Here is a 115,343-nt window from a genome sequence, read left to right as displayed (position 1 = left end):
CCAGTCAGCAACTGAGAAAATTTGCTCGTACACAATATACTATACCATCTTAGCTGTATTTATGGGTAATAGAAACATTTATTTATGGTAAAGCTAACATTAATCTAAGCGGTATTCTTTTGCAAGAAATGAGAGAACTGGATTAATTATAAGCTTTGCGAAGAAAAAGAGATCACCACAAATGATGCAAGCGTTTTTCCAGCCAAATGCGACACTTACAGACCGTATTCTCATTTTGACAAGTATGAAGCTTAGAATGCACAATCATATGGTTGTGATTATTAGAAAGAGAGAACCGATCACAATCGCTTCACAAAACGAAGTAAGATGTGTTAAGGGGGCTATGCAACATGTTCTTTACAGTGGCATTTCTCGTTGTTCAAGTTTTCTTGGCAATTATCGCGCTGTATCAATTTGTGCTTTCGCTATTTGGTTTCAAAAAACATAAAAGCAGACCAAAGCAAAAGCCACAGAAATCGTTTGCTGTTATCGTTGCAGCTCACAACGAAGAAAAAGTAGTCGGTGCGCTTATTGAAAATTTAAAGGCGATGGACTATCCGAAGGAACTGTACGATATCTTTGTTATTTGTGATAACTGTACAGATGCTACAGCTGACATCGTTCGCGAGCATGGCGTGTATGCCTGTGAACGCACGAACGACAAGCAGCGAGGCAAAGGCTATGCGATCGAATGGATGCTTAAAGAGCTTTGGTCCATGCCGCGTCAGTATGATGCTATCGTTATGTTTGATGCTGACAACTTAGTGAATGAAGACTTCTTAAGCTTAATGAACGATGATTTGTGTGCGGGACACCGAGTTATCCAAGGTTATTTAGATACAAAAAATCCTGATGATTCTTGGGTTACAGCCGCTTATGCGATTACGTATTGGTATTGTAACCGTCTATGGCAGCTATCCCGTATGAACCTGAATATGAGTAATTTTCTTGGCGGTACGGGGATGTGCTTCGATTCCAAGCTGTTAAAGGAAATGGGCTGGGGAGCAACCAGTCTGGTAGAGGATCTTGAATTCTCTATGCGATGTGTGAAACGCAATGTATATCCGGTGCTGAATTATGAGGCTAAGGTATACGATGAGAAGCCAGTAACGTTTAAGGCATCTGCACGTCAACGACTGCGGTGGATGCAGGGACATTTCAACGTTGCACGTAATTATTTTTTCCCGTTGCTGTGGGCCGGAATTAAAGAGCGGAATCTCACGAAAATTGACTCTGCCGTTTACTCGATCTCTGTATATAATACGTTGATTGGATTTTTATTAACTGTATTTTTATGGATTGATCTTATTGTACCAGCTGACAACGTTATTATTTCGATTTACAGCCAGTTTCCATACTGGTTCGTTGCGATTATTATTGCCTGCTCCGTATTGCCTTTCCCAGCAGCGATGATTATTGAAAGAGTGAAATCATGGAAAATGTATGCACATCTGTTGACACTGCCGTTCTTCCTAGTGTCATGGTGGCCGATTACATTTTACGCATTCTTCACTCAAAACAACAAAGTATGGAGTCATACCGAGCATACGCGAGTCGTTCGAATTGAAGAGGTGCGCGGTAAATAAATGTTAATCTAGCATTGACAATCAGTTTTATGCATGCTATATTAACTAAGGTGTCTTAATGACAATACATTGCACAAGAAGAAGCACCCGCTTCTCACCTGTTCGACTTGGGTTGACTGGTTATGCGATGAACGAATGCATAATGAACATATGATTGTAATATGTTTTATGAATACATTACGTTTATTGATGCGGGTTCTGCTGAGCCCGCATTTTTTATTTTGTGCAAACTATGCTATGCTTACGCTATAATCTATTTTTATGTAAAATAGAAGAATAAGCCAAGCATTTTGATAAAATTCAGGAGGTGTAGCACAATTAGTAAAGATCATCAAATCAATGACGATATCCGCGCAAGAGAGGTTCGTCTAGTCGGTCCGGATAGTGAACAACTTGGTATTAAACCGCTACGTGAAGCATTGCAAATGGCGGTTGATATGAATCTCGATCTTGTTAATGTTGCTCCAACAGCAAAACCACCAGTATGTCGCATTATGGACTACGGTAAATTCCGTTATGAGCAGCAGAAGAAAGAGAAAGAAGCTCGCAAAAACCAAAAAGTTGTGGATGTTAAGGAAGTTTGGTTCCGTGCTAATATCGAGGAACATGACTACCAAACAAAATATCGTAATGTTGTAAAGTTCTTGAAGGATGGAGACAAGGTGAAGGCTTCCGTACGTTTCCGTGGTCGCGAAATTACACATGCGGATATTGGTCAACGCATCCTAAATCGTTTAGCATCTGAGGTTGCCGAAATATGCAATGTTGAGCGCGCTCCTAAGCTTGAAGGTCGGAGCATGATTATGATTTTGGCACCAAAAAGTGGCAGCTAAGCTGTTCAATTACTTTTAAGGAGGAAACACAAATGCCTAAAATGAAAACACATAGCAGTCTTAAGGACCGCTTCAAAATTACTGGAACAGGTAAAGTGAAACGCTATAAAGCATATAGAAACCACTTGCTTTCCCACAAGTCTGGACGTCAAAAGCGCGTTCTTGCTGGTCAACCACTAATGGCAGCTGGCGACGTTCGTCGTATTCAGCAAGGTCTGTCTAATCTAAAATAATTCTAATCTGATTATATCTACAGGAGGTTTCTATTCATGGCAAGAGTTAAGGGCGGATTTGTCCGCACACGTCGTCGTAAAAGAATTCTTAAATTAGCTAAAGGTTATTTCGGTTCCAAACACCGTTTATTTAAAACGGCTAAGGAGCAAGTTGGTAAGTCTCTTATGTACGCTTACCGCGACCGTCGTAACAAAAAACGTGACTTCCGCAGACTTTGGATCGTTCGTATTAATGCGGCAGCTCGTATTAACGGTCTTTCCTACAGCAAATTTATGCATGGCTTGAAGCTTGCAGGCGTTGAAGTTAACCGCAAAATGCTAGCTGATCTAGCAGTTAACGATATTGCTTCTTTCAACCAACTTGCTTCTGTTGCAAAAGCAAAGCTTAGCGCATAAGTTAATAAAGCTGCATATGAATAAGCACGATGCATGCCTATAGGGCAGATCGTGTAAAATATTGGCACTGTGTATGTTCTAAGGGACAAACACAGTGCCTTTTTGTTTTAATAGGGACATACATACATTCCTGTCCACTCACCTCCACATACAATAGTGTATAACGTGAAGGAGGTGTGTAAAAGTGAGTAGGATTCAAGCCATTCGTAAGACTAATTTAAAGAACTATATTGGGCAATATATTCATGTTAGACAGAAGGACGGATCCATCGTAAAGGGAAAGCTTGTCGCGATTGATAACGAGAGAGCGTATATTAAGCCAATAAGAAAAAATAAAGGAAAACGGGTGGAAAGTAACTGGATTATCGGATTGTTTTTAGCTGGCATAGTGTTCGTTGGCTTAGCCGCTTTCTGGGGCGGTGCTTGGGGTGCAGGCTTTGGTGGAGGCTGCTTTAAGCGATGCTGTGGTATACCTTGTAACAGAGGGTGTAACTGTCGACATAGACGCCATGGACGCCATGGACGCCACGGATACCGACATGGTCGATATGGCCGAGGAAGAGGACGAGCGGTTTATGTATAAAAACAGAAGTTTAATCCTAAACTAACAAAAGTGACGGTTGACGTTTCCCATGAATCGTCTTATAATGATGAAAAGTAAATCCGCTGCATATTTATAATATATCCAGTGAATAATAATCGGCATCGATGAGGAAGAAGTATGAGGGCTCTACTGCTCAGAGAGTGTTGGATTAGCTGAGACCAACACCGGAATCCCTTTGTACGAGTCACCTCGGAGCTATTCTCCTGAACAGTTAAGCCCATTAGGGAGAGTCGCAGGGCAAGCGTTAAAGTGCTAAAGGTAGGATTTGTTATGTGTTTTTATGCATGCTTTCCGACCTGCAAAGGTTATTTATCGCAAGATAGATAGCGAATATGGGTGGTACCACGGAAGATCAACCTTTCGTCCCTGAACACTTTCAATGTGAACAGTGTCAGCGGATGAAAGGTTTTTTTGTTTTTGAGAGGAGGATTACTGATGGCAACAACAAATGTCATTACGAAGTCAAGAGCAGAGCTAATTGAGAAATTTTCAAAGCCGGAAGTGATTTCGGGCTCTGAAATTTTATTGCGCAGTCTATTGCTTGAAGGTGTAGATTGTGTGTTCGGGTATCCAGGTGGCGCAGTGCTATATATTTATGATGCGATGCATGGGAATACCGATTTCAACCATTTACTTACAAGACATGAACAAGGTGCAATACATGCTGCAGACGGCTATGCACGTGCAAGCGGAAAAGTAGGCGTATGTATCGCGACATCAGGACCTGGTGCAACGAACCTTGTTACAGGTATTGCTACCGCATATATGGATTCAGTACCTCTTGTAGTAATAACAGGTAATGTTATGAGTACATTGATTGGTACAGATGCTTTCCAAGAGGCTGATATTACAGGAATTACAATGCCAATTACTAAGCACAGCTATCTCGTTCGTAACGTAGAGGATCTGCCGCGTATTATTCATGAGGCGTTTCACATTGCGAATACTGGACGTAAAGGCCCAGTGCTAATCGATATACCGAAGGATGTTTCAGCTGCTAAAACTTTGTTTGAGCCAGTAACGGATGTGAACATTCGCGGCTACAATCCAACTGTATCACCGAATAAGCTTCAAGTAGACAAAATGATTAAAGCAATCAAAGAAGCAAAGCGTCCAATTATATTGGCAGGTGGCGGTGTTGTATATTCCGGTGCACATGAGGAGCTTCTGGAGTTTGTTACAAAAACCGAAATACCGATTACGACAACACTACTTGGCCTTGGTGGCTTCCCGAGTGGTCATGATCTTTGGCTTGGTATGCCAGGTATGCACGGTACGTACACGGCAAACACATCCCTGCAAAAAGCAGACTTGCTTATTAACATTGGTGCGCGCTTCGATGATCGCGTAACAGGTAAGCTGTCAGGCTTTGCTCCACTTGCAAAGATCGTGCATATTGATATCGATCCAGCTGAAATTGGTAAAAACGTACATGCGGATATTCCAATTGTTGGCGATGTGAAAACAGTGTTAGAGGTAGCTAATCAGGTTGCTGAACGAGCTGAGCTTGCTGATGAGTGGAGAAGCGAAGTGATGGCATCAAAAACGGCACATCCGTTCAAGTATATTGATTCTGATGATGAGCTTAAGCCGCAATGGGTTGTTGAGATGATTCATGAGACAACTAACGGTGATGCAATCGTAACGACTGACGTTGGTCAGCATCAGATGTGGGCTGCTCAATACTATAAATTCAACAAGCCGCGTTCTTGGGTAACCTCCGGTGGTCTAGGTACGATGGGCTTCGGCTTCCCATCTGCAATTGGTGCGCAAATGGCTAATCCAGATCGTCTCGTTGTTTCAATCAACGGTGATGGTGGTATGCAAATGTGTGCTCAGGAGCTAGCGATTTGTGCAATTAACAACATTCCAGTTAAGGTTGTTATCTTAAACAACCAAGTGCTTGGTATGGTGCGTCAATGGCAGGAGCTCATTCATGAGAATCGCTTCAGTCATATCGACCTTGCTGGCAGCCCAGACTTTGTAAAGCTTGCTGAAGCGTATGGTGTTAAAGGCTTCCGCGCATCCAACAAGGATGAGGCACGTCAAGTATGGGAAGATGCGATGAATCACCCTGGCCCGGCCGTAGTCGAATTTGTAGTGCGTCGTGACGAGAACGTATATCCAATGGTTGCTCAAGGCAGCACGATTGATCAAATGATTATGGGGGATGCAGAATGATGAAGCATACGATCGCAGTAATTGTTAACGATCAGCCAGGCGTTCTGCAACGTGTAGCTGGTCTGTTTGGAAGACGTGGATTCAATATTGAAAGTATTACGGTTGGTGCCTCGGAAGAGGTTGGACTATCTCGTATGGTTATCGTCACTTCTGGCGATGACCATACGCTTGAACAAATTACGAAGCAGCTATATAAGCTGATTGATGTCATTAAAGTTATTGATCTGAGTGCCAATCCTATGGTATCTCGTGAGCTTGCTTTAATTAAAGTACAAGCTGAACATACCGCTCGTCCTGAAATTCTAGGTGTTGTCGATACATTCCGTGCGTCTGTCATTGATATATCCACTCATACTTTAACGGTTCAAGTGGTTGGTGACACTGAGAAAATCGATGCGATGATCGAGCTGCTAAAACCGTACGGGATTCGTGAGATTTCACGTACAGGGGTTACAGCCCTAAATCGCGGCAATCAAAAGTAATATTGAAGAGGAAGTTCAAATATCCGACTTTGATGACGACGTTTATTCGTTGTAGCTTAGTCGGCGTCGAATATGGAGCACTACCGAAAGCTTCGGTGCTCACGTAGTAAGTACCTACGCTGCGCTCCTCGCTTTCTAGTAGCTCTCCATCTTCTTGGTCCTGAAAGCCGAATATTTGAACCTTTATTGAAGAGGCAGTTCAAATATCCGACTTTGATGACGACGTTTATTCGTTGTAGCTTAGTCGGCGTCGAATATGGAGCACTACCGAAAGCTTCGGTGCTCACGTAGTAAGTACCTACGCTGCGCTCCTCGCTTTCTAGTAGCTCTCCATCTTCTTGGTCCTGAAAGCCGAATATTTGAACCTTTATTGAAGAGGTAGTTCAAAAATACGATGTTGATTACGAAGTAATGCGTTGTAGCGGAGTCAATTTCTATAAAAGCGACCTCCTGACGAAGGAAGGTTCGAGCGTTAGAGAAATTGACGAAGCGCTGAAGTACTATATTAAACTCTAGTGAAAACTGGTAGAATGAAACTAATGCCTTTTGAACGGGGATGTAAGAGGGAGACGGCTCTCTTTCTTACATACCCGTTCAAAAGGGTCAACTTAAAGGAGGCAATTATAGAATGGCAGTTACATTGTATTATGAAAAAGACGCTAATTTCAGCGTACTAGATGGAAAAACAATTGCGGTTATCGGTTATGGTAGCCAAGGTCATGCTCAAGCTCAAAACCTTCGCGACAGCGGTGCGAAAGTTATTATCGGACTTCGTCCTGGTAAATCTGCTGATGTGGCTAAAAAAGACGGCTTTGAAGTTCTAACTGTAGCTGAAGCTACTAAAATTGCTGACATCGTTCAGATCCTTCTTCCAGACGAAACACAAGCACGTGTTTATAAAGAAGAAATCGAACCAAACCTTAAAGACGGCGCAGCTCTTATGTTCTCTCATGGCTTCAACGTTCACTTTGGACAAATTAAGCCATCTGCAGACAAAGACGTATTCCTAGTTGCTCCTAAATCTCCAGGTCATATGGTTCGTCGCACATACGAAGAAGGCTTTGGTGTTCCAGGTCTAATCGCAATCTACCAAGATGCTACTGGTAAAGCTAAAGAGCTTGGTCTTGCTTATGCAAAAGGTATCGGCTGTACTCGTGCGGGCGTTATCGAAACAACATTCAAAGAAGAAACAGAAACTGACCTATTCGGTGAGCAAGCTGTTCTTTGCGGTGGTGCAACTGCACTAGTTAAAGCTGGTTTTGAAACACTAGTAGAAGCTGGATATGCTCCAGAAATGGCATACTTCGAATGTCTACATGAGCTTAAGCTTATCGTTGACTTGATGTATGAAGGTGGACTAGCTACTATGCGTGATTCCATCTCCAACACAGCTGAGTACGGTGACTATGTAACTGGTCCTCGTATCGTTACTGACGAAACGAAAAAAGAAATGAAACGCGTTCTTGAAGACATTCAAGCTGGTCGTTTCGCTCGTGACTTCATCCTTGAAAACCAATCTGGTTTTGCAATGATGAACGCGACTCGTCGTAATGAAGCTGCTCATCCAATCGAAGAGACAGGTAAACAATTACGCGAATTGATGCACTGGATCAAAAAATAATCAATTTCATTGATTATGCTATAGCATGAACTTAGACGCCCAGCAGATTGTGCAGATGCACAGACTGCTGGGCGTTTATTGTTGTGGTCTGCTATTAACGAAGGGCTGTAGACGCTTTATAGTTGAAACCTATAATGTCAATAGCTTTTATATCTTAGTCAAGCCTAGCAGTTTCGAGTTATAATAGGGTTAAATAATATCGTAAGTTGCATTGCCGATGAGCATGAAGGTGATGAACTAATAAAGATGAGGAGTGTCATACATGTCTGAAGTAAAAAAAATTGCTGTTCTTGGCGGAGACGGCATTGGTCCTGAGGTTGTAGGAGAAGCACTTAAAGTTTTGAAAAAAACAGAAGAGCTATTTGGATATAAATTTGAAACGGAACAAGCTCTATTTGGTGGAATCGCGATTGATGAAAAAGGAACTCCACTTCCACAGGAAACATTGGATCTTTGTCTTGCATCAGATGCTGTACTACTAGGTGCAGTTGGCGGTCCGAAATGGGACAGCAATCCAGCAGCACTTCGTCCAGAAACAGGACTGCTAGGTATTCGTAAAGCGCTAGGCTTGTTCTCTAACATTCGTCCTGCTAACGTATTTGATTGCTTGAAGGATGCTTCTACGCTTAAGCCAGAAGTGCTAGAAGGTACGGACCTTATCGTTGTTCGTGAATTGACAGGTGGGATCTACTTCGGAGAAAAATCCCGTCGTGATACAGAGAACGGTCAAGAAGCGATCGATACTTGCGTTTACAACGAAAAAGAAGTTGAACGTATCGTTCGTCAAGCATTTGATATTGCGATGACTCGCAGCAAACGTCTTGCTTCTGTAGATAAAGCAAACGTTCTTGAAACATCTCGCTTATGGAGAGAAGTTGTTATTCGTGTAGCTGCTGAGTATCCTGAGGTTGAGCTAGAGCACGTGCTTGTTGATAACTGTGCGATGCAATTGCTTCGTCGTCCTTCAAGCTTTGATGTTATCGTTACTGAGAACATGTTTGGTGACATTCTATCTGATGAAGCTGCGATGCTTACAGGCTCTATCGGTATGCTATCCTCTGCTTCTCTAGGTGAAGGAAGCTTTGGTCTATACGAGCCAGTTCACGGCTCTGCACCTGACATTGCAGGTCAAGGCATCTCTAATCCAATTGCAACGATTCTTTCCGTAGCATTGATGTTCCGTTTAACTTTCGGTTACCACGATGCAGCGCAATCCATCGAAGATGCAGTGAAAGAAGTTCTTGATGCAGGTCATCGTACTGGAGATATCGCAGTCGATAAGAGCAAAGCTGTCGGCACAACAGCTATGGGTGATCTAATCATTGCGGCAATGAAAAAATAATAAATGATGATGAAGAGCATCACGGTCATATAACCGTGGTGCTTTTTTATATAAATAGGCTAACGATCAGCTTCGGTGAAGCATTTCAATCTACAAATATAGCGTACTGGCATGAAGCATTTGATCTGAAGTCAGTCAGCTCAAAGTACAAATGCTCCAGCATATATTGCTATGATTCCATTTATAAATGTTAATATAAGTTTGTGTTAATCTACATATATTAATGATGATGTTTTCATCCGTTATTCGTGTCAAATTGCCTTATTGAACGAGAAAGCTTACAATAAACAGTGTCGCAGATTGCGAGTAATTGGTAATAAACTGCAGGAGGGATAATGTTGACTACATATAAATATGAAGAAATAGCTCCAGAAGCTGAAGGACTAATTGTACCGGTAACAGCTTCAGAATTGGAAGCACTTAAGGAAGGCCAACCATTCATACAGCCTGCAATCGATAAACAGCTGCAGCAAATGCTTAGCAGTGGAATTTTGAAAGCAAAGACTGGTAATACAGCAGCTGTAGCAACACTAGGCTTGCTTCCGCAGCAGATGGTCGTGATCACAGTGATCGATGAAGCAGGTGCTGAGCTGCGCGAAGCATTTGCTCAGGCTGCTGGGAAAGTAAAAAGCAACAAGCTGAATACGCTCGCCATCGATATTAGCTCATCTGCTGTTTCTGGGGTTTTACAGCAAGCCGGTATTGAACGCGCAGTAAAATGTATGCTAGAAGGGCTTAAGCTGACGCTTATTGGTCGACAAGTATTGAAAAAGCAAGAGCAATCTTTGTTTGAAGTTCAACAAATAAGCTTTGTACTAAATGATGAACAGCTTGGACACAAATCGATCATTGAAGCTGCTGTTCAGGAAGCAGAATGTATGACGGAAAGTGTAAAGCTTGCACGAGATTTAACAAACATGTCTGGCAATGAACTTACGCCTGAACGACTCGCTTTTTATGCAGAGGAAGTTGCGCAAAAGCTTGAACTCGATATTGAGGTGCTTGATGAATGGAGCTGCGCGGAAGAACAAATGGGTGGACTTCTTGGAGTTGGGCAGGGAAGCGTCAATCCACCTCGCATGATTGTCATTCATTATGAAGGAAATCCGGAATCCGAAGAAAAGTGGGGAATTGTTGGCAAAGGAATTACATTTGATACGGGCGGTATTTCCCTGAAGCCCGCAGCAGGCATGGAAGACATGATCTCGGATATGGGGGGAGCCGCAGCAGTGCTGGGTGCCATTCATGCGATTGCCTCGATGAAGGTGAAAGCAAACGTGCTGGCTGTCATTCCGACTGCAGAAAACATGCCTTCAGACAGAGCGCTTAAGCCAGGCGATGTCATTCGAACGATGAGCGGTCATACGGTAGAGGTTGTGAATACCGATGCAGAAGGCAGACTTGTGCTAGCAGATGGAATCACGACTGCCATTAAGCGAGGGGCAACAAAGCTTGTTGACGTGGCTACCCTGACAGGGGCAGTCCTCGTCGCGCTTGGCACTGAAGCGACAGGTGCGGTAACGAACGACAAGTCACTGATGGAAAAAGTGATAGCTGCATCCGAAAAGAGCGGAGAACGGATATGGCAGCTTCCTGCATATGCTGAATATAAGAAGCTGATCGAAAGTGACGTTGCTGATTTGAAAAACAGTGGGGGACGCCATGCCGGCTCCATTACAGCAGGATTATTCATTGGTCATTTTGTCGAAGAAAAGCCATGGGTACATTTGGACATTGCGGGAACAGCTTATGTGAATAAGGCAAGACGCTGGGAGCCAAAAGGTGCAACTGGCGTGATGGTTAGAACATTATATGAACTAATTGCTGAAAAAGATAGATAGAACCTAAATAGGCTCGATTTTATGAGGATCTATACGCTATTTCGATGAAACCGATGCCAAAAGGGCTATTGAAGCCTTTTCATAATTGTACTAGAATATAGAGAAGTTACGAAGCTGTGACATGGTTTCTAACTTCTCTTTTCCATAATTGTGCGTGGAGCACGGAATTACAATATCAAGATCTAAAAGTATAGAGAGGGTGGAATAAACTGCAATGAGCATCCATGATGAGCGCATTTCTTCTCCTTGGAAGAGCTACTATGGTCCTAACTATGGTTATGTGCAAGAGCAATACGAGCTTTATTTGCAAGACCCGAATCTGGTAGACCCTTCCGTTCGTGAGCTTTTTGTTCGATGGGGCGAGCCTCCTAGCGACATATTAATTGATGAATCCACTGATTCGTCAAACAGTAAGGCGGTAGCGCGTGCTTCCTTAATTAGCAACAACATTCAGATCGACAATAACTTATTACAAAAGGTAGTAGCTGCACACCAATTGATGCTGAATATACGTCGTTACGGGCATCTTGGCGCAGATATTAATCCACTTGACTTGAGTCCAAAAGCTGATACAAAGCTATTGGAGCCTAAAACTTTTGGCTTAACAAAGCAAGATCTTGAAGCAATTCCAGCGTCACTCATTTGGAATAATGCACCATCCAACATTACGAATGGATGGGAAGCGATTTTACGTTTACGTGAAATATACGCTCGTTCCGCAGCCTATGAGTTTACGCATATTCATGATGAGCAAGAGCGTGAATGGTTATTCAAGCAAGCAGAGTCTGGTTCTTTCCCTGCTCCGCTATCCGCTCGTGAAAAAGAAGCTTTGTTAGAACGTTTGCTGCAAGTAGAAATGTTCGAGAACTTTATTCATAAAACGTTTGTAGGTCAGAAAAGATTTTCAATTGAAGGGCTAGACATGCTTGTGCCTGTACTAGATGAAATCGTACGTACAGTCGCGCATGACGGAGCTCAAAATATATTGGTTGGAATGGCACACCGCGGTCGTCTAAACGTTCTTACTCACGTGTTAGGCAAACCGTATGAAAAGATTTTTGCTGAATTCCATCATTCTCCTAATAAAGCACTTGAAAGCGCTAAAAACCTAAATTATGGATGGACTGGGGACGTGAAGTACCATCTGGGAGCGGATCGTGCTGTTCATGAAGGTGAAACGGTACGAGCTAATATTACGCTTGCCAACAACCCGTCACACTTGGAGTTTGTTAACTCTGTCGTTGAAGGCTATACGCGTGCAGCGCAGGAAGATCGTACAATGCCAGGCTATCCGAAGCAGGATCAGCATGCTGCAGTAACGATCTGTGTTCATGGTGATGCTGCCTTTATCGGAGAAGGTATCGTTGCTGAAACATTAAACTTCAACGGACTTGACGGATATCGTAATGGCGGTACGCTTCATATTATTGCGAACAACCGTCTTGGATTTACAACGAACAGCCAAGATTCTCGCTCTACACATTATGCGAGTGACCTTGCTAAAGGCTTCGATCTTCCAATTGTGCACGTGAATGCGGATGATCCAGAGGCTTGTCTTGCTGCGGTCAGATTGGCATGTGAGTATCGTCTGCGATTCAACAAAGGCTTTGTAATCGATCTTATCGGCTATCGTCGCTACGGTCATAACGAGATGGACGATCCAGAAGGAACACAGCCAGTAATGTATAAGCTTATCCGCAATCATCCAACGGTTAGTACCATTTATGCTAATGAGCTCGTAGAGAACAACACGATGACGAAGGAGCAGGTTGAAGGCTTGCGCAACAAAACTGCTGAAGTATTGCAACAGGCTTATGCTTCCATGAAGGCAAAGGAAGGCAAAAAAGAAAAACGGGAAAAAATAGAGGGCGTTATCGTTCCAGAGGATGTTAAAACATCTGTACCGCTTGAGCAGCTTCGCGAGATTAACTTGGAGATGCTTAACCGTCCAGAAGGGTTCACAGAGTATACTAAGCTTCAGCGCATCCTACAGCGCAGAGCGGTGAGCCTGAACGATGGTGAGAAAGTGGACTGGGCGCATGCAGAGGCGTTAGCATTTGCTACGATCTTGGCTGATGGTACACCAATTCGAATGACTGGACAGGATTCTGAGCGTGGAACGTTCTCACATCGTCATATCGTTCTCAATGATAATAGAACCGGGCAGAAGTTCTCGCCGTTGCATTATATACCACAGGCAAAGGCATCATTTGCTATCCATAACTCGCCATTGTCTGAAACTGCAGTGCTAGGCTTTGAATATGGCTACAATGTATTTGCTCCAGAAACATTTGTAATCTGGGAAGCACAATATGGTGATTTTGCTAACGTTGCTCAAGTGATCTTTGATCAATTTATTAGTGCAGGTCGCGCGAAATGGTCACAAAAATCAGGGATTACCATATTGCTGCCACATGGCTACGAAGGTCAAGGACCAGAGCATTCAAGTGCTCGTCTAGAACGCTTCCTACAACTGTCGGCAGACAATAACTGGACGGTAGCCAATTTAACGAGTGCAGCACAATACTTCCACTTGCTGCGTAAACAAGCGAAAATGCTTGGCAGCGACAATGTTCGTCCATTAGTGCTTATGGCACCAAAAAGCTTGATTCGTAACCCTAGAGTTGCTTCTCACGGCACAGAGTTTAGCGAAGGCTCATTTAAGCCGGTACTGCCTCAGTTCAGCTTAACGGAGACTAAGGCTCAGCGTGAAAGAGTGAAGCGTATAGTGTTCGGAACGGGTAAGGTAATGGTAGATCTGGAGGAAGCAATGTCATCCGCTGCTCCGTCTGAATATGACTGGCTGCGTCTAGCACGTATCGAGCAGTTGTATCCATTCCCACAAGCTGAGGTAGAACGGATTGTGAAGCTGTTCCCTGGCGTTGAAGAAATCATTTGGGTTCAAGAGGAACCGAAAAATATGGGCTCCTGGTGGTACATGCAGTCGAAGCTTCTCGCAGTAGCTCCGAAAAACGTCAGCGTAGGCTACATCGGACGTCAAGAGCGTGCAAGTACGGCAAGCGGTCATCAAGAGGTTCATGTCAGAGAGCAGCAAGAAATTATTACAACGACGTTGAATGGTCAGCCATTTGAATCGAATATTGTTAGGGGGTAGCAGCACATGGCAGATATTATTGTACCAGAATTGGGAGAATCGATTTCTGAAGGAACGATTACAAAATGGTTTGTTAAAGTTGGAGATACGGTAAATCAAGGTGATGTACTACTGGAGCTGGAAACGGATAAGGTAAACATTGAAATTAGTGCTGAATCAAGCGGTGTCATCGGTTCTGTTAATAAAGGCGATGGCGAGGTTGTATTGGTAGGCGAAGTGATTGGTTCTATCGGTGAAGGTGCTGGATCAACGGCTCCTGCAGCTGCTGAGCCACAAGCAGCTCCACAACAAGCTGCACCAGCGCCTGCTGCTGAACCAGTAGCGGTAGCAGCTGCAGCACCAGCACCGCAAGTTCAAGCGGCAGAGAGCAGTTCTTCTTCTGCTGTAACTGCTTCACCAGCAGCTCGTAAGCTGGCTCGTGAGCAAGGCATTGATCTTAATCAAGTACAAAGCAAGGATGCAATTGGTCGCATTTATCCAGATAATGTACGTACACATAATCAGCCTCAATCCACTGCGCCTGCGCCTAAGCCAGCGACTGCAGCTCCTGCTGCTGCTGTTTCTGCAGAGGGCAAGCCAGTAGATCGTAAGCGTATGTCTCGTCGCAGAGCAACAATCGCGAAGCGTCTTGTGGAAGCACAACGTACAGCAGCTATGCTAACTACGTTCAATGAAGTGGATATGACTGCAATTCTTGATTTGCGCAAGCGCCGTAAAGAAAATTTCTTTGCGAAGAATGAAGTGAATCTAGGCTTTATGTCTTTCTTTACAAAAGCGGTGGTAGGAGCATTAAAGCAATTCCCACTACTTAATGCAGAGATCGACGGAGAAGATATCGTAATTAAAAAATTCTATGATATCGGTATTGCCGTTGCAGCGAAGGAAGGATTAGTCGTTCCAGTTGTTCGCGATGCAGATCGCCTAGGCTTTGCTGAGATCGAGCGTAATATAGCTGAGCTAGCTAAAAAAGCTCGTGCCAATACGCTAACACTTGATGAGCTACAAGGTGGTAGCTTCACGATTACTAACGGTGGGGTATTCGGTTCATTGCTTTCAACTCCAATCTTGAACACACCGCAGGTTGGTATATTGGGAATGCATAAAATTCAACTTCGTCCTGTGGCGATAGATGAAGAACGTATGGAAAACCGTCCGATGATGTACATTGCACTATCCTATGATCATCGTATTGTTGATGGAAGCGAGGCTGTTCGTTTCCTAGCGACGGTGAAGGAACTGTTAGAAGATCCTGAGCAATTATTGCTGCAAGGATAGTTGCTACCAAAAAAAACCTCTCGAATTTCTACAATTTGAGAGGTTTTTTCTAATTTGTGGCAAATATATATAGTGTGATAGGTTTGAAGGAGGCTGAAATGATGGAAATCTCGAATCATGCAGTAGATATGAATAGAAATGCTTCTATGAATCGAGCAGCAGGTCGTCAGTATCCATACTCCTACAATCAATCGAGCAGCTATATGAAATTTGAAGCATTAATAAAGGAACAATCAAATTTTTATTCTGTTCTGATGGATCATGTAGTTGCAGGTGTGTTTGTCGTATATGACAACACGTTTATTTATGTGAATTCTTATTTTGCACAGCTGCTAGGGTATGCTGTAGAGGAAATCGTTGGGCAGAAGGTTGATCGCTTTATTGAAGAGGAAGATTGGCTGCTGCCTCAGTCGTTCGAAGGCATACTGGATAGTGAGATTACGAAACGCCAAATCTTTCGATGGAATGGTAAGCATAAAAATTCGTCTATCGTTTACTTTGAAGGTAAAAGCACAACGATTAAACATGACGGCATTATATATTACTTATCAACCGTCCAAGATGTTACGATAAAGTATGAAAAAGAACGTGAGCTTATTCGCAATGCCAAAATGTATCAACGAATGCTGATGACCATTCCTGAACCGATCTTTATTACTGTTGATCATTCCATTGTGTTCGCAAATCGTCATGGTCTAGATCTATTAGGGAAGCGTCATGTCAGTGGCTTAACCGAGCAATCCTTTCTTGACTATTTTGATGTAAAGGATCGTGAAGATGTTGCTCTCGATTTTCAAAGTGCACTGCTTCTAGAGGAAGCGACACCCTTCAGGCAGCAGCAGATGAAAATAAGTGATCGCGTTATTGAGGTTGAGCACTCGAGCGTTAAAATCGAAAATTATATAGGTCGCACAGCAATACTTACTGTATTACGAGATTTGACGGAGCGAAGACAGGATGAGGAGCGTCTTGTTCGATCAGAAAAGCTGTCTGTGATCGGTCAGCTTGCTGCTGGAGTTGCTCATGAGATTCGTAATCCGCTTACTGCTCTAAAAGGCTTCACACAGCTGCTGCGCAACAAATACACCGAACATAGCTATTATTTCGATATTATGGGCACAGAAATTGATCGAATTAATTTGATTGTTAATGAGTTTATGACACTAGCTAAGCCACATTACAGCTCTTTCCAATTTAATGATATCGTCCACATTGTGCAAAGTGTATTATCGATTCTTGAGACACAAGCAGCGCTGTATGGAGTAGAGCTAGACTTCCAAGCGCAGCAAGATTTACCTAACGTGCATTGTAATGAAAACCAACTGAAGCAGGTATTCATCAATGTCATTAAAAATGCGATTGAAGCGATGCAGGACGGCGGACGTGTCATCATTACGATTCGCTTTGAGCCATTGGAACAAATGCTTCATGTGAAAATTAAAGATCATGGCATAGGTATGCCTGATGACGTGCAAAAACGGATCGGTGAGCCATTTCTGACGACAAAGGAAAAGGGCACTGGGCTTGGATTGATGGTTAGCTCACGTATTATTGAGGAGCACAAAGGTACGATGCTTATAACGAGCAAGGCAGGGGAAGGTACATTAATTGATATACAACTGCCGATTCACATGGAGAATATAGCAAATGGATAAAAAGGGTGTCCTTTGTCGGCGTTGCCAGACAAAGGACACCCTTTATATTCCCTCATGGTGCCTTGAAGCATATCTAGCTGCATAAGCTGCTGATTGCTGTAGTCAACCATTCAACTGCTGAGCATTTGGTTCTGGCGGCGATATTGCTCAGCCGTTACACCGGTAATTTGCTTAAAGGCTCGTGAAAAGTGTGCTAAATGCTTAAAGCCAACCTCCAAGCTTATATCCGTTATCTTGGCTTGGCTATCCACGAGCAGCAGCTTAGCAGCGTAGATTCTTCGCTCAAGTAAATATTGAAAGATCGTTGTTCTTGTCACTTCCTTGAATGACTTGCTTAAATAGTATTTGTTAAGATGCAAGGCATGCTGCAGATGATCGAGCGTCAACTCTTTTGCGTAATGCTGCTCGATATAGGTGATGATATTTTGCACATGATGTTGCTTTGTCGATGTATTGCTCATCTGTTCGTTATCCATCGGCTGCTGGCATTGCTCATTGAGAAATAACATAAACTCAAGCAACACGGCATGACTTTTTTGATAGGCATATACGTCGGTTCGCTGTCCTAACTGAGCTAATTTAGTTAGAAGTGCTTCGCACTCTTCTCTTGCTTCACCTGATAAGGAGAGGTGTATGTTCTTAAGCTGAGTAAAGGGTGCAAGTAGATTGCTTGTATAGGATGGCTGGATATGCTTTTCGAAGTATAATGGATCAAAATGAATAATGCTGCGCTTGTACACGTCCTGTTTTTCAAGCAAAGCCTTGTGAAGTGTCATACCATGCATAAGGATCAGATCACCAGGCGCTAGCTTGTATATTCGATCATTAATCAGATAGCTTACTTGCCCTTCGTGAAAGTAATAAATCTCATATTGATAGTGAGTGTGATAGACCAGCTTGCTCGGAATGGATGTAAGATAGCTTACTGTAAATGGTTTTGCTTGTACCACAGTCAATACCCCTCACTCCTTCTTACATTATCATTGCAATAAGTATACACCAATCACGGTTAAATGGCGTGATGATTTCGATAAATTGCAGAGAAGTGATGTAGGAATGAAAGTGCTACCATTAGAATCAGAACATGACAAACTGGAGGTCTGTGATGATAAAGGTACGCATCGGTATTATCGGCTTAGGTAATATGGGCAAAGGCCATCTGTCCTATCTGTTAGAAGGTAAGGTAAGTGGGATTGAGCTAACTGCAGTAGCGGATACGAACGAATCTGCAAGACAGTGGGCTGAGCAGCATTTACCTCAGCATGTCATCATCTATGATCAGCCACAGAAGCTTATAGAAACATCGGTTGTTGATGGAGTCATTGTCTGTACCCCGCATTTTTCACACGCTGAGCTTGCCATTGCCTGCTTTAAGCATAACAAGCATGTTCTCATTGAAAAGCCTGCAGGTGTATATACGAAGCAAGTACGTGAGATGAATGAGGCTGCTGCTTGTAGTAATGTCGTATTTAGCATTATGTACAACCAACGCACCAATCCCTTATATCAAAAGCTAAAGGACCTGGTTGATAGTGGGGAATTAGGTGAGATTCGTCGCACGAATTGGATAATAACAGATTGGTACCGATCACAGTACTATTATGACAGTGGCTCATGGCGTGCAACTTGGAAAGGTGAAGGCGGAGGGGTGTTGCTTAATCAGGCGCCACACCAGCTTGATTTGTGGCAGTGGACGGTAAGCTTAATGCCAAAACGAGTCCGTGCATTCTGTTACTTTGGCAAATCGCGTAATATCGAAGTTGAGAATGACGTTACTGCATTCGTCGAGTATGACAATGGCGGTACGGGAGTGTTCATTACAACAACAATTGAAGCGCCAGGAACCAATCGTTATGAGGTAGTTGGAACGAAAGGTAAAGTAGTGATCGAGAATGGCAGGCTAACATTCAGCAGATTACGGGAATCTGAGCCAGAATATAATGCACGTTGTACAGAGAGCTTTGGTAAACCCGAAAGCTGGGTTATTGATGTACCGGTACAAGGAAATCATACAGATCATCTCGGAATTGTTCAAAACTGGGTAAATGCGATATTGCATGATGAGCCATTGCTCGCGCCAGGAGAAGAAGGAATAAAGGGTCTCATGCTATCGAATGCGATGCTGTTGTCTACTTGGAACGATGATTGGGTTGACCTACCATTGGATGAGGAACAATTTTTAGTGCAGCTTCAGCAGAGAATGAATGAACCGCTAGTGAAGATAGGAGAAGTGTAATGCTCCTGCTCATCATGAAGGACGGCATTACAAGGTCAGCATGACATGGGAGAGAGCAGCGATATTATCCGTATAATATGCGTTGGTAAGCACTATGCATCTGTTCAAGCAATCAGTCTATATATTTCTCGGGAAATATTGAAAAGTAGAGCAGCATATTCACGCTTCTCGTTTAACCCATTATTTTATTTCAAATAGCCTATACGAAGGTCATATACGATATTAAGCTCGTTTTCCTAAGAGCATATATTCAAGGTGTCGTGTGTGGATGCTAACGCTTTTTGACTAAAGATGCTATAATCATCTAAATGATTCCGTATCATGAGCTTGATCAGTCAAGAGCAAGCTACGTTAATGCTTTACTCTCATACAGGTGGCATTAATAGGAAAGCAATGGGGAACGATTACTATTATGAGTTTTCCGATGGTTTAGACTAAGATTAGCATGAGATTGTGCAACGTAATGACTGTATAGGCCGTAAGTAAGAGAACAACAAGACATACAGAATGAATGAAGGAGTGTAAACACATTGAAGCCATTTTTGGATGAAAATTTTCTATTGCAAAACGATGCAGCACAAGCGTTGTATCATAACTATGCGAAGACAATGCCCATTATTGACTATCATTGCCATTTAGACCCAAAGGAAATTTATGAGAACGCAAGCTTTACCAACTTAACAGAGGCTTGGCTAGCTGGTGATCATTATAAATGGAGAGCCATTCGCGCGAACGGAGCGGTCGAAGAGCTTGTAACTGGTGGAGAAGGCGTAGATGATTACGATCGCTTCTTAGCATATACAGCAGCGTTACCACAAGCGATTGGCAATCCGCTATATCATTGGTCTCATCTGGAGCTTCAGCGTTTCTTTGGTGTTAATGAAATCATTAACGAATCAAACGCACCGATAATTTGGGAGAAAGTGAATGCAAAGCTTGCAACAGGTGACTATCGAGTACGTGATTTAATAAAAATGTCCAACGTTAGTGTCATTTGTACAACTGACGATCCAACGGATACATTGGAATACCATAAGAAAATAAAAGAGCTTGAGAACTTTGACGTTCAAGTATTGCCTACCTTCCGTCCAGATAAAGCGCTTGAAATTAATAAAACAGGCTTTTTGGAGTGGATTGAGAAGCTTGCGCAAGTGTGTGGTGTAGAGCTGAACAGCTATGATGCGCTGCTTAAAGCATTGGATGATCGTATTGATTATTTCCAAGAGGTGGGCTGCAAGGTGTCCGATCATGGAATGGACTACGTTCCGTATCATGAAGCGACGAAAGAGCAGGCTGCTGATATTTATGCACGCAAGCTGCGTGGTGAAACAATCAGTCTCGTTGAAGAAAAGCAATATAAAACGTATACGTTTTTACATATGGCGAAGCGTTATGCGAAGTACGACTGGGCAATGCAGCTTCATATGAATCCTACACGCAATAACAATACAAGAATGTTCAAGAAGCTCGGTCCAGACCATGGCTTTGATGCAATTAATGATGCACCTGTAGCGGGTCCACTTCAAGGCCTGCTTGATGCATTGGAGCAGGAGGAGCTGCTGCCTAAAACAATCGTGTATTCACTCAATGCGAACGATAATGAAGTACTTGCTGCGCTTATTGGAGCGTTCCAAGGTGGTGGCGTTGCTGGTAAAATGCAGCTTGGATCAGCTTGGTGGTTTAACGATACGAAAAAAGGCATGATTGCTCAAATTGAAAGCTTGGCCAACTTTGGCTTGCTCGGTCAATTCGTCGGAATGCTAACAGATTCTCGCAGCTTCCTAAGCTTTACCCGTCACGAATATTTCCGTCGCATCCTATGTAACGTCATTGGTACATGGGTAGAGCAAGGAGAGCTCCCATATGACGAGAAGCATCTCGGCCAGCTCGTACAAAACATTTGCTACTATAACGCGAAACGCTATTTCAATTTCTAACGTTGAATAGTGGCTGTTAGATAAATGAAAAGAAGCAAGCATTCAGAGCATGATAAGCTTCCCTAGACAAACAGATTCTGTCTGACGATAGGGAAACATCACATCAGCCCGATGCTTGCTTCTTTTTCTTGATTATAGAACTCCCTAGCGAAGTAACTAGTGGGGTTAACGACGAAGCAACGCACACAACCGCTCCAGCGGAGTAAAAGGTGAGGTTTAGCAACGAAGCGACGCCCAAGAAGTGCCCCAGCGGAGTAAATAGTGAGAGTGTAAAAGCGAAGCGGTTGCCTTTGTCCTCTGATTTCTACAATAAATACCCTTCTTAGAAATCAGAGGACAACAGCAATTGAAACCTCACTAATTACGTAGCGCTGAAACCTCACTAATTACGTAGCGCTGACAACAGCAATTGAAACCTCACTAATTACGCAGCGCCAACAATATAATGAAGCATTTGCGAGGCAATGATATTGCAGGCAATGCATAGCAGATCACTATTGAGCAAGATCCTCCCCATTAGGAAAAAAGCAAGGCCTCCGACGAGATCAAGCATAATATAACGCTTAATGGAGTGAATCGAAACGACATACACTTGAAATTCAGTCTGTAGTAACTTCGGAGCTGCACTAATCACACATTACTCCTCCCATCTCATCATTTATCAACTCATTTTATGTGCAGGAGGAGTAGATCATTCGCATCATGTAACGAAAAACGGTGGATTGATTAATTTTATTCAATGCCATAAACCTCTTTCACCGTATCAAGAAAATACTGCGACCGCTTTGGTACATAATGATCTTTTAGCCAAACTATTCCGACATCCGACTGAAGCGTATCGAGTGATAACGGAATGATCTTGACACGTGGATCTATAAATGAGCTCATGACGGAGCGGGGCAGCATAGCTATACCAAGTCCATCTGCTATCAATGCAATCGAGATAGCAACAGAGGAGCATTCGCATATAATGTTTGGCTCAATGCCATAACGATGGCAAGCAGCGATAACCTGCTCATGCATATGTGTCGTTTGGTCTGTTTTGAGCGTTAATAAAGGGTAGTGAGCGAGCTCCTCAAGCTGAAAGCTCGTCTTATGTTCAAATTGCTTCCAGCTTGTCGGTACAATCACGACAAATGGGTCAGAAGGGAGAGGCATAATCGCAAGCTGTTTAGGATCAGTCAGCGCTTCAAAGGGAAGTCTGGCAAACACAAGATCTATCGCATGCTTTTCAAGCTGCTCACCGAGATAGTAATGATCTCCCTCTAATATTTTGTAGCTGACTTGAGGATACTTTTTACGATATTGCTCAATCGGTCGAGGTAATAGCGAGCTGCAGGAAAATACTGCTCCAATGGACAAAACACCGCGGACACCTTGCTCAAGCTCTTTCATTTCTTCAATGGTTTCATTAAACTGAGAGTAAAGGGACTCTGCACGCTTTTTTAGGTGTAAACCGGCATCGGTCAGCTGCAAGCCTTTACCGTGTCGATCGAAAAGCTTCACCCCTAATTCGTCCTCCATCTGCTTAAGCTGACGGCTTAATGGGGGCTGCTCCATATTTAGCAGCTTAGCTGCTCGTGTGATTTGACCCTCGCGAGCAATCGTCAAAAAGTATCTAAGCTGTCGCATATCCATGTGAACGCTTCCCTTCTAAAATGCCATACCTAAAAGGTATGGCAAAGTAATCTTATAGATATTATAAATATACGTCAATCCATGGTATCATTCAATTAACAATATTAATTGTAAGGAGAGTTACCAACTATGCCACAAGAAATTATAATTGAACAAGCGACTCAGCTAAAGCAAAAACCGGACGAAAATAATCTTGGTTTCGGCCACTACTATACAGATCATATGTTTATCCTTGAATATACTGAGGGTCAAGGATGGCATTCAGGTCGAGTAATTCCTTATCAGAACATTTCTTTAGACCCAGCAGCGAAAGTTTTCCATTACGGTCAGACGGTATTTGAAGGAATGAAAGCTTACCGCACAGAAGACGGCATAAAGCTGTTTCGTCCTAGAAAAAACTTTGAGCGTTTGAATAAATCTAATGCTCGTCTAAGTATTCCGCATCTTGATGAGGATCTTGCTTATAACGGTCTTATGGAGCTTCTAAATGTAGATCGCGACTGGGTTCCAGCAGCTGAAGGCACAAGCTTGTATATTCGTCCGTTTATTATTGCGACGGAGCCAGCATTAGGCGTTAATCCTTCGTTAAGCTATCTGTTTATGATCATTATGTCACCAGTTGGTGCATATTACGCAGAAGGGGTTAATCCCGTTAAAATCCATGTTGAATCTCACTTTGTACGCGCCGTTGCAGGTGGTGTAGGTGAAGCGAAAACTGCTGGTAACTATGCGGCAGGTTTGAATGCACAGGAAGAAGCGAAGGACCGCGGCTATTCCCAAGTATTATGGCTAGATGGTGTTCATCGTAAATACATCGAGGAAGTTGGAAGCATGAACGTCTTTTTCAAAATAGACGGTAAAGTCGTTACTCCGATGCTTAACGGAAGCATCCTTGATGGTATTACTCGTAACTCAGTGATTACGCTGCTTAAACATTGGGATGTGCCTGTAGAGGAGCGCCGCATTTCTATTGATGAGCTCATTGAAGCGCATCATAACGGCAAACTAGAGGAAGCTTTCGGCACAGGGACAGCTGCCGTTATCTCACCAATTGGTGAACTAAGCTATCATAATGAGAAGTATGTAATTAACGAAGGTAAAACTGGAGAGCTTTCAGCGAAAATTTACGACACCATTACAGGTATCCAAAAGGGCAAAGTAGAAGATCCATTCGGCTGGCTCGTTGCTTTAAATAAATAATTTACATTTGCATAATAGATAATAACAAACAATAAGTAAAATCCCCTTCCATAAGCTTCGTTGTAATCAACGATTAGCTTATTGGTAAGGGGATTTTGTTTAGTACAACGAAAGATAGGAAACTGCACGGCTCCGAAGGATTAATTCTTCATCGACTTGAGCCTGATGGGAACCATCAGGTAAAAAGTTTAATTGATGTAAAGCGTTGGTGAACAAATAAATAGCCCGCTGATCATACGTTTCATATTGCTTCAATGTATTGGAAATTAGCTCAGTAAGGTTAGAAATGGTGGAAGGACCGACAAATGGGGTAAGTTGATGTTCCCAATCCTGGAGATGAAAGCTGATATCTGAATCATCGATAAAAATTTCACTCCAGCCATATCCTCGATTGCTTGAAATTCTCAAGCACACACGATAGCCATTGGCATCGACTGCAAGAGCAGGGATAACAAAAACTTCGATCCGTTGAATGTGAAGCACAGCGGCTTCAGGTTGAACATTTTGAAAATCATTCGATGGACAAATAGACATTGCACATCTCTCCTTTCACGCTGACGAGGTTAGCTGTCGGGTTCGGGCAAGAGAGTAGGCCCTACCGTTCACCTATTAATCTGCTGAAAAAAGTCTTTTCTACAGACTTTTTCGTACAGGTAATTATAGGTAGTCCGGATTCACCCCTTAAGGCGTTTGGTTCCCCCGCTTTTTCTAGTGAAAAATTAAGCGAATATATGTTTATTTTAAGGGTTTTTATCCGGTTTGTAAATGAAACCGTTCTTCTAATAAGATTTACGAATCAATATTATACTTGTGCACAATTTTTTTTATTTTGCGTTATGTTACAATATCAAGTATGATGGTAAGAAAAACAGAACTGACGTTCAGAGTAGAAGGAGTATCAGATATGCAGTCAAAAACGACACATTGTAAGATTGTTGATTGTACGATCCGTGATGGTGGCCTTGTAAATAATTGGGATTTCAGTGTTGAATTCGTTCAGCATTTGTATAATAGCTTGAATGAAGCTGGTGTGGACTATATGGAAATCGGCTATAAAAACTCTCCTAAGCTTCTGAAGGGAGCAGATTCTGCAGGTCCTTGGCGCTTTTTAGATGATGATTTTCTACGTAAGGTCATCCCTAACAAAGGACATACGAAGCTGTCTGCACTTGTCGATATTGGTAGAGTGGATGAGAATGATATCTTGCCTCGCAGTGAAAGCATGCTGGATCTCATTCGTGTTGCCTGTTACATACAGGATGTGGACAAGGCTCTTGAACTTGTTCAAATCTTCCACGACCGCGGCTATGAAACGACAATTAACATTATGGCACTATCTAACGTACTGGAGAACCAGTTAGTTGAAGCGTTCAAGCTAATTAATGAAAGTGTTGTAGATGTTGTATATGTTGTTGATTCCTACGGAAGCCTAAAGCCTTCGGATATGAGTTATCTCGTTGATAAATTCCAAGAGCATCTGCCTAATAAACGTCTTGGTGTCCATGCGCATAACAACCTTCAGTTAGCTTTTGCTAATACGCTGATTGCAGCAGGCAAAGGAGTAGAGCTGCTGGATGCTTCCGTATATGGTATGGGGCGTGCTGCGGGCAACTGTAATACAGAGTTGCTTGTTACAGAATTGCAGAATACAAAGTACAATGTTCGTCCAGTACTTGATATGATTGAGAAATATATGATTCCAATGCGTGAGGAAGTGGAATGGGGCTACATCATTCCGTACATGGTTACTGGTGTGCTGGATGAGCATCCACGATCTGCAATGGCATTGCGCAATTCGGATAAAAAGGATAAATATGTTGATTTTTACGATCAGCTGACGACACCTGAAATGGCCAGCAAGTAAGTAAATTGTTTGGAAGGAGAAGGATAGTTCGGTAACGAACTATCCTTCTTTTTATTGTTAGTATAGTTTTCCTTGGCGGTACAATATGTTTGATAATCTCATAACTGCATGGTTATAGCAGCATTGGCGCAGCTGTTGGGGCTGTTGGAAGTAAAGCGGGAGCACCTGATTAAGCGTCGTACTCATTTTATCGAATAGCATCTCATAAACCTGCTCTTCACTGAAAAACTTTGTATCTCTTCCCTGTAGCCACTCAAAGTATGAAACAATAACTCCGCCAGCGTTTGCCAGTATGTCAGGTATTACGATGGCATGCCGCTTGGCAAGTGCCTCGTCTGCCTCTCCCGTGATAGGGGCGTTTGCTCCTTCGACAATAATACTTGCTTTCACTTTAGCAACATTATGTTGATGAATCTGCTCTTCAAGCGCCGCTAAAAACAACACATCAACGTCATGATATAAAACTGCCTCACGATCAAGTATAGTTGCCTGCACATCAGCCTCTTGCAGCTGCTGCTCGTTCATAGGCAGTTCGCCTTGATGCAATCTGCTGAAGCTTAGCAGCTTATCAATAGGCAGTCCTTGCTCACTATATAGCGTGACATTGCGATCGCTTACTGCAACGACTTTATGCATTCCATCATTATCCTTGAAAGCCTCAGAGGCTACGACGGAGCCAACATTACCAAAGCCTTGAATCGCTATCGAAAGTGGACGATTAATAAAACGTTTTACTGTAGTAACATATGGATTATTGTATGCATCAAGTACAGATAGGTGACTGTTTACATACTGCTGCAGCATATACTTAAATACGAAATAAACGCCCTTGCCGGTAGCCTCTTTTCTTCCAAGCGAGCCACCGAATGCAATGCTCTTGCCGGTGAAGCTGCCGAGATATGGCTGGCCAGGATGAATGCTCTTGTATTCGGCAGCCATCCAATCCATCTCGCGCTCGCTAGTACCCATATCGGGTGCTGGAATATCCTTATCTGGTCCAAGTATGTCAGTAAAGTACTGTACATATTTTTTGCAGATCATATACAGCTCACGTTCAGAGTATTGTCTTGGGTTTATACATACTCCGCCTTTCCCGCCACCAAAAGGAACATCATGCAATGCGTTTTTTAGTGTCATTAACGCAGCTAAATTCGTAACTTCATCCTCATTTACCGATTCGTGAAACCGAATGCCGCCTTTGTATGGTCCTAACGCATCGTTATGCTGGATGCGATAAGCTGGTATTCGAACAACTACCCCGCTGTCTAGCGTGATACGAAGGAAAGCCTTATGTGTTTTATTTGGAGTCGATAATATCGCTCCCAGTGATTGAAAGGCCTGCTCTCTTTTTTTATCTGCTAGTTGTGGTAAGATAGAACTGTTTTCCATTAACATTCGTAAAGATTGCTCAACAATAGCGCTCGTTTGTCTGCCCAACGTTTTCAGCTCCTTTAATCATTTGTCGCATCTTTCATTTAGGATGTACGACTATGAGAGAAAGATACGCTTCTGCACCACGAGGCGGAAATGAAGTGCAGCTCTAGCATTATCATACAATATTTCATGGATATGTCTATGTAGCGATCATTATTAAGGGTTTTACATAAAGTCAACTTGGAGTCATGAACAAAATATTAAAGGGAGTGTCAAATTGGAAATCTTCGTGTACATAACCAAACTAATCGTCTATGGGTTGTTAATTTCACTAAGTGGTTTGATTATGGTGGATAGCTTTGTCCGTAATGCTATAGCAGAAACGCGAATTCAATGGCGAGAGAGTATCATCCAAACGGTTAACAGAAGCTTGCTGCTTGCAGTCATATTAGCTATATTCGCTCAGGTTGTTCAATGGGCACAATCCTTTGGGGGTGTGGAGCAGATTGCACCGCTCCTTATTGAAGGTTCGACTGGACGTACCTGGCTTGCTTTACTGCTACTAAGTGCGATCGGCTTATTCGTTCAAAAGCTACAGGCTGCAAGGCTGATCATTATTGTGCTGCTATTGCTTGCGGAAAGTATGAACGGTCATGCTTCGTCCGATAGCTTAATTATATTGTTTGATTTTATTCATCTCGCTACGATCTCGATTTGGGTCGGTGGCGTGATCTATTTTCTAGTCAATTGGAAGGATGGAACGGAGCAAGTAAGGACATTTCTAGAGCGCTTTACAAAGCTGCTTTGGCTGACGATAGCAATCGCTAGTGTGAGCGGTATTGCGTTAACAGCTCTTATTCTTCCGAGTATAAGCTATCTATTGTATACAAGCTGGGGGCAGCTATTGCTAGTAAAAATCATTGCTATATTGATTGCGATATGGCTTGGCTACACTGCTAATACCTACATACGAAAGCATCAGGCCGATAGAAAGTCACGACTATTGAAGATCGAATATATGACACTTCTCGTCGTTATTGCACTTGCTGCACTAATGAGCACGATTAGTCCGCTGCCTAGTGCAGAGAATGCATTGAATAGACATCAAATGGGAGATGAGCTCCATTATACGGTGAAGCTTTCACCAAATGCGCCAGGACCCAATACGTTTAGTTTAAGTCTATGGACCTTGAAGGAAGAAGGCAAAGTAGCGAACGTACAGCTATCATTATATGCAGATGATAAGCCAAAAACATCTGCTCGCGCATATATATTGCAGTCTATTCCGATTGAAGACAATATTGAGTTTCCTGGGTTTATCGAGCAGCAGTTCTCTCTTAAAGAGTTGAAGCTGCCATACCCAACGTTATGGCATGCGACTGTAGACATCGTATTTGCAAGTGGACAGGAGCGGCAATTTAGTTTTTCCTTTGAGAATTAGGGCATGGCGTAGTTGCGCTAACCTGTACTTTTGCTTATAATGTATAGGAGTTGTTCAAAAGCCCCCTTTGATCACGAAGGTAGCACTGTAAGGTTAATCGACATCGAATATTGAATTCAGCCAGGTCTTCCGGTGCTCACGTACCAACAACGTACGCTGCGCTCCTCATCCCTTAGCTTTATCCAATCTTCTCGGTGCTGAAAGTAGGCTATTTGAACATATTATTTAAAGAGTTGTTCAAAAAGCCCCCACTGATCACGGGGTTATAATAAAAAGCGTTGATGGAGATAAGTACGCAAACAAACTATACAGGGACGAACAGCCATAGATTGAAAGCTGATCGATAGTCACTGCCTGCGGAAATTCACTCTGGAGCATGCACTTGAACCTTCTGTTTGACAGAGGCTGTAGAGCTGCACGTAACTCTACGATACAGAGATCTAAGTGATAGCATTAGCTATCTAAATTAGGGTGGTACCACGGTTCTTCCGTCCCTTCGGGGAGGAAGAGCCTTTTTTTATATATTGGTATAGCAAATTGGAGGGATTCGCATGAAAGAAAAATTAGAAGCACTACGAAACGAGGCGCTTGCCGCGCTGGAAAACATTGATCTAGCAAGCTCGCTTCAAGAATTGCGCGTAAGATACTTAGGTAAAAAAGGTGCACTCACTGAGGTGCTGCGTGGTATGGGTAGCCTAAGTGCAGAAGAGCGTCCAATTATCGGTCAAGTCGCTAATGATGTGCGCGCAGCGATCGAAGAAGTGATTGAGAAAAAGCAACAGGCCATCCAACAAGCTGAAACAGACCGTCGTCTTCGTGAAGAAACGATCGATGTGACATTGCAAGGACGTCAGTTGCCTACAGGAGCTGTACATCCACTCAACAAGGTAGCACAAGAAATTGAGGATATCTTCATTGGATTAGGCTACTCCGTTGCTGAAGGTCCAGAGGTCGAAACGGACTATTACAATTTTGAAGCGTTGAATTTACCGAAGAATCACCCCGCACGTGATATGCAGGATACGTTCTATATTACAGAGGAAATTTTGATGAGAACACAAACATCCCCTGTACAGGTCCGAGCAATGCAAGCACATCGCGGTGAAACTCCGATCCGTATCATTTGCCCGGGTAAGGTTTATCGCCGAGACGATGATGATGCAACGCATTCCTTCCAGTTCAACCAAGTTGAAGGCTTAGTTGTCGGCAAAAACGTACGAATGAGTGATTTGAAGGGAACGCTGCTGCAATTTGCACAGCAAATGTTCGGTGAGCATACACAGATTCGTCTTCGCCCGAGCTTCTTCCCATTTACAGAGCCAAGCGCTGAGGTTGATGTGACCTGTGCGCAATGTGGCGGAAATGGCTGTCGTATGTGTAAGCACACAGGCTGGCTAGAGATTTTGGGCTGCGGTATGGTGCATCCACGAGTGCTTGAAATGGGTGGCTATGATCCTGAAGAGGTATCAGGCTTTGCTTTCGGTATGGGAATCGAGCGTATCGCGCTGTTGAAATACGGCATTGACGATATTCGTCATTTCTATACAAATGATACGCGATTCCTCTCTCAATTCGCCCGGATGTGATGAGAGCTTAACATACCAAAGTGAAAAGAAGGGAAGATGTAACTAATGAAGGTTTCATATAAATGGCTTGAGCAATATGTTGATCTTAGCGGAATTACAGCAAGTGAGCTTGCAGAAAAAATGACAAGAGGCGGTATCGAGATCGATATCGTAGAAAGCAGAAATAAAGGCGTTTCCGGTGTTGTTGTCGGTTATGTGAAGGAAAAGCAGAAGCATCCAGACGCAGATAAGCTGAATGTATGTAAGGTTGATGTTGGTACTGGTGAAGACTTGCAAATCGTATGTGGCGCCCCTAATGTTGACGCTGGTCAGCATGTGCCTGTAGCTGTTATTGGCGCAAAGCTGCCTGGAGACTTCAAAATTAAGCGTGCGAAGCTTCGCGGAGTAGAATCACAAGGAATGATTTGCTCTGCTAAGGAGCTTGGGATGAACGACAAGCTATTGTCTAAAGAGCAGCAGGAAGGAATACTTGTATTACCTTCCACACTTGAATTAGGTACGCCGATTGAACAAGTGCTCGGACTTGATGATGAAGTGTTGGAGCTTGATCTTACACCTAACCGTTCTGATGCGCTAAGCATGCTTGGTGTAGCCTACGAAACGTCAGCATTAACTGGTCGTGAAGTAAAGCTTCCACAGGTTCAAATTGCTGATACGACGGAGCAAGCCAGCGAATATGTGAACGTAACGATCGATAATAAAGAGCTGTGCAGCCATTATTCAGCACGCTACATTAAAGGTGTCAACGTTGCGCCTTCACCGCTTTGGCTGCAAAACAGCTTGATTGCAGCTGGTATACGTCCAATTAATAACATTGTCGATGTGACGAATTATGTCATGCTTGAATATGGTCAGCCGCTTCATGCGTTTGATGCCGATAAAATTCCTGGTGGCCGAATTGTCGTGCGTTCTGCTGCACGTGGTGAGGTTCTAGTTACTCTTGACGATCAAGAGCGCAAGCTTGAAGAGCATATGCTTGTTATCGCAGATGAGAAAGCTCCAATAGCACTTGCAGGAGTTATGGGCGGTGCTAGTACAGAGGTTACGTCTTCAACCGTCAATATTATTTTGGAATCTGCTTGCTTTGCGGGCGGAACGGTAAGAAAAACATCTCGTGAGCTTGGTCTACGCTCAGAATCTAGTCTTCGTTTTGAAAAAGAAGTGGATCCAGGTCGTGTTATTCCTGCACTAAATCGAGCTGCAGCGCTTATTTCAGAGCTTGGTGAAGGATTAGTGCTAGAGGGCATTGTTGAACAAGTAGTGAAGGAAATCAAGCCGCGCCACATTAGCGTATCGTTGGAAAAAATTAATCGAGTGTTAGGTACTTCACTTTCTGGACTCGAAGTAAAAGCGATTATGAATCGACTAGGGTTTGATTTTGAAACCAATGAAAATGAACAGTATGTAGTAGAGGTTCCAACTCGCCGCGGTGACATTACGTTAGATGTTGATGTAATTGAAGAAATTGCTCGTATCTATGGCTACGATAATATTCCGACTACGCCGATCTATGGAGAAGTTATTCCTGGTGCATTAACGAAGCCTCAAAGTATTCGTCGTGAGCTGCGTAAGCGTCTGTCAGATTCAGGTATGCTGGAAGTTATCAGCTATTCCTTCACTAGTCCGAAGCATACGACATTATTTCCAGATCTAGTGCCGAATCCACATGCTGTCAAGCTGCTTATGCCGATGAGCGAGGAGCGCAGTGTGCTGCGTACAAACTTAATCGCTCAGTTGATCGATATTGCAACGTATAATCGCAACCGTAAAAATGAATCGCTAGCATTATTTGAAATTGGCTCCGTATTCCATACGAATGAGTCTGAGCTGACGAAGCTGCCTGAGGAGAAGCATCGCTTTGCTGCATTATTAACAGGTCAGCGTATCGAAGCTGGCTGGTTAAGCAAAGCTGTAGCTTATGACTTCTACGATGCAAAGGGGATCGTTGAGACGATCACTGCGGCATTGGGATTAGGTGAGCATATCAGCTATGAAGCTGCACAGCCGTCTCAATTTCACCCAGGTAGGACAGCTGCAATTGTGTTAAACGATAACGATGAAAAACAAATCATTGGCTATGTTGGTCAGCTGCATCCAGAGCTTCAGCGTCAATCAGATCTAGAAGATACGTTTGTTGTTGAACTAGAGCTTGCACCGCTTTATGAGCTGGCGAGCAGTGAAATCGTATATAAAGCACTACCTCGTTACCCAGCGATTACGCGCGATATCGCTGTAGTTGTAGAAGCAGACGTTCAAGTAGGCAATATGGTAGCGGCAATTAAGGAAGCTGCTGGAGAGCTGCTTGAGTCCGTTCAGGTGTTCGACGTGTTTACTGGCGAACGTCTAGGCGCAGGCAAGAAGAGCGTTGCTATCTCATTAGTATATCGTCATAAAGAGCGTACGCTAACGGATGAAGAGGTTACTGAGCTTCATGACACCGTTGTTAAATCATTAGAACAATCTTTTGCAGCAGAATTGCGCAAATAGGCAGGAAACAATAGAAGTCGCATCGAATAAGTTCCTAGTGGGCTAAAGATGCGGCTTTTTTGCCGTTAACATAGCATTGGACTAGATGGAATGGGGGTACACGCATGGACACAGAACAAATCATCGTAAATGTTGATATATATGGCAGCCAGTATAAACTTAAAGGACATTCTAGCGTTGAATATATGAAATCAATCGCATCTTCGATTGATGAGATAATGCATAAATTAGCAAAAAACTTTCCCGTTCTGGATACACATAAATTAGCGGTGCTTACCGCCGTTCAAATATCAGAGGAAGTTTTTCGTCTTAGACGTGAAAATAACCGCTTACAGGCGGAAGAAGCAAGACTACATATCACCGAGAAGCAGCTTGAGGATGAAAAGGTGAAATGGCAGCAATTGAATGAACAGTATGAGCTCTATATGAAAAAGTCAGAACAAGAGCTTGAGCAATTGAAGGAGCTGCATCAGCAGCAGCTTGAAGAGGAACGCAGTTCATTAGAAGCAAGGTTGGATCAGGAACGCTTTCAGCTTACTGAAGAGAAAGAGAAGCTAAAGGCATCCTTTAACCTAGAGCGCAAGCAGCTAGAGGAGACACATGCAGAACAGCTTAAAATTGTTATCGAAAAGTCAGAGCAATTACAGGCATCTTTGGAGGAAGTAATAAAACAGCTTAAACAAGAGCATGAAGAGGCACTCGTTGTACTTCATAAGCAATATGATGAAGAGAAACGTATTGCGTTAGTAAATCAAAAAAGTAGATTTGAAGCTGAAATTGCAAAACAAAAATCAGAATTTGATACGCTAACTGCTGAAAAAAATCATATACAGCAGCAATATGATGAAACGATTCAATCGTTGAAGGAGCAGCTGAAAAACAGCGAGGATCAGTTGGTTGAATCACAGTTACGGCATGAGGAGCAGCTGTCTTCCTTACAGCAAGAGCGTGAGGCTGAGAAAGAAGCATCGGCATTGCAGCAGGAGCAATTAAATGAGCAATCAGAGAAGCTCAAGGAGCTGCTTGAATCCGAAAAGCTGCGCTGGATTAATGAACGCGAGCAATTGTTGAATCAAGTGAATGCTACGAAGCGGGAGCTACAACAGCAAAAGGAAAGCTTTGAATTGCGTTTGTCTCAAGCGGATGAACAAATATTACAGGCGATTGAGCAGGAAGAAGCGCTCCGCTCAGATCTTAACGAAGCAGCGCGTGCTTACTCAGAGCTTGAGGAGCTTCGTGAGCAGCTACAGGAAAGTCATGCATCGGAGCTTGAGAGGCTTCGTGAGCAACTACAGGAAAGTCATGCATCGGAGCTTGAGGAGCTTCGTCGTCAGCTACAGGAAAGTCATGCATCGGAGCTCGAGCAGCTACGTGAGCAGCTGAAGCAGAGTCATATAGCAGAGCAAGAGCAGCTACGTGAGCAGCTGAAGCAGAGTCATATAGCAGAGCAAGAGCAGCTACGTGAGCAGCTGAAGCAGAGCCATATAGCAGAACAAGAGCAGCTACGAGAGCAGCTGAAGCAGAGCCATATAACGGAGCTGGAACTGCTACGCGATGAGCTTAAACAGAATCATATGGCTGAGCTGGAGCAGACACGCATTCAACTGAAGCAAAGTCATGCATCAGAGCTAGAGAAGCTAAGTGAGCAACTAGTAGCAGCAACTGAGCTTGCTGAGCTGCATGAGCTTGAGCTGCAGGAGGCAGAGCAATCACTACGCGATATTCAAACAGAATTGAAAGCCCAGCTTAAAGAACAGCAGTCGATGGTGGAACAGCTTCAAACCCAGCTAAAGGCAGCAGAAGAGAATGGACATCATACGAAGCAGCATATAGCAAGCTTGGAGCAGCAACTCATGGAAGAAGGATTAAAGTTGCTATATGCACAAGAGCAGCAGGAGAAAGAGCGTCATGCTTCTGAGCAACAGCTGCATCAGCTTGAACAGCTATTAGAGCAAGCCGAGCAGCAACATCAGGTAATGAAGGAACAAGCTGTGAACTATGAACAGAAGCTGACCGCATTACAAGCAGAGGCAGAGCAAAAGCAAGCTGAGCAGCTTGCCATGCATCAGAACGAGCAAGAGCTCACAATGCTCTTAATCCAAGAATTAGAAGAGAAAGCCGTGCAGCTTGAAGCTAATTTAGATGAAAAGGAAAAGTTTAATAACGAATTAATTAAGTCGAAGCAGCAGTTGGAGCAGCAATTGCAACAGAAAGAGCAACAGCTGCAACAGCAAGTACAACAATTGCAACAGCAAGAGCAGGCACGACTCGCACAGCTTGAAGCATTGCAATTACAGAAGCGTAAGCTGGAAGAGGAACTAGAGCTAAGCTTAGACATGCAAGCAGAGCTCGAGCTGAAAATCAGTGAGCAGCAGTCGATCAAAAAGCAGCTTGATGAGCAAAGAGTCGTTTTACAAGAGAAGGATAATCAGCTCGCACAGCTTGAGCAAGAGCTTGACCAAATGCGACAGCAATATCAAGTTGATCAACAGCAGCTGTCAGAGAAAACTGTATTATTGCAGCAAGCCGAGCAGCAGAAGCAGCTTGTTACTGAGCTTCAGGAAGAGCTTGACGCTGTAAGAAACGAGTTAAATCAAGCAGTTGATCACAATAAACAACTGCAGGCACGGCAGCTGAAGGATGCAGAAAAGACAGAAGAGCTCCTGCAATATCTTGAGATTAATGCTGCGAAAGAAAGATTGTCAGCCAATCAAATTGCAATGGCACAAGAGCAAATCGAAGAACTTACAGAAAAGCTAGCAGCTAGCTTGGAAAAGCAGCAGCAGCTCGAACGTGAGCAGCAAGAGGAATTGAAGCGGCTTGAGGATGAGTTTGTTCAGCTAGAGCAGCATAAGAAGCAGCTTGAGCAGCAGGCATCCTTGTACGAGGAGCAGCTTGCACTTCAAAAAGAGGCAGCTGCAGCTATTGAACAGCATATTGCTGTAATTGATGAGCAACAGCTCGAAGAAGTGAATAATCAGCTTCTTGTGCTTAAAGAAGAGCATGAGGAGCTTAAGCGAGAATATGCTAAGCTTAAAACTGAGTACAATGAGTGGATTGAACTTATTGAACAAAGCTAATAAAAAAACGCTCCTGTCTACGGACAGGAGCGTTCTATTATGCTACTACGACTAGCTTTGATACCATCGTGCGATGGCCTTGACCACAAGGAATTGAACAACGGATATTGTAAGTACCAGGCTCAGTAATCGTAATCTGAGTTGGTTTATTGTTTACAATATTATTGTATTCTGTGTCGAAAATCTCGATGCCGTGTACACCGTCAATGGAATTAACAGTTAGCTCTACCGTTTCACCAGCGCGAATGGCATAATATTCTTTGTCAAATTCCCAGTTCGAAGCAACAATTTCTAATGTTCCAGATGCGATTTCATCTTCAGACACTTCAATTGGAGGCTCGACCTTTGAATTTCCATTATTGGAGCCGCACGCAATTAGAATACTCATCATCGCGACAGCAAGAGCAAGCAATAGCCATTTTCTCATAACTAAAATCCCCTTTTTCATTATAATCTTTACTATTGTACCCTATAATAATGGAATATGTAATCATTCCCAGAGGACAGCTCATGACAAAGTATTGACAAATTCTTTTATGTCGATTTAAACATAGCATGGTCCCCATCATCGATGAAGGACCATGACCATGAACTTTTACTTTTTACGGTCCGCTGCTTCATACGGATTACCGATTGGAATGAATAGATCGACAATACCGATAACGAGTGCAGCTAAAATTGCACCAAGTATGGAAACTGATACACCGCCAATAATAAATTGAGCAATCCAAATCACAAGTGCACTTGCGAGGAAACCAACGATACCTCGGCCAAAAGGGGTAACTTTTTTTCCAAATACGCCTTCAATGATCCAGCCTAATGCAGCGATCACAAGAGAAAGCAGTAGTGCACTCCAGAAACCACCTACTGAAAACTGAGGCACAATCCAGCCAACCAGCATAAGCACAATCGCAGAAACTACAAATCGAACGACATGTCCAAGAAAACTCATTGTTACTACCTCCATGATTTCTTTGTAGTTGTTGTACGAAAAATCTATAATTAGTGTAGCCAATAGCTAAAATTATATGTATCGCGTAGTACAAGAAATCAAACTTTAAGCTATAATAATAAAGCGAGAGAATGCTTCTGGTGTACTTTTCATGTGCGAGAAGCGATATCTAGTCAAATGAAAAGTGTAAGGAGTGTTATCGTTGGATTCAAAAATATTGACAACACTTGAGTATTCCAAAATCATCGCGAAGCTAAAGGAGCATGCGGCAACATCACTTGGTAAAAGCAGAGTAGAGGCACTCGCACCTGCAACTGATCTTGAGCAAGTAAAAGCATTGCTGCAGCTTACAGATGAAGCGTATGCGGCGGATCGCTTAAAGGGTGCTGCACCATTCGGTGGCATTTTTAATATATCATCTGCACTTCATCGTGCACGAATTCATGCATCACTAAACCCTACTGAGCTTATTGAGGTAGCATCAACCTCAAGAGCATCAAGACGTGTAAAACGCTTTATTGCACAGGTGCATGAGGAACACCCGATTCCATCTTTATTAGCTTATGCTGATCAGCTAAGCGAGCATCGAGAGCTTGAAGAGGAAATTACAGCCTGTATTGACGATCAAGGGGAAGTCATGGATAGTGCGAGCACAGAGCTTGCGAATATTCGCAGAGAAATTCGTAATGGTGAAGCACGTATTCGAGAGAAGTTAGAGTCGATGATTCGTTCCTCTTCGGTTCAGAAGATGCTGCAGGAGTCGATTATTACATTGCGTAATGATCGCTTCGTTATACCAGTTAAGGCTGAATATCGTTCGAGCTTTGGTGGTATTGTTCACGATCAATCAAGCTCGGGAGCAACCATGTTCATTGAGCCTGAAGTTATCGTTTCAATGAATAATCGTTTACGTGAGCTTAGACTTCAAGAAATAAAAGAAATTGAAAAAATCCTTCAGCGTTTAACGGCACTTGTAAGTGATTGTGTTGAGGACTTTCTATATGATCAAGAGCTCATCGGGCACATTGATTTTACGTTTGCCAAAGCACGACTTGCACATGCGCAAAAGGCAATTATGCCTAGAATGAATGATCGTGGCTACATAAAGCTGAAGCGTGGCAGACATCCACTTCTCGACCCGAAGAAGGTCGTACCGCTAGATTTGGAGCTGGGCAATCAATATGATTCGATTATTGTTACGGGGCCTAATACTGGTGGTAAAACCGTATCACTAAAAACTGTAGGCTTGTTAAGCTTGATGGCAATGTCAGGTTTATTTGTTCCTACAGATGAGGGTAGTCAGCTATGCGTATTTGATGCGATATATGCTGATATTGGAGATGAACAGAGTATAGAGCAAAGCTTAAGTACCTTCTCTAGCCATATGACCAACATTATACGTATTCTAGAAAGGATGACCTCGAAAAGCTTAGTGCTGCTTGATGAGCTTGGTGCTGGTACCGACCCATCAGAGGGTTCTGCTCTCGCTATTGCTATTCTAGAGCATATCCTTGCTAAAGAATGCCGAGTGATTGCAACGACTCACTATTCTGAGCTAAAGGCTTATGCCTTTAACCGAAAGGGAGTCATTAATGCAAGTATGGAATTTGATATCGCAACGCTGAGCCCGACATACCGTTTACTGGTAGGCGTGCCTGGCCGAAGCAACGCATTTGCTATAGCAGAGCGTTTAGGCCTATCGACCGCTATTATTGATCGTGCAAAGGGTGAAGTAAGCGACGAGGATATGAAGGTCGAAAGCATGATCGCTTCACTTGAGAAGCAGCGTCTATCTGCAGAGTCTGATAGGGAAACTGCACAAAAATTGCGACAAGAAATGGAGCAGCAACGTATTAAGCATGAACAGGAGCTTAAACGATTCGAGGAGCAGAAGGAAAAGCTGCTTGCAAAGGCACAAGCTGATGCAGACATTGCTGTGAACAAAGCGCGTAAGGAAGCAGAGCAAATTATCGCTGATTTGCGCAAGCTTGCTATGGATGAAGCAGCCTCCATTAAAGAGCACAAGCTGATTGAAGCAAGACGTAGGCTGGATGAGGCGCAGCCAGAGTTAAAAGCTAAGCCAAAGCCGCCACGCGATGGAAAGAAACAAAAAATAAGTGAAGGCGACGAGGTTAAGGTTTATAGCTTGAATTCCAAAGGTCATGTTGTTGAGCTGCATGGGGATGAGGCAACGGTGCAGCTAGGCATTATGAAGATGAAGGTGAAGCTTGATGATATGGAGCTTATCCATGCCAAATCCCAACAACCTGTACAGCAGCAAAAGCAAGCGGCTAGCTTAAAGCGGACGAAGGAAGACGCTGTAAAAATGGAGCTCGATCTAAGAGGAGAATCGTTGGAAGAAGCGATTATTGAAGTTGATCGTTTCCTTGATGAATCGTATCTTGCAGGGATGGGACAGGTATACATTATTCATGGGAAAGGCACAGGCATCCTACGTGCCGGGATACAAGAATATTTACGACGTCACAGCTTAGTAAAAGCGTATCGCAATGGCAATTATGGTGAAGGCGGTAACGGGGTAACAGTTGCTGAGCTAAAATAGTTGACAAGAAGCGAGGGGAAGAAAATGGATCCGGAAATCGACTGGTTACTGGAAAATGAGTACTTAACGTCAATCGTCTATGTATCGGTTGCCGTGCTATCGTTGATTGTCTTTCTATCACTTTTTGAGCTTGTTACAAAATATCGATGCTGGAATGAAATAAAGAAAGGAAATGTTGCAGTAGCAATGGCCACAGGCGGTAAAATATTTGGCATATGCAATATTTTTCGGTTTTCGATTTCAATTAACAGCTCGATATATGAACAGCTGCTATGGGGAGCTTATGGTTTTGTCATATTAATTATTGCGTATTTTCTTTTTGAGTTCATGACGCCAGTGCTAAAAATTGATACAGAGCTGATGAATGATAACCGGGCTGTTGGTTTTATTGCTATGGTGATCTCAATTTCTCTTTCGTATGTTATTGGCGCAACGATATTAATATAGGGTAAGGAAGGTGCTATTGTGAAGTACTTGCCAAAAGTGCTAACGGTCATTTCTATCCTGTTTTTCTTACTGGGATTAATTTATATAGCTAACATGTAGCTATCCTGTAAGGTTGTTATTTGAAACTAGAAAAAGTAGCTGAAGGAGTAAAGTTAATGGAAATGCAAACAGTTTGTCCATGGTGTGAGTCTAATATTATTTGGGATGAGGAAATTGGACCTGAAAAATATTGTCCGCACTGTGATAATGAGATAAGTGGCTATCGTACGCTTGAAATTGATGCGATGGTAGACGAGGATGAAGACCAAGGTCGTTCTCTTGCTGATGATGATTGGGACGATGAAGAGGAGCAAGGAAGCATTCTACGTTCGAAGCGAGAAATCGCTGCAAATAGCTCAATTCAAGCTATGCTTGATGAGCAGTTTGAAATGCCTGAATGCACGAATTGCCGTGAATATATGCTCGAAGTTGGTGAGCAGACATTAGGTGAAAAGGAAGGCTTTCATGCAAAAAAAGCAATGACAAGCGACTTGCCAATCGTACGTAATGATATGAAGATAATCTGGTATGTATGTCCATCCTGCTACAGAACAGATAGCTATATCAGTATAGAGGATCGTAAACAAATGCTGGATTCTCTTTCCTCTGATGAGTGATGAGAAAATAATGGAATCGTGAACGAAAGGGTATGAGCGCTCGGCGAGAGGGGTAACTTATTGTGAGCAAATACAATAAGTTAGGAGCGATTGAGATGGCAAAGATACTTGATCGACAGGCTCTACTCTTGCTCGCAATTTATGTTACATTCGGGTTTGCTAATGCCCTTTCTGGTACATTTATACCTGTATACTTATGGAGAGCAAGTGGCTCATACTTAACCGTAGCATTGTTTGCACTCGCTCAATACGGTGTGGGAGGCTTAACCTTCTACTTGTGCGGCAAATGGATTAAAGAAGGAAATAAGCTGAATTGCCTGCGAGCTGGCTGTCTGCTCTCAGGCGTTTTTTATTGCTTAGTCTTATGGCTTAAGGAATCAGCAAGTGAGCTGCCATTTGTACTCGGCTTAATCAGTGGTGCGGGCTTAGGCTGTTATTGGGTCGCATACAATCTTATTTATTTTGAAATTACTGAGCCAGATACTAGAGACCGCTTTAATGGTTCTCAGGGGCTGCTTGGCGCAGGTTCAGGTATCATTGCACCTTGGCTCTCAGGTTTGCTGATAAGCTTGCTTGTAGGGCAACGAGGCTACACTTTAATTTTTACGGCATCGTTGCTTATATTTGCTTGCTGTGGTTTACTGAGCTTCTTTATAAAAAAGCGACCGCAGGTGGGTACCTATGATTGGAAATATCCGCTTAAGCTGTGGAAAGAACGAACGGAAGAAAGCAGGCAATGGCGTTATGTTTTTGCTAGCATAACGGCTCAAGGGGTACGTGAAGGCGTGTTCTTCTTCTTAATAAACTTAGTCGTCTTTATTGCCACGAATGATGAAGCGAAGGTTGGGACATATACGTTGATCTCATCTGTCACCTCTCTCGTTAGCTTTTGGGCGGCAGGGAGATTTCTGAAGCCAAGCTATCGCAAGCATGCTATGCTGATTGGTGTTATCTGTTTAACGCTTGTTATTATCCCTTTCTTTTGGCGAATCGACTATCGTGCGCTTATTATGTACGGGATTGGCACTGCTCTGCTATACCCGCTATATATTCTTCCGATTACGTCAAAAGTGTTTGATATGATAGGTGCTTCAAAGGAATCGGTAGAGCGTCGTGAAGAGTTGATTATTTTTAGAGAAATTGCACTTACCTCGGGAAGAGTTCTCGGACTTATCCCTTTCTTTATTTATATATTTTGGATTAATACAGAAGCGGGATTGGTTTGGGTATTGCTGCTCGTTGGCTGCTCGCCGATATTTTGTTGGGTATTTATGAGACCGTTGTTCCACATCAAGCATAACCGTTATAACGGAGAGGATGCGGCGAGTAAAACAAAAGCAGTTCTAAAGCCAAAGCCGCAATCGGAGGTGTAAAGTGGTTAAAGTTGCAAATAGTATCGTTGAGCTTGTTGGAAATACACCGGGGGTTATTTTGCAAAAAATCGTACCAAAGAACTGTGCTGAAGTTATCGTGAAGCTTGAATATATGAATCCGAGCGGAAGTGTTAAGGATCGCGCTGCTTATAATTTAATTGCTGAAGCTGAACGTCAAGGCAAGCTGAAGCCAGGAGCTACAATTATTGAGCCAACTAGCGGCAATACTGGTATTGGCTTAGCGATGAATGCAGCAGCCAAAGGCTATCGGATTATACTCGTGATGCCGGATAATATGACGAAGGAAAGAATTGCATTGCTAAAGGCATATGGCGCTGAGGTTGTACTAACTGATTCCTCTAAACGGATGCCAGGTGCGATTGCGAAGGCAGAAGAGCTTCATGCAGCGATTGAACATTCATTTATTCCTAATCAGTTTGAAAACGAGGCAAACCCTGATATCCACCGTAAAACAACTTCACTGGAAATTTTGGAGCAGTGTGAGGGCCGACTTGACGGATTTGTAGCTTCCTCAGGTACTGGGGGAACGATAACGGGAACTAGCGAGGTGCTTAAGCAGCATCTACCTAACCTGCACGTAGCCGTTGTTGAGCCTAAAGGCTCCCCTGTGCTTTCAGGAGGTCAGCCTGGCTCACACAAGCTTGTTGGTACAAGTCCGGGCTTTATTCCAGCAATTTTAAATACAGAGATTTACGATGAAATTATGCAGGTGTCAGATGAGGACGCATTACATACGATGCGCGAGCTAGCAATGAAGGAAGGCTTGCTGCTTGGTCCTTCATCTGGCGCAACCGTGTGGGCAGCGATTCAGCTAGGTAAACGTCTTGGTGAAGGGAAGCGTGTGCTTTGTGTGGCGCCTGATACTGGAGAGCGATACCTTAGCATGAACATTTTTTAGTAGTAGTGGAAGTTCAAAAAGTCCAGGCTTGATGACGATGTGTTTCGTAGAAGTGTAATCGACGTCGAATATGAACCGCTACCGAAAACTTTGGTGCTCACGTACAAAAACCTTACGCTGCGCTCCGCGTTTTCTAGTAACGGCTCGTCTTCTTGGTCCTGAAGCCCGAACTTTTTGAACACATATTGAAGGGGTGTTCAAAAAGTCCACCTTTGATCACGAAGCGTTACTGGATGTTGATTCGACATCGAATCTTGAATTCAGCCGAGCTTTCCGATGCTCACGTACCAAAAGCGTACGCTGCGCTTCTCAAGCTCTAGCTTCTTTCAATCTTCTCGGTGCTGAAAGGCGAACTTTTTGAACCTTTATTTAAGTGGTTGTTCAAAAAGTCCAGGCTTGATGACGATGTGTTTCGTAGGAGTGTAATCGACATCGAATATGAACCGCTACCGAAAACTTTGATGCTCACGTACCACAACCGTACGCTGCGCTCCGCTTTTTCTAATTTCAGTTAATCATCTTGGTTATGCCTAAGTTTTGTTTGCATAGTCAGACTGCCCTCCGTGCATTCTAAAGAGGTAGTATCATGTACAACATGTAAGGAGGGGCTTTCGATGCAGGCAATGACTAACAAAGAGCTTGAATACGCGATTGATTCAATGTCGAATGAGGATATGCTGATGAAATCCTGTGCAGCAGCTGCAGCGGTTTCCACTAATCCAGAGGTTAAACGTTGTTTTGAGCAAATGACAATGATGCATCAGACGAATTACAACACGCTATTACAAGCACTGCAGCAGCATCAATCTGTTGCTCCAATGAATTAATACGATTCGGAGGTACTCATCATGGCCAATAACCAATTGCAACTTACTGAAGATGATTTAGCTGGAGTAGTGTTATCCGACTTGAAGCGTGTCGTTCGAGAATACGCGACTGCTGCAACGGAATCGACATGTGAACAAACGCGTCAAATGTTTACGAACTTACTAAACAGCACATTATCTATGCAAGGGCAGCTGTTTACAGTAATGAAAAACAACAATATGTACGAAGCTGCCAGTGTGGCGCCAAAGAAAGAGCTTGATAAGCAAATTCAATCCTACCAGCAAATGGCGCAAAAAACTCAGACTTGGCTGCAGCAAGGTGGTTTTCAAGCAGGTATGGGCGGACAAGCTCCGCAAACAAACGCTCAATCCTTTCATTAATGAGCTATAATCTGTTAGATTCTGCTCATTAAGTCACCTGAAAGCTAAAAAAGACCCATTCGGGTCTTTTTTAGCTTTGCAGGATTAACGTATTCGGTGTAAAATAACGTACATAGCGTTTGCTATACCACAATTGGTGGGAAGGGGTTTGAATATGACAGGTATTTCTGATTTTCAATTAAAAGTGCTAGCGCTTCTACAGGAAGACGCCAGAATGAAACCAGAATTAATTGCGACGATGCTTGATGTCGCCGTTGAAGAGGTAAAGGAAGCAATCGCCGCCTTAGAGCAAAATAACGTTATCGTAAAATATGCCACGATCGTCAATTGGAGTAAGATGCATGATGAAAAGGTTACGGCCTTAATAGAGGTGCAGATCACACCTGAACGAGGTCGTGGCTTTGATAGAATTGCCGAACAAATCTATTTATACCCTGAAGTACAATCACTGTATTTAATGTCAGGGGCTTATGATCTTCAAGTTGAGATTGAAGGCAAGAGCTTAAAGGAAGTCGCTTCTTTTGTTTCCAACAAGCTCTCAACGATTGAAGCTGTTCTTTCAACGAAAACCTACTTTATTCTAAAAAAATACAAACAGGATGGCATTATCTTCGAGGAGCATGAAAGTGATCATCGGATGATGGTATCCCCATAAGAAGGGTGAAGCGTGATGGTAAACGAAGCATCGCAACAATCATCCGTACCTGTGCAAAAACGACAAATGGCTGACTATCTTAATCCAGAGGTTCGTAACATAAAACCTTCAGGGATCAGACGGTTTTTCGATCTTGTTAGCACACGCAAGGATGTTATTACGCTAGGTGTCGGTGAGCCTGACTTTGTAACACCTTGGCATGTTCGTGAAGCGGCTGTAATGTCCTTAGAACGAGGCAAAACACAGTATACATCCAATGCAGGTATGCCAGAGCTTAGAGATGCGATTTGCAATTATTTAGATAATAGCTTTCAAGTACAATATGATGCTGATAAAGAAGTTATCGTAACGATCGGCGGCAGCGAGGCTATAGATCTTGCGCTGAGATCGTTAATTACACCGGGCGATGAGATATTAATTCCAGAGCCTTGTTATATATCCTATTCACCAATTACTACATTAAGCGGTGGTGTGTCCGTAGGAATTGAAACCTATGCGAAGGATCAATTCAAGCTTACGGCTGAATCGCTGAAAAAAGCGATTACTCCGCGTTCAAAAATTTTAATATTATGCTACCCAAGCAACCCGACAGGTGGCATTATGACATATGAGGATTGGCTGCCAATAGCTAAGCTGGTAGAAGAGAATGATCTAATCGTCATTAGTGATGAGATCTATGCAGAGCTCACCTATGGTACAAAGCATGTAAGCTTTGCTTCATTGCCAGGAATGAAGGATCGTACAGTGTTAGTTAGTGGCTTCGCTAAGGCATTTGCAATGACAGGCTGGAGACTCGGTTATGCTTGTGGTCATCCAGATATTATTGCTGCTATGCTCAAAATTCATCAGTATACGGTTATGTGTGCGCCAACAATGGCACAGTATGCTGCACTAGAAGCATTGACGAATGGTCTTGAGGAAAAGGATCGCATGATCGAGTCCTATAATCAGCGACGCCGTATCGTTGTTCAAGGCTTCCGCGAGATTGGACTAGAATGCCACGAGCCTCAAGGAGCATTTTATGCGTTTCCATCTATCCAATCAACTGGCCTAACGAGCGAGGAGTTCGCTCAGCGTCTTCTTGAAGAAGCGAATGTTGCTGCAGTGCCTGGCGATGTATTCGGGCTTGGAGGCGAAGGCCACCTAAGATGCTCCTATGCAACAAGCGTAGCGAATTTATCTGAGGCGATCGAACGAATGGGGCAATTTGTATACAAGCTAAAGAATTCATAGCTTTAATTAGCTGCAACAGGCTCGACATCAGTGTCGAGCCTGTTGCTATAACGACATCTATTAAGGAGGTTTAATATGAAGCTATATACACGTGGCGGCGATAAAGGATTAACTAGCTTAATCGGAGGTAGAGTGCTCAAAACGAATGCAAAGGTTGAGGCTTATGGTACGATTGATGAGCTGAACAGCTTTGTAGGCTTAGCGGCTGCTAAAGCGGATTCTATGAATGAGACAGCACGAATTGCAGAGCAGCTTGCACATATTATGCATGAGCTGTTTGACGCCGGATCTGATTTAGCATATGCACAGGCTGGTCATCCTTTTAAGCTGACAGAGGAATCCATCGCACGACTTGAGGAATGGATCGATGAACATACAACAGCTAGTCCAGAGCTAACAAAATTTATATTGCCAGGGGGCTCTGAGCTGTCTGCCGTGCTGCATATTTGTCGTACCGTATGTCGCCGTGCTGAGAGAGAAACGGTGGCGCTTGCACAGCAGCAGGAAGATATGAACGAAGCGGTGCTTGCCTATTTGAATCGATTATCTGACTACTTTTTTGCAGCTGCTAGACGAGCGAACGCTTTGCTGCAAATAGAAGATGTACAATATATTAGAAGTGCTGACGTATTCAAAGGAAAGAAGCATGACAATTAAATGGACTGGTCGAGTTGAAAAGCATACAGATACAACTGGTGAAAAACAGGATTATGGCATAGAAGAAAACATCGAGTTATTAGAAGATTATTATGAGCCGTTAACGGTCATTGCTACAAGTGATGACGATGGGAAGACCGTTCGTGAGGTGCTGGAAAAAGCCTTCGGTGTGTCCAGCAAGCTGCTTGCTGCTGCAAGAACGACAGATTATGGCTTGACCATCAATGAAGAGAGAGTCTATATCTCTGCACCTGTACGAACTGGAGAAGCGGTTAGACTTAGGCAGCTAAGAGAGCAGTCGGAGGATATATTGCCACAGTCGATGCCGATCTCTATTGTGTATGAGGATAATGAGCTGCTTGTCGTTAATAAGCCTGCTGGCATGATTGTCCATCCAACGCATGGCCACTATACGAATACGCTAGCCAACGGAGTCGTTGCTTATTGGAATGAGAAAAATGAAAGATTTCGATTTCGCCCCATTCATCGCTTGGATGAGGAGACATCAGGACTCGTCGTTATAGCGAAAAATGCTTATATTCATCACCAGCTGTCAGAGCAGATGCAGCAAGGGAAAGTGGATAAATATTACATGGCACTCGTTTATGGTGTACCAAAACCACTACAAACCATGATTGATGCTCCAATCGATCGTGATCCGCTGAACCCTCATTTGCGCGTCGTTACACCAGATGGATACCCATCTCAGACTCTCTATACGGTCCAGCAATCGTTTATGTGGAAGGACGATGAAGAGGTGAGCTTAGTTAAGCTCAAGCTTATAACAGGGCGTACGCATCAAATCCGCGTCCACATGCAGAGCATAGGTCATCCACTAATTGGTGATAAGCTATATGGAAATCGCAGAATAGCGGAGCTGGAATCGAGCATTTCAAGACATGCCTTGCATGCTCAGAGTATTAGATTCATTCACCCGACAACTAAACAAATCATGGAGTGCCATGCACCGATTCCAGAGGATTTTCAAAATATATTGAACAAGATGCAGGAAGGAACTCAAAAATGAAACAGCTAACGATCTATGAATATCCTAAATGCGGAACATGCCGCAGTGCAGTAAAAACATTAAAGGGACTTGGACGAGAGCTTGATCAAAGACATATTGTCGAAGCTCCACCTACGGTAGAACAATTGAAGGAGCTGCTAGCAATAAGCGGCGTTGAACTGAAAAAGTTCTTTAATACATCTGGTGATGTATATCGTTCAATGGGACTAAAGGACAAGCTAGCTTCCTTGTCAGAAGAGGAGCAGCTGGAGCTGCTTGCATCGAACGGAATGCTAATTAAGCGTCCGATTGTAACCGATGGAGAGAAGGTTACAATTGGTTATAAGGAAGAGCTGTACAAGGAAGTATGGGGGGAATAATGTGGTTCAGCTATTATCGCAATTAGGCTCTTCAATATTTTCAGAGGTAGCTGCATGGAAGCGTCAAGCCGTAGCTGACGGCATAGATGTTATTGATCTAGGTATTGGCAGCCCTGATCAAGCGCCTTCGGTAAAGGTGAGACAAACGTTGTCACAGCTCGTGCTGCAAGAGGACATGTATGCTTATCCTGCATTGAAAAGTGGGCTGCCATTTCGTAGCAAAGCAGCAGAATGGATGAGCCACCGATTCGGTGTAACGGTCGATCCAGCTACGGAAATATGCACACTAGCAGGTTCACAGGATGGACTAGCTCATCTCGCAATGGCTATAGCCGAGCGAGGTACAATTGCTATTGTGCCAGATCCAGGTTACCCGATCTATAATGCAGCACTCGCTCTTGCAGGAGTTGAGCCGTATTTTATACCGCTAGTAGAGGAGCATCGTTATTTGCCGCAGTTGGAATCTATTCCTGAGAATATATGGCAGCGTGCGTCGTTTATGCTGCTAAATTACCCCAACAATCCGATAACAGCTGTTGCAGACCTTGCCTTCTATGAACAGCTCATCGCCTTCGCCAAGCAGAAAAACATACTCATCGTTCATGATCTTGCTTATTCGGAGATGGGGTATGATGGCGTTATGCCGCCAAGTATTTTGCAGGTTGAAGGTGCCAAGGATATTGCCGTCGAGTTCCATTCATTGTCGAAGAGCTTCAATATGGCTGGCTGCCGTATCGGATTTTTAGTTGGTCAACAAGCAGCGGTAGCGGCGTTAACAGAGCTTAAGGCAAACATCGACTATGGCGTTTTTGATCCGATACAGGATGCGGGGATTGTTGCGCTAGATGAGGCGATGCACGATGAGCAGTTTGTACGAGCTGGCGATATCTATCAGCGTAGACGTGACACTTTCATAGAGCGGCTGCATCATGCTGGCTGGCTAGTTACGCCGCCACAGGCGACGATGTTCGTATGGGGAAGATTACCTGCATTAAGCAACGGGGATCGCCCAGGCGGTCGCTGGAGCTCTCGTATGTTCGCAAAGCGCTGTCTTGAGGAGACTGGAGTTGTCGTAATTCCAGGAGATGCCTTTGGCAGTCAAGGGGAAGGATATGTTAGAATTGCTTTAGTAGAAAGTGAGACTCGTCTCATAGAGGCGGCAGATCGCTTAGGGCAATTTATTCAAAAGTACGCTTGAAGGAGAGATGGATAGTGAGCAGCAAGCGTCGTTATTTATTAATAGACGGAATGGCTATATTATTTAGAGCTTATTTTGCTACATCGTTTACCGGGAAAATTAGAAGGACAAGCAGTGGCATCCCTGTAAATGGCGTGCACGGTTTTGTTCGTTATTTTGCGGATGCGATTCAAACGTATCAGCCCACGCATGTCATATGCTGCTGGGATATGGGATCGACAACGTTTCGTACAGAGCAATTCGGTGATTACAAAGGAAACAGACCAGCTGCACCAGAGGATCTAATTCCGCAGTTTGATCTCGTAAAGGAAGTCGTTAGCAGCTTTGATGTGCCGAATATCGGACTTGTAGGCTACGAGGCAGACGACTGTATGGGAACATTGGCTTCTCGCCTTGGCAAAGAGCACGAGGTTGTCATCGTAACGGGAGATCATGATATGCTTCAGCTCATTGAAGAGCAGGTGCATGTTGCCATTATGAAAAAAGGTATCGGAAACTATCAGCTTTATACACTGCAAACATTATTCGAAGAAAAAGGACTTACGCCAGCACAGGTGATAGATGTTAAGGGGTTAATGGGAGATACAGCTGATAATTATCCAGGTGTAAAAGGCATCGGTGAAAAAACAGCCTACAAGCTTATACAGCAATTTGCTTCAATTGAAGGTCTGCTTGATAACCTTGATCAAATCTCACCGACCGTGCGCAAGAAGATCGAAACTGATCTGGATATGCTGCATCTGTCTCGTAAACTAGCAACGATCCATTGTGAGGCACCGCTAGATGAGCTTAACGATGAACATTGTCGCTGGTGCTTTGACAGAGACCAAGTGCATCAAAAGTTTGAAGAGCTGGAATTTGGTAGTTTGGTTAAAGTAATAGAGAAGCTTGAGCTTGTAAATATATAAAGCTATCATACATTTAATACTATTTTCGGACTAATTCTTTTGTCATGACAACGACAGAAAAATTAGTCTTTTTTTATAGAAAAAACGGGGAAATTAGGTATTTAGTTCTTCATAAAGTCATGTCTGTACTGAAATAAAAAATCAATTCTCTTAAAATTTAGTATACTTGGCCTACATGATCGGTTATAATGATAGGTAAGGGCTTGGTCGTAGATCTAATAGAGGGGAGTAACGAAATTGAAGGCAGAATATATTAACCCGTTTTTGGAATCAGCTCAGTCCGTAATAGAGCAAGTCGTTCAAGTTCGTCCTTCAACAGGGGCGGTTTCGGTTAAAAATATTAAGTTCGTTGAGCGGTATATCTGGATACATATTGGTGTGAACGGACAGATGAACGGAGACATTATCTTTGGCCTGCAAGAGGATGTTGCACTGAAGATGATATCAGCAATGATGGGCGGTTACGCAATTTCAGAGCTTGACGAGATGGGGAAAAGCGCGATATCTGAGCTAAGCAATATGATTAGCGGTAATGCTAGTACAATATTGTACAATCAAGGAATGGCGGTTGATATTACTCCTCCTAGAATTGTTGAGATGGCACAGGCAGCCGGCTTTGAATCCTCAAAAGCATTAGCTGTTCCATTGATTATTGATGGAATTGGCGAATTAGATATTCAAGTGTTAGTTTCATAGTTAATAGCTCCTTTTAGGAGCTTTTTTTGTTTTTTTTTGCGTAAAATTAACGTATGAAGTACACTGTTGAAGGGTGATGCTGATGTTAAATAACAAAGTAATCGTTATTACTGGTGCTACGAGTGGTATTGGGGCATTGCTTGCAAGAGAGACAGCAAAGCTAGGGGCGAAGACGATCATTACGGGCAGAAACGAAGAACGATTGAAGCAAGTAGCGTCTGAGCTTGGTGAACATGGTGCCTATTTTGTAATGGATGTGAATGATGCTGATCAAATCATACAGACCTTTCATCATATTGTACATAGCTATGGAAAAGTTGATATTATTGTAAATAATGCAGGATATGGCTTGTTTGCTTCCATTGAGGAGCTTAGCTTAGAGATGTATGAGAAGATGATGGATACGAATTATATGGGAATCGTTCGATGTACGAAGCTAGTATTACCGTATATGGTGGAGGCTGGCAGTGGGCATATTGTTAATATTGCTTCACTTGCCGGACGTATTGGATCTGCCAAATCAACCTCTTACACTGCAACGAAGCATGCTGTACTTGGCTTTACCAATTCTCTGCGAATGGAGCTGCGAGCGCGTAAGCTGCCGATTGCCGTTTCTGCGGTAAATCCCGGGCCGATCCGGACACCTTTCTTTCAAAAGGCGGATCCTGAAGGGACGTATGCTAACAATATCAACTGGTTGATGATGGAGCCAGAATACGTCGTAAAAAAAATAATTAAGCTGCTACATACGAGGAGATCTGAGCTTAATTTGCCTTACATGGCAGGCTTTGGTCTTAAGCTGTACGGATTATTCCCGAGGCTAATTGATAAATTAGCTGGTGGCTGGTTAAATAAAAAATAAAATAGAGTGTCGCTCTACTTTGAAGGTTAGAGCTAAGGAAGGAAGAAGGAAGTTATTATGTCTAGTCATACATGGGCTGAGCTCGGAATAAACGAGAAGCTAATACATATTTTGAATGAGCAAGGGATAGAAAATCCAACGGAGGTGCAGCAATCAGCCATTCATTTGCTGCTTGCCGGTAAGGATATCGGTGTCAAATCACAGACGGGCAGTGGTAAGACGCTAGCATTTTTATTGCCTGTATTGCAGCGCATTGACGCATCGTCTAAGGCAATACAAGCAGTTATTCTAGCGCCTACTCAGGAGCTTGCTATGCAAATTGTAAGAGTAGCAGAAGTATATGCAGAGCCGCTTGGAATAAAAATTCAGCAGCTGATTGGTGGAGCTGCTGTTAAACGTCAGATCGAAAAGCTGAAGCAAAACCCGCAGCTTGTTGTTGGCACACCAGGTCGGATGAATGAGCTTGTGAAAAGTAAAAGGCTAAAGCTGCATGCTGTAAAATTTTTAGTCATTGATGAAGCTGACCAAACCTTTGATTTAGGTTCTCCTGCTGATATGGAGCATTTGCTGTTTAGCATGAACAAGCAGCGTCAAACGGCATTTTTCTCGGCTACCTATCCTGAAGTTATGGAACGTTACGAAGGAAGATGGATGAATAATCCTGAGCATATCGTAATCTCTCCAGCTGAAAAGGTGGCGAGCACAATTGAGCACTATTATATCGTATGTGATCAGCGCTCTAAGCTCGATTATGCTAGAAGGTTGCTGCGTACAATTGAGGCGAGCCCAGCACTGTTATTCGTCAATGATACGAATCAAATCTCAAACTGGGAGACGAAGCTGAGGTTCGAAGGCTTTAAGGTGGAAGCGTTGTATGGAGAAGCTGATAAACAACGTCGTGCATCTACACTGTCTGCTTTCCGTGAAGGCAAGCTAGAAGCGATACTGTCTACAGATGTGACAGCAAGAGGAATTGATATCGTAGATCTACCGCTCGTTATTCAGATCGAGCCTGCGATTGATGCTGATCATTATGTTCATCGTGCAGGTCGTACAGGGCGTATGGGGAAAAAGGGATTAGTTATCTCCATTATTACGCCTAAAGAAAAGTTTATTATAGATAAATTTATGAAGCAGCTTAATATTACAATCGAAGAACGGATGCTGTTTAAAGGTAAGCTGCTGAGTGAAGCACAAATTGCGGAGGCTACGCGTTATACACCATCCAGGTCTAGCGGCAGTGGAGCAGCAGCTTCTGGCACTGAAAAACCAACAAGGGCAAAAGCTGCGGCGTCAAGCTCAGCTAAACCAGCAACAAAATCCAAGGTTGCTTCCAGACAACAAGAGGTAAGCAATGCCGAGCTTCAGCATAAACCAAGTCGTGTGAAATCCGACAAAAACAATCAAGCTCCGACTCCTACAAAAAGCAAGAAGAAGAAAAATGAAGGCAAGAATAAAGGCGCACCAAAATGGCTGAAGCAAAAAAGACAGTCTGAAGAACAATAAATGATATCATTCCTAGAGGCTTCGTCCCCAAGATCGGTTTGGACAAGCCTCTTTTTGATAATGACTCAAAAATTCGTTAAACTGAAGATTAGAGGTGAGTGTATGAAAACGGTATTGCATGTAGAGCAATTAAGCGGAGGCTATAGTCCAAAGCGGGCGATCATTCATGATTTAAACATGGATATTAAAGAAGGCGAAATGATTGGTTTAATCGGTGTAAACGGCGCTGGAAAGAGCACAACCATAAAGCATATTTTAGGTTTAATGACGCCTCATCAGGGTGTGGTAACGATTAATGGCACAACCTTGGAGGAGGATGTTGAGCTATATCGCAGCAGCTACACCTATGTACCCGAAACACCAATATTGTTCGATGAGCTGACGGTCGAAGAACATTTAAGACTGACAGCCATGGCTTATGGTGTACCGCAGGAGCAATTTAGCCAGCGTGCAGAGCAATTACTGGAACGCTTCCATATGACGAAGAAACGCAAGGCTATCTCGGCGCATTTATCCAAAGGGATGAAGCAAAAGGTTATGATTATGAGCGCGCTTCTAGCCAAGCCATCCTTATTTATTATTGATGAGCCATTCCTTGGGCTTGATCCACTTGGTATAAGATCGTTACTTGAGGATCTTGTTGAGGTGAAGCAAGCGGGCTCCGCCATATTAATGAGCTCTCATATCTTATCGACGGTTGAGCATTATTGTGATCGTTTCATGATGCTCGATCAGGGTCGAATCGTTGCTCAAGGCACGCTACAGGACATGCTACAGCAAGCATCACAGCATTCGCAGCAGAACGTTACGACACTGGAGGATGCGTTCTATGCGATGTTAAATGGAGGAGAAGCCTAATGAAGGAACCGTCCGGCGTGATTCAACTATGGTTTGAGCGGAAGCAAAGCTTTACGAAGGAGATTATTCCTTACATCCGATATATGATGATGAGTGGCTTGCCCGTTTTTTTATCATTGTTTGGCATTTTATTTGTCTATCGGTATGTGAATCTGCTTAAGGATGTTCCGCCACAGTTTCCAATCGCTTGGATAGGTGCAATCGTATTGACACCACTGCTATGCTATAGCCCTCTGCGCACGTTTTTACGAGAGGCGGATGTAATTTATTTAATGCCAATGGAGCATAAGCTGTCAGGTTATTTAAAACAGTCGATGATTCGCTCCTTACGCAACAGCACGCTGCTGCTGCTCGCCGTATCGCTTGTTTTTTGGCCGCTATATCGGCAAGGTGAAGGCTATATCGGCATATGGTTTGCTGTTATTCTAGTAGTGCTGAAGGCCTTTAATGCTTATAGCGGATGGCAAGAGCGAAGGCTAATCTGGAACAATCAGCGCTTAATACTGCGTATCATTCGTTGGTTGCTCATGTTTGGCATTGTGCTGGCATGGCTAAAACAGGACTCATTCTCGTTTGTTTTAACTATCGTATACTCGGTATGTGCAGTTGCTTTACTTTATGCGTGCTATCGAATGATGCGAAAGACTTCATTTCCATGGAGACGTTTGATCGATGAGGAAAAGTTTACGATACGTAGACTGTATTCATTTTTTAACTGGTTCTCTGATGTACAGGCAGTGCCTCCCATCGTTAAAAAGCGTTACTATTTGGCTTGGCTTATTCGACTCGTTCCGTACCGCAAAGCTTCAACCTTTGTGTACCTGCATCTGATTACCTTTGTTCGTACAGAAATTGGGGGCATCTGTATTCGGCTCGTTATACTAGGGGGATTTGTGAATTATATGGTAGCAGATAGCTTGGGGTTGCAGGGCTGGGGTGCCGTACTAAGCTTGCTCTTTTTTAGTATGCTGGTTACCATTCAAAGCGGAACATTAAGAAGCGCTCATCGCCACGCAATATGGAAGGATATTTTTCCGCTATCTGTGACACTGCAGCAAAAACAGCTCGTGCACGTAGAGTGCCTGATTAACTATATTCTAATCTTTATATTGTGGCTGCCAACGTTCCCAATGTGGGGAGGGCATGCTTACCAGCTAATCGTCATGCTGGCCATTGTATTAATATTTCCGCTCATTCGTGCAATGCAGCTTCAGTCCGCACTGCGAAAGGCAGAGGAGCTCGACTAATTGTACATAGCTGGCAACAAGCGATTAAAGCTGAATCATTCATGCAAAAAGGGGATAGATGAGACAGTTGATTCTGTCACATCTATCCCCTTATTATCAATTAGGCTTGCTGGCTTACTTCTTGCACTGCTTTGTAGATCGAATCGAATAGCTCCTCAAGCTGATCAGTCTCGATACAAGAGAATGCAACGCGAAGATCTGTTTCACCAAGGGCGATCGTACCAATTCCATACTCGTCAAGCAAGTGCTTGCGAACAGCATCTGCTGAGACAGTGCTAAGCTTTAAGCACATAAAGTAGCCCGAGTTGAATGGGTAGTACTGAAGCGTATCGCCATAGCGTCCGCTATCCAGCAAATCTTTAACTGTGTTTGCACGCTTTTTCATAATTTCGAATTTCTCTGCTTTTTGCTGCTCGAATTGTGGCGATTTTAATGCATGCAGCACAAAGGTTTGAGAAGGATGCGGTCCACTGGAAATCGTAGAACGGATAACACCCATTGTTTTTTGCTCAAGTGCAGCGAGTGCTGCTTTTGAAGAAGAAGCATAAGTAATAAAGCCTACTCGAAAGCCCCAAACATACTCTTCCTTCGTAGCTCCATCAACCTTCACAGCAAGTACATTGTCATGCAGGTCTGCTAGCTTGCCGAATAATGATTCCTGCATGGAATCCTCAAAGAATAGACCGAAATAAGCATCATCCGTTACGGCAACGACTTTAATGCCTTCTTCTGCAGCTGCTTTAATGGCAGCTATGATCGCGTTTCCGTCCTGTACATCCGGTGTGTAGCCAGTAGGGTTGTTAGGGAAATTCAAGATGACAATCGCTTTACCATTATCCTTTTGTGCAAGTAACGCTTTCTTCAAGCCTTCGCTATTGAAGCGCAGCTCGTCGTTATACAAAGGGTATTCAACTATGTTGGCATTACGGCGAATGCCGAATGTCAATTCATAGTTTTCCCAGTTTTTGTCGGGTATAATAACCGCATCGCCATTGTCAGCAAACAAATCAGCTACGATGCTAAGACCATGCGTCAATGCATTCGTAACAATCGGATTACTGAACTCAGCTTTTATCGATGCCAATGAAGGGTTATCCTTCACCATTTTTTCTCGCCATGCACTACGCAGCTCAGGCTTCCCTGCAGGCGGGGCATATTCATATAGATCTTTTGGATGATAAGCGCTCAATGTATCCTGAATCACCTTTAGATGCATCGGCACGCCGTCCTCAGTAGCAATACCAATAGTCGCATTGTACTTATTTGCCTTTGCCTTCGCTTCCGCAGATTGGCTAAGAATACCTTCTTTAGGGAAATAGATTGCTTTCCCAAGACTAGACAACATGTTATAGACAGCAGGACTTTCTTGCTGCAGAGTCTCATTAAGTTGTTGAGCTAATGGGTTCATGGATTTCATTCCATCCTTCCGAAATCAATCATATTTATAGGTTAGTGCAGTCGCCCATAATTATATCATTAAACCGTCTGCCAGACCATTGTATGAAAAAAATATTTTAAGATTGTTAATTTGCAGTTTTTTTCTGTTGAACCTTTACTCAGATTAATTATAATAAAGTATATACAGATTTTCTTTTGCACAAATTGTATACTGTTTGTTAAGCTCAGTATGCATTATGACGCGGCAATGTAGATACTAATAGATATAGGAGGGGTCAGCGATGCTTGATATTTCGCCGGAGAAGTTAACGCTTAAGCCTGCTTTTGCTAAAATCGTGTGCGAACCAGGCTGGAGGTGGGCACGACGTGAAAAGCCGATGCCGAACTTTGATTTGTTCTATGTGTGGAGCGGGGAAGGCGAAGTCGAGGTGAATGGTGTACATCATGAAGTAGGCCCAGGAAGCTGTTTCCTATTCCGTCCAGGAGATTACACAAGTGCGACGCATAATCCTCAGAAGCCACTTGTTTTAACGTATATCCACTTTTCGACCGATGAGCCAGTAGAAGTTATTCCGAAACGTTATCGTTTATTGAAGGATACGGTGGATTTTGAATTTTTATTATCTCGTTATGTGCGATTGTTTCTTATCCAAACCTTTGCTGCGGAAGAAGAGGCGAAGCTTGTTTTAAAGCAAATCATGATTCATTTGCTTCGCGCGGACTTCCAGACACCAGTAGAGAAAAAAGCGAGCAATCAACTAACGGAAGCCATTCATGAGGTAGCAAACTTTATCCGCCAGAATCCAAGTGTAGCGCATCGTGTGGAGGATTTGGCGATGCGAGCCCAGCTGTCTCCACGCTATTTCTCCATGAAATTCCGTGAGGTGCTAGGCATGTCAGTACAAACCTACATGATCCGCACGCGCATTGATCGAGCACAATATTTGCTAACTCACGCAGGGATGAATGTTACTGAGGTTGCTGATGCACTTGGCTATCGTGATATATTTTTCTTTAGTCGTCAATTTAAGCAATATACTGGAAAAAACCCTTCAGAGATTAAATAACAAAAGCTGCATGCAGAATTGTACATTACAATCTGTTCATGCAGCTTTTGTCTTATGCTTATTTTGTTAGTTGTTGAAAAGTTTAGCAAGATTCAATAGGTGGTAAGTTTTACTGTAAATCAGCTCGCTTCAGCAAGCCTAGTCTTTGTCCCATACGAACCTTCGTATTAGGCTTAATAGCCTGGTCAACTTCAAATGTTCCAGTTTCCATCAAAAGTACAACGGTTGAACCGAAGGCAAAGTATGCAAGCTCTTCTCCGCGCTCAACGGTCTCTTTATGAGGATCGATATAAAATATACTGCTTACATTCATCGCTCCAACCTTAACTGCGGCTACAGTGCATTGCTCGGTCTTAATATATGTGATTAGTCGCTCATTGCGGCTCAGCACTGCCTTCATATGAGTTAGCCCAAAGTGGTTAACAGGATATACTTTGCCGGGAAGGTGTACTTTGCTTACGATGCTCCCAGCAGCAGGAGCATGAATTCTGTGATAATCTGTTGGACTTAAGTACAAAACAATATAATAGCCGTGCTCATAGCTTTTACATTGCTTTTCATCGGCAAGCAGCTCTGAGATTGAATAGTCTTGTCCTTTTACATTAAGCAGTAATCCTTTTTCAATTGGTCCGCAGCTCGTAATGAGCGCATCTACAGGAGATATGAGTGCTGATTGCTCTTGATCAATACTTCGCATACCATTCTTTAGTCGTCGTGTGAAAAATTCATTGAGCGTACGGTACTGATCAATTGGTTTTTCTGCTTCGTCGATATTGATTCCGTATGTACGGGCGAACATTGGGATTAGGTATCTGCTTAATCGTGATTCCGCAAAGGCGCCTGTCAGTTTTGAGATCCATTTACGAGAAGTGAGCTCGGTCATGGAGCGCAGCAGCCAAATTTTCATAGAAACATCCCTTCTAACGCTTTCATTCTTGAACTAAGTCTGCCATAATTACTCGTTAATTTCAATGTAAATTAGCCAGCATAGTTGCTGCACTTAAGTTAGTAAAAGCTAATTAAGAGCAAGCATCAACTGTGCTGGCAGCAAACGTATTACTGATTGAGTCGGTATAGATACTCATACTTTGCATATTCTAGTGGGCGTCTTATGGAATCGTAGTAACGCTCTAGCTCACCGATTTCGCGGAAAACTTCGCGTGAAGGCTTCGGATTAAGCTCGATGATCCAGATATTGCCATCACGATCGATAGCTAAATCAATTGCGAGCTCACACAACTGATATCCCTCGCCTTCCAAAAAGGAAGCAAGCTCTATCGCAAGTGTGTTGATTTCTTCCTGTACTCGGCTTAGATCTACCTCTACATTAACGAAGCTCTGCATAAGCCTAGTCATTGCCACAGCAGATCCACCGCCGTGCAGGTTAGCTGTAATGCTGCGAGCTGCTCCAATTCGACCTGCACCACCTGTAACCATCCAGCTGCCATTCCCATCCTTCTGTACGAGAATTCGATAGTCATGCACTCTACCGTTACTTAGCGTCAGTGGAATTCCTTCTTGCACAAGATAGGACGTAGCGGTTACATTCCATTTATTTATAAAGTCCTTCAACGTAATAATCGAAATTGTTCGTGGCGAGATAATACGCCGGTTATGATCACGACCTTGAACTTTTACGTTATTTCTAGTATGTCGTTCGATTCTTAGAATTCCCCGACCACCAGTTCCATTCACAGGCTTTACATAAACGACATTGTACTTCTTAAGCATTTGAGTAAGATCACTATTATTTTCATATTTAATGGTGTGAGGTAAGTATTTCTTAATAAAGGGTGAAGTTAATAGCTTTTGATGCATCGTCCATTTATTACCGAGAGGGCGGTTCAAATAGTGAAGGTTAGAGAAATTGCTTTTGAAAACACGTAGTTCTTTCATTCGATGACTTTTTTGGATACGACAGCGATCAAATATTAGATTGGGAATAGCTACCCACTGTCGAATCCATTTCATATTCTTTAGATCATAGATATGAGCTTTTACTTTTTTTCGTTTGGTAAGCACGTCTGAGGGCGTGAATACAATCACTTGAATATCGAGCTTGTCGCCTTCTATTGTCATTTGCTCATAAATTCTACGCTCCTCCAGTAAACCAGCATCATTAAGATACAGGGTTAGAATTCCTAATATTAGGCGAGGCATTCATGAATCTCCTTTCAAACCGAAGGGTAGATTTACCAGTAGGCCCCTTGAACATTGCAACAGCATGCAGCTCATTGTTGAAGCATAGCGCAAGGCTAGCTACATTATCAATTGCAACCTGGCACGAAAATGAAGGAAGAGATTGAATTAATGCCTCCATCAACTTGCTGCCAATTCCTCGCCGTCTTGCATCGGGATGAACGACGACGATACAGTGCCCGCTTCCATCTGCTATTGCATATGCAACGCCAAGTAGAGCTCCTTGTTCGGTGTAGGTAACAATGGAAGCAGGTGGAAGATGCTCCACCTGCACATTTAATTGCTCATTGGATAATGCTCGCAAGCTATGAAGCGAGGCAAGAGTAATTTTTTTCTCTCCGTAGCGCGTAATAAAATTAAGAATCCTAGCTCTATGCTTTTTCCAGGATTGAGACGTATGGTGACGAAGCATTATACATTGACCTCCTACAAACTTTTTGTAAGATCATTGGTCAGCTTCTCAGTGACAAAGATAATCTCGGAAGCATCCCTCTAACAACGCAAGATTAGTTCTCAAGCAAGTATTGACTGTATTGAAAAATACGCTGCAGTGATTTTTGGCGAATATGTGGCTCATCAAATTTCATTGGCTTAGAATTTGCTTCAAAAAACCATACATCTCCGCTCGTATCAACACCGATATCCATGGACATTTCACCTAGACGATGCTTCGAATGCTTTTCGATTTGTGAAGCGATGGTTACTGCAGCCATAGATACCTTCTCTACAATATTATGTGATTCATTCGTATTGAATGCGTATGCGAGTAATTTAGATGGTTCATCAATTCTTCCACCGCGAGGAACATGAGTCGTAATGCTAGTGCTTCCTGCGACACGAGCTCCGAGTCCAGTCATCTCCCACTGCCCATGTATATTTTTTTGGATGAGCACGCGTAGATCAAATTTCCGGTTGCGGTAGGTAGCTAGATCGATTCCTTGCTGTACGATGTAAGGCGTCTTCTCCATTTGAAGAAGTAACCTAGACCATAGCTTATTGAAGTTGACACAGTTATAGGAAGTCGAGCTCGTTTTTTCTTGGATATTCAAACGATATGGTAGTGTGCTATCAGGCTTATGGGATATCATCATAATCCCTTTTCCAGCTTTGCCGCTTTCTGGCTTCAGATACAGAAATGAATGCTTACTCAGCATTTTCTCTAGCGTGCCCGGTCCAGAAAATCTCCTAGTATGAGGAAGATATTTTTTCGCTGGAGCAGAAGCCTTAAGCCACTTAAACAGCTCCCATTTGTTAAAAAAATAAGGGTTGAAAATCGTAATCCGCGGGTCTTTTTTACAAGCTCTTAGCTTATGCTTTACATAGCTTCTGCGCTCAATTTCACGATTAGGGATGCGATTGTAAATGATATTGGGAAACGGCATGAGCCGCTGTACCCATCTATTGTTGGCGTGCTGGTATACAAATCCCCGCTGTCTTGATCCTTGCAGCGATAAACGTTCAACTGGCAAAACATAAACGATAAATCCCATCTGAGTCCCCGTATTGATAAGGTCAATAAAGTTCCTACGATTTCCTCTTATTTGACCATTATGATCAGAGGATGTGAGTATCGCAAATACTTTGTCTTGTTGCTGCGGACTGTATACGAATGCTGCTGGAGTATCAAGGGCGGTTTCCATTATGCACCACCTCCCTGAAAGCGGCTAAGGTAGAGGCAGTGGTCCAAAATATAGTTTAAAGATTGCTTGCCTTCTCTCTTTAAATCGGGATGCTTGAAGATGGAGCGGCCAGGCTTTGCATTTGCTTCGAACATCCACACTTTCCCTTTCTTATCAATGCCAATATCTAATCCAAGCTCACCGATTCTATGCGGATAGTTTCGCTCAATGGCTTCAGACAGCTTTATTGCCACAGTCTTCGCTCGTTCTAATATTCTGTCAGAGCGTTGACCAAACGTCTGCTTTAACGCTTGTTCAGGCGTAAGAAGTGTACCTCCGTTTTTCATATGTGTCGTAACACTGCCGCGTCCTGCTTTTTTTGCACCAATTCCAACAGGCTTCCACTGATTATTGCCATCCTTATGCATATGGAAGCGGAAATCAACAGGGCATTTGTCGATTTCAATTAATCGAATCCCTTGCTGTGCAACATAATTTTTTAGCTCTGCACCGTGCTTGAGCAATAAACTACCGTACATTTTATCGAAGGTAGCGAACTTCAGCAGGGTGTTCGAATCATTTTTTCTATAGCGAACAAAGTAGCCTTTTTCCGGACGGTACGTAATACGATAAATTCCATAGCCGAGACTGCCAGTGCCAGGTTTAAAGTAGATGAATGAATGCTTATGAAGCAGCTCCCGCATCGTTACCGGAGATGGATTATTTACGGATTCAGGCAAATGAGCTAATGCTTCCAAATCATTGCCAAGCAGCTCATACACATCCGCTTTGTTAAGAAAGCTCCAGTTGAAGATCGGAATTCCTTCATTCACGAGTCTTTCACGAAGCTGTGTCATTTCTTCTCCGATTTCTAGTCTGCGATTAGGTAAACGGTTATAAATGACATCAGGAAAGGCTACCTTTTTTCTAAACCAACTGCCGTGTGCATTAAGAAAATACCCATTAATTGACTTATCTTGCCAATCGATATCATAAGGGGTGAAGCCAAAGGTGTAAGCTTTGTTATGTCCCGCCTTAATGACCTGCTTCACGAAGTTAGAGCGCGAGGTAAAGGGAGGTGATTCCCCCGGCTTTAAGCTGTCCGTTAATATACCTACTAATGGACCGAGCTGAATATCATTGCCGCCATGCTGGAGAACATGTATGACACCGCTGGATGGTACTTTTATCTTCTTGCGAACATCGGTGGATAAAAAAAGATGACGACCAGAGCGGGTTAAAGGTTTTACTATCGCTTTTATTTGTTCTTGCCCAAGGCGTATAAGAAGCGGCTTAGACGAATTCAGATTTAGCTCCTGGATGAGTGGTCTTGATACATAAACAACCTGATCAGGTTGCTGTGAAAAGTGTATGTTGCACGTAATAAGACTCATCGAAGTACCTCCTGATAATTTGGGAGCAGCAGCTTATGAGCAGCTGCTCTGTTACTTTTATGCTATATTACTATTTGATTAGCTGTTACTCGCTGCTGTAAGTGCTTAGCATATTGCAGTGGACGTTCATTCTCGAGGTTATTGTTCACGCCAGAAAATGCTTGACGTCCCGGCTTGCTATTACACTCTAATAACCATATGCTTCCTTGTGGAGTTATACCGAAGTCAAGTGCTAGTTCCCCAAATCTTCCAAAATGACTTTCAATGGCAGAAACAGTTTGCCCACTTATCATATGGATTTTATTAAGCAAACGTTCTGCTTTGTAGTCGCCCATTTTTGCTGCGAGCAGCGGAAAAGGCTCACTTGCTTCTCCTCCACCATGGATGTTAGATGTTAGTCCATTAGAAAAGCCGACTCTTGCCATACTTCCTGTTAGCTGCCATACTCCAGCAGCGTCCTTTTGCATCAGCACTCGAATATCAAAGGGCTTTTGATCCTCCGTCCGTAGCACCAAATATGGTTGAATCAAATACGTCAGCTCTTTTTTGAATCGGTATAGCCATTTTAATGCGTTCAGTTCATTGCTAAAGCAGGCATCTACCCGTTCATTGCGGAGGTTTCGACCACGAATGACATATTGCATCGTTGTACGATCATGCGTAATGTGCAGTACGCCCTTGCCATGCATCCCAGCTGCTGGCTTGACGACAACACCATCAGTATAGATCGAGAGCCATCTTGGAACGATAGACAACTTAGAAAGCTGCTCCGTATGTGGTAAATATGGAATTAACTCTTCAACCGTGCGCAATGCTTCGTATACCATTAGCTTGCTCGGCAGATTATTGTTGAAAAGCTTGTAATTTTTTTTTCGTTTTATTGCGTCGAGCGTATCTTCACAGGCTTGGCGCTGCCTAGCATTCGTAAAAAAACAACGATCATATACAATATCCGGAAGCTGCACGATTTCTCTACGCCATACATTGCCGTAGAGGCGAAAGCCATATAAGCCTTGCTCTGTCCATTCTGAAGGTGAAAAAATGTATAAATCTATTTTATGCTTAGCTGCCGAGCGAGCCAGTTCCTTATAAAAAATAGGCTCTGGCATCACGATATGGACACCCTCAACCTGATTCTGCACATCAATCTTTGCGACGATTACGCCTAGATTTAACTTTTCCATGAGAATGTCTCCTTTCCCGGAAGCCTGATAAATGATTCGCATAGGCAACCAGCATACGCACAGATGGTCGTATTTTTTTGCTTAATGAGGATCGATTCACTTTTGATGGCTTTGAATTGACCTCAATTAGCCATATATCCCCTTGTACATCGACAGCCAAATCTACACCAAACTCAGCAAAATGCCCATCTACTCTCTCATCAAGTGCGTTAGCAATCGTCAAGGCTATCGCTTTTAATGAATGCTTTATCGTATCGTAACTAATATGCTTATCTAGATTTGTATGGGGTAACGTATTCAAGACTGAATCGATGGATCCGCCTCTCGCAAGATTGGCTACAAAATTATCATTGCCTGCTGTTCTTGCAACGACGGAGGTTATGCTCCACTGACCTTGACCATTTTTTTGAACAAGTGCACGAAAATCAACAGGTCTTCGTCCCTGTTGAATAAGAGACAAGCCCTGCTGAATTTGATATTTTCGTTTTGCAAGCTGTGGCTTTAAGGCCAGATATAGTCGCTTGAGTGAAGTGAAGTTGCTAGCTTTTTGTGTAGTTGTGACTGCTCGTTCCAAGCTGTAAGTGCTGTTGGGTTGGGCAGTAATTCGAATAATTCCCCGTCCTAAGCTGCCTTGAATCGGCTTAACGTAAGCAACACGGTGCTCATTAATAAATTTCTCCAGTTGCTCATAGCTCGTTAGCAGCTCTGATTCAGGCAAATATTGTTTTACTGCTTCGTGATCAGCAAGGATATCAAACACTTCATGCTTATCAAGAAAACGTTCGTTAAAAATTGAAATATCATAATAACGAGAAGTTTCATTTATCAACTTTTGAACTTGAAGCTGACCTTCAGCCTTTCTGTTCGGTAAACGATTGTAAATGACTTCAGGTAGCGGGAGTATTAGCTTTCTCCATTCCTCATCGAATGTCCAGCCAGACATCACTGTCCCGTACGTTGTTATTGCTTGAGGAGTGAAAAAATAAACGAATGCCCCGTTTTTTACACAAGCTTCGACGAGTTCAAGACAGAAAGCGCTAATGTTACCGAATGGCTGCTCAAGATTATCTGTAGTTTCCTTATTGATCATAACTGCGATCAATGGACCAAGTTTTAGTGTCGTCTGCTGTTCTTGATAGCTTAGTGCGAGCTTTAGTTCCTTGTTTATCTGAGGGATCGATAGCAGCTGGGCCAATCTTGAGTGCATAGATAAGCCTTGCTTTTTATGATCAGGAAGTACATGAACGGATTGCTTGGCAACGCCAAACTGAAGGCTGATATGCTGTGCCCTAGGTATCCCTTGCTGCTTCATCAGCTCTTCACTAATGACGATCGTGTCAGGTGAGAGTGAGTCAACTACATGAATAGGTACAATCGTTTTGGATTTCAGCATACATGAGCTCCTTTCGGACTAGCTCCGTGTTCAAGAGCTTGAATGCTGTATCATATGAAGACTTCGCATCGTTGGTGATACGCAGTAGACATATCTCATACGCCCCATGCATATGTATAACTAAAATTAAACTTGTACGAATGGGGGATGAATGGGATGAAACGTAAAATACTGCCGTTCATTAATTTGGGACTAGCTGTCGTGATGTTATTTTTCGCCTTACCGAAACTAGGTGCAGCCGCTGAACCATTAGGAAATGCATTCTGGATAGCATGGACTGCTCTGGCTGGATTAGCGATTGCAGCAAATGGCAATACCATTTTAATGAGTGAAGAAAAGCGTGAGCGCTTGCTTGCGATTAAACGTCACCGTGCATTGCGATTCGAACGAAAGCTCGCAGCTCTAGGATCAAAAGCAACAGCACGCAAAAAAAAGGAAAGAGTTAACGAATCAGCGTAGTATCGGAAAGCATGTTAATACACTTATATGCAGTCTTGGGGATGTCCAAAAAGTCGAAGCTATCACTTTTCGGATTTCCCTTTTTGTGTTGTGATCACGTAAACTATAATTATCCTTGCTATAATGATCATAAAGCTTGTTTCGCGCGCTACGTTCTTATAAGGAGCTCGCGAGGAGAAAGGGGATATGGAATGCCAACAGATCATGAATTTACATCATCTGCTTCTGAGGAAACCATGACGAAGCATGAAATGATCATTCAATATATACAACAATTAGCGATTGGGACGCGTATCTCTGTACGAGCGGTTGCGAAAGAGCTGAATGTAAGCGAAGGGACCGTATATAAAGCCTTTAAGGATGCAGAGACCGCAGGGCTTGTGTCAACCAAAGAAAGGATCGGCACAGTTCGTATCGATCGCAAGCGAAGAGAAGCGCTAGGTCAGCTTACGTTTCGTGAAGTAGCAGAAATCGTTGATGGTCGATTGCATGGGGGTTTATTAGGCATCGAGAAGACGCTGCAGAAGTTTGTCATCGGTGCAATGGAGCTGGAGGCTATGCTGCGCTATATCGGTCAATCCTCTTTGTTAATCGTCGGTAACCGTACAAATGTACATCGCAAAGCACTCGAGCAAGGAGCAGGCATACTGATTACCGGAGGATTTGAACCTGAGCGTGAAGTCATAGAGCTGGCGAATGAACTGCAGCTACCCGTGCTCTCAACACGCCACGATACGTTTACTGTCGCTTCTATGATTAACCGAGCGATGTATGATCGTTTAATACGTCGAAAAATTATACTGCTCGAGGATATCGTAACCTTTACTAAACCGGCCGATGTCATGAATGTCGGACAAACAGTTGCTGAATATCATGCGTTGTTCAGAGAGACTGGCTCAGCCCGATTCCCGGTGCTAGACGAGCGGGGGAGAGTGGTGGGCATGATGACAGCAAAGGATGCGGCTGCAGCAGCAAATGATCATATCGGCGTAGATAAAGTGATGAGTAAGCACCCGATTACAGCCGCACCTAATATCACCGTAACATCGGCCGTTCATACGATGGCACTGGAAGGGATAGATCTGCTGCCAATCGTCGATCGTCATCGTAAGCTATTGGCTGTAGTCACCCGTCAAGAGGTGCTAGATGCGATGCGCTTTGCTGGAAAGCAGCCTGAAAGTGGAGAAACATTTGAGCAGCTCATATGGACAGGCTTTGTCCTTCAATCAGAGGTTGTGCCAGAAGACGCGAGTGTGATCTATACCGGGAAGATTACGCCTCAAATGTCCGGTGCGCTTGGTATGGCGTCGGAAAGCATGCTCAGCACGCTCATGGCGCAAGCTGCACGCAATATGATTCGTGAAACGAGTAAGCGAGATTTTCTGCTAGACAATATCAACACTTATTTTCTACATCCGATACCTATTGAAAGTGAAGTTTCTATTGTCACCAAGCCGCTCGAGCTTAGTCGCATGGTCACTAAAATCGAAATTGCCATCTATGATAATGGGAGGTTGGCGGGGAAGGCTATCCTAGCAGCACAAATGATCGACCCTTATTAAGAGGAAGTCCAAAACTTCCGACTTTGATGACGATGCTGTTTCTTTGTAGAGGATTCGGCGTCGAATATGGAGCGCTAGCGAATACTCTGTTGCTCACGTACCTAAACCGTACGCTACGCTACTCGTATTCTACTAGCGCTCCATCTTCTTGGTCCTGAAAGCCGAAAGTTTTGAACCCTTATTAGAAGGGAAGCTCAATAAGCTCGAATTTGATTACGAAGTTAAGCGTTGTAGTGGATTCGGCGTCGAATATGGCGCACTACCGAAAACTACGGTGCTCACGTACCAATTACTGTACGCTGCGCTCCTCGTTTTCTAGTATCGTCCAAGCTTCTTGGTCCTGAAAGCCGAGCTTTTTAACCCTTATTGAAAGAGGAAGGTTAAAAAGCACGACTTTGATGACGATGCAGATGCGTTGTAGTGGATTCGGCGTCGAATATGGAGCGCTAGCGAAAACTCTGTTGCTCACGTACCAAAAACGTACGCTGCGCAACTCGTTTTCTACTAGCGATCCATCTTCTCGGTCCTGAAAGCCGAGCCTTTTAACCCTTATTGGAAGAGGAAGGTTAAAAAGCACGCCTTTGATGACGATGCAGATGCGTTGTAGTGGATTCGGCGTCGAATATGGCGCACTACCGAAAACTACGGTGCTCACGTACTAATTACCGTACGCTGCGCTCCTCGTTTTCTAGTAGCTCACCATCTTCTTGGTACTGAAATCCAAGCTTATTGAGCCTTTATTGAAAGAGGAAGGTTAAAAAGCACGACTTTGATGACGATGCTGTTTCGTGGCAGGTTACTCGACGTCGAATCTTGAACGCTAGCGAAAACTCTGATGCTCACGTACCAAAACCGTACGCTGCGCTACTCGTATTATACTAGCGCTCCATCTTCTTGGTCCTGAAAGCCGAAAGTTTTGAACCCCTATTGGAAGAGGTAGCTCAAAATTTCCGCCTTTGATGATGATGTTTTGCGTTGTAGCGGGTTCTACGTTGAATAAGCTGCAAGATGACCCCAGCGGAGCTCGATGTCTCGTGAGCGACCCTCATTCCGCAGGAATGTTCGAGCGAGGGAGACATTCGAGTGGAGCGCTGTCCAGCAATAGACTCACAAGGCACGCTCAAGCAGGAACTTCCAGGATTAAGCTTAAGCTCTGAAAAAGGCCCCAGTGAAGCATAATAGCCTCCAGCGCGACCCTCATTCCGTAGGAATGTTCGAGCGATGGAGGCTATTGTGCGTAACGCTGAATGTTCGAGCGCTGGAGGCTATTATGCGTAACGCTACATCTGATGCAGACGATCCCTTGAACAACTTACGACTGTGTATGCTGTTCCTTATTGCGGTAGAAGCTGTAGTTGCGTAAGCCTGCGAATAGATTGAATAGTCCAAGAAGCAAGAAGATTGCTCCAAGGATGATGCGGAGTGTTGATTCGTTAGAGTTCAGTAGCTGAACAGCAGAGATAAAGACTAGCATCGCACCCATGCTAATGTTAAGCTTGCCACCGATTATTCCTTTTTTTACAGGCTCTTTCATTTGTCTTGAGCGCACACTGTAAAAAATAGAAAACAGCAAACTAATAAAAATAAATACAGCCAGCACTGTAAAGATAAAACTTTCCATTGATATGTACCCTCACTTTTTCCATATGCTGCATCATATTGTAGCATAGATAAAAGACCAATTCCTATAGTGATCTTTGCATTAAGAAGGCGGTGGGGCATATTTTCGAACACTCATCCATACCTGCAACGTATTGTCGACCAGCAAGACGGTCTTAAGCTCAATCGTATAATCGTGATTTAAGATGTCGCGATATACTTTTTTCTCAAGTATTTTTCGAGCAAATTGTGCGTTAGAATCAATATCATATATACTTTGTCCAATTAATATAGACAGATCCTCTCTTACTAGCTTTATAAGCTCACTTTGTGCCATAGCATCTAGCTTTGGTCTTGCGGAATCATTACTCTCTTCTTCAATTCTGAGCTTCAAGCTTTTTATTACGGTGTGCTGTGATTTGTATTGAGATAGATTGTGAATATCCTGCTCATATTGAATCAGCTTAGCCTGTAATTCCATTCGGTCATCGTAATAAGCTTCGAATTGCACGATATGTAGTGAGTTCAGCACAACGGCACCAACAATAGCTCCAGTAATAAATGCTCCTGACATTCCTAGCAAATGAATGAAGCGTTCAAAGGGAGGCAGTCGCATTATGCCACCGCTCCCTTACACAGGAGCTTGATTAGCTCCGTTGCGGTATGTGCCCCAAGGAAAGCAAAAATAATAAAGCATACCTGCTGAATTGCAGGAGAGATAAGACCTGCACTAATATTGCTTTCTATTACGCGCACAGGATCAATGGACCCGCCAATTGCTGCGACGATTGCCCATATTTTTAATCGTACAGCTGTGTCCAATATGACAGTTGCAGGAGGCATTAGCATAAACACTGCGCCTACCCCTGCAATAAGTGAACCTCCGAGTACCACACCAAATGCTATAAAAAAATCAAGCCCCGCCTTGGATAAAAACTCGTTCATGTACATCCCTCCCAAAGTAGACAAACCTTATGTTTCATTGTATGGGCGTGTCCATACGGAATATGATAAAATAATAGGAATAATATCTGCTTGTAGACAGGAGAGTGACGATTGATGAGCAATACACTGGCTGCGGACTTTGTCCACTTGCATGTCCATAGTGAATATAGTCTATTAGATGGAGCCGCACGCATACAGGAGCTCGTTAAAGCGGCTGCAAGCAAAGGGATGAAATCACTTGCACTGACGGATCACGGTGTGATGTACGGTACAGTTGCCTTTTATAAAGCATGTGAGCAGCATGATATTAAGCCTATCATTGGCTGCGAGATTTATTATACGGCGGGTTCTCGCTTTGAAAAGGGGAACCGCAAGGACAACCCAATCTATCATTTAATATTACTTGCGATGAATGAGCAGGGATATCGCAATCTTATGAATATCGTTTCCATAGCTCAGCTTGAAGGCAATCATTATCGACCTCGTGCGGATGAAGAAACCCTTCGTGCACACGCAGAGGGGATTATCTGCTTAAGCGCATGTCTAGGTGGAGAAGTCAATCAGAAGCTGCTGCACGGGAGCTGGGAAGATGCTGTTGCTGCTGCAAAGCGTTACAAGGACATATTCGGTGATCGATTTTACTTAGAATTACAGGATCACGGCATCCTTGAGCAGAAGCGAGCGAGCCAAATGATGATCGAGCTGGCTGAGCAGCTAGATATCCCACTTGTTGCAACGAATGACGTACATTACGTAAATGAGCAAGACGCTGAAGTACAAGATGTGCTCATTTGCATCGGAACAGGTAAAACATTAAAAGATGAAGATCGTATGAAGATGGATACGAATCAGCTCTATCTGAAAAGCGGGGAGGAGATGGTCGAGCGATTCCAGCATGTGCCGCAAGCGATTGCTAACACGAAGGTAATTGCAGATCGCTGTGAGCTTAAGCTCTCCTTTGGACGAGCGAAGCTGCCTCAATTTTGGCCAATTCCGGAAGCATTTACGTCTACAAGCTTTCTAAAGTCGTTATGTCATGATGGCATGCTGCTTCGCTATGGAAACCAGTCGCAGTGGCTGGAGGATGTCTCTTACCGCGAGCATATCGAGCAGAGACTAGAATATGAGCTAGGCGTCATTGAACGTATGGGCTACAGCGATTATTTTCTGATTGTTTGGGATTTTATACGCTTTGCTAAGGAAAGAAAAATAGCGGTTGGACCCGGTAGAGGCTCGAGCGCAGGAAGCTTAGTTGCCTATACCTTGAATATTACGGACGTTGATCCGATTAAATACAACCTATTATTTGAGCGTTTCTTGAATCCAGAGCGTGTCAGCATGCCTGATATTGATATTGATTTTGATGACGAGCGTCGTGATGAGGTCATAAACTATGTTGCAGCCAAGTACGGCGAGGAGCATGTAGCGCAAATCATTACGTTTGGAACGATGGCAGCAAAGGCAGCTATTCGAGATGTTGGACGTGTTATGAACGTGTCGTTTCAAGAGGTTGACCGTGCAGCTAAGCAAATACCGAATGCCGTTGGAATGTCGATAGCAGGTGCGCTTCAGCATAGTGATCAGCTGCGTAATGCTTATGAGCAGCGTGAGTCTACTAGGCAGCTGATTGATATGGCTATGAAGGTAGAGGGAATGCCGCGGCATTCATCAACACACGCAGCAGGTGTTGTTATTGCCTCTCAGCCACTTACTGACTTCACACCGCTTCAATACGGAAGTGAGCAGCTTCCACTGACTCAGTACGCGATGGAGCACTTGGAAGCAATTGGTTTGCTCAAAATGGACTTTCTCGGATTAAGAACGTTATCCATTCTTGAAAGATCGTATCGCTGGGTAGAAAAGCTACACGGCAAATCGGTAGATTTTCATTCGATCTCCGATGATGATCCTGCTACTTATGAGCTACTGGGCAAAGGAGAAACAACAGGCGTGTTTCAGCTGGAATCTGCAGGCATGCGAAGAGTGCTGAAGGAGATGAAGCCTTCTAACTTTGAGGATATCGTCTCCGTGCTAGCTCTGTATAGACCAGGCCCAATGGAGTTTATTCCAAAATACATCGAAGGGAAACACGGGAAAATTAATGTCGAATATCCGCACGACGAACTTCGGCATATTTTGCAGGATACTTACGGTATTATAGTATATCAGGAACAAATTATGCAGATTGCTTCACATATGGCTGGTTTTTCATTAGGTGAAGCCGATCTGCTGCGAAGAGCAGTATCAAAGAAAAAGCGTGAAGTGCTGGACGAGGAAAGAACTCACTTTGTTAAAGGCAGTCTTCACATGGGCTATGACGAGCAAACTGCTAATGAAGTGTATGACATGATTGTTCGCTTCGCTGATTACGGTTTTCCACGTGCACATGCTGTCGCTTATGCTGTGCTCGCTTTCCGAACTGCATGGTTTAAGACACATTATCCTTCTATATTTATGGCATCCATGCTAGCCTCGGTAGCAGGCAATTTGCAGAAGACGGCTCAATATGTGGACGAGTGCCGCCGTATGGGGATTCTGGTGCTTCCACCGAATGTTAATGAAAGTCATTTGAACTTTGCTCCTGTGGAGGAAGGGGTTCGATTTGGCTTGTCTGCCATAAAAAATGTTGGCACGCAGGCGATTGAATCGATAGTAAAGGGACGGCAAGATGGGCCTTATGAAAGCTTGCTAGATTTTTGTAAGCGTGTCGATCTTCGTGTCGTCAACAAGCGCGTATTAGAATCGCTAATTCTTGCGGGTGCATTTGACGGACTTGAGGGACATCGTGCACAGCTCTATGCCGTTCTTGATGATTGCCTTGAAGCCGTTACGAAGTGGAAGAAACAGCGTGATGAGCTTCAGCTTGAGCTATTTGGATTTGAGGAAATCCAAAACTGGAATGTTGAGCTGCCTGATATAAGCCCCTTTACGATGCATGAGCAATTAGAGCATGAGTACGAGTTGTTAGGCATGTATTTAACAGGTCACCCACTTGATGAGCTTCTAGCAGGCATCGCCGGTACTTCTATAGATCAGCTAGTTGAGCTATATGAGAAGGAAGACGGAAGCTATGCAGTTGTCCCTGTCCGCATCACTTCACTGCGTTCGTTCGTAAGTAAAAGTGGTCAAGCGATGGCTTTTGCAGAGATTGAGGATGCGCTTGTTCGAGTTGAGGCTGTGATCTTCAATAGAGTGTGGAGTAAGCATTCCCAGCAGCTCAGCAAGGACAAGCTTGCTTTAATGCTAGTTGAGCTGCAAAAGCAGGAGGATGAGCTAAAGCTGATCGTTCATGATGCTGTCGTTCCAGAGGCTGAAGATTACGCTGCGTTACGCCCTGCTGTCGATCGTCTTCGTTCTCAAGCAAATTGGCGTACGCAAGCTATGCAGCGACGTAATGGGCAGCTGCATCATCAGGCGGCACAAAGCACCGGGACTAACAAGCACTCTAACGTTAGACGAGATGCAGAGCAGTCTCATGTTTCATCGCCCGATACTTCATCAACTCAAAATAATTTACAAAAAGTTTATATTAAGCTGAGCAGCGAAATGCAAAAGCAGGAAATACTTGCTCAGCTGCAGAGGGTACTGCGAGCTCATCGCGGTGAGCAAGAGACCGTATTGTTCTATGAAGGTACCGGTCAAATCGTTGCATTAAGTAAGCAGTATCACGTCCGATACAGTGAGCAGCTTGCTATTCAAGTCCATCAGCTACTTGGTGAGGGATCGATTGCTGTAAAGTAATTTTAAGGCACAATTTCAGTTAGTCGTGCATATGCTTTCCTACACTAGTATGTAGGGAGTGAAGACAATGAGTACGATAGAAGCGTTGTTATTGGAACGTGGTGTTAGCCTACAAGAAGTTGCAGAAATCGCTTATCAATTACAGCTACCCTATAATGCGGCCTTAACGTTAGAGCAATGTGTAGAGAGTGTGAGAGCCGTATTGTCGAAGCGTGAGGTGCAATATGCTCTATACACAGGCATTGCTCTAGATCAGCTCGCTGAGCAAGGAAAACTGCCTCAGCCACTTCAAGCCATTATGGAAAAAGACGAGCCGTTGTACGGAGTAGATGAAACGATGGCATTAGGAATTACAAACGTATATGGAATGATTGGTTTGACAAGCTTTGGCTACTTGGACAAGATGAAGCCTGGAATACTGCAAAAGTTAAATGAGAAAGGGAAAGGCATTCATGTTTTCCTTGATGATTTGGTCGCAGGGCTTGCTGCAGCAGCCTCAGCGAGAATCGCACATCAGGATGAAAAGGCGCGGCAATATGATTTGCCCGATCCTCAATAGTTATGTTATCATGAGTTCATCATACGGCCATTGACGGGATCGCAGCTGTATATTTAATTTACGATTGCTAACGTGGTGTTGTAGGAGGTAAACCCATGTGGACGGTATTTTATATTGCACCGACTGAGAGAGCTGCTGAAAACATAAAAAATAAACTATTACAAGAAGGATTTCTCGTAAAAATCCGTCCTGTCAATTTGTCTAAACAGCAATTCGAAATTCTAGTTCCTTCAGGTGAGGTAGAAGAAATACGAGAGATATTTGACAGCATCATTCGCCCATAGAGAGCTATAGGATTCGATTGCGCCCAAAGAGGTGTGAAAATTGCAAATAAAAGATTTGTTTTCTAAGAAGAAATATGCCACGATTCCTACGGAGCGTCCAAAGCGTGAGGTTCCGGAAGGACTAATGAACAAATGTCCGAAATGTGGCAATATACAGTATAGTAAAGAGCTTGAGAAAAATCTTAAGGTCTGTTCATCATGCGGTTATCATGGTCGCTTAAGCGCTAGAGAGCGTATAGCGATGACACTTGATGACGGTAGTTTTGTGGAATACGATGAAACGATGGAATCTGTGGACCCACTAAACTTCCCAGGCTATAAAGCAAAGCTTGAGCAGCAAAAGGCAAAATCTAACCTAATGGATTCTGTCGTATCTGGTGAAGGGGCCATTGGTGGCTTTCCGGTTGTCGTTGCCGTAATGAGCTTCGACTTCTTTACAGGAAGTATGGGCTCCGTTGCTGGCGAGAAAATTACGCGAGCAATTGAAAGCGCACATCTTAAGAAGCTACCTCTTATTATATTCTCTACATCTAGCGGTGCTAGGATGCAGGAAAGTATATTGAGTCTAATGCAGATGGCTAAAACAAGCGCGGCTTTGGCAAAATTCCAAGGCGATGGCGGCTTGTATATCTCTGTGTTTACTGATCCTACTACCGGTGGTGTATCAGCTAGCTTTGCAAGCTTAGGGGATTACAATCTTGCAGAACCTGGTGCACTTATCGGATTCGCTGGTCGTATCGTTATTGAACAAACGATTCGTCAGAAGCTTCCTGATAATTTTCAAACTGCAGAATTTAATATGCAGCATGGACAGCTTGATAAGGTTGTGCATCGCAAGGATATGCGCACGATGCTTACAAAGCTTCTCGATATGCATATGGTAAAGGAGGTTTCTGTGAGTGAGTGAGCTGCCTTTTGAAAAGCCACTGAATGAGCTACGCAATAAAATTAAAGAACTGAAAAGCTTAAGCGATGGGACTGGACTAGATTTCTCAGAGGAAATCGCTAGACTTGAGGAACGCTGCAAGGAACTGGAAGATACGATGTATCGTGAGCTAACAGCTGCTCAAAAAATGCAGCTAGCCCGCCACCATCAGCGTCCTACATCGCTTGACTTTATTAACGCGATATTTACAGACTTTATAGAACTGCACGGTGATCGACTGTTTGCTGACGATCTTGCTATAGTAGGCGGAATCGCTAAATTTAACGGATTGCCAGTAACCGTTATTGGTCATCAACGCGGAAAAGATACACGCGACAACATTGCTCGCTTTTTTGGTAGCCCCCATCCGGAGGGCTTTCGTAAAGCGCTGCGCTTAATGCAGCAGGCTAATAAATTTAAACGTCCAATCATTACGTTTATTGACACTAAGGGTGCCTATCCTGGGGATACTGCTGAAGAGCGTGGACAATCCGAGGCGATTGCTCGAAATTTACGGGAAATGGCTGGCTTTGGTGTGCCAATCATCTGTGTCGTTATTGGTGAAGGTGGTAGCGGTGGAGCGCTGGCGCTTGGTGTAGGTAACCGTGTCATCATGCTTGAAAATGCAATATATTCGGCGATCTCACCAAACGGTGCAGCTTCGATATTGTGGAAGGATGCATCTCGAGCTGATGAAGCAGCTGAAGCGATGAAGATTACAGCGAAAGATCTACTTCAATTAGAAATCATAGAAGAAATCGTTCCTGAGCCGCAGGGTGGAGCGCATCGTAATCTCGAAGAGCAAGCAGAATCTATTAAGGCATCTCTCGGAAAGCATTTGGACGAGCTGTTAGAGATGAATGAGAACGATTTGATCGAGGATCGCTACCATAAATTTAGAAAAATTGGTCAATATCGTATGGCAGAGGCAGAAGCTGGCCAAGCTATAGAATAGTCTGTTCAAGCGGCCTATAGCAGAAGTTTTAGATTGTATGTCGAAAACTGCTGTTATAACTTGCCAATCCACTATAAAACCGATAAAATTATGATGCAATGATGATACTATAGTTTTGAATTTCAGGCATTAAACGGAGGAAACCTATCATGCGTAAAACTAAAATCGTTTGTACAATTGGACCATCCAGCGAATCGTTGGAAAATACGAAGAAATTGATCCATGCAGGAATGAACGTAGCTCGCTTAAATTTCTCACACGGAGATTTTGAAGAGCACGGTAATCGAATTAAAAATATTCGTGCAGCGAATCAGGAGCTTGGTACTTCAGTAGCAATTTTGCTAGATACGAAAGGTCCAGAAATTCGTCTAGGCAAACTCAACGAAGAACCGATTGAGCTTGCTCAAGGAGATGCAATTACATTAACTACCGAAGATATTATTGGTGATCGTAATCGCGTTCCTGTTACTTACAAAAATCTTCCTAACGATTTGTCCGTTGGTTCAACAGTTCTTATCGATGATGGTTTAATAGGCTTGAAGGTTGAAGGCATCGAAGGTACGGAAGTTCATTGTCGCATCGTAAATAGCGGTCCGATTAAAGGTAAAAAAGGCGTTAACGTACCTGGTGTAAAAATCTCTCTTCCAGGTATTACAGAAAAAGATAGAAATGATATCATATTCGGAATTGAGCAGGGCATTGATTTTATCGCTGCCTCATTCGTACGTAAAGCAAGCGACGTATTAGAAATTCGCGAGCTTCTTGAGCAGCACAATGCAGGCCATATTCAAATTATATCTAAAATAGAGAACCAAGAGGGCGTAGACAATCTAGATGAAATTCTAGAGGTGTCAGACGGTTTGATGGTAGCTCGCGGCGACTTGGGCGTTGAGATTCCAGCAGAGGAAGTACCTCTAGTTCAAAAAATGATGATTAAAAAATGTAATGTTGCTGGTAAGCCAGTTATTACAGCTACTCAAATGCTGGATTCCATGCAGCGTAATCCGCGTCCTACTCGTGCAGAGGCGAGTGACGTAGCGAATGCAATCTTTGATGGAACAGATGCAATTATGCTTTCAGGTGAAACAGCTGCTGGTAAGTACCCAGAGGAATCGGTTCAGACGATGTCACGCATTGCACAGCGCGCTGAAGAAGCATTAGAATATCGCGAAATATTTATGAAGCAAGCGAGTGCACAGCAAAACTCCGTAACAGAAGCGATCAGCCAAGCTGTTGCGAACTCAGCATTAGATCTTAATGCTAAAGCCATCGTTACATCAACGCACAGTGGTTTCACTGCACGTGTTGTATCAAAATACCGTCCAAAAGCGCCAATTGTTGCAGTTACACCAACTGAGCAAGTTATGCGCGGTCTAGCTTTATGCTGGGGGGTATTCCCGGTTCAAGGACCTGAAGCTGAAACAACGGACGAGATGTTTGACTCTGCAGTGAACGGAGCCTTAAATACAGGCTGGCTAGCTGCTGGTGATACGGTTGTCATTACTGCTGGTGTTCCTGTTGGACGTGCTGGTACAACGAACCTAATGAAAATTCATCATATTGGTGAGCTGCTTGCAACTGGACAAGGGATCGGCAGTCAAAATGTTACAGGCAAAATTGTTGTAGCTCGTACAGCTGAAGAAGCAAATGCGAAGGTACAACAAGGCGATATTCTTGTAACAGTAGCTACTGACAAGGATCATATCCCAGCATTCGAGCGCGCAGGCGCTGTTATTACTGAGCAAGGCGGCATTACGAGCCATGCAGCAGTATGCGGCATTAACCTAAGCACACCTGTTATTCTTGGTGTTAAGAACGCAACTGAACTGCTTAAGGATGGTATGGAAGTTACGATTTATGCGGAGACTGGGTATATCTACTCGGGCCAATCCAAAGTCCTCTAATATAGATGTAGTTCAAAAAGCTCGGCTTTGATTACGAAGTTTTAACTTTGTAGCGTATTCGACATCGAATATGGAACGCTACCGAAACCTCTGGTGCTCACGTACCAAGTAATGTACGCTGCGCTCCTCGGTTTCTAGTATCGTCCCATCTTCTCGGTACTGAAAGCCGAGCTTTTTGAACCATTATTATAAGTCCGTCAAAAAGCTCGGCTTTGATTACGAAGTAATTCTTTGTAGCATATTCGGCATTGAATAAAGACCGCAATCTTCTTGTTTTACAGAAGATTGCGGTCTTATGTTTATCTGCTCTGTTTGTGCTTTGCATGGCGAGCATAACCTTTATTATAATGATATAAAAAGAGTTGCAAAAAGGAGCATTCAACATGGCTGGTAAATGGCTAGTTCATCCACAACGTGTTAGATACCAAGAAACGGATCAAATGGGAGTCGTATTTCACGGGAATTATGTAACCTGGTTTGAAATTGGCCGTACAGAATGGGTAAGAGCTTTAGGGGTAACCTATCGAGATATTGAGGAAAATGGATTGCTGTTTCCTGTAATTGATTTGTCGGTCAGCTATGAGCTGCCTGCTAAATATGATGATATGGTTATTATTTGTACAAGAATGAAGCATCTCACTCCTCTGCGTATGGAGTTTGAATCTCAAGTAAGGAAAGTAACGGAAGCTGATTATAAAGCAGGTTGCTATGCTTCCAGTGAGGAATTGCCTGGGGAGCTTTTAGTACATGGTGGTACTAAGCATGTATGGGTCAATGAAACATTTAAGCCTGTTCGACTTTCAAAGGTTATGCCTGAGCTTTATGAAAAATTACAAATGATGTAAATGAGGTGGAAGAGGATGAAAAAGTGGCTGCCCGCAATAATAATCATATATCCACTAATAGAAATATGGGGAATGCTGCTCGTTGGAGATTGGATTGGTGGCTGGAACACCTTCACACTAATGATCATGATAAGTGTAATTGGAGCGGCTGCAGCGATCTACGAAGGGCGTAAAGTGATGCAGATTGCGAGAGGACAAATGAATGTTGGGCAAATTCCAGGGCGTGCTTTAGTTAATGGTGTATGTGTGCTTGCAGGAGCGTTACTTCTACTTATTCCTGGTTTTATATCCGATATTGCTGGTGTATTACTTATCATTCCATTAACACGACGAATTTTTGAAGGCATCATATTGAAATGGATTGAAGCAGGCATTAATAATGGAAGGTTCATGTTTCGTCGTTTCTAATTTAACAATTCCTTTACATTTCAAAGCATTATAATTAACGATTGTTCGATATAGTTTTGTTAATGCAGTTTAATATTTGAGATTAGAAATAATACTGCATAGGGGGAACGTTCATGACGAAGCAATTATCAGCCTATTTAAATAGAGATCTAAGCTGGGTAGAATTTAATCGCAGAGTGCTGCAAGAGGCGCAGGATCAACGAAATCCACTTCTTGAGCGAGCAAAGTTTTTATCCATTGTTTCAAGTAATTTAGATGAATTTATGAGTGTACGTGTGGCTGGTGTTCATGAGCAGATTCGAGCGGGCTTAACGAAAATGGATTTCACGGGCTACTCTCCATCGGGATTGTGGAAAAGGTTGCAAAAGCGGACCAAAGACATGGTTACCGAGCAGTATCGAACGTATCGAGAAATCGTAAAGTGTTTAAGTAAAGAAGGTATTTTTATACGTGAGTATTCAGAGCTCACCATAACTGCACAAAGGGCAATTGCTGACTATTATAATGAGATTGTCTTTCCTGTAATTACGCCAATGGCAGTTGACCAAAGCAGGCCTTTTCCTCATGTGCACACGAAGGAGCTGTACCTTGCAGTTACGTTGCGTATGGAGGGAGAAGAGGAAGAAGGCTGTGAGCCATTGTTTGCAATCATCCAGATTCCATCGATTCTTCCTCGTTGCTTCGCCATTCCAAGCCGCAGCAATAGTAAAAAACAGGAATTTATATTGCTTGAGGACATCATTACGACCTTCATTGACTCGTTGTTTACAGGCTATGAAGTAGAGTCTGTTAGCCCGTTCCGTCTAACTCGTAACTCGGACTTATCACTTGATGAGGAGGGTGCCGAGGACCTGCTTGAGGAGATTGAGAAGGAGCTGCGACGTAGAAAATGGGGGAATCCAGTTCGACTGGAAGTGGAGTGCGACATTGATGCCTATGCATTGAAGGTGCTTAAGGAAGAGCTTGAGATTGAGGAAGGACTATATATGATCGACGGGCCGCTTGATTTAAGCTTTATGATGAAGCTTTCCAGCATGGTGAATGGTCACGATCAGCTACGCTATAAAAAATTTGATCCGATCTATCCATTTGAATTTGATGAGGATAAGGACATTATGAGTGTCATCGCAGAGCGAGATGTATTATTGCATCATCCCTTTGAATCCTTTGAGCCTGTCAATGAATTCGTATGGCAAGCGGCAAAGGACCCTGATGTGCTAGCTATTAAAATGACGATGTATCGGGTTAGCGGTCAATCTTCACTTGTAAAGGCGCTTGAATATGCAGCAGCGGCAGGAAAGCAAGTGACCGTCATCGTGGAGCTTAAGGCTCGTTTCGATGAAGAGAACAATATTGCATGGGCTAAGCAGCTAGAGAAAGCAGGCTGTCACGTTGTATATGGCTTGGTCGGACTAAAAATACATGCGAAGCTCCTTCTAGTTGTACGAAGAGAGAAGCATGGGCTAAAGCGGTATGTCCATGTCGGAACAGGCAACTATAATGAAAGCACGGCAAAGCTATACACAGATATTGGCTTAATGACGAGCAACGACGTGATCGGCTCTGATACCTCTGCACTTTTTAATGAAATCACAGGGTATTCGGTGCCCCGTGATTGGGAAGCCTTTGCGGTTGCTCCTGCAGGCTTAAAGGCTAGACTACTGAAGCTGATTGATCGAGAAATTGAGCACGCGCGTGCAGGCAAAGAAGCAAAAATTATCGCCAAGATGAACAGCTTATCGAATCAAGAGATGATCGATAAGCTATATGAAGCATCTAGAGCAGGCGTACATATCGATCTGATTGTACGTGGTGTTTGCTGTTTAAGGCCGGGGTTACCTAGTATAAGTGAAAATATTAGAGTAATCAGTATCGTTGACCGCTATCTTGAGCATTCTCGTATCGTCTACTTCTACAATGATGGGGAAGAAGAGGTATACTTATCCAGCGCTGATTGGATGACAAGGAACTTGGAAAAACGTGTGGAGCTGCTCTGTCCCGTGTTTGATAGTGAATTGAAAAACTTACTAATTGTCATACTGCAGCTTAACTTAGCTGATAATGTGAAGGCTAGAGCGCTAGGTGTAAATGGTCAATACGAAAGAGTTGCTATTGATCAAGCACCATATCGAAGTCAATTTGAGTCCCAGCAAGTAGAGCGTTGGAAGGGCAGGAAGGAATACGTCCAATAATACGGGTCCTGCGAGAGAAAAGTTTAATGGAGACCGCACTAATAACAACATGCATGCTATACTAGTAACGACGCAAAGAAGCGTAAACCTCAAGCAACGAGGTTTACGCTTCTTTTGTTATTGCTACGAAAGCAGCTGCGCTGCTAGGCTAATTCTGTTTAAGCTCCATCGATAAAATCGGTCTTACTCCCCAATGCTTTTTGAAGTCTGACGCCAAATCCTCAACGTTGTGGGTTTCAAGCTCCATATCCGTTTGTGCTTCAGTGACACTGATATGCAATGTATCTTGATCTAGACGAAGTTCCATACTTTGTATACTCTGTGCTTCGCTGCGATCTAAGGCGGCAGCGAGCTGCAGCACGTATCCGAGCCGCGATATTGTATCTAGATCCACTTGAGAGATCAGCTTGCTATAGCCTTTAAGCTCTGACTTCGCTTTGCCTTTACTGCGAAACGAAGCGATGGCGGCGACGAGTAATATCTCTTTGTGCGAAAGCCCATTTAGATGTGAATGCACAATAAGGTAAAAGGTGTGCTTTGCAAATTGATAGTATTCGATCGTTGCGCCGATCCGATAAAGCCGTGCTGCAGCATTCAAGTATAGTGCGTAGCTCTGTTTGCTTGGGTCATCCTTCATAAGAATGGAAAGCAGCTGATCTGCTAGCGCACTAATGTGATCCGTATGAGCACGCGGCAGGGCCGTATGCAGCGCGATTAAGTTTTCTATGCTGTATTCAAGCGGGTTATTGTGCAGCGGCTGCTCTGGGAAAAACAGCTTATGAAACACTCCGTCACGGAGTCCCGCACCGCAGATAACATAACGCTCAGCATCTGTATATTGAAATATTTTCGTTAAGATTGCAAGTCCTGGAATGATAACATCTGCTCGATCCTTGCTTAGCCCGTTAGTCTTTTTCCGCTTTTCATGAGGCAATGCCCTCAATTGATTGAACAGTTCCATAACATCTGCATCCGACATTGGATAATTATGAGTTTGAGCAAGCGGGTAGTCAATGGATGCTTGATGGATTTTTCCGACTGCTCGCGCCGTACCGCCAACAGCAACTAGAGGTAGATGCTTATAACCTGCAATCCAATCATGCTTAGCGAGCTCTCTTTCGATTTCCTCGTAAAGCTGAGTGAGCTCAATGTCATTTAGTCCTTGCTTGCTGTCAAATTGCTTATTTAGACTTACACAACCAAATGGAAAGGAAAAGCTATGAATAATCTTACGATCAATAAATAGTGTAAGCTCAGATGAACCCCCGCCTATATCTAGCAAAAAACCACTTTGAACAGAAATAGAATTGATCATACCTAAAAAACCATATTCAGCTTCCTCAAGACCAGATAGTATCTTTATATGAAGTGAGGTTTCTTGTTCTACTTGCATGACAATGTCTGCTTGGTTAGCAGCATTGCGAATAGCAGCTGTCGCAATGGGCACAAGCTCTTCTAGCTGATGCTGCTTGGCTAATAGTTGAAAAATTTTAAGTGTGTCAATCAGCACATGAATGCCTTCTTGGCTTAACTCACCCTGCTCGTTGATGTAGCTGCTAAGACGTGCGGAGCGCTTGCTGCCATCGACTACCCGATGCGCACCTTGCTCCGTTTTCTCATATATTACGAGTCGAATTGAGTTTGAACCAATGTCGATGATGCCATAGCGTTGTGACATTTTATTCCTCCAGTTCGGTGACTTGTTCAATAGTTTATCATAATATCTAAAAAGTTATTAGTTTTCGATATGAGCATTTTCAAGGATTCTGATGTTTATTGTCCTGAAATCTTTTGCGCGTAAGAACTTATGTGCTATAATAAACAAGCTATGGAAAAATTACCTGATATATTTTATCAATGAAGGCGATAAAGCATTTCTATCCTAGCTTATGTTCACTTTTTTGACAAAATCCTATATGATTAATTTTGATGATTCGGGTTGAACAATAGGCTCAAGTAATTCATTCTTAATAATAAAGGAGAGGGAACGATGACAGCAACAAAAGGTCTTGAAGGTATTGTAGCAGCGCAATCCTCTATCAGTTCTATCATTGATGGGGTTTTAACATACCGTGGTATTAACATCGACGAACTTGCTGAAAAGGCTTCATATGAAGAAGTAGCATATTTGTTGTGGTACGGTAATTTGCCAAGTCGCGATCAACTCGCTGAATTACAGCAAAAGCTGGATGAGTTTGCTGCAATTCCGAACGAAGTCATTGAAGCGATTAAGCTATATCCTGCGAATACAAATTCTATGGCAGCACTTCGTTCAGCAGTATCAAGCCTGGCGCTTTATGATCCGCTAAGCGGAGATATGTCTACCGAAGCGAACCAACTGAAAGCGATTAAATTACAAGCCCAGCTTCCAACAGTCGTTGCAGCATTTGCTCGTATCCGTGAAGGTAAAGAGCCGATTGCTCCGAAAAAAGGAGTTTCCATTGCTCATAATTTCTTATACATGCTAACTGGTGAAGAGCCGGCTGATATTGCTGTAAAGGCATTGGATCAAGCACTTGTACTACATGCCGATCATGAGCTCAATGCTTCTACCTTTGCTGCTCGTGTTACAGTTGCTACTCTATCCGATATATATTCAGGGGTTACCTCTGCTATTGGAGCATTAAAAGGACCATTGCATGGTGGTGCGAATGAAGCGGTTATGGTTATGCTTGAGGAGATTGGCTCCAAAGATAATGTAACGGCTTACATCGAAAATGCATTAGCCAATAAAGTGAAAATTATGGGCTTCGGTCATCGCGTATATAAAAACGGTGATCCACGTGCAAAGCATCTTCAGAAGATGTCCTTCGAGCTTGGTAATCTCATAGGTAATCTTGAGCTCTATGAAATGTCCACGCAAATTGAAGAGCTTGTAACAAGCCGCAAAGGCTTGAAGCCGAATGTTGACTTCTATTCAGCTTCTGTGTACACTGCTCTAAAAATCCCGCGCGACTTGTTTACACCGCTATTTGCAATTAGCCGCGTATCAGGTTGGACATCTCATATTTTAGAGCAATATGAGAACAATAGATTGATACGTCCTCGTGCTGAATATGTTGGACCAATCCAAGCGTCTTACATTCCAGTTGATGAGAGATAATCTGCTATAATAGCTAATGTATATCGATTTAATTACTTTAAAGGAGGAAAATGATTCATGTCTCTATTTGAAAAATTCGCAATGCCTACTGATGGTGAAAAAATTACAATTGATAACGGGGTATTGCAAGTACCAAATCAACCAATTATCCCATTTATCGAGGGTGATGGAACTGGGCGCGATATTTGGAAAGCTTCAAAGCGTGTTCTAGATGCAGCAGTTGAAAAAGCATACAATGGCGAAAAGAAAATTGCATGGTATGAAGTGTTCGCAGGAGAAAAAGCATTCAACGAGTTTGGCGAGTGGCTGCCTGCTGATACACTAACTGCAATTCGTGAATACATTGTTGCGATTAAAGGTCCGCTTACGACGCCAATCGGTGGAGGAATTCGTTCTCTTAACGTTGCACTTCGTCAAGAGCTAGATCTATACACTTGCCTGCGTCCAGTACGTTACTTTGACGGTGTACCTTCTCCAGTTAAACGTCCTGAGCTAGTAGACATGGTTATTTTCCGTGAAAATACTGAAGACATCTATGCAGGTATTGAATATCAATCTGGTTCTGAAGAAGTGAAAAAGGTAATCGAGTTCCTTCAAAAAGAAATGAAGGTTAACAAAATTCGCTTCCCTGAAACTTCTGGTATCGGAATTAAGCCTGTATCTTCTGAAGGATCTAAGCGTTTGGCTCGTGCTGCGATTGAATACGCAATTAAGCACAACAGAAAAACTGTAACACTTGTTCACAAAGGTAACATCATGAAGTTCACAGAAGGCGCGTTCAAAAACTGGGGCTACGAAGTTGCTGAGCAAGAGTTTGCTGATAAAACATTTACATGGGGTCAATATGACCGCATTAAAGAAGCTGAAGGTGTGGAGGCAGCTAACAAAGCTCAAGCCGAAGCAGAAGCAGCAGGTAAAATTATCGTTAAAGATGCGATTGCTGATATCGCATTGCAACAAGTACTTACACGTCCAACAGACTTCGACGTTATTGCAACTCTGAACCTGAATGGTGACTACCTATCCGATGCTCTTGCAGCACAAGTAGGTGGAATTGGTATCGCACCAGGTGCTAATATCAACTATCTAACAGGACATGCAATCTTCGAGGCAACGCATGGTACAGCTCCGAAGTATGCTGATAAAGACGTTGTTAACCCTGGTTCAGTTATTCTTTCTGGCGTTATGCTTCTTGAGCATTTAGGCTGGCAGGAAGCTGCAGATCTTATCTACAAAGGTATGGAAACTGCAATTAATAACAAAACAGTAACTTATGATTTTGCTCGTCTAATGGAAGGCGCTACTGAAGTGAAGTGCTCTCAATTCGCAGACGAAATCATTAAACATTTAGCATAAGAAGCAGCTAGAATCTGCACAAAAAGAGAGCCTATATAGGCTCTCTTTAACATGTATCAACTAAAAAGCTTAGCATATGCTTTCGAAGCAGCTTTTTAGTTGCAGAGAAGTATCACCAGAAGTAACTAAAAAGCTTAGCATATGCTTCCGATGTGGCTTTTTAGTTGCAATGAAGTACCACCAGAAGTAACTAAAAAGCTTTAGGAGGATGATTAGTGGCTATTACACGTAAAAAAATTACGGTTGTTGGCGCTGGATTCACTGGGGCTACAACTGCCTTGATGCTAGCTCAAAAGGAGCTTGGCGATGTTGTGCTGGTTGATATTGAACCTCTTGAGAATCCGACTAAGGGGAAAGCACTCGATATGCTAGAGGCTACGCCTGTGATGGGTGTGGATTCACGGATCATCGGTACATCCAGCTATGAGGATACGAAAAATTCCGATATCGTCATTATTACGGCTGGCATTGCACGAAAGCCTGGTATGAGTAGAGACGATCTTGTTATGACGAACGCAGGTATTGTCCGGTCCGTCTGTGAGCAGATTAAAGCTACTAGTCCCGATGCATATGTGATCATCTTGAGTAATCCTGTAGATGCGATGACGTTCGCAGCCTACCACACGCTTGGATTTCCAAAGAATCGTGTAATCGGGCAATCGGGTGTGCTTGACACTGCTCGTTACTGTACATTTATTGCGCAGGAGCTGAATGTTTCTGTAGAGGATGTCCGAGGCTTTGTACTTGGCGGACACGGTGATGATATGGTACCGCTTGTACGTTATTCTAATGTAGCCGGCATTCCAATTGAGAAGCTCATCCCTGCAGAGCGAATTGAGGCAATCGTACAGCGTGCCCGCGTTGGCGGCGGTGAGATTGTTAATTTGCTTGGCAACGGCAGTGCTTATTATGCTCCTGCTGCTTCACTCGTGCAAATGACAGAAGCGATCCTTAAGGATAAGAAGCGTATTATCCCTGTCATCGCTTATCTTGAGGGTGAGTTCGGCTATGACGAGCTCTTTATGGGTGTGCCTGTTATATTAGGTGGCGACGGCATAGGGAAGGTGGTTGAGTTAGAACTAACAACCGAGGAGAAAGCAGCGCTAGATAAGTCTGCCGCTTCAGTAGCTCAGGTTATTGAGGTTGTTAAAGCTGGTCTAGGTATCTAAGGCTGTCTGACACGACCTAATCCAATTGATCGGGAAGACCCTGTCATTCCAATGCGTAGTAGCGCAAATGCTGCTCCCATACAATCGGAAGACAGGGTTCTTTATTACAAGTTTGTGCTTTAATGAAAGTGAGGTATAGCCAATGTCGGCACATACAGTACTGAAAAAAATATATGGCTACGACCAATTTCGTCCAGGTCAGGAAGAAATCATAGATAGCATCGTGAATGGGAGAGATACGCTTGCCATTTTGCCGACAGGTGGAGGAAAATCTGTTTGCTATCAAATCCCTGCTCTTATGCTGCCAGGAACAACGCTCGTTATTTCACCTTTAATCTCTCTAATGAAGGATCAGGTTGATGCGTTAACTCGATTAGGCGTCTCCGCTGCGTACTTGAACAGCTCTTTATCCCAGCAGCAGTACCGAGAAACGTTAGCTAAGGCTTTTAACGGTGAATATGAGCTGTTATATATTGCTCCAGAACGATTCGATGCACCGATGTTCCAGCAGCTTGCTGAGCATATGCGAATCCCGCTAATTGCTATTGACGAGGCCCACTGTGTGTCACAATGGGGGCATGATTTTCGTCCAAGCTACCGACAGCTGGCGCTTGCCATTAGTAGAATGGATAATCGGCCAGTCGTCGCCGCCTTTACAGCAACAGCGACGCAGGAGGTGGCAGAGGATATTGTGGCGATGCTTAAGCTGCAGAGCCCGTCATCATTCGTTACTGGGTTTGCCAGACCGAATTTATCCTTGTCCGTCGTTACTGGGGTAAATAAGATGAGCTTTCTTACTCAGTTTCTTAGAGAAAGAACGGAGCAGTCTGGTATTATCTACACAGCAACGAGAAAAGAAGCGGAGTCCGTATATGAGCGGATCAACGAGCTTGGGTACAGGGTTGAGCTTTATCATGGCGGGCTATCGGATGCTGCACGAGCCGAGGCGCAAGAGCTGTTCCGATTTGATCAAAGTAAAATAATTGTCGCAACGAACGCATTCGGCATGGGCATTGACAAGCCTAACGTAAGGTATGTGCTGCATTGGCAGGTACCGGGTGATCTGGAATCCTATTATCAGGAGGCTGGAAGAGCCGGACGTGATGGTGATGAAAGTGAATGTATTTTGCTTTTTGATGCAAGTGACTTATTTATTCATCGATATTTAATAGAGCAGGGTATGGGCGATGACAATCGTAAGGCGGTTCAAGCGAGCAAACTGCATGAGATGACCAGCTATTGTCGTACCGATTCATGCCTGCAACAATTTATCGTCGATTATTTTGGTGAACGGTCGGTTGAGCCTTGTGGAAAATGCAGCAGCTGTCTCGATACTAGCGAGAAGGTTGACCGCACTCAGGATGCGCTCATGGCCATGTCCTGCGTTGCTCGTATGCGAGGCAGATTCGGTGTTACGATGGTTGCTAAAGTGCTCAAGGGGTCATCAGACAAGCGTTTGCTTGCCGCTAACCTTCAGCAATTATCAACCTATGGTTTAATGAAGCAAGCTCCAGAGAAGGAAATTGTGGAATGGCTGAATTGGCTTGTAGCGGAGCAATATTTACAGCTAAGCTCTGGGCAATATCCAGTTGTTTCCTTAGCGGAACGAGCTCGCGATGTCATTGAAGGGAAAGAGCAGGTATGGCAGCGTAGACGCAGCAAAGTGAAGCAGCTACTAAGCAATTCATCGCAGGATGCATCCCCAATTTTTGCTGCATTGAAGGATTGGCGCAGACAGCAAGCAGCACTCGAGCAAATTCCACCATTTATGATTTGCTCTGATGCCACGCTTCGATTAATCGCTGAAGCTGCACCGGCGTCGCTTGAGCAGCTGATGAATGTAAAAGGAATTGGTCAGGCGAAGGCGACAAAATACGGTGATGACATAATCACGATTGTACAACCGTTCAGGCAGCAAGCTTCCTCAGCGACGAAGGAGGCGCATATTCAAGCCTCTTCAGCTAAGACGAAGACGATAGAGCAGGATCACGCTGTAAATGACCCAGATAAAAAGCCAAGCTATATGCTTTCGTACGATTCCTTTATGTCTGGTCTAACGATAGAACAAATTCGAGAGCAAAGAGGCTTTTCGCAGCAAACCGTTGAGAAGCACATCCTTCGTGCAATTGAAGAAGGCTTCCCGATGGATTGGTCCAGGTTGTTTAATGCTGAGCAAGAAGAGCTAATACAAGAAGCAACAGCTTCTGTAGATGCTAGCCTACTACGCAACATAAAAGAGGCATTGCCTAGCTCGATCACTTATTTGCAAATTCAGGCAGTTCTGCTAAAGCAAAGTCTATAAACGTTATTGCATGTCTATATTAATAAAACGGAGGCTATCGTATGAAACCTTATTCCCCTCAGGTCGTAACATTTGGTGAATCCATGGCGTTATTTTTACCTTCGCAGCAGCAATCCATTGAGCGCGCAGACAGCTTGCAGCATCGTTTCGGAGGAGCTGAGAGCAATGTTGCAATCGGTCTTGCCAGATTAGGGGTCGACGTCGGCTGGTTTAGTGTAATGGGCGATGACCCGCTAGGCAAAAGAATTGTAAAGGCGATACGCGGTGAAGGCGTTGATGTATCAAGAGTGTTATATAGTAAGGATGCTCCAACAGGCATGATGTTTCGTGAACAAATTAGTGGAAGAAACGCTGTTCATTATTTCCGGAAGGGCTCAGCTGCCAGTACGATGACCCCAGAGCAACTGGATGAGCAGTACATTAAAGATGCAGAGCTGCTGCATATAACAGGAATCACACCTGCATTAAGCGAAAGCTGCAAAAACACGCTATATCGCGCGATTGAGATTGCAAAAAAACATGGGGTGCGAATATGCTTTGATCCGAACTTACGATTAAAGCTGTGGTCATTAGAAGAGGCAAGGGAAGTCATATTGAAGCTTGCTCAAGAGGCAGATTACTTCTTACCTGGGTGGGATGAGCTAAAGCTTCTATATGATACGGAAGATGAAGCACTAATTGACAGTAAGCTGAATGAGCTGAAAGCAACTTGTATAGTCAAGGGCAAAGGCGATTTTAATGTGATCTATGAGCAAGGAGTTCAGACACAAGTGCCATTCTATCCCGCTGAAACGGTTGTTGACACGGTAGGTGCAGGCGATGGCTTCTGTGCAGGGTTTATAGCAGGGGTATGCAAAGGGATGAACACCTATGAAGCTGTACGAATAGCAGCTATTAATGGCTCCTTGGCTGTACAAACCTATGGGGACTGGGAAGCACTTCCGGAGTGGGAGCAATTACAGCAGCGTTTAACCGCCCAAGCTTGGATTGAGCGTTAAGTGTGTTTTTCTAGTTCTGCCGTTAATACATAAAGGAGAGGTATATGAATAATCTAAACAACGATGTAACACAGAAGCGTAAAGATGAGCATATCTCGATCTGTCTAGAAAAGCCCGTACAGGGTGAAGGGATTACGACAGGGCTAGAAAAATGGAGATTCAAGCATTTATCACTACCAGAGATGGATTTTGCAGCCATTGATTTGACGTCAACGATGTTCGGTAAACAGATTAAGGCGCCACTTTTTATTAGCTCGATGACCGGTGGAACAGAGCGAGCCTATAGAATCAATCAAGCGCTGGCAGCTGCAGCAGAGGTAAGAGGCTGGGCGCTAGCTTTGGGCTCAATGAAGGTAGCTCTCAATCAATCCGATTTAGCATACAGCTTTCAGCTTCGTAAGTATGCTCCAACGATTCCTATCATCGCAAATTTGGGACTTGTTAGCTTGAATTATGGGCTAACGGAGGAGCATTGCCTGCTTGCAGTTGAGCTTGCAGAAGCGGATGCACTTGTATTTCATCTAAACAGCCTGCAGGAGGTGTTTCAGCCTGAAGGGGATACGAATTTCTCTGGGCTGTTACAAAAGCTTGAGTCCGTAGTGAAACGTTCCTCTGTTCCTATTGGAGTGAAGGATGTCGGATGGGGGATTGATGCGGAGGTCCGCGACCGACTTTTACAGATAGGTATTCAGTTTATTGATGTCGCAGGAGCAGGCGGTACGTCTTGGAGTCAGGTGGAGCACTATCGAACACCTCCTTCCACTATCCAATATTATGCTTCGAGCAGCTTTCTAGATTGGGGAAATTCAACAGCTGATTGTCTATTAGAGCTTCGTGATGGGATGGAGCATTGTGCACTATTCGGCAGTGGGGGACTGAATAACGGTGTGGATGCTGCGAAAGTCATTGCGTTAGGGGCTGATGCGGCAGGATTTGGCCGTACACTGTTAGCTCATGCGGTTGATTCAAGCGCTCCACAGCAAACGATTGTTGAACGACTAGCGACGATTGAATATGAGCTGAAAGCAGCGATGTTCGGTATCGGTGTTCAGCATATCGACAAGCTTAAGCATCATAGCCGACTCGTGCCAAGCTAAATATTTTACATAACAATGCTGCTCTTGCATCCCTTAAGCAATGCTTGAGCAGCATTATTCCTTACCTTAATAGTCCTGTTCCTCTTACCTCTACTTTTGTCTTTACATCAAACTCCATACGGCTATAAATGTCAGGCCACTCCTCATCGAAATTAGGCAGGTGAAATCTTGCTCTGTAGCGTAGGCCGAAGCCGTAAGGATCGACTCCCGCTTTCTGGATTTTTTGAAGTAGCTTAAGAACATCCTCTGTGTAAGCCTGTTCCAGCTGTGCTACCGTTCCCTTCGGATTGTTGTAATAGGAGTTAATCGGCATTTCTTCAAATGTGACTGATTGCTTAATTTTCATTTCAACTTTTGGTGCAGTATCAGACTTAATAAATTTGTAGTTTGTTTTTATATCGTTAACTGATAAAACAAACGGGTCACTCCGATAGGCACCAAATTGGCTATGCGTCATATGTGTTGTAAGCTGACTAAGCAGCTGAGTTTCCTTCGGTTCCAGCACGGTAACAACCTTTTCCTTATTAAGTAATGCAACCCTATTAATGACGTAGGTGTTATCCTCCTTCTGTACCGTAACGACAGGCAAATACGGATCGAGCCCCTTTTCATATATTCTACGCGTCAGATCGGTGAGCAGCTCGATAAATGTAAACGATGACTCAGTCGCATCCTCGCTAAAAAATAGGTTCAGTGCATTACCGGGAAAACGTTCTATATCTGGCTGTACTCTAATGACATCCTCGGCATTCGGGCTGCCAATTCCGATAGCTGCAATGTTTTGAATGTCCCTCCTTCTGGACATCCAGGTGACCGCTTCAACGATACTATCCTGTGCAAATGATTCTCCAAATAAAATAGTCTTGCAGTGACCAAAGTCTATCTCTTTATCGACATGAGACTTCAGCATGCGCACGCCTTCTGCAATCGAGACAGCCTCAATTGTTTCGACCTGCGTCTTGCTTTTACCAGCATCGATTTGAATAGACGGGACGCCAAGCTTTAAAGTGATGCGATAAGGCTTTTCCTCATTTTCGCCCTTATCGATTCCCATACCGACTACGAAATACCGCTTGTCTATATCTTTAAACCCGCACCCTGAAAGCAAGGCGCCAGCTAGTAGAGAACTGGCGACGATGCTAAGCATTAGCCTTCTTTTCATACCTTCTCACCTTTTTCTTACTAAGTACATACATCCATATTGTAAAGATAACGTCAGAGCACATTCTAATAATGAGGAACACTGCGCCTAGAAAAACGACAGTTAACTCATTAATACTGAACATAAGTAGAAACGTAGAAACGAGTATACCAGCCATGATGATGTAGGTTTTGAGGGGCGGCTTTGCTTCATCCGAGTCAACCTTGTTATTCGGAAATAGACTCTTGAAAAATTCTAAAACGATATGCCAACCAACCACCGTATATGTTAATGAGAGGTTAATAATCACAAGGAGAAAGATTAATAGCACACGTTCAATAAAGCCATACATCATTTTCAAGGAGTCTGCCGTTGCACTCCATAGAAATACGTAGTGAACAACAGCTTCGGTTCCGTGAATACCAATCGGTACAAAAAAAGTAACAACTAGGACCAAAAACGCCACAAAAGGGAAAGCCCATCGATGCTTAAAACGAAAATTTGGCGGAAGCACGCGATTGAAGATTGCCAGGTTCATAAAACCGGTAAATACAAACATCGTACTAGCAAAAACGAGCAAAGACGGCAGCTGATAGAAATGCTTGGCGACAATAATTATGGCATCCCAGCTCATTAATGGGTTATGTATTGATTTGTAAATAATAAACCCAATGAGCGGGATATTGAGAATTAATATAATCTCCAGTATGAAGTTGACAGTTACTGTGGATCGAGTTGCTCCAAATGCACAGACGAGCATCAGTACGGCCATAATCGCATACTGATTTCCTTCAGGGTTGAGAAACCTGGTAATAATAACTGAATAGGACGTCACCACAATTGCAGTGGACGTTCCAATCAATACTGCCTTAAAGGTCATAAGGATTCGGACAAGCCATTTCGGATAGAATAGGCTAAATATTTCCGGAAGTCCCTTTCCTGGAAATACCTGCATGCCCGACGTAAACATATATAGCAATATTCCACCAATTACAGGACTTAGGAGTATCGCCAACACAGCGCCATCGAATCGAGCCACTGTCAGGTGATAAGGGACAAGCAGCATGATATTGGAGAAGGTGTTAATAAAGTAATGGTAGGATACATAACGGTTCATGCTGTTCCTGTCCCTCCAATATCACCCTTCTTGGTGCTTACGTCACCGCGATAGCGGAAGTAGTATTCTCCAAAGCTGCGCGTGCTGCACAGACTTATGATATAAAGAAATAAGCCAAGAACTACTCCGGCGAGTCCGAAGAAAATGGCAAATACAATAATCGGATATTTTAGAAAGCGGATAGCAAGAGACATCGTATGTATCGGCAGCACGAAATTACTGATAGCGACTAGCGATGTCACAATGATCATAATGCTACTGACTAATCCCGCTTGCTGTATTGCTGAGCCTAAAATTAACCCGCCTACCGTCGTAGATGTTGAGCCAATCAGCTTAGGTATTCGAATACTGGACTCTAGAAGCATTTCAATCATTAGGAGCATAATAATGACCTCTATAAACGATGGGTACGGAACGATCGACCGGCTCGCAACTAATGAGAAGGTAAGCTGCAGCCTAAAGACCTCTGGATTATAGGACAATATGGCGATATATAATCCTGGTAACGTCGTTGTAATGAATAAAGCGACATAACGCAGAAAAATTAATAGCTTGGTCATCCAGATCGATTCATAATGATCCTCAACTGCATGCATAAAGTCAAAGAAGGTAACAGGTAGAATAATCGCATATTGAGAGCCTTTCAGTACAAGAACGACCTTTCCGAAAGACAGGGCCCGTCCGATTCTATCTATGCGCTCCGTAATGAGCAGAGTAGGGAATAGCTGATATTTCTTACCGTTCAATAAGCGTTCGAGCTGACCGGTGGATTGGATGAGATCCAAATGCACGCTGGCTAGCTTGTTCATCACTAGATCTAATGTATGCTTATTCACCTTTCTTTGGTCATAAATGATGTACAATCCCGTTCTCGATAAATTTCCGACATTCATTTTATCGATAACGAGCTCTGGTGACACATAGGCATTACGGATAATATTAAGTGAGATGATGGGATCCTCACTTAATGAGTTTTGCGGACCAAGGATGGACGTCTCAAGCTTAGCCTCCGATAAGTCTGTATAGCTGAACTTCATTGCATCGAAAGAAAAAATTTGATCCTGGAATTCAATTAATGCTTGACCGCGCAGCAATAGGTCAGACCATGTCGCTGGATCAGTAACCTTTGTAAAGTTAGGGTTAGACTTTAGTAAATTCATAAAAGGATATTCATTTTTAGAAAATGGAACCGTTATGAACGCGTGAATTTTTTGCTCATCAATTAGTGGCAAAAAGTAGGCAAGCTCTAGCTTTTGTCCTGTTATTGGATGCTGAATTTCGTTCTGAATGAGATCCTCTGCGGGAGATAGGATTATTTTTAATCGATCGAGCATATGATCCCTCCGTCAAACTTAGTAGTGATAGTATGACCCAAAGCTGTAAAACTATGCTAAAATACTGGGGAAGCTTTACAAACCTTAACGAAGGGTTATGCTATAGGACATTGTAAAGGAGACTCGGGCGTGAGTGATAACCGTGACTTAAGAAATTCTGCTAAACGATTTACCTATATTACAAGCTCGGTCATACAGGTAAGAGTACCAGTGCCATTTTCGCTTAAATGGATCAACAGTTATTTGCTGTTAGAGAAGAACGGAACCTATACGATTATTGATCCAGGGCTGCGTACACTTGAAGCAGAGCAAGTGTGGGAGGAGACGCTTCAAGAGCTCTCGCTTACATGGCGTAACTGCTCGGCTATTGTTGTGACGCATCAACACCCAGATCATTACGGTCTTGCTGGCTATGTGCAGCAGCACTGCGATGCTCCTGTCTATATGACAAGAGAGTCTAAAGCGTATACGGATAAGCTTTGGGGTACAGGTCAAGCTCAATTCGAGCGTGACATGGAGAAGCTGCTTGTCGCACATGGGACTCCAATCGAAATTGTAGAAGCAATCCTAGCGAATATGCAGGGATTTGTAGCGAAGGTAGAGCCACAGCCAGTGGTGGAGTATATCGAAGCGGGACAAACGATCAGACTTGGAGATAGGCAGTGGCTGCTCATTCATACGGAAGGCCATGCCTATGGCGGAATTATGCTATATGATTCGTTGACGAAGCAGCTTTTATGTGGTGACCAGGTGCTTCCAAGAATTACGCCTCATGTAGGGGTAGTAGCTGGCGAGGATCGACCAGTCCTCTCACAGTTTCTAGCCAATCTACAGCAAATTTCCAAGCTAGACGTAAAGCTAGTGCTTCCTGGTCATCGTGAGCCGTTTGAAGGCTACTCTGAGCGGATTACTGCAATAATACAGCATCATAAACGACGTCTTGCTTCAATCCTTCAGTATGTACAGGAGCAGCGCGCGGTGGATTCCTTCACGTGCTGCGAGTGGCTATTCGGCAAGCATTTGCGTGAACAGCCTCATAATATGCGCTTTGCTTTAACGGAAACGATCGCACATTTGGATCATTTACAGGAGAAAGGTCTTTTACAGAAGAAGAATGACTGCGAAGGGCTAATACGTTATATCATAAATGAATGATCGAGCGAAACGAGTGTACATATTGATATTGATCTATGCTTTTTCAAAAAAGGCGAGTGCAGATTGAGCTGCACTCGCCTTTTGTCATAGGTTTAATCTAATGGAGGTGTCGTTACACCTTCGCGCTCAGCTTGTGTACGATGAGCTAATCGGCTTGCAGCAGAAGCAGCAATCGCTCCTACAATGTCATCAAGGAAGGTATGGGTATGCTTGTCGTTTTTATCATTCAGATGGACAAGTATACCTGGCTTCACTTTATCGATATAACCAAAGTTAGTAAATCCAATGCTTCCATACACGTTTACAATCGACAATGCTAATATTTCATCGACGCCATATAAGCCTTCATCGTTTTTGATCATCGCTTGCAGCGGTTCAATTAGCTTACCTTCCTCTGACAGTATATCTAGCTGAATTCCAGTGAGCACTGCATTTTGCACCTCACGCTTAGACAGCACGGCTTCTACATGTACAATGCAATCCTCAACCGTTAAGTGAGGGATGTAATCTGCTTGCAGAAAATGGACAAGCTCTGCAATATGCGTCGTCGTTACGCCTCTCTCTTCTAGGAGTCTATATGTAGCTTGTGCAACCTCATTGCTGTTCAAACTATATTTGCCTGCTTGCGTCATCGTCATTCCTCCATACATTTTTCTAGTCAAAACTGGTCTAAAAATAAGAAGGGCTCGTATACATATTACTACAAAAGACAAGTTGTACAAAGTTTTGAGTGAATATAGGGGAGGATTTTAACAATGAATGCAAAAACTTGGTTACGTTCCGCAGCAATAGTAGGGGTAGTGGCAATTCCGATGATTATATCAGGATGTGGACTTTTCTCGAAAGCCGTATCGGAGCCTATTGATCCTCCACAAACGGAGGTTATTGAGGGGCAAGAGGAGCAGACAAGCAGTTGGTTGGATGGAGCATCAGAGGGTGTTATGGATGGCGCAGCGCAATATATGGTGTACTTAAAGGATAAGAATGGATATCTAGCTCCGATCAGCTTGCCAATGGCTATTGCTGAAGGCGAGGAGGTCGCAGTGAAGCTGCTCGAGGTTATGGTTGATCAAGGGATATACTCCGGATCGCTGCCAGTGGACTTCCGAGCGATGATCCCACAAGGAACTGAAGTTTTAGGTTATGAGTTAAACGCTGAAACAGGTATTGCAACGGTTAACTTATCTGAGCAGTTTGTAGATTATAATATGCTGGATGAGCGCAGCATCGTTGAAGCGATTACGTGGACACTTACTTCGCTTGAGGGAGTAAATGGTGTGGAAATCCAAGTAGAGGGTGAAAAGCTTGGTGAGATGCCGATTGCTCAATATCCGCTGGATGAAGCATTAACGCGTGATATCGGGATAAATATAGAAATCGCTGAAGGTGTCAATTATTCGCATGCAGCACCAGTTACCTTGTACTTCTCCTCTGAAACATCGAACAATGAGCAGTATTTTGTTCCGGTTACACGTATGATCGAGCGTTCGTCGGATGGTCGTGCGGTAGCAGCAATCGAGGAGCTTATTGAGGGTCCAATCGATGCGAAGTCTCTTAACCCAGTGATCCTGCCAAATGTGAAGGTAACAGGCATTGATGAATACGACGGAGTTGTTCATATTGATTTGCAAGACGATTCATATGAGCCAGGGTTTTTCGTTCCTTCCGAGCTGCTAAATGCAGTCATCCTATCAGTGGCAGAAAATACGGGAGCATCCTCCGTACAGGTTCGAGTGAACGGTGATATTAACATCTTTGATGAAAATAATTTGTCATATAGTGAGCCGGTCAGCAAGCCAATGCATGTTAATGCACTAAAAATGTAGACTAGCTGCTCCATAGAAGTTTTATAGAAGTATTAGGGGATTTCAAGTGATATTCACTTGAAGTCCCCTTCTTATTCCCACATCATAGTAAGTACCGAGGGGTAGAAGTATATCTAGCGATAGCATCAAAAACGATGAGTAATTGCTAGCATTTGTGGTAACGCTGAAAAGGGATGCAATAAAATAATGCAATTCTATAGTGGCTTTGATACAATAGGAACGTTAAATGACAAGTTTCAGGAGGCAATCTAAACATGAGAAATGACAGTCGCCAGCCCAATCAGCTTCGTGACGTGAACATAACTACGAACGTGAACAAGCATGCAGAAGGTTCTGTGCTTATCCAATTTGGTGATACAAAGGTGATATGTACAGCATCAGTAGAGGAACGTGTTCCACCTTTCATGAAGGGACAAGGAAAAGGCTGGGTTACAGCTGAGTATTCTATGCTTCCAAGAGCAACTCATTCAAGGAATCAGCGCGAAGCTAATCGTGGCAAGCTTTCTGGACGCACGATGGAAATTCAGCGATTAATCGGTCGGGCTCTTCGCTCAGTTGTTGATCTGCAAGCACTAGGTGAACGCACGATTACACTTGACTGTGATGTTATTCAAGCTGATGGCGGAACGCGTACGACTTCGATAACAGGAGCTTTTGTGGCGCTCGTACTTGCAGTTGAGCATATCGCAAAAAGTCATAAGCTCGCAAAATATCCAATCATCGATTATTTGGCATCCGTTAGTGTTGGCATTATTAATGATACAGCGATGCTAGATCTAAACTATGAAGAGGACTCCAGTGCCAAGGTAGATATGAATGTCGTCATGACGGGCAGCGGAAAGTTTGTTGAAGTGCAAGGAACCGGTGAAGAGGCACCATTCTCTAGAAATGAATTAGATGAGTTGCTGGCCCTTTCAGAGCAAGGCATTCAACAGCTCATTATGGCGCAAAAGCAAGCGCTAGGTGAGGCAGCTGCACGTATACGAGGTGAGTAGATGAAAACGATTGTCATAGCCACAAAAAATGCAGGGAAGGTAAAAGAGTTTGCTCATGCATTTGCTAAGCTAGGCATTGAAGTGAAAAGCTTGCTTGATTATCCGGAGCTTCCGGACATTCCGGAGGACGGCGAAACTTTTATCGATAATGCTAAGCAAAAAGCAGAAACAGCTGGCAACGCCTTACAGGTTCCGGTGCTTGCTGATGATAGTGGACTGGCTGTAGATGCACTTGCAGGTGCACCGGGTGTCTATTCAGCTCGTTATGCTGGAGAAGGTGCTAACGATGCACGGAACAATGATAAGCTAATATCTGAGCTGCAAAGCATTGGAGCGAATACGAATAAGCCTCCGCTAGCTGACGGAACTACGCTGTTAAGTCCTGCACAATTTTGCTGCGCACTAGCTTTATATAATCCAAGCAATCGTCAATTTATTGTTGCTGAGGGCAAGGTGGAAGGATATGTAACAGACCGCCCACATGGTGAGGAAGGCTTCGGCTATGATCCGTACTTTTATGTGCCGCAGCTAGGCTGCAGCATGGCAGAGCTGACTAAAGAGGAAAAAGGGAAGATCAGCCACCGTGGTGAGGCTTTGAAGCAGCTTGTTCCTATCGTTGAGCAGCTCATGCAGCAAAGCTAATTACATATTTCTGGTCACGATAAATGCAGAGGATTTTCAACTTAATACAATGACAGTAACAAGGGCTGTTTATATCGAAGCTGTAGCGTTCGATGTAAGCAGCCTTGTTTTTTGTTTCTTTCGAATGGCGTTAGGCTATCGTAACCCGGTAATGCTTGAGCCAGACATGCACTTGATACAGATAAGCATAGAGCTGAGGTCCTGACATAAGCTGACCGAACCATGGAACGAGCGAGGACGATTCCGACGAACTGAGTAGCTGCTCGATTTTTTTGCGTGAGATGATTTGGAAGATGGGCGAGCTGCTATCCTCTAACACTTCCTTCATTAGCTCGCGAACAGCTGCTAAATATGCAGGGTTATGTGTTTTAGGATACGGGCTTTTTTTACGATGAATGATCTCATCTGGAAGAATCCCCTTTAACGCTTGACGTAAAATGCCTTTCTCACGATCACCGGACGTCTTATAATCCCAAGGGATGTTAAACACATACTCGACTAGGCGATGATCACAGAATGGCACACGCACCTCAAGTCCGGCTGCCATACTCATTCGATCCTTCCGATCTAGCAGCGTCGGCATAAAACGTGTGATATTAAGATAAGACATTTGCCGAATGGCCTTAAGATCAGCGTCATCACCGCTTAGCTGTGGTACTTCTGCTGCCGCTTCTTCAAATCGCTTGCTTACATATTGCTCAGGCTTTATCCAGTTTCGCATCTCATCGGTTAATAGCTCACTACGGAATTTGGTCGCTAGCGACCAAGGAAATTGCTTGGCATTAAGCGCTTCTTCCTTGTGGAACCAAGGATAGCCGCCAAATATTTCATCAGCAGCTTCACCGGATATTGCTACCGTAGCATCTTTTTTTATTTCACGGCAAAAAAGGAGTAAAGAGGAATCAATGTCTGCCATACCTGGCAGATCACGTGCAAGCGTTGCATCGTGGAGAGCATCAATAAGTTCGGGTGTATCGAACTGTAGATAATGATGGATGGTGGAGAGCTTGTTGGTCATCAATTGTATGAATGGAGCGTCAGAGCTTGGCTGGAAGGCATGTGATTGAAAGTGCTTATCGTTATCGACATAATCAATGGAATACGTATGAAGTGGCTGTGCTGCAGAATCTCTATAGTATTGAACAGCCATTGCCGTTAATGCACTGGAGTCTAGTCCTCCAGAGAGAAGAGTACAGATTGGAACATCACTAATCATTTGGCGATTCATCGTATCGAGAAGCAACGATTGTACCTGTTCAATCGTTTTTTCAAGTGAATGCTCATGTGGTTTAGCTTCGAGCTGCCAGTAGGTACGAATCTGCTTACCAGCTCGAGAAACGGTCATGCATTGCCCAGCCTTCAGCTCACTGAAGCCTTCATAGATGCCCTGTCCTGGTGTACGCGCCGGGCCAATGGCAAATATTTCAGCAAGGCCGTCCGCACTAATGATTGGCCTCGCATTAGGGTTAGCTAGAATAGCTTTCAGCTCTGATCCAAAAATAAATTGACTGTTGTTTTCAAAGAAGAAAAACGGCTTAACCCCTAATCGGTCGCGTGCTGCGAAAAGCTCCTCAGCTTGCACATCCCATACAGCAAACGCGAATATACCATTCAAACGATCGAGGCATGCTTTTCCCCAATGCATGTAAGCAATAAGAAGTACCTCCGTATCACAGCTCGTAGAAAACTTCCAATCATGGCGTTGCAGCTCCTCGCGAAGCTCTATCGCGTTGTATAGCTCACCATTATAGACAATTACATATTGATCGTTACCTCGGTAGCGTACCATTGGCTGAGAGCCGTTGCAAGGATCCATCACCGCTAGGCGTCGATGACCGAGTGCACAATGCACTGAAAGCCATGTACCGCCAGCGTCAGGTCCTCTAGCGATTAATGTCTCCGTCATTGCTTCAAGCGTGTCACTATGCTGCAATAAATTAGATCGCCAATCGATCCATCCTGTTATACCACACATCATAATCAATCCTCTCTATATAGCTGAAGCGTCACATATTATAACAATATGTGCAAACAGGAATAAAATGTCTGTCCGAATGAGATGCTATACAAGAGAGTGACAATAATGAAGTGTACAATAGGAGAGAACGCTTGCTATGAATGAGTTTCATCAAGAACAGCAGAGATCAAATAGACAGGTATATTATGTGGATGTACAGGCCAGAAGCTTGCACACTGAACCAGATATTGCCGCTTATCATCTGGTGATTACTGCAAATGATTATGAAGTTCGTCAAATTCAGGAAAAATTTAGAAACCTTAATGCTCGGGATGAACAATCGTTGCAGGATATGGTGATGTTCGCATGGGCTGATGACGAAAATCCCGTTGGCCCTAACAACGATTCGGCTGACAGAGAGATGAAGGAATTGTTCAGCATATTGTATGAGCGCGGAACAGAGGAAACTCGAAATTTTATTCGAAGCATGAATATATTGTAAAGCTTGCAACTTGAAACACAATTTCCTATAGTATAAAGAGATGAAACTTTACATACGATGGGGGACTTTACGTTGCAAAAATTAGTGTTTTTCGTAGGAGTAGCAGGTACAGGGAAGACGACAGTAGCAAAAATTGTCAGCAAACAGCTGCCTGCTGCATTTTTAGATCGTGATACGGTAGGTGGACGTTTCGTAGAAGCCATTCTTGAGATGAAAGGCTTAGACAAAAACGACCGTGATTCCCAATTCTACAAGGAGAATTTACGCGACCTAGAATACGATACAACGAAGGATATCTGCATCGAGAATTTGGCTGCGGGCCAGAATGTATTTATGATCTCTCCTTTTACGGCGGAGCTTAAAAACAAGCAATGGATTGAGGAAGTGATCTCTGCTGCTGGATTGACAAAGGAGCAGGTTGATGTAAAGGTAATTGTCGTTACGCTTCAGGATATTGATCTTCAGCATCAGCGTATCGTTGATCGTCGTACTGAGCGTGATCGCTGGAAGCTGGACAATTGGGGCGATTTCGAAAAGCGTGTTGATTTTGTTCCGCAAATTAACTGGGAGCTGCCAGAAGGCTCCGTGTTGGTTTTCGACAATAGTGGTGAACTGACGGAAGAAAAGCAGCAAACGCTCATTAACTTCGTAATGAACTAATACAACGCCAAGCACCGTGCCTGACATATTAGGCACGGTGTTTTTGTGGTGTGCCCAGCATGGGCGCTATCTCTAGGGTTCAAGTCCCGAATGGTGAAGGCAGTAGTAGCCATAGCTTAAGGCAAGGGTGTCCATCGCGAGATGGAATCTGAAGGAAGCCAGCGGCAAATCTCCGGTCTGAGGGACACGAACTTCATACAAGGCTAGCGTACGTTGGATGAAGTTGCCGCACAAACTGAAGTCCATACTGCCGAAGGCGTACGAGAGTAAATGAAGCAGATAGATGGAGAGGAAGATAGCGTTCTTACCTGGGGAGATCTGTGCGGAATGCGAAGTGAACTTCGTAACCTTGCCCACGAGGGCGAGCTGAACGTACAGAAGTCAGCAGAGGTCATAGTACGCAGGCTGTTGCAACAGCTAGCGGAAGGACCGAACATGGAATAGGAATGAAGAATCTTGGCGTTCGAGGATGGGCGATGAAAGCAGACAATCCGAAAGGACTTATCTGAGGAAAGTAGCGGTGAATACGCGAGGGTACTCGGAAGGGCAGAGCTCATCAGCGGCACAAAGAGAAAGAATCATTCACGCAAGGGAGTTGTATCTAAGGATGATCGAAGAAGTACTGTCACGAGAAAACATGCTATCGGCGCTAGCGAGGGTCGAAGCGAATAAAGGAAGCCACGGCGTAGATGGCATGTCGGTAAAAGATTTACGCAGACACCTCGTACAACATTGGCAAACCATTCGCGAAAGCATAAAGAAAGGAGCCTATGAACCGAGCCCAGTCCGTCGGGTCGAAATCCCGAAACCGAACGGTGGAACTCGGCTCTTAGGCATACCTACGGTGACAGATCGCCTCATTCAGCAAGCAATCATCCAAGTATTAACGCCTGTATTTGACCCAACGTTTTCCGAGCAAAGTTATGGATTTCGCCCACAACGGCGAGGGCATGATGCAGTAAGGAAAGCGCGAAGCTACATGGAAGAGGGATATCGCATTGTGGTAGACATCGACATGGAAAAATTCTTCGACCGAATCCATCACGACCGCTTAATGGCAAAGCTGGCGGAACGAGTGACAGACAAAATGGTGCTGAAACTTATTCGCGGCTATCTGCAAGCGGGAGTAATGGAAGGTGGTCTCGTTCAATCGACAACGGAAGGAGCCCCGCAAGGAGGTCCACTTAGTCCGTTATTATCGAATATCGTCCTAGACGAGCTGGATAAGGAACTGGAAAAGAGGAACCTCCGTTTCGTGAGATATGCCGACGACTGCAACATCTACGTGAAAACGTGGAAGGCAGGACAACGAGTGATGAGCTCCATTACTGCATTCATCGAAGGAAAACTGAAATTGAAGGTTAACCGAGAGAAAAGTGCGGTTGCCCGTCCATGGAAGCGCAAGTTTCTAGGGTTCACGTTCAGCTGGGAGAAGAAAAATCCGCGAATAAAGATCGCAAAGCCATCACTAGATCGAGTGAAAGCAAAGATTAAAGCGATCACCTCTCGGAGTGAGCCGATCCCGATCGAACTACGAATAAAGGAACTCAATCAATATCTTACAGGTTGGTGCGGTTATTATGCATTAGCCGATACGAAAAGTGTGTTCCAAGGGTTGGACGAATGGATAAGAAGAAGGCTTCGAATGTGTATATGGAAAGAATGGAAGCAGCCGAAGACAAAGGTCAGAAAACTGCTGTCGTTAGGCGTTTCGAAACAAAAGGCACACGAATGGGGAAATTCGAGGAAGAAATACTGGAGAATTGCATGTAGTCCGATTCTTCATCGGTCACTAGACAACCAATATTGGTCATCTCTTGGACTGAGAAGTTTAACGGACAGATATAATCACTTGCGGAATATGACATGAACCGCCGTGTACCGAACGGTATGCACGGTGGTGTGAGAGGACGGGGGCTAGCCGCCCCCTCCTACTCGATTTGCATTAGGTTAGATTGCTAATGTTGAAGTTATCTGAACGTAAGTTCAAGCTATGCTTGTCTAGGGATTATGAAGGCTTTCTCTGTGCGTTCAAAGTCGAGCTTCGGGTAATAGTCTATTGCACTAGGTGCAGAAATTAACAATAAAGATACTTCATCTCCTAGAAGATCTCGGAAATGCCGAATGAGATTCCTGCCAATTCCATTCTGCTGATATTCCTTTTGTACTGCCAAATCAGACAGGTAGCAGCAGTAAGAAAAATCGGTAATGGCTCTAGCAAGGCCAACTAATTGATAACCATCCCAAGCAGTTATGGTGATATCAGCGTGTTCAAGCATCCTTTGAAGCCGTTCAAGATCATCGTACGGACGCTTGATCCCAGAGCTTCTAAATAACTCAGAAACTTGTTGAACTTGAGGAAGAGTATCTGTTTTGTAAACGATCTTCATATTAAGCCCCCATTTATCAAATTATTAGTAAACGTAATATTTCGGCGCTTAACGCTGTGTGAGATCTTCATTGGGCTGTGCGTGCGGGCAGTAGCGCTGCATAAGCTGGGTCGTTTCGTAATCGAGCTGCTGTCCACGTTCGGATAGCTGCTTGCTCACATTATCTAGTTTCTCTTGCTTCCAGTTTTGACCGAATTTGAACTTCGCATTTAGCAGATTGATCTCAATTCGAACGATAGCCGTTGCTTTGACTTGACCGGCGTAGCCTTTATCTGCAAGTGAAATGGGCTCGTAACCGCCCTCTGGCTGCAGCTTCTGCATTAGTGCGTTTAATACGTCACATTTTTCCTCTAAGTCATCAACAATGACCGCTTTACCATATGCGATAACGGATTTAAAAAAGACAGTCGCAGGGCAAGCATAGAAAGGGTCATTCATATAGGAAGGTATCTGAGAATATTCCTTTGCAACCGCAAAGCTGACGGTAGGATATTGCTTTATTGTTTTCATTTTTTCGCCGATTCTACTGCCGTGAAAGTATATTGCACCATTAAAATAAACGTAATTAATAGGCAGAATACCGGGATAAATATTATCGTTTTTCGTAGCAAGAAATCCATAGCTCATCTCATGTAACAATGATATAACATCTTGCTCGTGCGTCTCGTTTACTTTAAATTCCTTTCTTCTCATCTCATTCACCCCTTGAAATATTTAAACTCATTGTAAGAGAGATATTGACAGGAAAAAAGCACCACTTTATATTGATTTTATTATACCAGTTGATAAGGGGGGGTTCAGATGGAGCTGTACATCCCGTTTGATGAATATGTATCCAGCTATAAAACTAAGCAGGCGGCTTTATTTCACGCCTTGCGAGAAGCGATATTAAGTGGAAAGCTGCAGGCGAATTGGAAGCTGCCGTCTAGCAGGAAGCTAGCTCAGCGATATCACTTATCAAGAGGCACGGTTAATACGGTGTATGACATGCTGCTTGCACAGAGCTATATCTATACGAAGAGTGGAGCGGGTACGTTTGTATGTGAGCTTCAGCCAACCATCGATCCTTCGTCGGATACGGATGCTACTTCAGTACAGCTGTCAGACTGGGGACAACGGGTACTACAGTATGAAGAGAGTCGATCACAGCTTGCCAGTGAAGTGAAGGAGACTCGTGCTACGTCTAGACATACCTCCCAGATTGTATTCAGTCTAGGAAAAGTAGAGCTTCAGCAATTTCCGATCAAGGAATGGAATCGCTGCATGTATGAGCAGACTCGCCAGCAATATGAGCTGGAAATGCGTGATGCTTATTCTAGTGATGGTCATATAGGCTTGAAGCATAGCATCGCTGAGCATATAAGAAGTCACCGCGGCATTGTCGTACAGCCTGATGATATTATGATTGTCAATGGCTCACAGCAGGCTATTATATTGCTTGTACAGATGCTGATGAATGAAGGAGATTTTGCGGTATTAGAAGACCCGCATTATGAGGGGGCAAGGCGGGCTATTCAATCTGTTGGGGGAATTGTACATGCTTACCCAGTGGATGAGCAGGGCATATGCTTTCAACCACAGCAAACGAGCTATAAGCTGATGCTGCTTACTCCAAGTCGACAATTTCCTACCGGAGCAGTGCTTAGTCTTGAACGGAGAATTGAGCTGCTAAGCTGGGCTGAGAAAACGAACGCATTTATTATAGAGGATGATTATGACAGTGAATTTCGTCATGTCGGTCGAGCGATTGAACCACTTAAATCATTGGACAAGTCAGGACGTGTTATCTATATTGGCACCTTCTCTAGAACGATGCTGCAGGACATTCGAATTGGCTATGCGATTTTGCCTCAGCAGCTAAAGAAGCCGTTTCAAAGTGCGAAGCGCGTCTATGAACGTCATCCTAATTCTATTATTCAGCAGCGAGCATTGGCTTCCTTTATGGCATCAGGTCATTATGATCGTCACATTAGGAGACTGAAGCGGCTGTATCGCAGACGGGTGGAGCTGATGATTCAGCTGCTGACCGAGCATATGCATGAGGTGCTGCAGCTTTATCCAGCACAAGCAGGCTTGCATATTTACGCTGGTTGGAGGAAGGACGAGCAGCAATTCGAAGCTTTTTTAGAGGCATGTGGACGATATGCGGTTAAAGGCATTGATGCGAGAAGCTATCAGATGAATATTAAGCAGCCTGCCCTTTGCTTAGGCTATGCGCATTTGAACGAGGAGCAAATTACGGAAGGAATATTACGTCTGCGGCAAGCATGGGAAAGTGTGAAGCAAAACAGCTTATGCTAGCTGTTCACTCCATAGGGGATATGAGTGTAGACTTCAACAGATTAGGCTTGCCCTCGGTGAACAATTCTTAAAGTATGCAAAGAAGCTCAACCCTAGGTAGCCGGTTGAGCTTCTTTGTGTACGTTGTCATAGAAATCGTTATGATCTTGCGCGAATTTCCTGACGCATAAACCAGTAGTAAGATAAGCCAAAGCAGATAACCGTTAAAGCAACTAATGCAGTAAGCTGCGGCCATACGAGAAGGATGCTCTGGCCTAATGCTAATGGGCTCTCAAGAGCGAGCGTCACCTGCTCCATCGTTAGCACGCCAAGTGAACGAACATTAGGCATAAGAAGCGTCGTCGTAATATCGCCGAACAGCTCTGCTGGTGAAATACGTGATAGCAGATCCATCTGGTTGTAATAGCGCATAATTTCCTCGGTCGTTCCATTTTGATCCGGGAGGATTGCATTTGAAACGAGATTTATAATGATGCTGTAGAAGACGGTGAAAAATATCCAGATCGCAATCGCGAACAGAGCGCTCGTTGCCGCTTGTTTGAAGCGAACGGAAAGCAGGATCGATAAGTTTAGCCAAAAACCTACGTAGACGACCGCCATAAGCAAAAACAACATCACTCTAATAAACTCCTCAGGTGTTGGTGGAAAGCCGATCACGATTAAGCCTAGACCCATGACGAGAAAGCCAAGAGAGAATATAACGATGCTTACAAGCAGGAGTGAAGCAGTAAACTTTGCCTTCAAAAAATCATCGCGATAGATAGGCTGCGAGATGAGACGGCTAAGTGTGCCTTTGCTGCGTTCGGTATTAACGGCGTCGAAGCCAAGCGCAATCCCCATTAATGGACCCAAAAAAGCAACGAATTGAGTAAATTGAGGAATGGTTCCATCGGAAAGCGTAAAAATTTTTAAGAACAAAAAGCTATTAGCGCTGCTGCCGCTCCCTTGAGCCTGTAGAGCAGTAATGGCGGAATAGATGGAGCCGATACAGGCTAATACGATAATTGCAAGTAGAATTGCAAATCTCCACGAACGGATATGGTCACTGAATTCCTTCAGCACCATTACCCGAAACGCTGCCTTTGAAGCACTTAATTGCATTCGATCGCTGCGTTCTGATTTCCTAATTGGTTGAAGCCATTGCTTAAGCGAGGTGCGAGCTTCATTTAGCTTTAAGAGCTGTTTCACGAGTCTCGCCTCCTTCAAAGTATTGATGATAGATATCATCGAGTCCGTAGTCTTTTCGATGAATCATATAGAGCTCAGTGTGCTCTGTTGCTAGCTTAGCGATAACAGGCGTAATGTCCTTCGTGCAGCTAATACTCAAAGCGGTCATCATTTCTTCACCATTCGGCTGCGATTGAGCTTGAATAGAAGCTACTTGCTCTAGCTCCTGCAGCGCTGCTTGCAGGGATGCTGGATAATGCTTAATCTCCAGCTCGATCGTCGTCAAGCTATCTTGATTAATCGCTTGCGAAAGCTGATGGATGTTCCCGCAAGCAACAAGCTCACCTTTTACGAATAAACCGACTCGATCACACACCTGTTGTACCTGATGCAAGTGATGGGAGCATAGCAAGACGGTTATGCCTTCCTCTTTGCTTAATTGTGAGATGAGCTCAAGCAATTCTCGAACCCCTTCTGGGTCAATACCAAGCGTTGGCTCATCCAGAATAATGATCTCAGGCTGCTTAATGAGCACATCTGCAAGTCCTAATCGCTGCCGCATACCACGAGAAAAGGAGCTTACTTTTTTGGTTGCAGCATCGGCTAGGCCGACTCGATGAAGTAGCTGTTCGGCCTGCATACGTGCTTCTTTTTCCTTTATTCCGTTCAGTCTTGCGGTATAGATAAGATTATCGATCGCTGAGCGGTCATCATAAAAGCCAATATCATCCGGCATATAACCTACCTTACTCTTAATCGTAATTGCATGCTGATTCGGATCAAGTCCTAGTACCTTGACATCGCCAGAACTACGCTCTGTCAAGCCGAGCATCATAAGAATCGTCGTTGTTTTACCTGCACCGTTAGGACCAAGCAAGCCGAATACTTCTCCACGGTAGATGGTCAGATCAAGCTGATTAACCGCTGTGTAATGATCATATTTTTTTGATAAACGAGTTAGCTCAATGACTGGCTCCACGATTATCTCCTCCCATAACGACGGAACAAGCTATAAATCGCAATAAGGACAGCTACAATAATGGCAACGCCTATCCAGCCCCATAGTACGGAGGATTTAACGGTTACTCTTAAGGAAGCGTCTGCTGATTTTTGATCGCTGCGAGCTGTAACGTTCATGGCATAGTCACCAGGAAGCGCGTCCTCGCTTGATGTAATAATCGCTTGCACCGTCGCTGATTTTCCAGGCTCTAAACTCGCAATCGTTTTAGGCTCGAATTGCACCTCCCAGTTGGTCGGTGTAATAGATGACACGCTAATTTCTTCGAGCGGCGCAGTTCCTGTATTGTTCACGATAAATTCGAGTGTACGACTTCCACCTGCTTGAATGGATGTGTTCAGACGCTCATCGCTCGTTGTTATCGATAGATTGTAGGAGCCGATAATAGAAACCTCAACGGAGGCTTCAGCCTTTGTCGCATTGTTATAGGCAGCAATTGGAATACTGTAATCTCCAGCTTCTGCTCCTTCTGGTGCGGTCACTTGCACATTGATCGTTTGTGATGCGTTAGGCTCAAGTGTCACCGATGAAACATAATTGCTGCTAGCTTGAAAACGAACCTCCCAGCCATTCTCCGGTGAAGCTGCTAGAGCGTAGGTTTGCTCCTCAGCGGTATGATTTCTAAGCGTTGCAGAAAAGGTGAAGTTCGATCCTGCATAGCCCTCCATATTGGATTGGTCAAGCTCAAAGTTTGAATTGAAGGTTCCCTTTTCAGCAACGGTTACGGTAAGAGCTAGCGTAGCATCCCCTGCTGAAACATTAAAATTATACTTCCCAGCATCCACCTGCAGCGGAACGTCTAGACGCAAGGAGAGCGACTGTGTATCAAGCGGCTTTACAGCAAGCTGCTGTACGTTCTTTCCGCCTGTCGTTAGTTCATAGGACCAATCGCTATGCTTCGTGTCGAATGCTAGGTCAGCTAGCTGAGTTGAACTCGTGTTATTGATCAATTCAATAGAATACGAGATCGATTCGCCAGGGGCAGCTGTCAGCTCCCTGTACGGGGTGTACAACTCAAGGTCGCCCGCGGCTCTTGCGGTGCTTGGATTCCAGAATACACCTAATCCAATCAATGTTAATGTCATTGCCAGCACAATGGCTTGGCGGCATGCTTTAAGCATGCAGATCCCTCCTATTCATTTTCTTATTCATTAAGCAATACGACATCACTTTGTATATTGGATTTAAAGTGAGTAAATTTTTTTGAATTACCGTGGCTGCGCAAAATTTGAGAGATTGACAACTTTTGCTTTATTATTAAAGTTGAATATATATGAATCAATTTCATAATGTATAGTTACAGATTCGCAGATTAGCCCAATTTGTGCATATCCATTTTTGAAAATTATGCTGCTTGTTCATTCAAATGACGATTTAATCGATCACATACAAGTTTTGTACAATTGTAAACCAGTGCAACCAAGTTAAAATGAAACTTCGCTTTTTGACCGGTTCGATGTCGTATATTGTTCAATTGGAAGAATTCTTTTAAGTAAGCATTTACTCGTTCTACGGCAGATCGCTTCTTAGAGATTTCCTTCCATAGCTTCGAACCACGAGCTGGTGCCGTATATTTTCTTAGATCCGTTGAGATCTTCATTTTGTATACCTTTTGACAAAGTGTATCCTTCGCTAATGGGCAATGATCGCATTCTTTTGGACGAACATATTTCAGCGTTTCATACTTTGAATCATAACTGTCGTAACGATACGAATGCTCTCTGACACAAGTTGGCGCAAAGTGTTCGTCAAATCCAACAAGTTCTGGCTCTCGCCTACGGTTATAGGCAATCACGGCGTGTGCCTTCATTTTACGAACCTGTCGGTATATCGCTTCATAATCATAACCTGCGTCCATCGTTGCATAGGTGAATTTGAATTGTGGATGCTGTGAAACAAGCCCTTTTAGGAGAGGTATGGCGGCTTTACCATCATTCAAACTTCCAGAAGAGAGCATCGCTCCGAGAATATATTGACTCCGTGTACCTACAGCCAAATGACCTTTATAGCCAAACCAGAACGTGTTTTTCCCGTCACTGTTTTTCTTGACTCCCCACTGTGGATCAAGTGGCATTTGATCTTTTAGCACGTGGAAAGATACTTCAAGTTGTGCAGCAATTTCCTTCTCGAAGATAGGCTTTTGTTCCTCTTCTTCTTGCTTTTGTTTCAACCAAGCTTCACGTTCAGTCTTTGATTTTCGCCCACGCTTTTTAGGCTCCTGCTTATCCTTGTCTTGTTTTACAGGTGCTTGGTCTCGTGCTTCGATATGGGTAGCATCAATAGCAACCGTATCATCGGTAATGAATCCTTCTTTCATCGCTTGTGTAAGCAACTGGGTTTGAATCTCTTCAAGCGCATCGCATTGGCTCATCCTATTCACCAACCTAGAATAAGAGGCCGCTGATGGAATAGATTCTGACAACATAAAGCCACAATCCAAGCGGAACAAGATGTCATGCTGCAGACGTTTTATTAAATCTTTAATCGTCGGGATTCGTTCGATGATTCGGATGATCAATGAATAGACCATTGCTCTGTAATTCACTTCAATAGGCGCACCATAACGCGACGTTTTCTTGACCAAACGCAAAATGGGAGTGATGTCGATCGTAGCGAAGATTTCACGAAAACGATCTTTTTGTTCCATTTTATAAAGTTCTTGCAAGGTAAAAAGGCTCCATGTCGAATATATGGCATAGGGAGTTCATCCTTTCATCTCATTCGGTATTGTGTCGTTACTGTACCTTTTCGAGATTTGGGGAGGTTCTCCTTTTTATGTGCCTTAAAATACTAGTCATAGCAAGACTTTCGATTTATGAAATTGATTCATATATCAATATATAAGATCTAATCTTGATGTAAGGGGGTTAGCTCGATTGCGTGACCGATATACGATGGGGAATAAGCATTCAAGCGCTGAGCTGCTATTAGCCATTCGAGAAGGCTCGATCGAGGCTTTCAATGAGTTGTATAACAGGTATGTTCCGCTCGTTATGCACATTACTTTACACTGTGTTCAGGATCGAATGGAGGCCGAGGAAATATGTCACGATATATTTCTAGAGGTGCTGCGGAAGTCAGAGCAATATGACGATAGCAGAGGCTCACTTGATGCGTGGATTGCAGTCATTGCAAGGAGCCGAAGTATGGATTATATGCGTAAAAAGAAGCGGAGGGCAGCTGTTGTGAGTTTGGAGCCGCTAACGATAGAGGACGCCAAAGAAACGACTGCCACACCTGAAACAATAACGATGGGTAAGCTCGATCGAGAGTTGCTGCAAGAAGCAATTGGCGAGTTGCCTTTAACGCAACGAAATGCGATTTATGCTGCTTATTTTCAAGAAAAAACGCAAAATGAAATGGCGACGGATTGGAAGGTCCCATTGGGAACAGTAAAATCATGGGTCCGCTATGGGATTGGAAACTTGAAAAAACAGCTAGAGAAAAGGGGCTGGCATCATTTAGAGGAAAGGAAGGATTCCTATGACCAGCGATCATAAATACAATAACTGCAATAGCCATTATGTAGAGGAAGAATGGGTAGATTTTGTAATGGGGATGCTGTCGCATGACAAGCGTCAGCAGCTTGAAGCTCACTTGGAAGACTGCTTAGTTTGCAGGCAATACGTAGAGGAATGGAGCTTGATCTATGCCTCTAATGGCGTAGAACACGCTGGTAAGGCTGACACATTTAATCCTATTATGGCGGTTGAGCGGCAAGAGCAGCTGATGCCAGACGAGAAATACTTGTTGTCGTTACAGCGAGTTGTGAAAAAACAAGCCCGAATGAAGCAATGGAAGCGCAAGCTTAAGGAGCACAAATACCTGATGGGTGGAGTGGCTGCTGCAGCTTTCGTGCTCGTCATGTCTATGCTGCTCTTTAATCATCAACCATCGACTCCTATGCACGTAGATCAATATGTACGACATTATGAGCCAAGCGCTGCTTCATTCGTTAATGCTGTTGATAGTGCGAGATATAGAATTGAAATGGCTGAGGAACAAAAAAGCAGCGGCTATTTATGGCTTAAGGATGATCTAACGGAAGTTTTTTTGTGGCTAGAAAATTTGCCTGATCTCGAAATGAAAGATTACCAGGCTTGGGCCATGTCAGGACAGCAAGCAAGCAGCTTGGGCATTATTCAAAGAGTTGGCTCAGCTGGGCATCTATATACGACAACGCCTTATTTGCATCCGACAGACTTCATTATGTTGACGGTGGAGCCAAAAGGAGGAAGCATATCACCAACCTCTAAGCAAATCGTACTTGTCGTCAAGCAGCAATAGTAATGAATAAGCCTCGAAACCGAATCATGCTGCCGGCTTCGAGGCTTTATACTTTTGCAGGACATTCTTGCATCCTGGCATGAGCTCCTAAGAGAAAAACTTCCATGAGGGACGTGACAATTACTCAATAGATCCGAGGCTAGTAATCTTTACATGTACTGTAACATCAAAGCTTAGCTCAGGATAAAGCTTATTCCATTCATCTTCGATATGTTCCGTATGCAATCGCGTCGCCTCATAGCGCAAACCAAAACCAATCGGATCAACCTCGTTTTTTTGAAGATGGGTTAAAAACTTCTCAAGACGCTTCTTGACAACAGCGCCTGCAAGCTTACTGTATTCTTCTGTTTTGTGTTGGACCAAACGTTTCGTTGATTCTTCAACAACCCCTGTTAACTCCAGATTCATCTTTACTACAGGCTTATTGTTATTCGTAATGATCTTATATTTCGATTTGACCTTATCAATATATACAGTGAAGTTATAGTCCTCAGCCTGTACTCCCAATTCAAATTTTACACTGCCCATACTGTTGGTGATCATATTATAGTCTCCTACTTGCTCTGTTGTAAGCTCCAGCTTCCCTTTAAAATTATCATCAACAATCATCGCTTTGTTTACGATAATTTTGTCCTTTTCTTCATTCGTTTCAATGATCGGCAAGATTCAGAATACTTTCGCCAATAACAATAAATTTGGCATGTCCATATTCTAGGTTCTTATCTACATGGGTTTTTAACAGGTGAAGGGCTTCACTTATGGTCGCGGCTTCCTCTGTTAAGAAGATAAAGCCGGGTGATGTTCCCGATGATTTTTTATTCATCGGGACAGGGACTTTTAACGAAACCTTATATGGTTTTTCT

The 115,343-nt window shown here is 43.6% G+C and carries 102 protein-coding genes, 1 riboswitch and 1 other annotated feature (1 of these 104 running past the window's edge); of the genes, 69 read left to right on the top strand and 33 right to left on the bottom strand.

What is annotated here, in order from left to right; genetic code table 11:
* The first annotated feature begins 350 nt into the window (after nt 1–350).
* The 13 genes from NSQ99_RS14860 (at nt 351) to NSQ99_RS14800 (ending at nt 17,164) form a co-directional block, all read left to right on the top strand.
* Complete coding sequence (locus tag NSQ99_RS14860; RefSeq protein ID WP_251666072.1) at nt 351–1,586, top strand: glycosyltransferase family 2 protein; 1,236 nt, start codon at nt 351–353, stop codon at nt 1,584–1,586.
* A 69-nt stretch (nt 1,587–1,655) separates the two neighbouring features.
* Nucleotides 1,656–1,811: a sequence feature (ribosomal protein L20 leader region), on the top strand.
* Between the two features lie 68 nt (nt 1,812–1,879).
* Nucleotides 1,880–2,419 carry a translation initiation factor IF-3 gene (gene infC, locus NSQ99_RS14855; protein WP_340838802.1) on the top strand — a complete coding sequence of 180 codons (540 nt, stop codon included), beginning with the start codon at nt 1,880–1,882 and terminating at the stop codon, nt 2,417–2,419.
* Between the two features lie 32 nt (nt 2,420–2,451).
* Entirely contained in the window at nt 2,452–2,652 is a 201-nt protein-coding gene (gene rpmI / locus NSQ99_RS14850; RefSeq protein ID WP_251666071.1) for a 50S ribosomal protein L35, read from the top strand.
* A gap of 36 nt (nt 2,653–2,688) precedes the next feature.
* Nucleotides 2,689–3,048: a 50S ribosomal protein L20 gene (rplT, locus tag NSQ99_RS14845; RefSeq protein WP_251666070.1), complete on the top strand. Its 360-nt coding sequence runs from the start codon at nt 2,689–2,691 to the stop codon at nt 3,046–3,048.
* Nucleotides 3,049–3,232: 184 nt separating this feature from the next.
* A complete protein-coding gene (locus tag NSQ99_RS14840; protein ID WP_340837486.1) occupies nt 3,233–3,631 on the top strand; it encodes a hypothetical protein in 399 nt (132 codons plus the stop codon).
* A gap of 456 nt (nt 3,632–4,087) precedes the next feature.
* The gene (gene ilvB, locus NSQ99_RS14835; RefSeq protein ID WP_251666068.1) at nt 4,088–5,833 is read left to right on the top strand and encodes a biosynthetic-type acetolactate synthase large subunit; all 1,746 of its coding nucleotides are present in this window, start codon (nt 4,088–4,090) and stop codon (nt 5,831–5,833) included.
* Nucleotides 5,830–6,315, top strand: coding sequence for an acetolactate synthase small subunit (ilvN, locus tag NSQ99_RS14830; RefSeq protein ID WP_251666067.1), 486 nt, complete (start codon nt 5,830–5,832; stop codon nt 6,313–6,315). Before ilvB ends, ilvN begins: the two co-directional genes overlap by 4 nt.
* Nucleotides 6,316–6,943: 628 nt before the next feature.
* Complete coding sequence (gene ilvC, locus NSQ99_RS14825) at nt 6,944–7,936, top strand: ketol-acid reductoisomerase (RefSeq protein WP_251666066.1); 993 nt, start codon at nt 6,944–6,946, stop codon at nt 7,934–7,936.
* A gap of 262 nt (nt 7,937–8,198) precedes the next feature.
* On the top strand, nt 8,199–9,278 hold the full coding sequence (gene leuB / locus NSQ99_RS14820) for a 3-isopropylmalate dehydrogenase (RefSeq protein ID WP_251666065.1): 1,080 nt from the start codon (nt 8,199–8,201) through the stop codon (nt 9,276–9,278).
* Nucleotides 9,279–9,613: 335 nt separating this feature from the next.
* On the top strand, nt 9,614–11,119 hold the full coding sequence (locus tag NSQ99_RS14815) for a leucyl aminopeptidase (protein WP_340837482.1): 1,506 nt from the start codon (nt 9,614–9,616) through the stop codon (nt 11,117–11,119).
* Nucleotides 11,120–11,333: 214 nt separating this feature from the next.
* Entirely contained in the window at nt 11,334–14,234 is a 2,901-nt protein-coding gene (locus NSQ99_RS14810) for a 2-oxoglutarate dehydrogenase E1 component (protein WP_340837480.1), read from the top strand.
* Nucleotides 14,235–14,240: 6 nt separating this feature from the next.
* Entirely contained in the window at nt 14,241–15,509 is a 1,269-nt protein-coding gene (gene odhB / locus NSQ99_RS14805; RefSeq protein WP_340837479.1) for a 2-oxoglutarate dehydrogenase complex dihydrolipoyllysine-residue succinyltransferase, read from the top strand.
* A 98-nt stretch (nt 15,510–15,607) separates the two neighbouring features.
* Nucleotides 15,608–17,164 (top strand): ATP-binding protein, encoded by a 1,557-nt coding sequence (locus NSQ99_RS14800; protein WP_340837477.1) that lies wholly within the window; start codon nt 15,608–15,610, stop codon nt 17,162–17,164.
* A 110-nt stretch (nt 17,165–17,274) separates the two neighbouring features.
* Here NSQ99_RS14800 and NSQ99_RS14795 read toward each other — a convergent pair whose 3' ends face one another.
* Nucleotides 17,275–18,114, bottom strand: a complete 840-nt coding sequence (locus NSQ99_RS14795) for a helix-turn-helix transcriptional regulator (RefSeq protein WP_340838801.1) — start codon at nt 18,112–18,114, stop codon at nt 17,275–17,277.
* Between the two features lie 155 nt (nt 18,115–18,269).
* Here NSQ99_RS14795 and NSQ99_RS14790 point away from each other — a divergent pair, with 155 nt between their 5' ends.
* Both NSQ99_RS14790 and uxaC read left to right on the top strand, forming a co-directional pair.
* The gene (locus tag NSQ99_RS14790) at nt 18,270–19,400 is read left to right on the top strand and encodes a Gfo/Idh/MocA family protein (RefSeq protein ID WP_340837475.1); all 1,131 of its coding nucleotides are present in this window, start codon (nt 18,270–18,272) and stop codon (nt 19,398–19,400) included.
* Nucleotides 19,401–19,930: 530 nt separating this feature from the next.
* The gene (gene uxaC / locus NSQ99_RS14785) at nt 19,931–21,337 is read left to right on the top strand and encodes a glucuronate isomerase (RefSeq protein WP_340837473.1); all 1,407 of its coding nucleotides are present in this window, start codon (nt 19,931–19,933) and stop codon (nt 21,335–21,337) included.
* A gap of 424 nt (nt 21,338–21,761) precedes the next feature.
* On the opposite strand, the gene NSQ99_RS14780 is transcribed toward uxaC, so the two are convergent.
* Both NSQ99_RS14780 and NSQ99_RS14775 read right to left on the bottom strand, forming a co-directional pair.
* Nucleotides 21,762–21,971 (bottom strand): hypothetical protein, encoded by a 210-nt coding sequence (locus tag NSQ99_RS14780; protein ID WP_340837472.1) that lies wholly within the window; start codon nt 21,969–21,971, stop codon nt 21,762–21,764.
* A 98-nt stretch (nt 21,972–22,069) separates the two neighbouring features.
* Nucleotides 22,070–22,975 carry a LysR family transcriptional regulator gene (locus NSQ99_RS14775; protein WP_251666056.1) on the bottom strand — a complete coding sequence of 302 codons (906 nt, stop codon included), beginning with the start codon at nt 22,973–22,975 and terminating at the stop codon, nt 22,070–22,072.
* Between the two features lie 129 nt (nt 22,976–23,104).
* Here NSQ99_RS14775 and NSQ99_RS14770 point away from each other — a divergent pair, with 129 nt between their 5' ends.
* A complete protein-coding gene (locus NSQ99_RS14770) occupies nt 23,105–24,175 on the top strand; it encodes a branched-chain amino acid aminotransferase (RefSeq protein ID WP_251666055.1) in 1,071 nt (356 codons plus the stop codon).
* Between the two features lie 99 nt (nt 24,176–24,274).
* On the opposite strand, the gene NSQ99_RS14765 is transcribed toward NSQ99_RS14770, so the two are convergent.
* Nucleotides 24,275–24,709 (bottom strand): hypothetical protein, encoded by a 435-nt coding sequence (locus tag NSQ99_RS14765; RefSeq protein WP_251666054.1) that lies wholly within the window; start codon nt 24,707–24,709, stop codon nt 24,275–24,277.
* 3 nt (nt 24,710–24,712) lie between these two features.
* A riboswitch (cyclic di-AMP (ydaO/yuaA leader) is annotated at nt 24,713–24,911 on the bottom strand.
* 168 nt (nt 24,912–25,079) lie between these two features.
* Between NSQ99_RS14765 and NSQ99_RS14760 the strand changes: the two genes are divergently transcribed.
* Nucleotides 25,080–26,039, top strand: coding sequence for an aldolase catalytic domain-containing protein (locus tag NSQ99_RS14760; protein ID WP_251666053.1), 960 nt, complete (start codon nt 25,080–25,082; stop codon nt 26,037–26,039).
* Between the two features lie 57 nt (nt 26,040–26,096).
* On the opposite strand, the gene NSQ99_RS14755 is transcribed toward NSQ99_RS14760, so the two are convergent.
* On the bottom strand, nt 26,097–27,476 hold the full coding sequence (locus tag NSQ99_RS14755; protein ID WP_251666052.1) for a Glu/Leu/Phe/Val family dehydrogenase: 1,380 nt from the start codon (nt 27,474–27,476) through the stop codon (nt 26,097–26,099).
* A gap of 226 nt (nt 27,477–27,702) precedes the next feature.
* On the opposite strand from NSQ99_RS14755, the gene NSQ99_RS14750 reads away from it, so the two are divergent.
* The 4 genes from NSQ99_RS14750 to zapA all read left to right on the top strand — a co-directional run bounded on the left by NSQ99_RS14750 (nt 27,703) and on the right by zapA (nt 36,007).
* Complete coding sequence (locus NSQ99_RS14750) at nt 27,703–28,854, top strand: copper resistance D family protein (RefSeq protein ID WP_340837468.1); 1,152 nt, start codon at nt 27,703–27,705, stop codon at nt 28,852–28,854.
* Nucleotides 28,855–29,405: 551 nt separating this feature from the next.
* Nucleotides 29,406–30,440: a phenylalanine--tRNA ligase subunit alpha gene (gene pheS / locus NSQ99_RS14745; protein ID WP_340837466.1), complete on the top strand. Its 1,035-nt coding sequence runs from the start codon at nt 29,406–29,408 to the stop codon at nt 30,438–30,440.
* A gap of 45 nt (nt 30,441–30,485) precedes the next feature.
* Complete coding sequence (gene pheT, locus NSQ99_RS14740; RefSeq protein WP_340837464.1) at nt 30,486–32,927, top strand: phenylalanine--tRNA ligase subunit beta; 2,442 nt, start codon at nt 30,486–30,488, stop codon at nt 32,925–32,927.
* A 104-nt stretch (nt 32,928–33,031) separates the two neighbouring features.
* Entirely contained in the window at nt 33,032–36,007 is a 2,976-nt protein-coding gene (zapA, locus tag NSQ99_RS14735; RefSeq protein ID WP_340837462.1) for a cell division protein ZapA, read from the top strand.
* Between the two features lie 37 nt (nt 36,008–36,044).
* Here zapA and NSQ99_RS14730 read toward each other — a convergent pair whose 3' ends face one another.
* Both NSQ99_RS14730 and NSQ99_RS14725 read right to left on the bottom strand, forming a co-directional pair.
* Nucleotides 36,045–36,434: a cytochrome C oxidase subunit II gene (locus NSQ99_RS14730; RefSeq protein ID WP_251666047.1), complete on the bottom strand. Its 390-nt coding sequence runs from the start codon at nt 36,432–36,434 to the stop codon at nt 36,045–36,047.
* Nucleotides 36,435–36,602: 168 nt separating this feature from the next.
* Complete coding sequence (locus tag NSQ99_RS14725; RefSeq protein ID WP_251666046.1) at nt 36,603–36,959, bottom strand: phage holin family protein; 357 nt, start codon at nt 36,957–36,959, stop codon at nt 36,603–36,605.
* A gap of 202 nt (nt 36,960–37,161) precedes the next feature.
* Here NSQ99_RS14725 and NSQ99_RS14720 point away from each other — a divergent pair, with 202 nt between their 5' ends.
* From NSQ99_RS14720 to NSQ99_RS14630, 19 genes are all read left to right on the top strand, one after another.
* Nucleotides 37,162–39,522, top strand: coding sequence for an endonuclease MutS2 (locus tag NSQ99_RS14720; protein ID WP_340837460.1), 2,361 nt, complete (start codon nt 37,162–37,164; stop codon nt 39,520–39,522).
* 24 nt (nt 39,523–39,546) lie between these two features.
* Entirely contained in the window at nt 39,547–39,969 is a 423-nt protein-coding gene (locus NSQ99_RS14715) for a DUF350 domain-containing protein (RefSeq protein ID WP_251666044.1), read from the top strand.
* Nucleotides 39,970–40,124: 155 nt separating this feature from the next.
* Nucleotides 40,125–40,625: a hypothetical protein gene (locus tag NSQ99_RS14710; RefSeq protein WP_340837457.1), complete on the top strand. Its 501-nt coding sequence runs from the start codon at nt 40,125–40,127 to the stop codon at nt 40,623–40,625.
* 95 nt (nt 40,626–40,720) lie between these two features.
* On the top strand, nt 40,721–41,998 hold the full coding sequence (locus NSQ99_RS14705) for an MFS transporter (protein WP_251666042.1): 1,278 nt from the start codon (nt 40,721–40,723) through the stop codon (nt 41,996–41,998).
* A gap of 1 nt (nt 41,999) precedes the next feature.
* A complete protein-coding gene (cysK, locus tag NSQ99_RS14700) occupies nt 42,000–42,917 on the top strand; it encodes a cysteine synthase A (RefSeq protein ID WP_340837455.1) in 918 nt (305 codons plus the stop codon).
* A gap of 614 nt (nt 42,918–43,531) precedes the next feature.
* Nucleotides 43,532–43,744, top strand: a complete 213-nt coding sequence (locus NSQ99_RS14695) for a hypothetical protein (RefSeq protein WP_251666040.1) — start codon at nt 43,532–43,534, stop codon at nt 43,742–43,744.
* A 21-nt stretch (nt 43,745–43,765) separates the two neighbouring features.
* Complete coding sequence (locus NSQ99_RS14690; protein WP_251666039.1) at nt 43,766–44,125, top strand: spore coat protein; 360 nt, start codon at nt 43,766–43,768, stop codon at nt 44,123–44,125.
* A gap of 154 nt (nt 44,126–44,279) precedes the next feature.
* Nucleotides 44,280–44,780, top strand: a complete 501-nt coding sequence (locus NSQ99_RS14685) for an Lrp/AsnC family transcriptional regulator (RefSeq protein WP_285855567.1) — start codon at nt 44,280–44,282, stop codon at nt 44,778–44,780.
* A 15-nt stretch (nt 44,781–44,795) separates the two neighbouring features.
* The gene (locus NSQ99_RS14680; protein WP_285855625.1) at nt 44,796–46,013 is read left to right on the top strand and encodes an aminotransferase class I/II-fold pyridoxal phosphate-dependent enzyme; all 1,218 of its coding nucleotides are present in this window, start codon (nt 44,796–44,798) and stop codon (nt 46,011–46,013) included.
* A 75-nt stretch (nt 46,014–46,088) separates the two neighbouring features.
* Entirely contained in the window at nt 46,089–46,670 is a 582-nt protein-coding gene (locus tag NSQ99_RS14675; protein WP_340837452.1) for a cob(I)yrinic acid a,c-diamide adenosyltransferase, read from the top strand.
* Nucleotides 46,660–47,697, top strand: a complete 1,038-nt coding sequence (locus tag NSQ99_RS14670) for an RluA family pseudouridine synthase (protein WP_340837451.1) — start codon at nt 46,660–46,662, stop codon at nt 47,695–47,697. The genes NSQ99_RS14675 and NSQ99_RS14670 overlap by 11 nt, the downstream gene beginning before the upstream one ends.
* Nucleotides 47,694–48,056: a Spx/MgsR family RNA polymerase-binding regulatory protein gene (locus NSQ99_RS14665; protein ID WP_340837449.1), complete on the top strand. Its 363-nt coding sequence runs from the start codon at nt 47,694–47,696 to the stop codon at nt 48,054–48,056. The genes NSQ99_RS14670 and NSQ99_RS14665 overlap by 4 nt, the downstream gene beginning before the upstream one ends.
* 1 nt (nt 48,057) lies before the next feature.
* Complete coding sequence (locus tag NSQ99_RS14660) at nt 48,058–49,254, top strand: aminotransferase class I/II-fold pyridoxal phosphate-dependent enzyme (protein WP_340837446.1); 1,197 nt, start codon at nt 48,058–48,060, stop codon at nt 49,252–49,254.
* A gap of 11 nt (nt 49,255–49,265) precedes the next feature.
* Complete coding sequence (locus tag NSQ99_RS14655) at nt 49,266–50,162, top strand: 5'-3' exonuclease (RefSeq protein WP_340838799.1); 897 nt, start codon at nt 49,266–49,268, stop codon at nt 50,160–50,162.
* A gap of 237 nt (nt 50,163–50,399) precedes the next feature.
* The gene (locus tag NSQ99_RS14650; RefSeq protein ID WP_340837444.1) at nt 50,400–50,858 is read left to right on the top strand and encodes a chemotaxis protein CheX; all 459 of its coding nucleotides are present in this window, start codon (nt 50,400–50,402) and stop codon (nt 50,856–50,858) included.
* 82 nt (nt 50,859–50,940) lie between these two features.
* Nucleotides 50,941–51,720: an SDR family NAD(P)-dependent oxidoreductase gene (locus NSQ99_RS14645; protein WP_340837442.1), complete on the top strand. Its 780-nt coding sequence runs from the start codon at nt 50,941–50,943 to the stop codon at nt 51,718–51,720.
* 57 nt (nt 51,721–51,777) lie between these two features.
* Nucleotides 51,778–53,226, top strand: a complete 1,449-nt coding sequence (locus NSQ99_RS14640) for a DEAD/DEAH box helicase (RefSeq protein ID WP_340837440.1) — start codon at nt 51,778–51,780, stop codon at nt 53,224–53,226.
* A gap of 102 nt (nt 53,227–53,328) precedes the next feature.
* Nucleotides 53,329–54,084 carry an ABC transporter ATP-binding protein gene (locus tag NSQ99_RS14635; protein ID WP_340837438.1) on the top strand — a complete coding sequence of 252 codons (756 nt, stop codon included), beginning with the start codon at nt 53,329–53,331 and terminating at the stop codon, nt 54,082–54,084.
* Entirely contained in the window at nt 54,084–55,331 is a 1,248-nt protein-coding gene (locus tag NSQ99_RS14630) for an ABC transporter permease (RefSeq protein ID WP_340837436.1), read from the top strand. Before NSQ99_RS14635 ends, NSQ99_RS14630 begins: the two co-directional genes overlap by 1 nt.
* A gap of 100 nt (nt 55,332–55,431) precedes the next feature.
* On the opposite strand, the gene NSQ99_RS14625 is transcribed toward NSQ99_RS14630, so the two are convergent.
* Nucleotides 55,432–56,739, bottom strand: coding sequence for an aminotransferase class I/II-fold pyridoxal phosphate-dependent enzyme (locus tag NSQ99_RS14625; protein ID WP_340837434.1), 1,308 nt, complete (start codon nt 56,737–56,739; stop codon nt 55,432–55,434).
* 271 nt (nt 56,740–57,010) lie between these two features.
* On the opposite strand from NSQ99_RS14625, the gene NSQ99_RS14620 reads away from it, so the two are divergent.
* Entirely contained in the window at nt 57,011–57,796 is a 786-nt protein-coding gene (locus NSQ99_RS14620) for an AraC family transcriptional regulator (RefSeq protein WP_340837433.1), read from the top strand.
* Nucleotides 57,797–57,905: 109 nt separating this feature from the next.
* On the opposite strand, the gene NSQ99_RS14615 is transcribed toward NSQ99_RS14620, so the two are convergent.
* The 7 genes from NSQ99_RS14615 to NSQ99_RS14585 form a co-directional block, all read right to left on the bottom strand.
* Entirely contained in the window at nt 57,906–58,703 is a 798-nt protein-coding gene (locus NSQ99_RS14615; protein ID WP_340837430.1) for a phosphatidylserine decarboxylase, read from the bottom strand.
* Nucleotides 58,704–58,852: 149 nt separating this feature from the next.
* Nucleotides 58,853–59,956 (bottom strand): YheC/YheD family endospore coat-associated protein, encoded by a 1,104-nt coding sequence (locus NSQ99_RS14610; protein WP_340837428.1) that lies wholly within the window; start codon nt 59,954–59,956, stop codon nt 58,853–58,855.
* Nucleotides 59,916–60,407, bottom strand: coding sequence for a GNAT family N-acetyltransferase (locus NSQ99_RS14605; RefSeq protein ID WP_251666026.1), 492 nt, complete (start codon nt 60,405–60,407; stop codon nt 59,916–59,918). Before NSQ99_RS14605 ends, NSQ99_RS14610 begins: the two co-directional genes overlap by 41 nt.
* 94 nt (nt 60,408–60,501) lie before the next feature.
* The gene (locus NSQ99_RS14600) at nt 60,502–61,635 is read right to left on the bottom strand and encodes a YheC/YheD family endospore coat-associated protein (protein ID WP_340837426.1); all 1,134 of its coding nucleotides are present in this window, start codon (nt 61,633–61,635) and stop codon (nt 60,502–60,504) included.
* Nucleotides 61,635–63,008 carry a YheC/YheD family endospore coat-associated protein gene (locus NSQ99_RS14595; protein ID WP_340837422.1) on the bottom strand — a complete coding sequence of 458 codons (1,374 nt, stop codon included), beginning with the start codon at nt 63,006–63,008 and terminating at the stop codon, nt 61,635–61,637. The genes NSQ99_RS14600 and NSQ99_RS14595 overlap by 1 nt, the downstream gene beginning before the upstream one ends.
* A 62-nt stretch (nt 63,009–63,070) precedes the next feature.
* Nucleotides 63,071–64,192: a YheC/YheD family endospore coat-associated protein gene (locus tag NSQ99_RS14590; protein WP_340837420.1), complete on the bottom strand. Its 1,122-nt coding sequence runs from the start codon at nt 64,190–64,192 to the stop codon at nt 63,071–63,073.
* The gene (locus NSQ99_RS14585; RefSeq protein ID WP_340837418.1) at nt 64,152–65,585 is read right to left on the bottom strand and encodes a YheC/YheD family endospore coat-associated protein; all 1,434 of its coding nucleotides are present in this window, start codon (nt 65,583–65,585) and stop codon (nt 64,152–64,154) included. The genes NSQ99_RS14590 and NSQ99_RS14585 overlap by 41 nt, the downstream gene beginning before the upstream one ends.
* A gap of 156 nt (nt 65,586–65,741) precedes the next feature.
* On the opposite strand from NSQ99_RS14585, the gene NSQ99_RS14580 reads away from it, so the two are divergent.
* Complete coding sequence (locus NSQ99_RS14580) at nt 65,742–66,044, top strand: hypothetical protein (RefSeq protein WP_251666021.1); 303 nt, start codon at nt 65,742–65,744, stop codon at nt 66,042–66,044.
* A 191-nt stretch (nt 66,045–66,235) separates the two neighbouring features.
* Nucleotides 66,236–67,606 (top strand): DRTGG domain-containing protein, encoded by a 1,371-nt coding sequence (locus NSQ99_RS14575; protein WP_340837416.1) that lies wholly within the window; start codon nt 66,236–66,238, stop codon nt 67,604–67,606.
* Between the two features lie 289 nt (nt 67,607–67,895).
* Here the strand turns inward: NSQ99_RS14575 and NSQ99_RS14570 are convergent, their stop codons facing one another.
* The 4 genes from NSQ99_RS14570 to NSQ99_RS14555 all read right to left on the bottom strand — a co-directional run bounded on the left by NSQ99_RS14570 (nt 67,896) and on the right by NSQ99_RS14555 (nt 70,150).
* Nucleotides 67,896–68,075 (bottom strand): hypothetical protein, encoded by a 180-nt coding sequence (locus tag NSQ99_RS14570; protein WP_340837414.1) that lies wholly within the window; start codon nt 68,073–68,075, stop codon nt 67,896–67,898.
* An 843-nt stretch (nt 68,076–68,918) separates the two neighbouring features.
* Nucleotides 68,919–69,227, bottom strand: a complete 309-nt coding sequence (locus NSQ99_RS14565) for a YtpI family protein (protein ID WP_340837413.1) — start codon at nt 69,225–69,227, stop codon at nt 68,919–68,921.
* An 81-nt stretch (nt 69,228–69,308) separates the two neighbouring features.
* A complete protein-coding gene (locus NSQ99_RS14560) occupies nt 69,309–69,821 on the bottom strand; it encodes a DUF3450 domain-containing protein (RefSeq protein ID WP_251666018.1) in 513 nt (170 codons plus the stop codon).
* Complete coding sequence (locus tag NSQ99_RS14555) at nt 69,821–70,150, bottom strand: YtrH family sporulation protein (RefSeq protein WP_251666017.1); 330 nt, start codon at nt 70,148–70,150, stop codon at nt 69,821–69,823. The genes NSQ99_RS14560 and NSQ99_RS14555 overlap by 1 nt, the downstream gene beginning before the upstream one ends.
* Nucleotides 70,151–70,264: 114 nt before the next feature.
* Here NSQ99_RS14555 and NSQ99_RS14550 point away from each other — a divergent pair, with 114 nt between their 5' ends.
* The 9 genes from NSQ99_RS14550 (at nt 70,265) to NSQ99_RS14510 (ending at nt 81,963) form a co-directional block, all read left to right on the top strand.
* A complete protein-coding gene (locus NSQ99_RS14550; RefSeq protein WP_340838798.1) occupies nt 70,265–73,891 on the top strand; it encodes a DNA polymerase III subunit alpha in 3,627 nt (1,208 codons plus the stop codon).
* Nucleotides 73,892–73,958: 67 nt separating this feature from the next.
* A complete protein-coding gene (locus tag NSQ99_RS14545; protein WP_251666015.1) occupies nt 73,959–74,450 on the top strand; it encodes a phosphatidylglycerophosphatase A family protein in 492 nt (163 codons plus the stop codon).
* A 95-nt stretch (nt 74,451–74,545) separates the two neighbouring features.
* A complete protein-coding gene (locus tag NSQ99_RS14540; protein ID WP_251666014.1) occupies nt 74,546–74,734 on the top strand; it encodes a glutamate decarboxylase in 189 nt (62 codons plus the stop codon).
* A gap of 40 nt (nt 74,735–74,774) precedes the next feature.
* Nucleotides 74,775–75,641 (top strand): acetyl-CoA carboxylase, carboxyltransferase subunit beta, encoded by an 867-nt coding sequence (gene accD, locus NSQ99_RS14535; protein ID WP_340837409.1) that lies wholly within the window; start codon nt 74,775–74,777, stop codon nt 75,639–75,641.
* Nucleotides 75,634–76,614, top strand: a complete 981-nt coding sequence (locus NSQ99_RS14530; RefSeq protein WP_251666012.1) for an acetyl-CoA carboxylase carboxyltransferase subunit alpha — start codon at nt 75,634–75,636, stop codon at nt 76,612–76,614. Before accD ends, NSQ99_RS14530 begins: the two co-directional genes overlap by 8 nt.
* A gap of 149 nt (nt 76,615–76,763) precedes the next feature.
* Nucleotides 76,764–78,518: a pyruvate kinase gene (gene pyk, locus NSQ99_RS14525; RefSeq protein ID WP_340837407.1), complete on the top strand. Its 1,755-nt coding sequence runs from the start codon at nt 76,764–76,766 to the stop codon at nt 78,516–78,518.
* Between the two features lie 383 nt (nt 78,519–78,901).
* Complete coding sequence (locus tag NSQ99_RS14520; RefSeq protein WP_340837405.1) at nt 78,902–79,363, top strand: acyl-CoA thioesterase; 462 nt, start codon at nt 78,902–78,904, stop codon at nt 79,361–79,363.
* 15 nt (nt 79,364–79,378) lie between these two features.
* The gene (locus tag NSQ99_RS14515) at nt 79,379–79,771 is read left to right on the top strand and encodes an FxsA family protein (protein ID WP_251666009.1); all 393 of its coding nucleotides are present in this window, start codon (nt 79,379–79,381) and stop codon (nt 79,769–79,771) included.
* Nucleotides 79,772–79,884: 113 nt separating this feature from the next.
* The gene (locus NSQ99_RS14510; protein WP_340837403.1) at nt 79,885–81,963 is read left to right on the top strand and encodes an RNA degradosome polyphosphate kinase; all 2,079 of its coding nucleotides are present in this window, start codon (nt 79,885–79,887) and stop codon (nt 81,961–81,963) included.
* 148 nt (nt 81,964–82,111) lie between these two features.
* Here NSQ99_RS14510 and NSQ99_RS14505 read toward each other — a convergent pair whose 3' ends face one another.
* Complete coding sequence (locus NSQ99_RS14505) at nt 82,112–83,641, bottom strand: Ppx/GppA phosphatase family protein (RefSeq protein WP_340837401.1); 1,530 nt, start codon at nt 83,639–83,641, stop codon at nt 82,112–82,114.
* 312 nt (nt 83,642–83,953) lie between these two features.
* Between NSQ99_RS14505 and citZ the strand changes: the two genes are divergently transcribed.
* The 6 genes from citZ (at nt 83,954) to fni (ending at nt 91,988) form a co-directional block, all read left to right on the top strand.
* Nucleotides 83,954–85,066, top strand: a complete 1,113-nt coding sequence (gene citZ, locus NSQ99_RS14500) for a citrate synthase (protein ID WP_340837399.1) — start codon at nt 83,954–83,956, stop codon at nt 85,064–85,066.
* Nucleotides 85,067–85,123: 57 nt separating this feature from the next.
* On the top strand, nt 85,124–86,422 hold the full coding sequence (gene icd / locus NSQ99_RS14495; protein ID WP_251666001.1) for an NADP-dependent isocitrate dehydrogenase: 1,299 nt from the start codon (nt 85,124–85,126) through the stop codon (nt 86,420–86,422).
* A gap of 215 nt (nt 86,423–86,637) precedes the next feature.
* A complete protein-coding gene (gene mdh / locus NSQ99_RS14490; RefSeq protein ID WP_251665999.1) occupies nt 86,638–87,591 on the top strand; it encodes a malate dehydrogenase in 954 nt (317 codons plus the stop codon).
* 142 nt (nt 87,592–87,733) lie between these two features.
* Nucleotides 87,734–89,893: a DNA helicase RecQ gene (gene recQ / locus NSQ99_RS14485; RefSeq protein WP_340837397.1), complete on the top strand. Its 2,160-nt coding sequence runs from the start codon at nt 87,734–87,736 to the stop codon at nt 89,891–89,893.
* A 41-nt stretch (nt 89,894–89,934) separates the two neighbouring features.
* Complete coding sequence (locus tag NSQ99_RS14480) at nt 89,935–90,891, top strand: sugar kinase (protein WP_340837395.1); 957 nt, start codon at nt 89,935–89,937, stop codon at nt 90,889–90,891.
* 44 nt (nt 90,892–90,935) lie between these two features.
* Nucleotides 90,936–91,988 carry a type 2 isopentenyl-diphosphate Delta-isomerase gene (gene fni, locus NSQ99_RS14475; protein ID WP_340837394.1) on the top strand — a complete coding sequence of 351 codons (1,053 nt, stop codon included), beginning with the start codon at nt 90,936–90,938 and terminating at the stop codon, nt 91,986–91,988.
* Nucleotides 91,989–92,049: 61 nt separating this feature from the next.
* On the opposite strand, the gene NSQ99_RS14470 is transcribed toward fni, so the two are convergent.
* The 3 genes from NSQ99_RS14470 to NSQ99_RS14460 are packed head-to-tail and all read right to left on the bottom strand — an operon-like array spanning nt 92,050 to nt 95,580.
* Nucleotides 92,050–93,150, bottom strand: a complete 1,101-nt coding sequence (locus tag NSQ99_RS14470) for a Ger(x)C family spore germination protein (RefSeq protein ID WP_340837391.1) — start codon at nt 93,148–93,150, stop codon at nt 92,050–92,052.
* Complete coding sequence (locus NSQ99_RS14465) at nt 93,128–94,246, bottom strand: hypothetical protein (RefSeq protein WP_340837388.1); 1,119 nt, start codon at nt 94,244–94,246, stop codon at nt 93,128–93,130. Before NSQ99_RS14465 ends, NSQ99_RS14470 begins: the two co-directional genes overlap by 23 nt.
* Nucleotides 94,243–95,580 (bottom strand): spore germination protein, encoded by a 1,338-nt coding sequence (locus tag NSQ99_RS14460; RefSeq protein ID WP_340837386.1) that lies wholly within the window; start codon nt 95,578–95,580, stop codon nt 94,243–94,245. The genes NSQ99_RS14465 and NSQ99_RS14460 overlap by 4 nt, the downstream gene beginning before the upstream one ends.
* Nucleotides 95,581–95,709: 129 nt before the next feature.
* Between NSQ99_RS14460 and NSQ99_RS14455 the strand changes: the two genes are divergently transcribed.
* Entirely contained in the window at nt 95,710–96,735 is a 1,026-nt protein-coding gene (locus NSQ99_RS14455) for an MBL fold metallo-hydrolase (protein ID WP_251665985.1), read from the top strand.
* 92 nt (nt 96,736–96,827) lie between these two features.
* Here NSQ99_RS14455 and NSQ99_RS14450 read toward each other — a convergent pair whose 3' ends face one another.
* Nucleotides 96,828–97,367, bottom strand: a complete 540-nt coding sequence (locus tag NSQ99_RS14450) for a phosphatidylglycerophosphatase A family protein (RefSeq protein ID WP_340837385.1) — start codon at nt 97,365–97,367, stop codon at nt 96,828–96,830.
* A gap of 123 nt (nt 97,368–97,490) precedes the next feature.
* Between NSQ99_RS14450 and NSQ99_RS14445 the strand changes: the two genes are divergently transcribed.
* The 3 genes from NSQ99_RS14445 to NSQ99_RS14435 all read left to right on the top strand — a co-directional run bounded on the left by NSQ99_RS14445 (nt 97,491) and on the right by NSQ99_RS14435 (nt 100,198).
* Nucleotides 97,491–98,561: a GerMN domain-containing protein gene (locus NSQ99_RS14445; protein WP_340837383.1), complete on the top strand. Its 1,071-nt coding sequence runs from the start codon at nt 97,491–97,493 to the stop codon at nt 98,559–98,561.
* 254 nt (nt 98,562–98,815) lie between these two features.
* Nucleotides 98,816–99,556: a ribonuclease PH gene (gene rph, locus NSQ99_RS14440; protein WP_251665982.1), complete on the top strand. Its 741-nt coding sequence runs from the start codon at nt 98,816–98,818 to the stop codon at nt 99,554–99,556.
* Entirely contained in the window at nt 99,557–100,198 is a 642-nt protein-coding gene (locus tag NSQ99_RS14435; RefSeq protein ID WP_340837381.1) for an XTP/dITP diphosphatase, read from the top strand.
* Between the two features lie 130 nt (nt 100,199–100,328).
* On the opposite strand, the gene asnB is transcribed toward NSQ99_RS14435, so the two are convergent.
* On the bottom strand, nt 100,329–102,173 hold the full coding sequence (gene asnB, locus NSQ99_RS14430) for an asparagine synthase (glutamine-hydrolyzing) (protein ID WP_340838797.1): 1,845 nt from the start codon (nt 102,171–102,173) through the stop codon (nt 100,329–100,331).
* 139 nt (nt 102,174–102,312) lie between these two features.
* On the opposite strand from asnB, the gene NSQ99_RS14425 reads away from it, so the two are divergent.
* The 4 genes from NSQ99_RS14425 (at nt 102,313) to ltrA (ending at nt 105,187) form a co-directional block, all read left to right on the top strand.
* Nucleotides 102,313–102,657, top strand: a complete 345-nt coding sequence (locus NSQ99_RS14425) for a hypothetical protein (protein ID WP_340837379.1) — start codon at nt 102,313–102,315, stop codon at nt 102,655–102,657.
* Between the two features lie 72 nt (nt 102,658–102,729).
* The gene (locus NSQ99_RS14420) at nt 102,730–103,317 is read left to right on the top strand and encodes an AAA family ATPase (RefSeq protein WP_251665978.1); all 588 of its coding nucleotides are present in this window, start codon (nt 102,730–102,732) and stop codon (nt 103,315–103,317) included.
* A 270-nt stretch (nt 103,318–103,587) separates the two neighbouring features.
* Complete coding sequence (locus NSQ99_RS14415; protein WP_251671621.1) at nt 103,588–103,761, top strand: hypothetical protein; 174 nt, start codon at nt 103,588–103,590, stop codon at nt 103,759–103,761.
* 163 nt (nt 103,762–103,924) lie between these two features.
* Nucleotides 103,925–105,187, top strand: a complete 1,263-nt coding sequence (gene ltrA / locus NSQ99_RS14410; protein ID WP_340834732.1) for a group II intron reverse transcriptase/maturase — start codon at nt 103,925–103,927, stop codon at nt 105,185–105,187.
* A gap of 121 nt (nt 105,188–105,308) precedes the next feature.
* On the opposite strand, the gene NSQ99_RS14405 is transcribed toward ltrA, so the two are convergent.
* Together NSQ99_RS14405 and NSQ99_RS14400 are read right to left on the bottom strand one after the other, a co-directional pair.
* Entirely contained in the window at nt 105,309–105,707 is a 399-nt protein-coding gene (locus NSQ99_RS14405) for a GNAT family N-acetyltransferase (protein ID WP_340837377.1), read from the bottom strand.
* A gap of 48 nt (nt 105,708–105,755) precedes the next feature.
* Complete coding sequence (locus NSQ99_RS14400) at nt 105,756–106,400, bottom strand: pyridoxamine 5'-phosphate oxidase family protein (RefSeq protein WP_340837375.1); 645 nt, start codon at nt 106,398–106,400, stop codon at nt 105,756–105,758.
* 108 nt (nt 106,401–106,508) lie between these two features.
* Between NSQ99_RS14400 and pdxR the strand changes: the two genes are divergently transcribed.
* The gene (gene pdxR / locus NSQ99_RS14395) at nt 106,509–108,008 is read left to right on the top strand and encodes a MocR-like pyridoxine biosynthesis transcription factor PdxR (protein ID WP_340837374.1); all 1,500 of its coding nucleotides are present in this window, start codon (nt 106,509–106,511) and stop codon (nt 108,006–108,008) included.
* Between the two features lie 138 nt (nt 108,009–108,146).
* Here pdxR and NSQ99_RS14390 read toward each other — a convergent pair whose 3' ends face one another.
* The 4 genes from NSQ99_RS14390 to NSQ99_RS14375 form a co-directional block, all read right to left on the bottom strand.
* Nucleotides 108,147–109,196, bottom strand: a complete 1,050-nt coding sequence (locus tag NSQ99_RS14390) for an ABC transporter permease (protein ID WP_340837372.1) — start codon at nt 109,194–109,196, stop codon at nt 108,147–108,149.
* Complete coding sequence (locus NSQ99_RS14385) at nt 109,171–110,154, bottom strand: ABC transporter ATP-binding protein (protein ID WP_340837371.1); 984 nt, start codon at nt 110,152–110,154, stop codon at nt 109,171–109,173. The genes NSQ99_RS14390 and NSQ99_RS14385 overlap by 26 nt, the downstream gene beginning before the upstream one ends.
* 2 nt (nt 110,155–110,156) lie before the next feature.
* Nucleotides 110,157–111,314: a COG1470 family protein gene (locus NSQ99_RS14380; RefSeq protein ID WP_340837370.1), complete on the bottom strand. Its 1,158-nt coding sequence runs from the start codon at nt 111,312–111,314 to the stop codon at nt 110,157–110,159.
* A gap of 224 nt (nt 111,315–111,538) precedes the next feature.
* On the bottom strand, nt 111,539–112,840 hold the full coding sequence (locus NSQ99_RS14375) for an IS1182 family transposase (protein ID WP_340837367.1): 1,302 nt from the start codon (nt 112,838–112,840) through the stop codon (nt 111,539–111,541).
* Between the two features lie 229 nt (nt 112,841–113,069).
* Between NSQ99_RS14375 and NSQ99_RS14370 the strand changes: the two genes are divergently transcribed.
* Together NSQ99_RS14370 and NSQ99_RS14365 are read left to right on the top strand one after the other, a co-directional pair.
* On the top strand, nt 113,070–113,693 hold the full coding sequence (locus tag NSQ99_RS14370) for an RNA polymerase sigma factor (RefSeq protein WP_251665970.1): 624 nt from the start codon (nt 113,070–113,072) through the stop codon (nt 113,691–113,693).
* On the top strand, nt 113,677–114,480 hold the full coding sequence (locus NSQ99_RS14365) for an anti-sigma factor (RefSeq protein ID WP_340837364.1): 804 nt from the start codon (nt 113,677–113,679) through the stop codon (nt 114,478–114,480). The genes NSQ99_RS14370 and NSQ99_RS14365 overlap by 17 nt, the downstream gene beginning before the upstream one ends.
* A gap of 120 nt (nt 114,481–114,600) precedes the next feature.
* Here NSQ99_RS14365 and NSQ99_RS14360 read toward each other — a convergent pair whose 3' ends face one another.
* Nucleotides 114,601–115,143, bottom strand: coding sequence for a Ger(x)C family spore germination C-terminal domain-containing protein (locus NSQ99_RS14360; protein ID WP_340837362.1), 543 nt, complete (start codon nt 115,141–115,143; stop codon nt 114,601–114,603).
* A protein-coding gene (locus tag NSQ99_RS14355; protein ID WP_340837361.1) for a Ger(x)C family spore germination protein crosses the window boundary here: on the bottom strand, nt 115,130–115,343 show its 3' portion. The gene runs 149 nt beyond the window's last position; 214 of the gene's 363 nt are visible here — the last part of the coding sequence; the start codon falls outside the window, past its right edge; the stop codon is at nt 115,130–115,132. The genes NSQ99_RS14360 and NSQ99_RS14355 overlap by 14 nt, the downstream gene beginning before the upstream one ends.

Source organism: Paenibacillus sp. FSL W7-1287 (genome assembly GCF_038004245.1).
GTDB classification, from domain to species: Bacteria; Bacillota; Bacilli; order Paenibacillales; family Paenibacillaceae; genus Pristimantibacillus; species Pristimantibacillus camelliae.
Note: the sequence above shows the minus strand (reverse complement) of the source record. Positions and strands in the feature narration are given on the sequence as shown.

What these genes read in the sequence shown, in the direction of transcription:
- NSQ99_RS14480 (WP_340837395.1), top strand. Translation starts at nt 89,935, where the DNA reads ATGAAACCTTATTCCCCTCAGGTCGTAACATTTGGTGAATCCATGGCG.
- NSQ99_RS14715 (WP_251666044.1), top strand. Translation starts at nt 39,547, where the DNA reads ATGGATCCGGAAATCGACTGGTTACTGGAAAATGAGTACTTAACGTCA.
- NSQ99_RS14815 (WP_340837482.1), top strand. Translation starts at nt 9,614, where the DNA reads ATGTTGACTACATATAAATATGAAGAAATAGCTCCAGAAGCTGAAGGA.
- NSQ99_RS14365 (WP_340837364.1), top strand. Translation starts at nt 113,677, where the DNA reads ATGACCAGCGATCATAAATACAATAACTGCAATAGCCATTATGTAGAG.
- NSQ99_RS14465 (WP_340837388.1), bottom strand. Translation starts at nt 94,246, where the DNA reads ATGAACCGTTATGTATCCTACCATTACTTTATTAACACCTTCTCCAAT.
- NSQ99_RS14670 (WP_340837451.1), top strand. Translation starts at nt 46,660, where the DNA reads ATGACAATTAAATGGACTGGTCGAGTTGAAAAGCATACAGATACAACT.
- NSQ99_RS14470 (WP_340837391.1), bottom strand. Translation starts at nt 93,150, where the DNA reads ATGAAAAGAAGGCTAATGCTTAGCATCGTCGCCAGTTCTCTACTAGCT.
- NSQ99_RS14630 (WP_340837436.1), top strand. Translation starts at nt 54,084, where the DNA reads ATGAAGGAACCGTCCGGCGTGATTCAACTATGGTTTGAGCGGAAGCAA.
- NSQ99_RS14400 (WP_340837375.1), bottom strand. Translation starts at nt 106,400, where the DNA reads ATGAGAAGAAAGGAATTTAAAGTAAACGAGACGCACGAGCAAGATGTT.
- NSQ99_RS14580 (WP_251666021.1), top strand. Translation starts at nt 65,742, where the DNA reads ATGAAACGTAAAATACTGCCGTTCATTAATTTGGGACTAGCTGTCGTG.
- pheT (WP_340837464.1), top strand. Translation starts at nt 30,486, where the DNA reads ATGAAGGTTTCATATAAATGGCTTGAGCAATATGTTGATCTTAGCGGA.
- icd (WP_251666001.1), top strand. Translation starts at nt 85,124, where the DNA reads ATGTCTCTATTTGAAAAATTCGCAATGCCTACTGATGGTGAAAAAATT.
- NSQ99_RS14695 (WP_251666040.1), top strand. Translation starts at nt 43,532, where the DNA reads ATGCAGGCAATGACTAACAAAGAGCTTGAATACGCGATTGATTCAATG.
- NSQ99_RS14555 (WP_251666017.1), bottom strand. Translation starts at nt 70,150, where the DNA reads ATGAACGAGTTTTTATCCAAGGCGGGGCTTGATTTTTTTATAGCATTT.
- zapA (WP_340837462.1), top strand. Translation starts at nt 33,032, where the DNA reads ATGGACACAGAACAAATCATCGTAAATGTTGATATATATGGCAGCCAG.
- NSQ99_RS14560 (WP_251666018.1), bottom strand. Translation starts at nt 69,821, where the DNA reads ATGCGACTGCCTCCCTTTGAACGCTTCATTCATTTGCTAGGAATGTCA.
- NSQ99_RS14610 (WP_340837428.1), bottom strand. Translation starts at nt 59,956, where the DNA reads ATGCCTCGCCTAATATTAGGAATTCTAACCCTGTATCTTAATGATGCT.
- NSQ99_RS14765 (WP_251666054.1), bottom strand. Translation starts at nt 24,709, where the DNA reads ATGTCTATTTGTCCATCGAATGATTTTCAAAATGTTCAACCTGAAGCC.
- citZ (WP_340837399.1), top strand. Translation starts at nt 83,954, where the DNA reads ATGACAGCAACAAAAGGTCTTGAAGGTATTGTAGCAGCGCAATCCTCT.
- rpmI (WP_251666071.1), top strand. Translation starts at nt 2,452, where the DNA reads ATGCCTAAAATGAAAACACATAGCAGTCTTAAGGACCGCTTCAAAATT.
- NSQ99_RS14540 (WP_251666014.1), top strand. Translation starts at nt 74,546, where the DNA reads ATGTGGACGGTATTTTATATTGCACCGACTGAGAGAGCTGCTGAAAAC.
- NSQ99_RS14600 (WP_340837426.1), bottom strand. Translation starts at nt 61,635, where the DNA reads ATGGAAACCGCCCTTGATACTCCAGCAGCATTCGTATACAGTCCGCAG.
- NSQ99_RS14510 (WP_340837403.1), top strand. Translation starts at nt 79,885, where the DNA reads ATGACGAAGCAATTATCAGCCTATTTAAATAGAGATCTAAGCTGGGTA.
- NSQ99_RS14685 (WP_285855567.1), top strand. Translation starts at nt 44,280, where the DNA reads ATGACAGGTATTTCTGATTTTCAATTAAAAGTGCTAGCGCTTCTACAG.
- NSQ99_RS14790 (WP_340837475.1), top strand. Translation starts at nt 18,270, where the DNA reads ATGATAAAGGTACGCATCGGTATTATCGGCTTAGGTAATATGGGCAAA.
- NSQ99_RS14450 (WP_340837385.1), bottom strand. Translation starts at nt 97,367, where the DNA reads ATGACGCAAGCAGGCAAATATAGTTTGAACAGCAATGAGGTTGCACAA.
- ilvN (WP_251666067.1), top strand. Translation starts at nt 5,830, where the DNA reads ATGATGAAGCATACGATCGCAGTAATTGTTAACGATCAGCCAGGCGTT.
- NSQ99_RS14775 (WP_251666056.1), bottom strand. Translation starts at nt 22,975, where the DNA reads ATGGATATGCGACAGCTTAGATACTTTTTGACGATTGCTCGCGAGGGT.
- NSQ99_RS14730 (WP_251666047.1), bottom strand. Translation starts at nt 36,434, where the DNA reads ATGAGAAAATGGCTATTGCTTGCTCTTGCTGTCGCGATGATGAGTATT.
- NSQ99_RS14575 (WP_340837416.1), top strand. Translation starts at nt 66,236, where the DNA reads ATGCCAACAGATCATGAATTTACATCATCTGCTTCTGAGGAAACCATG.
- leuB (WP_251666065.1), top strand. Translation starts at nt 8,199, where the DNA reads ATGTCTGAAGTAAAAAAAATTGCTGTTCTTGGCGGAGACGGCATTGGT.
- NSQ99_RS14585 (WP_340837418.1), bottom strand. Translation starts at nt 65,585, where the DNA reads ATGCTGAAATCCAAAACGATTGTACCTATTCATGTAGTTGACTCACTC.
- NSQ99_RS14770 (WP_251666055.1), top strand. Translation starts at nt 23,105, where the DNA reads ATGCCACAAGAAATTATAATTGAACAAGCGACTCAGCTAAAGCAAAAA.
- NSQ99_RS14515 (WP_251666009.1), top strand. Translation starts at nt 79,379, where the DNA reads ATGAAAAAGTGGCTGCCCGCAATAATAATCATATATCCACTAATAGAA.
- NSQ99_RS14635 (WP_340837438.1), top strand. Translation starts at nt 53,329, where the DNA reads ATGAAAACGGTATTGCATGTAGAGCAATTAAGCGGAGGCTATAGTCCA.
- pyk (WP_340837407.1), top strand. Translation starts at nt 76,764, where the DNA reads ATGCGTAAAACTAAAATCGTTTGTACAATTGGACCATCCAGCGAATCG.
- asnB (WP_340838797.1), bottom strand. Translation starts at nt 102,173, where the DNA reads ATGTGTGGTATAACAGGATGGATCGATTGGCGATCTAATTTATTGCAG.
- recQ (WP_340837397.1), top strand. Translation starts at nt 87,734, where the DNA reads ATGTCGGCACATACAGTACTGAAAAAAATATATGGCTACGACCAATTT.
- NSQ99_RS14375 (WP_340837367.1), bottom strand. Translation starts at nt 112,840, where the DNA reads ATGGAACAAAAAGATCGTTTTCGTGAAATCTTCGCTACGATCGACATC.
- NSQ99_RS14445 (WP_340837383.1), top strand. Translation starts at nt 97,491, where the DNA reads ATGAATGCAAAAACTTGGTTACGTTCCGCAGCAATAGTAGGGGTAGTG.
- NSQ99_RS14550 (WP_340838798.1), top strand. Translation starts at nt 70,265, where the DNA reads ATGAGCAATACACTGGCTGCGGACTTTGTCCACTTGCATGTCCATAGT.
- NSQ99_RS14545 (WP_251666015.1), top strand. Translation starts at nt 73,959, where the DNA reads ATGAGTACGATAGAAGCGTTGTTATTGGAACGTGGTGTTAGCCTACAA.
- NSQ99_RS14415 (WP_251671621.1), top strand. Translation starts at nt 103,588, where the DNA reads ATGAAGCAGATAGATGGAGAGGAAGATAGCGTTCTTACCTGGGGAGAT.
- NSQ99_RS14605 (WP_251666026.1), bottom strand. Translation starts at nt 60,407, where the DNA reads ATGCTTCGTCACCATACGTCTCAATCCTGGAAAAAGCATAGAGCTAGG.
- NSQ99_RS14460 (WP_340837386.1), bottom strand. Translation starts at nt 95,580, where the DNA reads ATGCTCGATCGATTAAAAATAATCCTATCTCCCGCAGAGGATCTCATT.
- NSQ99_RS14520 (WP_340837405.1), top strand. Translation starts at nt 78,902, where the DNA reads ATGGCTGGTAAATGGCTAGTTCATCCACAACGTGTTAGATACCAAGAA.
- NSQ99_RS14645 (WP_340837442.1), top strand. Translation starts at nt 50,941, where the DNA reads ATGTTAAATAACAAAGTAATCGTTATTACTGGTGCTACGAGTGGTATT.
- NSQ99_RS14725 (WP_251666046.1), bottom strand. Translation starts at nt 36,959, where the DNA reads ATGAGTTTTCTTGGACATGTCGTTCGATTTGTAGTTTCTGCGATTGTG.
- NSQ99_RS14810 (WP_340837480.1), top strand. Translation starts at nt 11,334, where the DNA reads ATGAGCATCCATGATGAGCGCATTTCTTCTCCTTGGAAGAGCTACTAT.
- NSQ99_RS14760 (WP_251666053.1), top strand. Translation starts at nt 25,080, where the DNA reads ATGCAGTCAAAAACGACACATTGTAAGATTGTTGATTGTACGATCCGT.
- NSQ99_RS14800 (WP_340837477.1), top strand. Translation starts at nt 15,608, where the DNA reads ATGATGGAAATCTCGAATCATGCAGTAGATATGAATAGAAATGCTTCT.
- NSQ99_RS14665 (WP_340837449.1), top strand. Translation starts at nt 47,694, where the DNA reads ATGAAACAGCTAACGATCTATGAATATCCTAAATGCGGAACATGCCGC.
- ltrA (WP_340834732.1), top strand. Translation starts at nt 103,925, where the DNA reads ATGATCGAAGAAGTACTGTCACGAGAAAACATGCTATCGGCGCTAGCG.
- NSQ99_RS14680 (WP_285855625.1), top strand. Translation starts at nt 44,796, where the DNA reads ATGGTAAACGAAGCATCGCAACAATCATCCGTACCTGTGCAAAAACGA.
- fni (WP_340837394.1), top strand. Translation starts at nt 90,936, where the DNA reads ATGAATAATCTAAACAACGATGTAACACAGAAGCGTAAAGATGAGCAT.
- NSQ99_RS14710 (WP_340837457.1), top strand. Translation starts at nt 40,125, where the DNA reads ATGGAAATGCAAACAGTTTGTCCATGGTGTGAGTCTAATATTATTTGG.
- NSQ99_RS14625 (WP_340837434.1), bottom strand. Translation starts at nt 56,739, where the DNA reads ATGAACCCATTAGCTCAACAACTTAATGAGACTCTGCAGCAAGAAAGT.
- ilvB (WP_251666068.1), top strand. Translation starts at nt 4,088, where the DNA reads ATGGCAACAACAAATGTCATTACGAAGTCAAGAGCAGAGCTAATTGAG.
- NSQ99_RS14705 (WP_251666042.1), top strand. Translation starts at nt 40,721, where the DNA reads ATGGCAAAGATACTTGATCGACAGGCTCTACTCTTGCTCGCAATTTAT.
- NSQ99_RS14435 (WP_340837381.1), top strand. Translation starts at nt 99,557, where the DNA reads ATGAAAACGATTGTCATAGCCACAAAAAATGCAGGGAAGGTAAAAGAG.
- rph (WP_251665982.1), top strand. Translation starts at nt 98,816, where the DNA reads ATGAGAAATGACAGTCGCCAGCCCAATCAGCTTCGTGACGTGAACATA.
- NSQ99_RS14615 (WP_340837430.1), bottom strand. Translation starts at nt 58,703, where the DNA reads ATGAAAATTTGGCTGCTGCGCTCCATGACCGAGCTCACTTCTCGTAAA.
- pheS (WP_340837466.1), top strand. Translation starts at nt 29,406, where the DNA reads ATGAAAGAAAAATTAGAAGCACTACGAAACGAGGCGCTTGCCGCGCTG.
- NSQ99_RS14860 (WP_251666072.1), top strand. Translation starts at nt 351, where the DNA reads ATGTTCTTTACAGTGGCATTTCTCGTTGTTCAAGTTTTCTTGGCAATT.
- ilvC (WP_251666066.1), top strand. Translation starts at nt 6,944, where the DNA reads ATGGCAGTTACATTGTATTATGAAAAAGACGCTAATTTCAGCGTACTA.
- NSQ99_RS14425 (WP_340837379.1), top strand. Translation starts at nt 102,313, where the DNA reads ATGAATGAGTTTCATCAAGAACAGCAGAGATCAAATAGACAGGTATAT.
- NSQ99_RS14620 (WP_340837433.1), top strand. Translation starts at nt 57,011, where the DNA reads ATGCTTGATATTTCGCCGGAGAAGTTAACGCTTAAGCCTGCTTTTGCT.
- rplT (WP_251666070.1), top strand. Translation starts at nt 2,689, where the DNA reads ATGGCAAGAGTTAAGGGCGGATTTGTCCGCACACGTCGTCGTAAAAGA.
- NSQ99_RS14590 (WP_340837420.1), bottom strand. Translation starts at nt 64,192, where the DNA reads ATGGAAAAGTTAAATCTAGGCGTAATCGTCGCAAAGATTGATGTGCAG.
- NSQ99_RS14505 (WP_340837401.1), bottom strand. Translation starts at nt 83,641, where the DNA reads ATGTCACAACGCTATGGCATCATCGACATTGGTTCAAACTCAATTCGA.
- NSQ99_RS14640 (WP_340837440.1), top strand. Translation starts at nt 51,778, where the DNA reads ATGTCTAGTCATACATGGGCTGAGCTCGGAATAAACGAGAAGCTAATA.
- NSQ99_RS14565 (WP_340837413.1), bottom strand. Translation starts at nt 69,227, where the DNA reads ATGGAAAGTTTTATCTTTACAGTGCTGGCTGTATTTATTTTTATTAGT.
- pdxR (WP_340837374.1), top strand. Translation starts at nt 106,509, where the DNA reads ATGGAGCTGTACATCCCGTTTGATGAATATGTATCCAGCTATAAAACT.
- NSQ99_RS14405 (WP_340837377.1), bottom strand. Translation starts at nt 105,707, where the DNA reads ATGAAGATCGTTTACAAAACAGATACTCTTCCTCAAGTTCAACAAGTT.
- NSQ99_RS14690 (WP_251666039.1), top strand. Translation starts at nt 43,766, where the DNA reads ATGGCCAATAACCAATTGCAACTTACTGAAGATGATTTAGCTGGAGTA.
- NSQ99_RS14675 (WP_340837452.1), top strand. Translation starts at nt 46,089, where the DNA reads ATGAAGCTATATACACGTGGCGGCGATAAAGGATTAACTAGCTTAATC.
- NSQ99_RS14595 (WP_340837422.1), bottom strand. Translation starts at nt 63,008, where the DNA reads ATGAGTCTTATTACGTGCAACATACACTTTTCACAGCAACCTGATCAG.
- odhB (WP_340837479.1), top strand. Translation starts at nt 14,241, where the DNA reads ATGGCAGATATTATTGTACCAGAATTGGGAGAATCGATTTCTGAAGGA.
- NSQ99_RS14380 (WP_340837370.1), bottom strand. Translation starts at nt 111,314, where the DNA reads ATGCTTAAAGCATGCCGCCAAGCCATTGTGCTGGCAATGACATTAACA.